At 63.6% G+C, this 115343-nt stretch carries 107 protein-coding genes (1 of these 107 running past the window's edge); 52 read left to right on the top strand and 55 right to left on the bottom strand.

The window, feature by feature from the left end:
• From CDQ91_RS11025 to CDQ91_RS11015, 3 genes are all read right to left on the bottom strand, one after another.
• Positions 1–1468, bottom strand: partial view of a prolyl oligopeptidase family serine peptidase gene (locus CDQ91_RS11025; RefSeq protein ID WP_237245944.1) — the 5' portion only. 692 nt of this gene lie to the left of the window's left edge; the window shows 1468 of its 2160 coding nt (coding positions 1–1468); the start codon lies at positions 1466–1468; its stop codon lies off the left edge, out of view.
• A 108-nt stretch (positions 1469–1576) separates the two neighbouring features.
• Entirely contained in the window at positions 1577–2911 is a 1335-nt protein-coding gene (locus CDQ91_RS11020; protein WP_237245943.1) for a DNA-packaging protein, read from the bottom strand.
• Complete coding sequence (locus CDQ91_RS11015) at positions 2898–3563, bottom strand: hypothetical protein (protein WP_088472783.1); 666 nt, start codon at positions 3561–3563, stop codon at positions 2898–2900. Before CDQ91_RS11015 ends, CDQ91_RS11020 begins: the two co-directional genes overlap by 14 nt.
• 797 nt (positions 3564–4360) lie before the next feature.
• Between CDQ91_RS11015 and CDQ91_RS11010 the strand changes: the two genes are divergently transcribed.
• Together CDQ91_RS11010 and CDQ91_RS21030 are read left to right on the top strand one after the other, a co-directional pair.
• On the top strand, positions 4361–4810 hold the full coding sequence (locus CDQ91_RS11010) for a hypothetical protein (RefSeq protein ID WP_088472782.1): 450 nt from the start codon (positions 4361–4363) through the stop codon (positions 4808–4810).
• Complete coding sequence (locus CDQ91_RS21030; RefSeq protein ID WP_144036757.1) at positions 4774–5286, top strand: hypothetical protein; 513 nt, start codon at positions 4774–4776, stop codon at positions 5284–5286. Before CDQ91_RS11010 ends, CDQ91_RS21030 begins: the two co-directional genes overlap by 37 nt.
• Before the next feature lie 273 nt (positions 5287–5559).
• On the opposite strand, the gene rplQ is transcribed toward CDQ91_RS21030, so the two are convergent.
• The 18 genes from rplQ to CDQ91_RS10915 form a co-directional block, all read right to left on the bottom strand.
• Entirely contained in the window at positions 5560–5982 is a 423-nt protein-coding gene (gene rplQ, locus CDQ91_RS11000; protein WP_088472780.1) for a 50S ribosomal protein L17, read from the bottom strand.
• Positions 5983–6237: 255 nt separating this feature from the next.
• A complete protein-coding gene (locus CDQ91_RS10995; protein WP_088472779.1) occupies positions 6238–7296 on the bottom strand; it encodes a DNA-directed RNA polymerase subunit alpha in 1059 nt (352 codons plus the stop codon).
• A 109-nt stretch (positions 7297–7405) separates the two neighbouring features.
• Positions 7406–7795, bottom strand: coding sequence for a 30S ribosomal protein S11 (gene rpsK / locus CDQ91_RS10990; protein ID WP_003040416.1), 390 nt, complete (start codon positions 7793–7795; stop codon positions 7406–7408).
• A gap of 101 nt (positions 7796–7896) precedes the next feature.
• Positions 7897–8265 (bottom strand): 30S ribosomal protein S13, encoded by a 369-nt coding sequence (gene rpsM, locus CDQ91_RS10985; RefSeq protein WP_088472778.1) that lies wholly within the window; start codon positions 8263–8265, stop codon positions 7897–7899.
• Positions 8266–8462: 197 nt separating this feature from the next.
• The gene (locus tag CDQ91_RS10980; RefSeq protein WP_088472777.1) at positions 8463–9254 is read right to left on the bottom strand and encodes an inositol monophosphatase family protein; all 792 of its coding nucleotides are present in this window, start codon (positions 9252–9254) and stop codon (positions 8463–8465) included.
• A gap of 12 nt (positions 9255–9266) precedes the next feature.
• A complete protein-coding gene (locus tag CDQ91_RS10975) occupies positions 9267–10610 on the bottom strand; it encodes a TldD/PmbA family protein (RefSeq protein ID WP_088472776.1) in 1344 nt (447 codons plus the stop codon).
• A gap of 62 nt (positions 10611–10672) precedes the next feature.
• The gene (locus tag CDQ91_RS10970; protein ID WP_237245942.1) at positions 10673–10993 is read right to left on the bottom strand and encodes a hypothetical protein; all 321 of its coding nucleotides are present in this window, start codon (positions 10991–10993) and stop codon (positions 10673–10675) included.
• 343 nt (positions 10994–11336) lie between these two features.
• A complete protein-coding gene (locus CDQ91_RS10965) occupies positions 11337–11936 on the bottom strand; it encodes a hypothetical protein (RefSeq protein WP_088472774.1) in 600 nt (199 codons plus the stop codon).
• A gap of 82 nt (positions 11937–12018) precedes the next feature.
• Complete coding sequence (locus tag CDQ91_RS10960; protein ID WP_088472773.1) at positions 12019–12534, bottom strand: demethoxyubiquinone hydroxylase family protein; 516 nt, start codon at positions 12532–12534, stop codon at positions 12019–12021.
• Positions 12531–13013 (bottom strand): disulfide bond formation protein B, encoded by a 483-nt coding sequence (locus CDQ91_RS10955; RefSeq protein ID WP_088472772.1) that lies wholly within the window; start codon positions 13011–13013, stop codon positions 12531–12533. Before CDQ91_RS10955 ends, CDQ91_RS10960 begins: the two co-directional genes overlap by 4 nt.
• 12 nt (positions 13014–13025) lie before the next feature.
• On the bottom strand, positions 13026–14417 hold the full coding sequence (locus CDQ91_RS10950) for a S41 family peptidase (protein WP_088472771.1): 1392 nt from the start codon (positions 14415–14417) through the stop codon (positions 13026–13028).
• Positions 14418–14528: 111 nt separating this feature from the next.
• Positions 14529–15743: a murein hydrolase activator EnvC family protein gene (locus tag CDQ91_RS10945; protein WP_088472770.1), complete on the bottom strand. Its 1215-nt coding sequence runs from the start codon at positions 15741–15743 to the stop codon at positions 14529–14531.
• Positions 15740–16168: a 23S rRNA (pseudouridine(1915)-N(3))-methyltransferase RlmH gene (locus tag CDQ91_RS10940; RefSeq protein WP_088472769.1), complete on the bottom strand. Its 429-nt coding sequence runs from the start codon at positions 16166–16168 to the stop codon at positions 15740–15742. Before CDQ91_RS10940 ends, CDQ91_RS10945 begins: the two co-directional genes overlap by 4 nt.
• Position 16169: 1 nt before the next feature.
• Entirely contained in the window at positions 16170–16889 is a 720-nt protein-coding gene (locus tag CDQ91_RS10935; protein WP_158213663.1) for a DMP19 family protein, read from the bottom strand.
• Between the two features lie 33 nt (positions 16890–16922).
• Complete coding sequence (rsfS, locus tag CDQ91_RS10930) at positions 16923–17321, bottom strand: ribosome silencing factor (RefSeq protein ID WP_174688498.1); 399 nt, start codon at positions 17319–17321, stop codon at positions 16923–16925.
• A complete protein-coding gene (locus CDQ91_RS10925; RefSeq protein WP_088472767.1) occupies positions 17318–17977 on the bottom strand; it encodes a nicotinate-nucleotide adenylyltransferase in 660 nt (219 codons plus the stop codon). Before CDQ91_RS10925 ends, rsfS begins: the two co-directional genes overlap by 4 nt.
• Positions 17977–18576: a hypothetical protein gene (locus CDQ91_RS10920; RefSeq protein WP_088472766.1), complete on the bottom strand. Its 600-nt coding sequence runs from the start codon at positions 18574–18576 to the stop codon at positions 17977–17979. The genes CDQ91_RS10925 and CDQ91_RS10920 overlap by 1 nt, the downstream gene beginning before the upstream one ends.
• Positions 18577–18626: 50 nt before the next feature.
• Positions 18627–19913, bottom strand: a complete 1287-nt coding sequence (locus CDQ91_RS10915) for a glutamate-5-semialdehyde dehydrogenase (RefSeq protein ID WP_088472765.1) — start codon at positions 19911–19913, stop codon at positions 18627–18629.
• Positions 19914–19991: 78 nt separating this feature from the next.
• Here CDQ91_RS10915 and CDQ91_RS10910 point away from each other — a divergent pair, with 78 nt between their 5' ends.
• A complete protein-coding gene (locus CDQ91_RS10910) occupies positions 19992–21116 on the top strand; it encodes a DUF3667 domain-containing protein (protein ID WP_088472764.1) in 1125 nt (374 codons plus the stop codon).
• A 56-nt stretch (positions 21117–21172) separates the two neighbouring features.
• The gene (locus tag CDQ91_RS10905; protein WP_088472763.1) at positions 21173–22804 is read left to right on the top strand and encodes an alkaline phosphatase D family protein; all 1632 of its coding nucleotides are present in this window, start codon (positions 21173–21175) and stop codon (positions 22802–22804) included.
• Positions 22805–22962: 158 nt separating this feature from the next.
• On the opposite strand, the gene CDQ91_RS10900 is transcribed toward CDQ91_RS10905, so the two are convergent.
• Entirely contained in the window at positions 22963–23886 is a 924-nt protein-coding gene (locus tag CDQ91_RS10900) for a crotonase/enoyl-CoA hydratase family protein (RefSeq protein WP_088472762.1), read from the bottom strand.
• 203 nt (positions 23887–24089) lie between these two features.
• Here CDQ91_RS10900 and purC point away from each other — a divergent pair, with 203 nt between their 5' ends.
• Positions 24090–24869: a phosphoribosylaminoimidazolesuccinocarboxamide synthase gene (purC, locus tag CDQ91_RS10895; RefSeq protein ID WP_088472761.1), complete on the top strand. Its 780-nt coding sequence runs from the start codon at positions 24090–24092 to the stop codon at positions 24867–24869.
• Between the two features lie 87 nt (positions 24870–24956).
• On the opposite strand, the gene CDQ91_RS10890 is transcribed toward purC, so the two are convergent.
• Positions 24957–26951 (bottom strand): lipoxygenase family protein, encoded by a 1995-nt coding sequence (locus tag CDQ91_RS10890; protein WP_088472760.1) that lies wholly within the window; start codon positions 26949–26951, stop codon positions 24957–24959.
• Positions 26952–27107: 156 nt separating this feature from the next.
• On the opposite strand from CDQ91_RS10890, the gene CDQ91_RS10885 reads away from it, so the two are divergent.
• The 6 genes from CDQ91_RS10885 to lepA all read left to right on the top strand — a co-directional run bounded on the left by CDQ91_RS10885 (position 27108) and on the right by lepA (position 35282).
• Positions 27108–28256, top strand: a complete 1149-nt coding sequence (locus CDQ91_RS10885) for a GGDEF domain-containing protein (RefSeq protein ID WP_088472759.1) — start codon at positions 27108–27110, stop codon at positions 28254–28256.
• 42 nt (positions 28257–28298) lie between these two features.
• A complete protein-coding gene (locus CDQ91_RS10880; RefSeq protein WP_088472758.1) occupies positions 28299–31190 on the top strand; it encodes a M16 family metallopeptidase in 2892 nt (963 codons plus the stop codon).
• Positions 31191–31311: 121 nt separating this feature from the next.
• The gene (locus CDQ91_RS21290) at positions 31312–31458 is read left to right on the top strand and encodes a hypothetical protein (RefSeq protein WP_158213662.1); all 147 of its coding nucleotides are present in this window, start codon (positions 31312–31314) and stop codon (positions 31456–31458) included.
• A 66-nt stretch (positions 31459–31524) separates the two neighbouring features.
• Positions 31525–32541, top strand: coding sequence for a HEAT repeat domain-containing protein (locus CDQ91_RS10875; protein ID WP_088472757.1), 1017 nt, complete (start codon positions 31525–31527; stop codon positions 32539–32541).
• On the top strand, positions 32529–33413 hold the full coding sequence (locus CDQ91_RS10870; RefSeq protein WP_174688497.1) for a transposase: 885 nt from the start codon (positions 32529–32531) through the stop codon (positions 33411–33413). The genes CDQ91_RS10875 and CDQ91_RS10870 overlap by 13 nt, the downstream gene beginning before the upstream one ends.
• A gap of 45 nt (positions 33414–33458) precedes the next feature.
• Positions 33459–35282: a translation elongation factor 4 gene (gene lepA, locus CDQ91_RS10865; RefSeq protein WP_088472756.1), complete on the top strand. Its 1824-nt coding sequence runs from the start codon at positions 33459–33461 to the stop codon at positions 35280–35282.
• 158 nt (positions 35283–35440) lie between these two features.
• On the opposite strand, the gene CDQ91_RS10860 is transcribed toward lepA, so the two are convergent.
• A complete protein-coding gene (locus CDQ91_RS10860) occupies positions 35441–36685 on the bottom strand; it encodes an MFS transporter (protein ID WP_237245941.1) in 1245 nt (414 codons plus the stop codon).
• 96 nt (positions 36686–36781) lie between these two features.
• Here CDQ91_RS10860 and CDQ91_RS10855 point away from each other — a divergent pair, with 96 nt between their 5' ends.
• Entirely contained in the window at positions 36782–37546 is a 765-nt protein-coding gene (locus CDQ91_RS10855) for an AraC family transcriptional regulator (RefSeq protein WP_088472755.1), read from the top strand.
• A 60-nt stretch (positions 37547–37606) separates the two neighbouring features.
• On the opposite strand, the gene CDQ91_RS10850 is transcribed toward CDQ91_RS10855, so the two are convergent.
• A complete protein-coding gene (locus CDQ91_RS10850; RefSeq protein WP_088472754.1) occupies positions 37607–39190 on the bottom strand; it encodes a Na+/H+ antiporter in 1584 nt (527 codons plus the stop codon).
• A 342-nt stretch (positions 39191–39532) separates the two neighbouring features.
• Between CDQ91_RS10850 and CDQ91_RS10845 the strand changes: the two genes are divergently transcribed.
• From CDQ91_RS10845 to CDQ91_RS10835, 3 genes are all read left to right on the top strand, one after another.
• On the top strand, positions 39533–40309 hold the full coding sequence (locus CDQ91_RS10845; RefSeq protein WP_088472753.1) for an SDR family NAD(P)-dependent oxidoreductase: 777 nt from the start codon (positions 39533–39535) through the stop codon (positions 40307–40309).
• Positions 40306–41097 (top strand): enoyl-CoA hydratase/isomerase family protein, encoded by a 792-nt coding sequence (locus tag CDQ91_RS10840; protein WP_162290834.1) that lies wholly within the window; start codon positions 40306–40308, stop codon positions 41095–41097. Before CDQ91_RS10845 ends, CDQ91_RS10840 begins: the two co-directional genes overlap by 4 nt.
• A gap of 80 nt (positions 41098–41177) precedes the next feature.
• Positions 41178–43022 (top strand): arylsulfatase, encoded by a 1845-nt coding sequence (locus tag CDQ91_RS10835; RefSeq protein WP_237245940.1) that lies wholly within the window; start codon positions 41178–41180, stop codon positions 43020–43022.
• A gap of 371 nt (positions 43023–43393) precedes the next feature.
• On the opposite strand, the gene CDQ91_RS10830 is transcribed toward CDQ91_RS10835, so the two are convergent.
• Entirely contained in the window at positions 43394–43990 is a 597-nt protein-coding gene (locus CDQ91_RS10830) for a hypothetical protein (protein ID WP_088472751.1), read from the bottom strand.
• 141 nt (positions 43991–44131) lie between these two features.
• Positions 44132–44752, bottom strand: a complete 621-nt coding sequence (locus tag CDQ91_RS10825) for a TetR/AcrR family transcriptional regulator (protein ID WP_237245939.1) — start codon at positions 44750–44752, stop codon at positions 44132–44134.
• A 129-nt stretch (positions 44753–44881) separates the two neighbouring features.
• Here CDQ91_RS10825 and CDQ91_RS10820 point away from each other — a divergent pair, with 129 nt between their 5' ends.
• From CDQ91_RS10820 to CDQ91_RS10775, 10 genes are all read left to right on the top strand, one after another.
• Complete coding sequence (locus tag CDQ91_RS10820; protein ID WP_088472749.1) at positions 44882–46528, top strand: sulfatase-like hydrolase/transferase; 1647 nt, start codon at positions 44882–44884, stop codon at positions 46526–46528.
• A 294-nt stretch (positions 46529–46822) separates the two neighbouring features.
• Positions 46823–47671 carry a TorF family putative porin gene (locus tag CDQ91_RS10815; protein ID WP_088472748.1) on the top strand — a complete coding sequence of 283 codons (849 nt, stop codon included), beginning with the start codon at positions 46823–46825 and terminating at the stop codon, positions 47669–47671.
• A 105-nt stretch (positions 47672–47776) separates the two neighbouring features.
• Positions 47777–47866 carry a K(+)-transporting ATPase subunit F gene (kdpF, locus tag CDQ91_RS10810; RefSeq protein WP_088472747.1) on the top strand — a complete coding sequence of 30 codons (90 nt, stop codon included), beginning with the start codon at positions 47777–47779 and terminating at the stop codon, positions 47864–47866.
• 14 nt (positions 47867–47880) lie between these two features.
• Positions 47881–49584, top strand: a complete 1704-nt coding sequence (gene kdpA, locus CDQ91_RS10805; protein WP_088472746.1) for a potassium-transporting ATPase subunit KdpA — start codon at positions 47881–47883, stop codon at positions 49582–49584.
• Positions 49585–49597: 13 nt separating this feature from the next.
• Positions 49598–51637 (top strand): potassium-transporting ATPase subunit KdpB, encoded by a 2040-nt coding sequence (gene kdpB, locus CDQ91_RS10800; RefSeq protein WP_088472745.1) that lies wholly within the window; start codon positions 49598–49600, stop codon positions 51635–51637.
• A gap of 12 nt (positions 51638–51649) precedes the next feature.
• The gene (gene kdpC / locus CDQ91_RS10795; RefSeq protein ID WP_088472744.1) at positions 51650–52243 is read left to right on the top strand and encodes a potassium-transporting ATPase subunit KdpC; all 594 of its coding nucleotides are present in this window, start codon (positions 51650–51652) and stop codon (positions 52241–52243) included.
• A 71-nt stretch (positions 52244–52314) separates the two neighbouring features.
• Positions 52315–54912, top strand: coding sequence for a DUF4118 domain-containing protein (locus tag CDQ91_RS10790; protein ID WP_419722559.1), 2598 nt, complete (start codon positions 52315–52317; stop codon positions 54910–54912).
• The gene (locus CDQ91_RS10785) at positions 54912–55598 is read left to right on the top strand and encodes a response regulator transcription factor (protein WP_088472742.1); all 687 of its coding nucleotides are present in this window, start codon (positions 54912–54914) and stop codon (positions 55596–55598) included. The genes CDQ91_RS10790 and CDQ91_RS10785 overlap by 1 nt, the downstream gene beginning before the upstream one ends.
• A 119-nt stretch (positions 55599–55717) precedes the next feature.
• Positions 55718–56050, top strand: a complete 333-nt coding sequence (locus tag CDQ91_RS10780) for a hypothetical protein (protein ID WP_088472741.1) — start codon at positions 55718–55720, stop codon at positions 56048–56050.
• Positions 56051–56127: 77 nt separating this feature from the next.
• Complete coding sequence (locus tag CDQ91_RS10775) at positions 56128–57153, top strand: flavin reductase family protein (protein WP_144036755.1); 1026 nt, start codon at positions 56128–56130, stop codon at positions 57151–57153.
• A gap of 140 nt (positions 57154–57293) precedes the next feature.
• On the opposite strand, the gene CDQ91_RS10770 is transcribed toward CDQ91_RS10775, so the two are convergent.
• The 13 genes from CDQ91_RS10770 to CDQ91_RS10710 all read right to left on the bottom strand — a co-directional run bounded on the left by CDQ91_RS10770 (position 57294) and on the right by CDQ91_RS10710 (position 73199).
• On the bottom strand, positions 57294–59840 hold the full coding sequence (locus tag CDQ91_RS10770) for a TonB-dependent receptor (protein WP_088472739.1): 2547 nt from the start codon (positions 59838–59840) through the stop codon (positions 57294–57296).
• Between the two features lie 397 nt (positions 59841–60237).
• Positions 60238–61314 (bottom strand): aromatic ring-hydroxylating dioxygenase subunit alpha, encoded by a 1077-nt coding sequence (locus CDQ91_RS10765; RefSeq protein WP_088472738.1) that lies wholly within the window; start codon positions 61312–61314, stop codon positions 60238–60240.
• 159 nt (positions 61315–61473) lie between these two features.
• Positions 61474–61941 (bottom strand): Lrp/AsnC family transcriptional regulator, encoded by a 468-nt coding sequence (locus CDQ91_RS10760; RefSeq protein WP_088472737.1) that lies wholly within the window; start codon positions 61939–61941, stop codon positions 61474–61476.
• Positions 61941–62441: an Lrp/AsnC family transcriptional regulator gene (locus CDQ91_RS10755; RefSeq protein WP_237245938.1), complete on the bottom strand. Its 501-nt coding sequence runs from the start codon at positions 62439–62441 to the stop codon at positions 61941–61943. The genes CDQ91_RS10760 and CDQ91_RS10755 overlap by 1 nt, the downstream gene beginning before the upstream one ends.
• Positions 62442–62489: 48 nt before the next feature.
• On the bottom strand, positions 62490–63776 hold the full coding sequence (locus tag CDQ91_RS10750) for a spinster family MFS transporter (protein WP_088472735.1): 1287 nt from the start codon (positions 63774–63776) through the stop codon (positions 62490–62492).
• A gap of 42 nt (positions 63777–63818) precedes the next feature.
• Positions 63819–64580 carry an SDR family NAD(P)-dependent oxidoreductase gene (locus CDQ91_RS10745; protein ID WP_088472734.1) on the bottom strand — a complete coding sequence of 254 codons (762 nt, stop codon included), beginning with the start codon at positions 64578–64580 and terminating at the stop codon, positions 63819–63821.
• Positions 64581–64630: 50 nt separating this feature from the next.
• Entirely contained in the window at positions 64631–66157 is a 1527-nt protein-coding gene (locus CDQ91_RS10740) for an amidase (protein ID WP_088472733.1), read from the bottom strand.
• Positions 66158–67255 (bottom strand): Rieske 2Fe-2S domain-containing protein, encoded by a 1098-nt coding sequence (locus CDQ91_RS10735; protein WP_237245937.1) that lies wholly within the window; start codon positions 67253–67255, stop codon positions 66158–66160.
• Positions 67256–67258: 3 nt separating this feature from the next.
• A complete protein-coding gene (locus CDQ91_RS10730; RefSeq protein ID WP_088472732.1) occupies positions 67259–68131 on the bottom strand; it encodes an amidohydrolase family protein in 873 nt (290 codons plus the stop codon).
• The gene (locus CDQ91_RS10725) at positions 68131–69765 is read right to left on the bottom strand and encodes a class I adenylate-forming enzyme family protein (RefSeq protein ID WP_088472731.1); all 1635 of its coding nucleotides are present in this window, start codon (positions 69763–69765) and stop codon (positions 68131–68133) included. Before CDQ91_RS10725 ends, CDQ91_RS10730 begins: the two co-directional genes overlap by 1 nt.
• On the bottom strand, positions 69762–71336 hold the full coding sequence (locus CDQ91_RS10720; RefSeq protein ID WP_158213661.1) for an AMP-binding protein: 1575 nt from the start codon (positions 71334–71336) through the stop codon (positions 69762–69764). The genes CDQ91_RS10725 and CDQ91_RS10720 overlap by 4 nt, the downstream gene beginning before the upstream one ends.
• 128 nt (positions 71337–71464) lie before the next feature.
• A complete protein-coding gene (locus tag CDQ91_RS10715; protein ID WP_088472729.1) occupies positions 71465–72337 on the bottom strand; it encodes an SDR family NAD(P)-dependent oxidoreductase in 873 nt (290 codons plus the stop codon).
• 106 nt (positions 72338–72443) lie between these two features.
• Positions 72444–73199, bottom strand: coding sequence for an SDR family NAD(P)-dependent oxidoreductase (locus tag CDQ91_RS10710; protein ID WP_088472728.1), 756 nt, complete (start codon positions 73197–73199; stop codon positions 72444–72446).
• Positions 73200–73310: 111 nt separating this feature from the next.
• On the opposite strand from CDQ91_RS10710, the gene CDQ91_RS10705 reads away from it, so the two are divergent.
• The 4 genes from CDQ91_RS10705 to CDQ91_RS10690 are packed head-to-tail and all read left to right on the top strand — an operon-like array spanning position 73311 to position 77849.
• The gene (locus CDQ91_RS10705) at positions 73311–74546 is read left to right on the top strand and encodes an NADH:flavin oxidoreductase (protein WP_088472727.1); all 1236 of its coding nucleotides are present in this window, start codon (positions 73311–73313) and stop codon (positions 74544–74546) included.
• 5 nt (positions 74547–74551) lie between these two features.
• Positions 74552–75337: an SDR family NAD(P)-dependent oxidoreductase gene (locus tag CDQ91_RS10700; RefSeq protein WP_088472726.1), complete on the top strand. Its 786-nt coding sequence runs from the start codon at positions 74552–74554 to the stop codon at positions 75335–75337.
• Positions 75338–75351: 14 nt separating this feature from the next.
• Positions 75352–77037: an FAD-binding protein gene (locus tag CDQ91_RS10695; protein ID WP_088472725.1), complete on the top strand. Its 1686-nt coding sequence runs from the start codon at positions 75352–75354 to the stop codon at positions 77035–77037.
• A complete protein-coding gene (locus CDQ91_RS10690; RefSeq protein WP_237245936.1) occupies positions 77034–77849 on the top strand; it encodes an SDR family NAD(P)-dependent oxidoreductase in 816 nt (271 codons plus the stop codon). The genes CDQ91_RS10695 and CDQ91_RS10690 overlap by 4 nt, the downstream gene beginning before the upstream one ends.
• Positions 77850–78017: 168 nt before the next feature.
• On the opposite strand, the gene CDQ91_RS10685 is transcribed toward CDQ91_RS10690, so the two are convergent.
• Positions 78018–78674 carry a nuclear transport factor 2 family protein gene (locus CDQ91_RS10685; RefSeq protein WP_088472724.1) on the bottom strand — a complete coding sequence of 219 codons (657 nt, stop codon included), beginning with the start codon at positions 78672–78674 and terminating at the stop codon, positions 78018–78020.
• A 161-nt stretch (positions 78675–78835) separates the two neighbouring features.
• Between CDQ91_RS10685 and CDQ91_RS10680 the strand changes: the two genes are divergently transcribed.
• Genes CDQ91_RS10680 through CDQ91_RS10670 form a run of 3 tightly spaced genes read left to right on the top strand, consistent with a single transcriptional unit; the run spans position 78836 to position 82347 of the window.
• Positions 78836–81160 (top strand): TonB-dependent receptor, encoded by a 2325-nt coding sequence (locus tag CDQ91_RS10680; RefSeq protein ID WP_237245935.1) that lies wholly within the window; start codon positions 78836–78838, stop codon positions 81158–81160.
• The gene (locus CDQ91_RS10675; RefSeq protein ID WP_158213660.1) at positions 81157–81603 is read left to right on the top strand and encodes a nuclear transport factor 2 family protein; all 447 of its coding nucleotides are present in this window, start codon (positions 81157–81159) and stop codon (positions 81601–81603) included. Before CDQ91_RS10680 ends, CDQ91_RS10675 begins: the two co-directional genes overlap by 4 nt.
• A 3-nt stretch (positions 81604–81606) precedes the next feature.
• Positions 81607–82347: an SDR family NAD(P)-dependent oxidoreductase gene (locus tag CDQ91_RS10670; protein WP_088472721.1), complete on the top strand. Its 741-nt coding sequence runs from the start codon at positions 81607–81609 to the stop codon at positions 82345–82347.
• Between the two features lies 1 nt (position 82348).
• Here the strand turns inward: CDQ91_RS10670 and CDQ91_RS10665 are convergent, their stop codons facing one another.
• The 6 genes from CDQ91_RS10665 to CDQ91_RS10640 are packed head-to-tail and all read right to left on the bottom strand — an operon-like array spanning position 82349 to position 88607.
• Positions 82349–83812, bottom strand: a complete 1464-nt coding sequence (locus tag CDQ91_RS10665; protein ID WP_088472720.1) for an FAD-dependent oxidoreductase — start codon at positions 83810–83812, stop codon at positions 82349–82351.
• Complete coding sequence (dmpG, locus tag CDQ91_RS10660; protein WP_088472719.1) at positions 83809–84852, bottom strand: 4-hydroxy-2-oxovalerate aldolase; 1044 nt, start codon at positions 84850–84852, stop codon at positions 83809–83811. Before dmpG ends, CDQ91_RS10665 begins: the two co-directional genes overlap by 4 nt.
• A gap of 1 nt (position 84853) precedes the next feature.
• Entirely contained in the window at positions 84854–85795 is a 942-nt protein-coding gene (locus tag CDQ91_RS10655; RefSeq protein WP_088472718.1) for an acetaldehyde dehydrogenase (acetylating), read from the bottom strand.
• A 9-nt stretch (positions 85796–85804) separates the two neighbouring features.
• Positions 85805–86581 (bottom strand): fumarylacetoacetate hydrolase family protein, encoded by a 777-nt coding sequence (locus tag CDQ91_RS10650; protein ID WP_088472717.1) that lies wholly within the window; start codon positions 86579–86581, stop codon positions 85805–85807.
• Positions 86568–87389: an alpha/beta fold hydrolase gene (locus CDQ91_RS10645; protein WP_088472716.1), complete on the bottom strand. Its 822-nt coding sequence runs from the start codon at positions 87387–87389 to the stop codon at positions 86568–86570. Before CDQ91_RS10645 ends, CDQ91_RS10650 begins: the two co-directional genes overlap by 14 nt.
• Positions 87390–87401: 12 nt before the next feature.
• Positions 87402–88607: an acyl-CoA dehydrogenase family protein gene (locus CDQ91_RS10640; RefSeq protein WP_088472715.1), complete on the bottom strand. Its 1206-nt coding sequence runs from the start codon at positions 88605–88607 to the stop codon at positions 87402–87404.
• A 309-nt stretch (positions 88608–88916) separates the two neighbouring features.
• On the opposite strand from CDQ91_RS10640, the gene CDQ91_RS10635 reads away from it, so the two are divergent.
• From CDQ91_RS10635 to CDQ91_RS10555, 17 genes are read left to right on the top strand one after another with little or no spacing between them, the layout of a single operon-like run.
• Positions 88917–89735 carry an SDR family oxidoreductase gene (locus CDQ91_RS10635; RefSeq protein WP_419722558.1) on the top strand — a complete coding sequence of 273 codons (819 nt, stop codon included), beginning with the start codon at positions 88917–88919 and terminating at the stop codon, positions 89733–89735.
• A 4-nt stretch (positions 89736–89739) separates the two neighbouring features.
• Positions 89740–90657 (top strand): VOC family protein, encoded by a 918-nt coding sequence (locus CDQ91_RS10630; RefSeq protein ID WP_088472714.1) that lies wholly within the window; start codon positions 89740–89742, stop codon positions 90655–90657.
• The gene (locus CDQ91_RS10625) at positions 90654–91535 is read left to right on the top strand and encodes a CoA transferase subunit A (protein WP_088472713.1); all 882 of its coding nucleotides are present in this window, start codon (positions 90654–90656) and stop codon (positions 91533–91535) included. The genes CDQ91_RS10630 and CDQ91_RS10625 overlap by 4 nt, the downstream gene beginning before the upstream one ends.
• Complete coding sequence (locus CDQ91_RS10620; protein WP_088472712.1) at positions 91535–92329, top strand: CoA-transferase subunit beta; 795 nt, start codon at positions 91535–91537, stop codon at positions 92327–92329. Before CDQ91_RS10625 ends, CDQ91_RS10620 begins: the two co-directional genes overlap by 1 nt.
• On the top strand, positions 92326–93225 hold the full coding sequence (locus tag CDQ91_RS10615; RefSeq protein ID WP_088472711.1) for an enoyl-CoA hydratase: 900 nt from the start codon (positions 92326–92328) through the stop codon (positions 93223–93225). Before CDQ91_RS10620 ends, CDQ91_RS10615 begins: the two co-directional genes overlap by 4 nt.
• Positions 93226–93229: 4 nt before the next feature.
• Positions 93230–94297 (top strand): NAD(P)H-dependent flavin oxidoreductase, encoded by a 1068-nt coding sequence (locus CDQ91_RS10610; RefSeq protein WP_088472710.1) that lies wholly within the window; start codon positions 93230–93232, stop codon positions 94295–94297.
• Between the two features lie 4 nt (positions 94298–94301).
• Positions 94302–95051, top strand: coding sequence for an enoyl-CoA hydratase family protein (locus CDQ91_RS10605; protein ID WP_088472938.1), 750 nt, complete (start codon positions 94302–94304; stop codon positions 95049–95051).
• Positions 95051–96226, top strand: coding sequence for an acyl-CoA dehydrogenase family protein (locus tag CDQ91_RS10600; protein WP_088472709.1), 1176 nt, complete (start codon positions 95051–95053; stop codon positions 96224–96226). The genes CDQ91_RS10605 and CDQ91_RS10600 overlap by 1 nt, the downstream gene beginning before the upstream one ends.
• Positions 96226–97158, top strand: a complete 933-nt coding sequence (locus CDQ91_RS10595) for an acyl-CoA dehydrogenase family protein (protein ID WP_088472708.1) — start codon at positions 96226–96228, stop codon at positions 97156–97158. Before CDQ91_RS10600 ends, CDQ91_RS10595 begins: the two co-directional genes overlap by 1 nt.
• A 9-nt stretch (positions 97159–97167) precedes the next feature.
• A complete protein-coding gene (locus CDQ91_RS10590; RefSeq protein ID WP_088472707.1) occupies positions 97168–98319 on the top strand; it encodes an acetyl-CoA C-acetyltransferase in 1152 nt (383 codons plus the stop codon).
• The gene (locus CDQ91_RS10585) at positions 98319–99227 is read left to right on the top strand and encodes an SDR family oxidoreductase (RefSeq protein WP_088472706.1); all 909 of its coding nucleotides are present in this window, start codon (positions 98319–98321) and stop codon (positions 99225–99227) included. Before CDQ91_RS10590 ends, CDQ91_RS10585 begins: the two co-directional genes overlap by 1 nt.
• Positions 99227–100282 (top strand): acyl-CoA dehydrogenase family protein, encoded by a 1056-nt coding sequence (locus CDQ91_RS10580; protein WP_088472705.1) that lies wholly within the window; start codon positions 99227–99229, stop codon positions 100280–100282. The genes CDQ91_RS10585 and CDQ91_RS10580 overlap by 1 nt, the downstream gene beginning before the upstream one ends.
• The gene (locus CDQ91_RS10575; RefSeq protein ID WP_088472704.1) at positions 100279–101457 is read left to right on the top strand and encodes an acyl-CoA dehydrogenase family protein; all 1179 of its coding nucleotides are present in this window, start codon (positions 100279–100281) and stop codon (positions 101455–101457) included. The genes CDQ91_RS10580 and CDQ91_RS10575 overlap by 4 nt, the downstream gene beginning before the upstream one ends.
• The gene (locus CDQ91_RS10570; protein WP_088472703.1) at positions 101454–102233 is read left to right on the top strand and encodes an SDR family oxidoreductase; all 780 of its coding nucleotides are present in this window, start codon (positions 101454–101456) and stop codon (positions 102231–102233) included. Before CDQ91_RS10575 ends, CDQ91_RS10570 begins: the two co-directional genes overlap by 4 nt.
• A complete protein-coding gene (locus CDQ91_RS10565) occupies positions 102230–102691 on the top strand; it encodes a MaoC family dehydratase (protein WP_088472702.1) in 462 nt (153 codons plus the stop codon). The genes CDQ91_RS10570 and CDQ91_RS10565 overlap by 4 nt, the downstream gene beginning before the upstream one ends.
• Before the next feature lies 1 nt (position 102692).
• A complete protein-coding gene (locus tag CDQ91_RS10560; RefSeq protein WP_088472701.1) occupies positions 102693–103070 on the top strand; it encodes a nuclear transport factor 2 family protein in 378 nt (125 codons plus the stop codon).
• Between the two features lies 1 nt (position 103071).
• Complete coding sequence (locus tag CDQ91_RS10555; RefSeq protein ID WP_088472700.1) at positions 103072–104601, top strand: FadD3 family acyl-CoA ligase; 1530 nt, start codon at positions 103072–103074, stop codon at positions 104599–104601.
• A gap of 161 nt (positions 104602–104762) precedes the next feature.
• Here CDQ91_RS10555 and CDQ91_RS10550 read toward each other — a convergent pair whose 3' ends face one another.
• The gene (locus CDQ91_RS10550) at positions 104763–105515 is read right to left on the bottom strand and encodes an SDR family NAD(P)-dependent oxidoreductase (protein ID WP_088472699.1); all 753 of its coding nucleotides are present in this window, start codon (positions 105513–105515) and stop codon (positions 104763–104765) included.
• An 87-nt stretch (positions 105516–105602) separates the two neighbouring features.
• On the opposite strand from CDQ91_RS10550, the gene CDQ91_RS10545 reads away from it, so the two are divergent.
• Positions 105603–106661 carry an alkene reductase gene (locus CDQ91_RS10545; RefSeq protein WP_088472698.1) on the top strand — a complete coding sequence of 353 codons (1059 nt, stop codon included), beginning with the start codon at positions 105603–105605 and terminating at the stop codon, positions 106659–106661.
• A gap of 52 nt (positions 106662–106713) precedes the next feature.
• Positions 106714–107541 carry a TauD/TfdA dioxygenase family protein gene (locus tag CDQ91_RS10540; protein WP_088472697.1) on the top strand — a complete coding sequence of 276 codons (828 nt, stop codon included), beginning with the start codon at positions 106714–106716 and terminating at the stop codon, positions 107539–107541.
• Between the two features lie 12 nt (positions 107542–107553).
• Here the strand turns inward: CDQ91_RS10540 and CDQ91_RS10535 are convergent, their stop codons facing one another.
• The 5 genes from CDQ91_RS10535 to CDQ91_RS10520 form a co-directional block, all read right to left on the bottom strand.
• Entirely contained in the window at positions 107554–108102 is a 549-nt protein-coding gene (locus tag CDQ91_RS10535) for a pseudouridine synthase (RefSeq protein WP_088472696.1), read from the bottom strand.
• Positions 108099–109712, bottom strand: coding sequence for an NAD(P)/FAD-dependent oxidoreductase (locus tag CDQ91_RS10530; RefSeq protein ID WP_088472695.1), 1614 nt, complete (start codon positions 109710–109712; stop codon positions 108099–108101). Before CDQ91_RS10530 ends, CDQ91_RS10535 begins: the two co-directional genes overlap by 4 nt.
• Positions 109713–109838: 126 nt before the next feature.
• Positions 109839–110462, bottom strand: coding sequence for a TetR/AcrR family transcriptional regulator (locus CDQ91_RS10525; RefSeq protein ID WP_088472694.1), 624 nt, complete (start codon positions 110460–110462; stop codon positions 109839–109841).
• 10 nt (positions 110463–110472) lie between these two features.
• Positions 110473–110598 (bottom strand): 2Fe-2S iron-sulfur cluster-binding protein, encoded by a 126-nt coding sequence (locus CDQ91_RS21705; protein ID WP_237245954.1) that lies wholly within the window; start codon positions 110596–110598, stop codon positions 110473–110475.
• A complete protein-coding gene (locus CDQ91_RS10520; RefSeq protein ID WP_237245933.1) occupies positions 110598–111263 on the bottom strand; it encodes a ferredoxin reductase domain-containing protein in 666 nt (221 codons plus the stop codon). Before CDQ91_RS10520 ends, CDQ91_RS21705 begins: the two co-directional genes overlap by 1 nt.
• Between CDQ91_RS10520 and CDQ91_RS10515 the strand changes: the two genes are divergently transcribed.
• Positions 111226–112053 (top strand): CocE/NonD family hydrolase, encoded by an 828-nt coding sequence (locus CDQ91_RS10515; protein ID WP_088472937.1) that lies wholly within the window; start codon positions 111226–111228, stop codon positions 112051–112053. The two genes, CDQ91_RS10520 and CDQ91_RS10515, sit on opposite strands and share 38 nt — an antisense overlap.
• Positions 112054–112093: 40 nt before the next feature.
• Here the strand turns inward: CDQ91_RS10515 and CDQ91_RS10510 are convergent, their stop codons facing one another.
• Together CDQ91_RS10510 and CDQ91_RS10505 are read right to left on the bottom strand one after the other, a co-directional pair.
• Positions 112094–113377 carry a dihydrolipoamide acetyltransferase family protein gene (locus tag CDQ91_RS10510; protein ID WP_088472693.1) on the bottom strand — a complete coding sequence of 428 codons (1284 nt, stop codon included), beginning with the start codon at positions 113375–113377 and terminating at the stop codon, positions 112094–112096.
• Between the two features lies 1 nt (position 113378).
• Complete coding sequence (locus CDQ91_RS10505; protein ID WP_237245932.1) at positions 113379–115103, bottom strand: transketolase; 1725 nt, start codon at positions 115101–115103, stop codon at positions 113379–113381.
• Positions 115104–115343 lie beyond the last annotated feature (240 nt).

Raw genomic sequence — 115343 nt, 5'->3', positions numbered from 1 at the left:
AGAGGATCGTCGGCGATCCCTTGCTGCGGTCGAGCCCCTTTTTCATCGCGACGAACATCGGCACTTCGGTGCCGTCCTTCGATTTGTAGAAACGCTGTTCGACCGTAAATTGCTTGGGGTCGAAGGTCAGCTTGGGCGCCGCAAACACCTCGGTCTTTCCGCTGACCGTATCGAGGCGATAGATGGTCGTCGGCTGGGCGTAGCTGGAAAAGGCATAGAAGGTTTCGGGATCGCTGGCCTTGCCGCCAAAGCCGACCGCCGAGCCGATGTCGGCGAGGTTGATGTTCGCGACCGGCTTGCCGTCGAGCGCGACGATCCGCGCCTGCGACTTCGCATCGCCGAGGTAGGAGAGGATCATGCGGTTGCCGACGCGCGAGGCGCCGACGAGGGTCGCTTCCTCCTCGCCGACCAGTTCGGTCAGCGCGCCGGGCTTTTTGATGTCCATCGACACGATGCGCTGGCGCGGCGCGCCCTTGTTGGTGAGGAAGGTAAAGCGCGTGCCGACGTTGGTCACATATTCCCAGTTGTTCGCATAATCGTCGACGAGCACCACGGGCTTCGCCCCCGGCTTGCCGGTCGCATAGAGCGTCAGGCCATAGCGTTCATCGGTGCCCTCCGATCCGACGACGAGCAGATATTTGCCGTCGTCGGTGACGACCGCGCTATTGTTGAGCTTGGGCTTGTCGGGGGTTGCGTGGATCAGCGTATCGGCGCTCTGCGGGGTGCCGACCTTGTGAAAATAAACCGCGTGATTTTCATTGAGCGACTGGAACGCCGCGCCTTCTGCAGGTTCGGGGAAGCGCGAATAATAAAAACCGCTGCCGTCCTTTGCCCAGGCGAGGCTGGAGAATTTGACCCAGCGGATCTCGTCGGCAAGGTCCTTGCCGGTCGCGACGTCCATCACGCGGACGATGCGCCAGTCGGTGCCGCCGTCCTGCACGGCATAAAGGAGATGCTTGCCATCTTCCGACGGCGTCCATTCGGCGAGTGCGGTCGCACCATCCTTGGCCCAGCCATTGGGGTCGATAAGCACTCGGCCCTCGCCCTTCAGCCCGTCGCGGACAAAGAGCACCGATTGCGGCTGCAACCCGTCGTTGCGGGTATAGAAATAGCGGTTGCCCGCCTTGGTTGGCAGGCCGTAGCGTTCGTAATTATAAAGCTCGGTCATCCGCTTCGCGAAGGTGTCGCGGCCGGGCAGCGTCGCCAGATAGGCGTCGGTGATCCTGTTCTGGTCGGCGACCCACGCCGCGACCTTCGGATTGACGCGAACATCATCCTCGAGCCAGCGATAGGGATCGGCGACATCGACACCGAACTGCGGATCGACCGTGTCGCCGCGCGTGGTGTCGGGATAGGTGAGCCCCGGCGCGCGTGCCGATGCCGCGGCCGCGTCGGCGGCCTGCGCCGCTGTCGGCGTCGTCATCAGGAGGGCCAGCGCCAGCGGCGCGGACAGGGTGTTGCGGGACATGGCAAGGCGATCCTCATCGGCTGGGGGAAGAAATAATCGTGCGTCCTCATGTAAGCATCGGCCAGCGGCGGGCAAGGGGGATTGAGTCCTGATCCGCGCACCGCGCAGCTAAGCGAACCGCCGGATGGCCGGCGCGCGCGGCGTCTGTTTCAGCATCAATTCGTGCATCGCCCACACCATGGCGTCGGCGCGGTCGGGGGAGGGGCCGGGGCCTTCATAGTCGCCGCCCGCGACCATCCCCGCGAGTTGCTCCTCGAGCGCGGGAAAGCGTCCCGCGAAAAAGGCGCGGCCATTTTCGAACAAGGCGGCGACGGGTTCGGCGCGCGCCATCTTGGACTGGCTGGCGTGGCTGATCGTCAGCGGCAATATGGGGTTCGCCGCCATCAGTACCGACCGGACCATGTCGCCGCCCTGATTTCCCTCGGCGACGATGCGGTCGGCGCCGAACCGGCTCGCCGCGCGGACGACGGCGCGCGCCCATTTTTCGGGCGACGCCCCGCCCAGCGAGCGGTCCGCGATCACATGCGCGACCCGGGCATCCGCTCCGCCGCCCCTCTCTCCGGCGATTCCCGCCACGACAATCCCGCAAGTGCCGCGCGCCGACGCCGGCGGATCGACCCCGATGACGATGCGGTCATATTGCGCGGCGGGCGCGGGCAGGCGGCATCGCCGGACCAGCGCGTCGGGCCACAGGCTGCCCTGGACGTCGGTCAGCATCATGCCGTCAATCTCCTGCCGTTCCAGCCGGGTTCCGCCATATTGGGCGGACATCGCGGCGCAAAAGGCGGGCGACAGGTGCGGATTGTCATGCGTTGCGCCGCCCGATACGACCGTACCGGGCGTGGCCAACAGCATTTTCATCAGCGGCGACGGGCGCGGCGTCGTGGTGATCAGGCATTGCGGCGCGGCCCCGGCGCGCAGGCCCATCTGCAAATTGTTCCACGCCGCTTCGCCCTGTTTCCATTTCGCCAGCTCGTCGCACCAGGCATAATGATGTTCGGGTCCGCGCAGCCGCTCGCCATGCGCCCCCGAAAACAGCCGCGCCTCGGAACCGCTCCGAAACAGCAACAGCCCGCGGGCCGCATGCCACTGCACCAGGTCGCCGGGTTGTTGCAGCGCCAATATCCCGCTCGGGCCATCGACCATGATATTCCGCGCCTCGTCGATCGTCGCGCCGACCAGCGCGATGGAAAGCGGTTCGGCCGTGTGGCGGACCAGCGACCATATCCATTCGGCACCGACGCGGGTTTTGCCGAAACCGCGTCCGGCCATCAGCACCCAATTGCGCCACGCACCGCCGGGCGGCGCCTGCCCGTCATGGCGATAGAGGGCGAAATCGCCCGCGACAAAAGCCCGCTCGCTGTCTGACAGATGGTCTAACAGCCGCGCGCGCCCCGCGGCCCCCGCACCGATCAGCCGGGCGCGCAGATCAGCGCGCGCCACGCGCTTTTCCGTCACAGGTTTTTCCGCCCCCCGCCTTCCCACCACCACGCGCCTTTCCATCATGCCCTTCGATGATGTCCAGCTTGCGCAATATCTCGGCCCGCGTCGCTTCGGGATCGACCGGCTTCGCGCGCCAGTCGAAACGCTGCGGCGACCCGCCGCGCGCGCCATAACGGTGCAGCCGCAACACCTGTAACGCCTCGCGCGCCGTCATCCCGCCAAACGGCGCCGCGCTACCCGCCGTCCCATCGGCCGCCGCGCCCGCGCAACCCTTGCCGTCCGGGGCGGGCACGGGCGCCAGCACATTGGTCGCCGCGCACACCAGCGCCATTTCCAGCCGTGCATAGCCGGTGTCGAGCGCCGCCGCCCACGCCGCGCCAAAGGCGGCATAGGTGCGCCGGCGCTGGTAAACCGCGGTGGTCGAAAACCCCGCGGCCGCCGCCGACGCCATGACGTTGCACGTCGCCTCCAGCTGTCCCAGAAACACCGCCTCCGCCTTGGCGCTCCACCGATGTCCTGCACGCCGCTCGGCCTGCAACTTCCCGCGCTGATCGCGCTGAATGACCAATTCCCCGCCGATATCCGCCGCATTTCCGTCCCCGGAACCGGCACAGCTATCCCCCGCGCGCACAGCGCTTTTTTTGTCTTTCATGTCGGAAACCCCTTTTCAGGCAAACCGGCGCAATGGCCCAGTTTCCGCATATGTGCCATAATAGCGTTACGATGTCAACATATATAACCTATTTGGATAAAAGGGGGAGGAAAGCACCTAACGGCCATTTGAACCGCCCGGCTCTGAAATTATGCGCGCGGAGGCGCAGAGATCACAGAGGTGACGGCCCATCTCCTCTGCTCCTCTGCGCGTATTTCCCCTTCGAGCCGCCGCCTCGACCAACAGCTGCTCCCCGGCGAAAGCCGGGGCCCAGCGGGTGAGAGAATGGACCTTTGCTGATCGCGCACTGGACCCCGGCCTTCGCTCGACACGAACGGGAGAGGGAAATATCTGGGAACGATCAAAACTAACCGATGCATTCTTTCTACTTCGTCATCCCCGCGAAAGCGGGGACCCAGAGTAGGCGTGGGCTGATCCCACACTGGGTTCCCGCTTTCGCGGGAATGACGAATGTTTGGTGCGGCAGCTTCCCACCCCATATCGGCCGTTCGTTGCCGATTTGGTGGCGATGACCGCTAACGACCAATTGCAGACGTTCGCTATGGGCAAGTATGGTTCAAGGTTGGCGTAGATAGAGTCGGATAGTAGATAGCGATCATAGGGTTGCTCAATAGGCATGGAAGGGCGTCGCGAGGATGAGAAGGGGCGTTGGCGCCGTAGTTGCGGCGATGGCAGTTATCGTTCCAATCCCCAGTCAGGCTGTAGCCGATCTCGCGGACGAGTGCTCTTGGGGAAGGCGAGCGTCGCTTCCCCCGACAGTTCAGCGCTATCTATCGTTGATCTTCCAGAAAGCAGAGGATCGATATCAACCTTTCCGCTTTTCGCTCGACGAATATTTCACCTATCCGCCAGGCTACCTCTCTCGACGCGTCGAGCGCTTCGCTGACATCGACAAGTCCAAGCCCTATTCGCTCTATCAATCCAACTCAAATTTTCCGGCCTGGATGCTTCAGCATGAAGCGGGTGCGCCCGCTCCCTTTTATAGCTATTGGCGATCGAACCGCGCTTGGTCCAGTTTCCGTCTGAGCGGCCATGACAGTGCCGATTTTACCGGCCTGGGGCCGGTTAGTTTCGTCGGGTTTAATCCTCGTTTCTATCTTTCTTCGGAAGCACAGGCGGCAGCGATTGTCGCGCAGAACCCCGATCGCTTTCAGGCCGAAAAATACCGGGTCGAAGAAGCTGGCGAAGCATGTCTCGCCGTGACGCAAGCCATGGTGACCGGCTGACTGCGCTGCTGACTATTTATGATGGCCATCCGGGCGCGGATCGCTTCGTTCGGATGCGCGACTTCATGCAATGTCGCGATCAGCATTATAGCCGCTTCCTTGGCCTGCGTTTCTGGCCATCACCGCGCCCATATTCGTCCGGGGGCGAGCCGGTTCGGGCGCCTGACTACGATTTCAGTAAGGTGCCGTTCGCGCCGCCACCTCGCTTGCTGCCGCCAGTTTCGTCGTTGCACCCGTCGAGATTGACACCGACGTTTGCATCTCTGGCGGAAGGACAGGCTAGCGCACCATCAATGCAGAGGAACCACCAGTTGGGTTCCGAAGTCGAGATGTTCCGGAACGACGATGCCATACGGATTATCGCGCTAGAAGGCTCGAGCGACTTCCAAGGCGTTTGCCGAATCGCGATGGATATTCAGAGCGGGCGCTTGAAGAGCAGCGTATGGCGATGGGCCAACGAGGAACGCGCCAAATGAACAACGCCTAGCCAGCGGACAGACTACGTCCGCTTCCCACCCCTTAGCTGACATTCCCTCTTCGTCACCCCGGACTTGATCCGGGGTCCATGGCGGCCTTTGGTTCTGGACCCCGGATCAAGCCTGTCCTGAGCCTGTCGAAGGGTCCGGGAAGGCGAGGTGTGGGGGGATCGTTGCGATTTCGCACCCCATTATTGCCGCCCCACACCCGCAAAGAAAAGGGCGGCATCCTTTCGGAGGCCGCCCTTGATCTTTTATCGCCGAAAGCGCGTTTTACGCGGCTTCCGCCTCATCGTCATACTGTTCGACCGGACCCGAATCCTGGCCCTTGGCATCGACGTCGCGATCGACGAATTCGATGACGGCCATCGAGGCCGCGTCCGAGGCGCGGATGCCGGCCTTGATCACGCGGGTGTAACCACCGGCGCGGTCCTTGTAACGCTCGGCCAGAACGTCGAACAGCTTCACCAGCTGCTTGTCGTCCATCAGGCGGGCCATCGCCAGACGGCGATTGGCAAGGCCGCCGCGCTTGGCGAGCGTGACCAGCTTTTCGACGTAGGGACGGAGTTCCTTCGCCTTGGCGACGGTCGTCAGAATCTGCTCATGCTTGATGAGCGATGCCGACATGTTGCGGAACAATGCGGTGCGATGCGCGCTCGTGCGCTGAAGCTTCCGACCACCAACTTTATGACGCATAATCCATTCCTTCGTTTGTTAAGGGCCCGTGTGAGGTAGCCCAGACCAGGTCGATATACGGGCCGACCCTTTCCCGTATTGCTTCCCTCTCCCGTCGGGAGAGGGTTGCGGAAACTTGCCGGCTCGTCCGGCTAGTTGGAGCTGGGTGAGGGGATGTGCCCTATCGCAAGAGCGCAGAACCCCTCATCCAACTTCGCCTGGCCGACACGTCGGCAAGGCTGCGTATCCTTCTCCCAAGGGGAGAAGGTTTGTTTCTTAACCCAGCAGCTCTTGTTCGAGCTTCTTGGCCATTTCTTCGATGTTTTCCGGCGGCCAGCCGGGGATGTCCATGCCCAGGCGCAGACCCATCGACGACAGCACTTCCTTGATTTCGTTCAAGGACTTGCGGCCGAAGTTCGGGGTACGAAGCATTTCGGCTTCGGTCTTCTGAACCAGATCACCGATGTAGATGATGTTGTCGTTCTTGAGGCAGTTGGCCGAACGCACCGACAGTTCCAGTTCGTCGACCTTCTTGAGAAGGAAGCGGTTGAGCTGGTTGACGTCCGATTCGTCGCTGGCTGCCGAGGGGGCTGCCATGCCGATCAGGCCGCTGTCGTTCATCGCTTCTTCGAAGTGGACGAAGACCTGGAGCTGGTCCTGGAGGATGCGCGCGGCGTAAGCGACGGCGTCTTCCGGGGTGACCGTGCCGTCGGTTTCGACGGTCAGGTTCAGCTTGTCATAGTCCAGTTCCTGGCCGATGCGGGCATTGTCGACCTTATAGGCGACCTGGCGCACGGGCGAGTAGAGCGAATCGATCGGGATCAGGCCGATCGGCGCGTCGATGGGACGGTTGGCGACGGCGGGCACATAGCCCTTTCCGGTGTCGGCAACGAGTTCCATGTTCAGCGTCGCGCCCTCGTCGAGGTGGCAGATGACATGATTCGGGTTCATCACCTTGATGTCGCCCGACACCATGATGTCGCCGGCCTTGACGGTCGCGGGACCGGTTGCCGACAGCTGAAGCCGCTTCGGGCCTTCGCCTTCCATCTTGAGCGCGATCTGCTTGACGTTCAGGACGATGTCCGTGACGTCTTCACGCACGCCGGCCAGGCTCGAGAATTCGTGCAGGACGTTCTCGATCTTGATCGACGTGATTGCTGCGCCCTGAAGCGACGAGAGCAGCACGCGGCGCAGCGCGTTGCCCAGCGTCAGGCCAAAGCCGCGCTCGAGCGGTTCGGCGACGAAGGTCGCCTTGCGCTTGCCGTCGCTGCCAGCCTTGATTTCCAGGTTGCTGGGCTTCTTCAATTCCTGCCAGTTCCGGATATTGACAGTCATGGTCTTCCCTTTGCTTTTGGCGGGACGGGCGGGGACGGTGATCCGACCGGTCCGGCGTAGAGAGGTGGTCGGGCGGCGCCCCGGCGGTGGGGCGCGCCCGGAAGAGGTATCAGACGCGGCGGCGCTTGGCCGGGCGGACACCATTGTGCGGGATCGGGGTCACATCGCGGATCGAGGTGATGTGGAAACCAACCGCCTGCAGCGCACGAAGCGCCGATTCACGACCGGCGCCCGGGCCCTTGACTTCGACTTCCAGCGTACGGACGCCATGTTCGGCGGCCTTCTTGCCAGCGTCTTCGGCGCAGACCTGTGCTGCATAGGGAGTCGACTTGCGGCTGCCCTTGAAGCCCATCATGCCGGCGCTCGACCAGGCAATTGCGTTGCCCTGTGCGTCGGTGATGGTGATCATCGTGTTGTTGAAGGTCGCGTTGACGTGGGCGACGCCCGACGAAATATTTTTGCGTTCGCGCCGACGAAGGCGCTGCGGTTCACGTGCCATGTTGCTATCCTAAATCCTGAATTCCTGAAGCTGACCGGTGGCGCCTTGCGGCGTGCCTCCGGCGAAAAATAAGGAAGCGCGCCCGGGGACGCGCTCAAACCTTACTTCTTCTTACCGGCGATCGCCTTGGCCTTGCCCTTGCGGGTGCGCGCATTGGTGTGCGTGCGCTGACCACGGACCGGAAGGCCCTTGCGATGACGCAGGCCGCGATAGCAGGCGAGATCCATCAGGCGCTTGATGTTCATCGCCACGGTGCGGCGAAGATCGCCTTCGACCGTGTGATCGGCGTCGAGCGTTTCACGGATCTGGAGCACTTCGGCGTCGGACAGATCCTGCACGCGGCGCGTGTGATCGATGCCGAGCTTGTTGGCGATATCGACGGCAGTCTTGCGACCGATGCCGTGGATGTAGGTGAGCGCGATGATTACGCGTTTGTTGGTGGGCAAATTGACGCCCGCAATACGTGCCATGGTAAACTTTCTCCTGCTCCACAGGGCGCTGGCAAACGGCCCCATCTCAAAGCGTCTGACTTCCAACGCAAAAAACGGACCACGATGCGCAGGCGCGCTTCGCCGTCCGGTCAAGATGTCGGAATAGGGCTGCCGTTACGGCGAGTCGAGCCGATTGTCAAGCGCACTGCGGCGATCGGAGCCCGCAAAACCGCGGGTCAGGAGGGCGCTGTAAGCGCCACGGCGCGATCGCGCAAGCGGTCGACGACGGCCTGGTGGATAGCGGGGGCGCACGCGATGACTCCGAACGCCTGCGCGCGCGGGGTATTGAAGGCCAGCGGCTGGCCGAAGGCGTCGGTGACGCTGGCGCCAGCCTCGGTCGCGATCAGGGCCGCCGCAGCGACATCCCATTCGAACCCCCAGCGCAGCGTCGCGACGAGGTCGGCGCGGTCGTCGGCGACCAGCGCGATGCGCAGCGCGATGCTGTTGGGTTTGGTGACCATGACGAGGTCGCGGTCGATCTTGGGCAAGCTGTCGGCGGGGACGCGCGCGCCGTCAAAGGTTGTGCGCTGGCTGGCGTGCAGCGCCTCGCCATTGAGCAGCGCGCCCTTTCCGCGCTGTGCGACCCAGAGTTCGTCGAGTGCAGGGGCATATAGGACGCCCAGTTCTGGCGTGCCGTCAACCACGAGAGCGACCGACACGCACCAGCCGGGGCGGCCGCGGATAAAGTCGCGGGTCCCGTCGATCGGATCGACGCACCACATCGCGCGGCATGACAGGCGGTCCGCGTTATCGGCGGTTTCTTCGGATAGCCAGCCCGCCTCGGGCACCATCGCGCCGAGCACGGCTTTCAGCCGCGCATCGACTGCAAGATCGACGTCGCTGACCGGATTGTCGTGCGATTTGTTCCAGACATTGACCGCCTTACCCTCTCCGCGCCAGCGCGCCATCGCCATGTCGCCGACCTCGCGGGTCGCGGCGATCACGGCTTCGAGGTTGCGGCCGGGCACCCGATATCGCCCTTAGCTGCTTGCGACGGTCATGCCGTCGATGCGCAGGGTAGGGGCGTTGGTACCGTGGCGGAATTCGAGGTCGTCGGCAGGGATGATCGCCGCGAACATGTCGATCAGATTTCCGGCGATGGTGAATTCGGCGATCGGTCCGGCAATCTGGCCATCCTTGATCAGAAAGCCCGACGCGCCGCGGCTATAGTCGCCGGTGGTCATGTTGACGCCCTGACCGATCAGTTCGGTGACATAGACGCCGTCCCTGATGCCCGCCATCAACTCGGCGGGCGACTGGTTGCCGGCCGCAAGGTGAAGGTTGCTCGCGCTGACCCCCGATGCGCCGCCGCCACGGCTGGCATGGCCGGTGGGTGCAAGGCCGAGCTGCTTTGCCGACGCGGTGTCGAGCAGCCAGCCGGTGATCTTGCCATTCGCAACGATGTCGCGCGCTGCGGTCGGCAGGCCTTCGCCGTCGAAGGCGCGGCTGCGCAGTCCGCGTTGGCGGTGCGGATCGTCGCGGATGATGATGCCGCTGTCGAACAGCGCCTGTTCTTCCTTGCCGAGCAGGAAGCTGGTGCCGCGCGCAATTGCGGGGCCGGCAATCGCGCCCAGCAAATGGCCGATCATACCGCCGCTGACGCGCGGATCGAGCAGCACGGGGACCTTGCCGACGGGCGCCTTGCCGGGATTGAGGCGCGCGACGGCGCGGGTGCCGGCGCGCGTGCCGATGTCGGCGACGCTTTCGAGGTCCGCCAGATAATGCGCGCTGTGCCAGCCATAGTCGCGCTGCATGTTCGAGCCCTCGCCCGCGATCACGCTCGCCGACAGGCTGTGACCGCTCGACCCATAGCCACCGGCGAAGCCGTGGCTGGTCGCGAGCGCGAAGCGCGTGCGGCTGTGGCTTGCGCTGCCGCCTTCGCTGTTGGTGACGCCCGCGACGGCGCGCGCGGCTTCCTCAACTGCCAATGCGGCTTCGCGCAGCGCCTTGGGATCGGCTTCGCTGCCGTCGTCGAGATCAAAATCGGGGGCGGGGCCTTTGAACAGCAACTCCTCCGGGGCGAGCCCGGCATAGGGATCTTCGGGGGCTTCGAGTGCCATGGCGACGCAGCGCTCGACCAGCTTGGCGAGTTCGCCGGCATCCATGTCGGCGGTCGATACGCTCGCGCTGCGCTGGCCGACGAAGACGCGCAGCGAAATATCCTGCCCTTCCGACCGTTCGACATCCTCGAGCGCGCCAAGACGCATCGAGACCGAGGTGGCGGCATTGCAATAGTAAAGCGCGTCGGCGGCGTCGGCGCCGGCTTTGACGGCGGCGTCGCACAACATCTGCGCGCGATCGAGGGCTTCGGAAACGGTCAGCATTTCTGCGCCCTATACGGCGCAGGCGAAGCCGTCAAAATCAAAGTCGGTGGCGGGGCGCCGGATCAGCCTGCGATTTTGGCGATTGCGTCGGTGGCGGCCATCGCGCCGCTGACCCACAGGAAGGGCAGCGTCAGCGCTGCAGCCCAAAGGCGGCGGACATCGCGGCGGAACCGGGCGTGCAATCCCCAGCTTGCCAGTGCCTGGCGGCTGAGGTGGTACCAGCGGCGTTCGACCGAACGTGTAATCGGAAGCGCGAGTGCAATCAGGATGACCAGCGCGACGATGATCAGCGCGGAAGGCGCGCCAGCGGAGATCGCGCTCGACACCAGCCAGATCTGAAGCGCGGCAAAAGCGATTAGCGCGGTCGCGGCGTGCAGCGTCATTCGGCGACCCAAGCTACGTGCCGCAGGCACACTCGCGGTCGAGCGCCGCCAAAGGCGCGGTCCAAATGTTGATGCCATGTTCAGCCCCCTTAGGCCGGCGATTCCCAGAAACGCCACGATTTGCCTCAAAAACTCCCGAGTCAAGACAGGTTGCACGTGATTCGTTAAAATTTGCTTCGATTCGCCCCGGATTCGGAACCAAATCGCGTTGGGCTGCAAAAAAAGGTGCAATTGTGGTGACATCGGGCGTCGAACGGGAATGAAAAAGCCACATTGAGACATACTCAGGGGGCGTCAGGAGTCGCGCGGAGCGACTCCGAAATTCCGTCGCAGGGGCCGCCGCTCAGCGCGGGGGTGGGACCGGCAGCGGCGTTGCGTCGGGGTCACCAGCGGTGTCTGCGGGCGCACCGCCGCGTGCTTCGAGTTCGGCGGCGCGGCGCTGGCGTTCCTGCAACGCCTTTTCCTCGGCGACAACCGCGGCTTCGACATTATCGGAGGCCGCGTCGATGCCCGCGATGCGCTTGGCGCGTTCATCGGCGATCATCGTCTGCCAGTCGGTCTTGTCAGCGGCCTGACGTTCGGCCTTCGCACCTGCGACCAGTGCCTGGGTGCAGCCGGTGAAGCCGCCGAGTCCGGTCGGCGAGCAGCTGTCCGTGCCAAAGCGACCGACGCGTTCGAGTGCGACGACCTTGTTCGCCCAGGCCTGATTGCGCGGGTCCAGCACGCTGCCGCCGCGGAACATCTGCGGTACGCGATAGCGCTCGGTTTCGGGCAGGCGGTTGCAAACGACGATTTCGTCGGGGCTGCTCTGTTCGCACTTGTCGTTGCCATAGACGATGACCTGGTTGATCTTCTCACCCTCAACCGCCGTGTCCTGCGCGGCGGCGGGCAAGGCGAGGGCGCTACCGGCCAGGATCAGCGCAAGAACGGGGAGGCGGGTCATCGGATCATCCTTTATCGTTTCACGGGCATTTGGCACTGCGACCCTGCATCCGCCGTAAACGGACAGGCGCGGTGAACCTGTATCAGATACGCTTCGACAGCGCGATGGCTGCACGGCAGCCGGCGCGGATCGCAAAGCTGAGCAGCGGATAGCCCGGCGCGCTTTCGGCGCCGGCGGCGAGCGCCGCTTCCTTATGTTCCAGTTCCTCGGCACGGAAATCGGCGACTGCTGCGCTGAGTTCGGGGTCGCTGTCGCCCAGTTCGTCGAGCTGGTCGTGATAATGGCGGTCGATTTCGGTCTCGACTGCGGCGGTGCACGCCATGGCGGCGCGCGGTCCCATCGCGGCAGTCACTGCGCCCAGCGCAAAGCCTGCGACCTTCCAGACCGGTTGCAGCGCGGTTGGGCGAACCCCTCGCCGCGCGACCATATCGTCGAAAAATTTGCGGTGCCGCTCTTCCTGATCGGCCATATGCGCGATTTCGCGCGCCATCGGGTGGCGATCGCCCATTACCGCGAGCTGACCGGCATAGATGCGCGTCGCGCCATATTCGCCGGCCTGATCGACGCGGATCATCGAAGCTGTACGTTTGTCGGTCATGCTGCCGATGCGGTCCGGCGGCGCAGCAAGGTCAAGACGAGCGCCACAGCACCGAATGAGAAGATCGCGTTGAATCCGGCGAGTGAAACACCGCCAAACGTCCATTGCGGCACATCGCAGCGCGTGATCGGTGCTGCCATGATGTCGTTGAGTGAAATCGGCCCGCTTGCGCCGGAGCTGCAGGTCGTCAGCCCTTCCCAGAAACCATATTCGACCCCGGCGTGAAAGACGCCGATTGCGCCACTGATGGCAATGGCGACGGCGGCGAGGAAGGTCAGCGTGCGCATTGCCCGGTCATTACCGCGGAGCAGCAGCGCGAGCGCGGCCAGCACGATCGCTGCCTGGTGCGGCCAGCGCTGCCAATAGCACATCTCGCAGGGGTGCAGTCCAAAGCCATATTGCGACACCAGCGCCCCGCCATAGAGGAGGAACGGGGCGGCGAGCGCGACGAGCGGCGCAGCGAGGCGCGAGTTCAACATCGAAGCCGTCCCTTAATTGCGGCGGGTTGGTTTGGCGGCGGCGGGCTTGCTACCCTCCGCCATGCGCGGCGTCGCCGGATTGATACGGCCGATCGTCTGCAGCGCATAGTGCATCTGGAAATCCTCGATCCCCTTGGCTTTCAACTGTTCGGGGGTCTCGGTGAAGCGTGGGTCGGCTTTCTCATCTTTTTCGAGCAAGCCGTTGTCGACTTTCTTCTCGTTGACAAGGTGACGGCGCAGATCGCTTTCGCGGAACTTCGGCCGCGCGGCATAGTCGGGATCGGACAACTGGGGCACGCGGATGTCGGGCTCGATCCCGCCTTCCTGCACGCTGCGGCCCGACGGCGTGTAATAGCGTGCGGTCGTCAGGCGGAGCGCGGTGGTGTCGCTTAGCGGTAGCACCGTCTGGACCGATCCCTTGCCGAAGCTGCGCTCACCCATCACCACCGCACGGTGCTGGTCCTGCAGCGCGCCGGCGACAATTTCGGAGGCCGAGGCCGAGCCGGCGTCGATCAGTACGACTACCGGGGCGCCCTGCGCGACGTCGCCGGGTTCGGCGAAATAGCGTTCCATATCGCTTTTCTTGCGGCCGCGCTGCGAGACGATTTCACCGCGTTCGAGGAACAGGTCACTGATTCCCACGGCTTCGTCGAGCAGGCCGCCGGGGTTCGAGCGTAGGTCGAGAATCCAGCCACGGGGTTTCTTGCCCAGCGATTTTTCGGTCGCGAGCATTGCGGCCTTGAGGTCGCGGGTGGCATCGGCGGAGAAGCTGGTGACGGTCAGCACGCCGACGGCGCCCTTCACTTCCCATTTGACCGGTTTCAGGTCGATGATCTCGCGCGTCAGCGACATTTCGATCGGTTTGTCCTGACCTTCGCGGACGATGGTGATGTCGATCTTCGTCCCCGGACGGCCGCGCATCTGCTCGACCGCCTCGTCGAGCGTCATGCCGAAGATCAGTTCCTTGTTGATATGGGTGATATAGTCGCCGGCCTTGATGCCCGCCTTCGCGGCCGGCGTGTCGGCGGTCGGGGCGATCACCTTGACCACGCCGTCTTCCATCGTCACCGACAGGCCCAGCCCGCCATATTCGCCGTCGGTCTGCGTGCGCAGATTCGAAAAGCCGCGTTCGTCGAGATAGCCCGAATGCGGATCGAGGCTGGCGAGCATGCCGTTGATCGCGCCCTCGATCAGCTTGTCGTCGCTGACCGGTTCGACATAATTGGCCTTCACTTCCAGATAGACATCCATGAAGCGCGCGATTTCTTCCTGCGTCGACGCATCGACGCTCGCCATCGCGCCGGTTGCCAGCGGCACCAGCGCCAGCGTGCTGAGCGCGGCGGCGCCCTGCCAAAGGGCAAAGCGGCGCTTCGGGGCGGTGGCGATCTTGGTCGATTCGGTCATGGGCGTCTTTCAATCACGCGAGAATATTCCCGCCTTATAATCCCCGGTCCGCCATCCTCCTACGCATTTATGCGCCGGTCAAGCGAGCTCTCCCGGCCGGACGGGGCGGTTTCAGCCGAGCATCGCGGCGATGTCGATCGGGTGGCCCGCGCGGCGCAGTTCGACGGTGATCCGGCTGTCGTCGGACCCGGCGCGGCCGATCGGCGCCCCGGCGTCCAGCGTGTCGCCGACGCTCGCCGACAGGCCGATCATCCCGGTCATCAGCGATATCCAGCCGCCGCCATGGTCGATGATGACAATTTTGCCATAGCCGCGATAGTCGCCGGCAAAGCTGACGCGGCCCGGCGCGGGAGCGACGACCTGTCCGCCGGGTCGCGCGGCGATCGTCAACCCGCGCGAACGCACGCCGCTCGCATTGACTTCACCCAACCCGGCGACGACGCGCCCGACAACGGGCAGGCGATAGGCGCCGCGCGTCAATTCCGTCGCTGCGGTGGCGGGTGGGGCGGGGGCGGGGTTTGCGCTGGTGGGGTCGCGCGGCCGCGGTGCCGGACCGGCAAGTTGCGCCAACTCGGCACGAACCGTGCCATCGGCCTCCAGCTCGCCCATCAGCTCGGCGATGTCGCGCGCTTTTTCGCCCAAACCTAGCGCGCGGTCGGCCTCCAGCTGCGCGCTGCTCATCAATTCGCGCGAGCGCAGCCGGCCTTCATTCTCGAGCCGTGTCAGCGCGTCGCGTCGCTGGGCGAGCTTGACCTTGCTGCCGCTCAAGGCCTTCAGTGCCAGAGCTTGTTGTTGCCGCGTTGCGTGCAGCACGGCGAGTTCGCGGCGGACCCCGGCGGTGCGCCGTTCGATCACCGGCATTACCGCGTCGAGCACGGCGCGGGCATGGATCATGTCGGTCAGCGACCCCGGTTGCGCGAGCACACTCACCGGCGGCTGGCGCGAGAGTTGCTGGAGCGAGGCGGTCAGTTCGAGCAGGGGCTGCTGTTGTTGCTCCAGCCGTGCCTGCTGTGCGGAAAGACGGCGGCGGACGAGCGCGACGCGCGCTTCGCCAGCGCTGATGTCGGCCTCGGCCGACTGAATGCGCGCGGCGAGCGCTGCGCTGCGTTTTTTCAGTCGGTCGGCCTCATCGATTGTCGACGCAGCCTGTTTTTCCAGCGCAGCGCTGCGTGCCATCGCTGCGGCTGATTGCTCCTTCGCGGCCAGAAGTTGTTGTTGCTCGCGTGCGGCGATAGCGGCGGGATCGAAGGCATCGCTCTGCGCCAGCGCGAGTGCGCCGCCGGCGACTGCGACGGCAAAAACCAGCGCGGCGAACGTGCGCCTCATTGGCGGCCTTCGCGGTGATAGGGGTGGCCGGCGATGATGCTGGTGGCGCGCCACAATTGTTCGGCGAGCATCGCGCGCGCCATCAGGTGCGGCCATGTCGCGCGGCCAAAGGCGATGACCTTTGCGGCACCTTCGCGTTCCTCCGGCGTAAAACCGTCGGCGGCTCCGAGGCAGAAGCGCGCCTCGCGCACCCCGCCGTCACGCCAGCCTTCCAGCAATTTGGCGAATTCGAGCGAGCTCATTTGCTCGCCGCCCTCATCGAGCAGGATGGTGCGGCAGCCCGGGGCTGCTGCGGGCACGCGACCGCCCGTGTCCGGAAGCTCGGAAATCTTCTGCGCCCAGGTCACACGCTTCATATAGCGTTCGACCAGCTCGGCCTCGGGGCCACGCCCGATGCGCCCGCGCGCGATGATGTGAAGGAGCATGTCAGCCGTCTATTCGGCACAATTGATCGCGGCGCGCGCGTATATAGGAGCCGACATAATGCTGAGACGCCTCACGCGTGCTGTCGAGATAGAACCATATGTCGAAAGCGTCCGCAGCCACACGGGGAAGCGGTTCATATTCCACTGGCTGCTTTTCGACCGGCTGTATTTCGCCGTTCGACACCCCCTTGTTATACAAGGTCTGCAATATTGTGTCCGACAGTTGATCGAACAGGGCCATTTCGCCCCGCCGCGCCCACGGTCGCCATCGCGTTTTGCTGCGTGCGAGGCTGTCCAGCATAAGGGCTCGACTGGCCGCCAGTTCATCGGCTTCCCACCCCCATGGCCTTGAATCGACGAGTTGGGGAGCCGCCGGATCGCCTGCTTGCTCCCGAAAAGCGGGATCAAAATGTTCGAACAGCTCGGGCCATTCCAGTTTCGCAATGAGTCGATGCGCCAAAGCCAGCGTATCTGCATAATTGGAGATAAACTGTTCGAAGCCGCCGTTGGCTACCTGACCGACCAGATCCGACCACATCATCAGTACGCGCTGCGCTTCGGTGAGCAGCGCATTGCCGGGATGCCCGTAGAGATTCCAGCCGTCGATGTTCGTCACCGACGCCGTGTGGATGAAATGTTCGCCAGTCAGCCACCAGCCGGAATCGGCATGGGTCGCCCGATCCTCGAACTCCCCGGGCGTCAGAACGGGACGCGTGTCCATGGGCGTCGCTTGACCGGCGCTCATGGATTCAGGTCAATTTGCTGCGGGGACAGGCGGTGCGTCGCCGAACGACCACATGCGTTCGAGGTTGTAAAAGCTACGGACCTCGGGACGGAACAGGTGAACGATGACATCGCCGGCATCGATCAGTACCCAATCGGCATTGGGCAAGCCTTCGACACGAACCAGACGGCCGGCTTCCTGCTTGATCCGCTGCGCCAGCTTGTCGGCGATGGCCGAGACATGGCGCGTCGACCGGCCGCTCGCGATCACCATATGATCGGCGATGCTGCTTTTGCCAGCAAGCGGGATGGAAATGGTTTCCTGGGCCTGGTCCTCGTCCAGCTGGTGGAGGATCAGCGCGTGGAGCGCTTCCACGCTGTCGTTTGCGGGTGCGGCGCCGGGCGCGGCATCCTGGGGGGCGGAGATCAAATGCGTCCTTTCCTAGTGGGTCCCGGCAAGCGCAAACGCGTTAGCGGGTCGCGCAGTGCGCGGCCTTCATAACGTTCAAACCAGCGGGGGTCGGCCTGCCGTATCGCAGTTGCGGATCGCACATCGGGCGAAAAACGCAGGAACACGAGGGCGGGCGGTCTCCAGTCTGTCCATTGGCTTTTCAGGTCTGCGGGGCGGACAAATCGTCGCAGCCATCCCATCGCACGTCTTGCATGGGCACGATCATTATAGCCCGGACGCGCGATAATCGCAATCGGCATCAATCGCGCGATCCCGCGCCAGTCGCGCCACTGGGGAAATTGCACCAGATTGTCGGCGCCCATGATCCAGATGAACTGTCGATTGGGATAGCGGTGGACGATCTTTTTCAGTGTGTCGACGGTGTAACGCGTGCCCAGTTCGGCCTCGATTCCTGTCGCGCGAATCGGCGAGCGTCGCGCCATGCGCTGCGCGGACGCGAGCCGGGCAGACAGGGGCGCCATTCCGGCCTTGGGCTTCAACGGATTGCCCGGCGATACCAGCCACCACAATTCGTCGAGCCCCAGCACGTCGATTGTGTTCAAGCTGATCGCGCGATGCCCGCCGTGCGCGGGATTGAAACTGCCGCCGAGAAGGCCAGTTGCGATTCTTCGCATCATTCCGTCGCAACTGCCTGGGCGGCGCTCAACGCGCAGTAGCGACCAGTCGGCTTGCCCCCGGCGTCCAAAATTCTCGCTGCGGCATAGAGACGCATTCGGTTCTCGTTGAGGGTGAGCCCTCGGTCGGTCACTTTCGCGCGGAATCGTTTTGCGCATTTGCCACCGAACGGCGTCGCTTCGATACACGCACGATAGGCGGAAAGAGCGAATGGCGAGAAGGACTGCGCGATGTTTTCATCATAATCGGCAACGTCGGCGTTCCGAACACCCCATGGGCGTTGCAAGCTGTGTTCGGCCCAATCTTTTGCGACGGCGAGGGGCGGCTCGGTGGTGTAGCGAGGCGCAATCTCGACGCTCAGCAGATCGAAACAAGGCGGCAAGGCGTCATCGACGGGTGCAAAGGCAAGCGAAATGACAGGCGTCTCGCCCTTGCTTCGGGACTTTGGCGGCGGCAGCCGGTCGCTGCGATCAAGTGCAGCGTAGAGTCCGGGAATCAGGACATTATATACGATCCGCTGGGTCTCTTCCTTATCAGCGAAGGCCAAGTGAACAACATCGCGTGCTACGAGCCAGAAGAACGGGAGCGGCGCGAGCATCAGGACAAACGCAACGAGACAAAGCCATCGCCTGCGTTTTCGCGGTGGTCTCAAGGCCGGACCTGTCCCGTGCCGCGTACCAGCCATTTATAGGTTGTGAGTCCTTCGAGCGCGACGGGGCCGCGGGCGTGGAGGCGGCCGGTGGCGATACCGATTTCGGCGCCCAGGCCGAATTCGCCGCCGTCGGCGAATTGGGTCGAGGCATTGTGCATGACGATCGCGCTGTCGACTTCCGACAGGAAGCGTTCGGCGGTCGCTGCATCGTCGGTGACGATCGCGTCGGTGTGGCGGCTCGAATGGCGGTCGATATGCGCGAGCGCACCCGCGATGCCATCTACCATGGCGATCGACACGATCGCGTCGAGATATTCGCAATCCCAGTCGCCGGACAACGCGGGTTCGACATGCGGGCTGAGCGCCATGATCGCCGTGTCGCCGCGCACTTCGCATCGGGCCGCGATCAGCGCGTCGATGATCGCGAGGGGCGCGGGATAGGCGCGGTCGATCAGGATCGTCTCGGTCGCGCCGCAGATGCCGGTGCGGCGCATCTTGGCGTTGACGGCGATCGCCACGGCTTTTTCGGGGTCGGCGGCGGCGTCGATATAAAGATGGTTGATGCCGTCGAGATGCGCGAGGACGGGAACGCGTGCTTCATCCTGCACGCGCGCGACAAGGCCCTTGCCGCCGCGCGGGATGATGATGTCGACCAGGCCCTGCGCACGGAGCAGCGCGCCGACCGCAGCGCGGTCCTGCGTCGGCACCAGCTGCACCGCGTCGGTGGGGAGGCCCGCTTCGGCGAGACCAGCCGTGAAGGCGGCGTGAATGGCGCGGTTCGAATACACCGCTTCGCTGCCGCCGCGCAGGATCACGGCGTTACCCGACATCAGGCCGAGAGCCGCCGCGTCGGCGGTGACATTCGGGCGGCTTTCATAGATAATCCCGATGACGCCGAGCGGCACGCGGACGCGAACCAGTTCCATCCCGTTCGGTCGCGTGGAACGGTCGATCTCTGCCCCGGCTGGGTCGGCCAGTCCCGCTACCGCCTCGACCGCATCGGCGATGCCGCCGAGCCGAGCGTCGTCGAGCCGTAGCCGGTCGAGCATCGCGCCGGTCAGTCCGGTGCTTTTCCCGGCGGCCATGTCGCGCGCATTGGCATCAAGGATCGCGGTCGCCTGCGCGCGCAATTGGTGTGCCGCGGCGTGGAGTGCGGCGGCTTTTTCGGCGGTGGTCGCAACAGCGAGTCGTTTCGCCGCAGCGCGCGCGCGCGCGCCCATGTCGGCGATGAGGGTATCGGCATCGGCCAGCGACGGCGGCGGGGTCAGGGTTTCGACGTTCATGGCGCCTGCCCTATCATGCTTTGCGCGCGCTGCGAAAGTCCCGTTGCGCGGCGACCCTCGCGCTATTAGGCAGGGGGTATGAGTGGGGATATCGAAGGCATTGGGGCGGCGATCACGGCAGGGCTGGCAGGCTCGGCGGTCGAGCCTGAGCATGGCGCGACGCGCGGCGGACATCACGGTGTGCGCTGCCTCAATTGCGGGACCAGCCTTGTCGGATCGCACTGCCATCGCTGCGGGCAAAAGTCCGATATCCATCGCAGCTTTGGTGCGATCGGGCATGATCTGGTCCACGCGATCTTTCATTTCGAAGGCAAGATCTGGAATACGCTGCCCTTGCTCGCCTGGCGCCCGGGCGACCTTACCCGCCGCTATATCCACGGCGAACGCGCGCGCTTCATTTCGCCGCTCGCGCTGTTTCTGTTTGCGGTGTTCCTGACCTATGCGGTGCTCGCGATGGTCGGCGTGGGCTCGGTCGGGGGCCTCGACGTGCAGAAGGCGGCGGCCGAACAGACACAGGCGAATGCGATCAAGGCCGGTTTTCAGGAAGAGGTCGATCGCATCGATTCGCGCCTGTCGGATCCGAAACTGCCATTCGCCGAGCGCAAGCAATTGCAGGAAGAACGCGACATGCTTCAAAAGAGCGCGGACCATTTGGGCGTCGCGCGCAATTTGAGCAAGCAGGAGCTCGACAAGGGCCCGCCGGTTCTGGACGATCCTGCCGAGCAGGTGATGACGGGGGTTGATTTCCTGTCGCGGACGAAGGTCAACACCGGCGTCGCATTCATCGACCATGGTCTCGAAAAGGCGATCGCGAACCCCGGGCTGCTTTTTTACAAATTGCAGGCCAATGCCTATAAATTCGCCTGGGCGTTGATCCCGCTGTCACTGCCCTTCATGTGGCTGCTCTTTCCGTTCAGCCGACGTTTTCACACTTATGATCATTTTGTTTTCGTCACTTATTCGATCAGCTTCATGCTGCTCCTCTTTGTCGTGGTTCGGCTGCTCAATCTGACAATTTTCGGCGACATCGCGACCGCCGTTGCACTCATCTATGTGCCCTTCCACATGTATCGCCAGCTACGCGGCGCTTATCGTTCGTCGGGTTTCGCGGCGTTCGTACGCGCGTCCCTGCTTGTGTTCTTCAGCATCTATGCGGTCGTCACCTTCATGCTGCTGCTGCTCGCGCTCGGCATCATGGGGTAGCGCGATCTGTAACAAAGAGCCGGCATAAAACCGGAGAATTCTGGAGGAGGACGGCGATGCATCCGCTTTGGGGGGAGATGGGCCGGCGCCAGCTGATCGGTATCGGCACGGTCGGCCTCGCCGCGCTGGCCTTGCCCGGCACCGCCGCCGCGATGATGGCGCGGGGTTTTACCCATGGCGTCGCGAGTGGTGAGCCGGGGCCGAATTCCGTCCTGCTCTGGACGCGCTATGCGGCGGCCAGCGACGCCACGTTGACCGCTGAAATCTCTGAAAGCACCGACTTCGTGCATATCGTTGGCGGCGGTACCGTCACAGCGAGTGGTGCGCATGATCATATCGCAAAGATCAGCATCGACGGACTCGAGCCGGGACGCTGGTATTTTTACCGCTTCATTGCGCCCGACGGAGTGAAGTCGATCATCGGGCGCACCCGCACGCTTCCCGCCGGGGCGACGAGGGGCTTCACCCTCGCGCTCTTTTCTTGCGCGAATCTGCCGTTCGGCTGGTTCAACGCCTATGGCCATGCCGCCGCGCGCAACGATATTGATCTTGTCGTCCATGCCGGCGATTATCTCTATGAGTATAAGGTCGGCGATTATCCGTCGTTTAAAGAGACGGTGCCCGGCCGCGATGTCCAGCCGACACAGGAACTCGTCGCGCTCGCCGAGTATCGCCTGCGCTACGCGGCCTATCGCAGCGACCCCGACCTCCAGCGCCTGCACCAGCTGTTCCCGATGATCGCCCAGTGGGACGATCATGAATTCGCCAACGATACATGGAAGGGCGGGGCAGAAAACCACAATGAAGGCGAGGGCAGCTGGTCTGACCGCGCTGCCGCGGCGGAGCGCGCGTACCGCGAATGGATGCCCGTCGCGGAGGCGCGCTGGCGCGATTATCAGGTCGGCGATCTCGCGACGATCTTCCTCCCCGAAACGCGTATCACCGCGCGTGACAAGCCGTTCGAGCTTGGTGACATCCTCGCGGGTGGCGGCGATGCGGCGGCGAAGCTGCGGCAATTCGCCGACACCGGCTATCGCGATCCCGCGCGTCAATTGCTCGGCGCCGATCAGGAGGCATGGCTGTTCGGCGGACTGGCTGCATCGGCGAAGTCGGGCACGCGCTGGCAGGTCTGCGCGCAGCAGATATTGGCGGGCAGCCTGTTCACCCCGCCCGAATCGGCGGGATGGTTCGGCACCGATCAACCCGATTTTGTGAAGCGCCGCGTCGAGGTCTCACAGCTTGCCGCCAAGGCAGGGCTGCCGCTCAACATGGACAGTTGGGACGGCTATCCTGCGGCACGGTCGCGCCTGCTCGGCGCCGCGCAGGCAGCCGACGCCAATCTCGTCATGCTCGCTGGCGACAGCCACAATGCCTGGGCGTTCGATCTGGCGCACGATGGCCGACCGGCCGGGATTGAGGTCGGCGGCCACAGTGTTACTTCGCCGGGCTTCGAGGCCTATACGACCGGGGTGTCGGACGCGGTGCGCGTCGCGGCACTGCGCGCCTCCTCGCCCCAGCTTAAATGGGCGAATACCCAGGATCGCGGCTATGTGACCGTGGCGCTGACCCGCGACCGGGTCACCGCCAACTGGCATCATGTCGAAACGATCCGCCGCCATTGCCCGGCGCTGAAAAGCTCGCACAGCCTGACGGCGGCGCGCGGGCGGCGGATGTACGACGCGGCGTAACTAACGGCTACAATCCTCCCCGTCGCGCAGCGATGGGGAGGGGGGGGGCGCCGCCTTAGGCGGTGGTGGAGGGGCCGAAATGTTTGCGCCAAAGCCCCTCCGTCAGTCCTTTGGGCTGCCACCTCCCCATGGCTTCGCCACAGGGAGGATTGAGAAGGTCAGCTATAAGGCGGAGTGTCTTCGAACTCGGCGAACCACGGATAATCGTTCGCGACGCTCGCGGTGAAATCGGGCGGGCGCTTCTCGAGAAAGCTCGTGACGCCTTCGGCGGCGTCGGGGCTGCGTCCGCGCGCGAAGATCACGCGGCTGTCCCAGCGGTGGGCGCTCATCGGATGCGGCGCGCCGAGCATCCGCCACAGCATATGACGGGTGAGCGCGACCGACACCGGGGCGCTGTCGGCAGTCAGCTCGCGCGCCTTCGCGATCGCGGCATCGACGAGTTCGCCGGGCTTGTGCACCGACTGGACGAGGCCCTTTTCACGCGCTTCGGCGGCGTCGATCAGGCGGCCTGAAAAGCACCAGTCGACGGCATTCTGGATGCCGACGAGGCGCGGCAGGAACCAGCTTGATGCCGCTTCGGGCACGATGCCGCGGCGCGCGAAAACAAAGCCATAGCGTGCGGTCTCGCTGGCAAGGCGCGCGTCCATCGACAGCGTCATCGTGGCGCCGATACCGACTGCGGCGCCGTTGATCGCGCCGAGCACCGGCTTTTTGCAATCGAAGATTCGCATCGACACGCGCCCGCCCGAATCGCGGATCAGCGGGTGCGACCAGTCGATCGTGCCATCTTCGCCGATCGGGCTCGCCGATGTGCCGTCGGGCAAGGTCGTCGCCTTGTCGCTGCGCTTGTCATAATCGAAGGTTGCGGCGCCCTGGCCGAGGTCCGCCCCTGCGCAATAGGCGCGGTCGCCCGATCCGGTGAAGACCACCGCGCGCACGCCATCGTCGGCGTCGCATTCGTCGAGCGCAGCCACGATTTCCAGCATCATTTCGGTGGTGAAGGCGTTCATCCGGTCGGGCCGGTGAAGCGTCAGGAGGGCGATGCCTTCGTGCTTGTCGAGGCGAATCTGATCGTAGCTCATGTCTTTGCTCCTTGGGTTCCCGGGCACCGTCGCAAGCGGCGTTCGCAAGTGCAAGCTCTAGTTGACGTAAACGTAAAGACGTGACGGGTGACGCGCGCAACCTTTGGCGCTATAGGCCCGCGCATCGCCCCGGCGCTGCGCCTCTTCCTGAGTCGCTTTCGCCGGGGTCATTCATTTTGGTTCCGACAGAAAGTTTGAACGCCATGGCCCGTCGCCGCCAGATCTACGAAGGCAAAGCCAAGATCCTTTACGAGGGTCCCGAACCGGGGACGCTCATCCAGTATTTCAAGGATGATGCGACCGCGTTCAACGCCCAGAAAAAGGGCACGATTAGCGGCAAAGGCGTGCTCAACAACCGGATTTCGGAGCATGTGTTCACCTTGCTCGGCAATATCGGCGTGCCGCATCATTTCATCCGCCGCCTCAACATGCGCGAACAGCTGATTCGCCAGGTCGAAATCGTGCCGATCGAAGTGATCGTGCGCAACGTCGCCGCGGGCACGCTGTCGAAGCGTCTGGGGATCGAGGAAGGCACACAGCTTCCCCGCACCCTGATCGAATATTGCTACAAGGATGACGCGCTCGGCGATCCGCTGGTCGCCGAAGAGCATATCGCCTGCTTCAACTGGTGCAGCCAGGAAGAGCTGCACGACATTCAGGACATGGCGATCCGCATCAACGACTTCATGTCGGGCATGTTCGCCGCGGTCGGCATCCGTCTTGTCGACTTCAAGCTCGAGTTCGGGCGTCTGTATGACGGCGAATTCAGCCGCATCATTCTCGCCGACGAAATCAGCCCCGATGGCTGCCGCCTGTGGGACATGACGACGAACGAAAAGCTCGACAAGGATCGCTTCCGCCGCGACCTCGGCGGCGAAGTCGAAGCCTATCAGGAAGTCGCGCGCCGGCTCGGCCTGCTGCCTGAGGGTAGCGAGAATGCCGTGCTCGACCTCGACAGCCATCGGAAGAAAAAGGGCAGCTGAGGCTGGTTTTATCCCGGTGAAAGCCGGGGCTCCGCTTTGCGCGAACAATGGACCCCGGCTTTCGCCGGGGTTCTCATTTTCGGCGCCTCAGATATTGATGCTTGTCGGGATCAAACTCGGCTGCAGATACGGATAGGGCTGCACCCGGTTCGCATTGCGGCTGGCAATCTTCGTCTCGACATTGACCAACGCCGCCTGAAACCAGGCGAGCGGTCCTTCCTCTGCGGTTACGCGCGGATCCTGGAACCATTTGGGATAGGGAAAGGCGTTGCTGCGATAATCGCCGAGCGGACGATAATGCACCGACCCCAGCAGTTCGAGAACGTTGAGCTGTTCGAGTGCGAGCGCCATCGGCGGCATCATCGCCAGCCACCCCGCCTTGTCATGCCCGCGCTGTCCGGTCGGCGCCGCCTGCCAGCCCGCGCCAGTGACGGCGGAGGCAAAGGCCATGATGTCCTTTTGCGGGAAATTGACCGCCGCATGCTGCGCGCTCGCGGTGAACATCACCATTGTGCAGACGTCGATCAGCTGCTTGCGCGTTGCGACCGGGCCCAAATCCCTGATCTTCGCTTCGCCCGCGAGGCATTCCGTCCACGCCGCAAGCTCGGTGTCCCCGGCGACTTCGGTATCACTCGCATAATAGAGATCGACATATTGCCGCGCCCATTCGTGGATCGTGTTCCACACGAGCAGCGCGTCGTCGCGGTACGGATAGTCGCCGAGCGCCGAATCGGTGCCTACGCCGCGCGCGGCGAGGTCGGCGGGGAGCATCTTGCCGTGGAAATCGAAGGCCAGTCGCGCATCGACCGCAGCCATCTGGCTCGACGCGATCGTGCCCGCGAAAATATGGTCGATCGGGCCATCGGCGGCGATCAAGGAGGTCGCGGCCGCCTCGTTGATGAACAGCGTGCCCTCAAAATGCGGGACGAGCAGTGCCCAGATCGGGTGGATTTCGGCGAGGTGACGGTGCGTCGCGACCGCGAAGGCCTCGGTCACCAGATGGGTGCGTGCAAGATGCGCGAACAGCTCGTGATAATTGCCGTCGGCGACCTGCACGACCAGCTTTGCCATTTCCCAGCCCCACAGCTTGTCGGTGGCGGGTGAAGGCGTGAACATCGGATAGTCGGCCGGGTCTTGGCCGCACTGGATCGCAACCGGGACCAGCGACGCCCCCCCCGGCGGCACTGCGAACAGCGCCATCGGCTGCCAGGCATATTTCGCCATGCCATGATAGGTCCCGGCATCGAGAATCTCGAGCGGCCGGTAATCGAGCATGAAGAGGCGGCCATCGGCGAGCGCGGACGCCAGCGTGTCGCCGTTCACCACCGCCTGATATTTGGCCTCGCTCAGCGGGAAGTTGGCGGGCAGCGCGCCCGCCACCCCGGTGATCAGCATGCAGTTCGGCCCCTGCACGCGCAGCCGGGCGAAGCTGCTGTCGTCCTGGAATCTATAGCTGATGCCCGGAACCGGCAGCGTCGCGAACAGCGCGCGATAGGCCTCGATGCTGCGCGGGGTTTTACTGCCCAGTTGGAAGGCTTCGGCCTCGCTGACCTTCATCAGATCCTCGATCCGTTCGCGATATCCCTTGAGTTGGGTGACGTGCTTGTCGCGTTCGGCGGCCGCGATCACATTTTCGACGTCGCCTACAGCGCGTTCGAAGATGTTGCCGCCGCTATGGGCGCTGTGCTCGACCGCGATATGGCTGGTTGACGCCTCGATCGCGTCGCATTCGGCGAGCGCGGCTTCATATGGTGCGCGCAGGCTGGCGAGTTCGCCTTTGTCGATGCCGCCAAGCTTTACGGTCAGAGCGTTGCGCACAATGCCGAGCCCGACGTTGATCAGGATCGCGAACCAGGCGATCGTTGGCGTGTCGTTTTTCGGTACTCGGGTCGCAAGCGGGACGCCGGGGAGCGTCGGGACGTCGGTCGTCCAGACATAGACCGCCTGTGCCGCCGTTAGCTGGGCCGCGCGCGCCGCTTGCTGCGCGGGCGTATCCTGCTGTGGCAGGCTGGGGTCGGGCGAAGGAAGGGGCGACGCGCCCACCTGGGTCGGCGACGAAAAATCCGGCGAAGCAAAGGACATGAACAAAATTCCCGCAATGACTATGGAGCGGAATTAATGATCGACAATCATGGTTAATATTTCGCCATTCTGTCATCGATACTCTATCGGCGGGGAATGCTGACCATATCTCATGTCCTTAACCGATGTTTTACCAGCGCTTGCTACCCAGCGGCCATGTCGGGGGTCATTAAACAATTCAAACGGCGGTTTTTTCCGCCTGTTCCACAGGAAATCCGTGACGATGTCGCGGTGCTGCGGGCGAACCGCGTCGAAACGCTGACGCCGATGCTGTTCCTGATGCTTGCGGCGACGACGCCGACGGCCATTTACGGTGGTGTCGCGACGGTGCATCCGATCATCCGTATCGGCTTTCCGGTCATCCTTGCGGTGATCGGCGTCCTCGGCTTTCTGTTTCTGATGCACAATCGGGGGCGGCGCATGAGCCCCCGCCGCGCGCGCCGGATGATCAAGGAAACGACTTGGTTGTCGGGCACGACGGGGTTGATGTGCAGCAGCTGGACAGTGGTTAACTGGCTCGCCGCACCGCCCGAAACCCACAGCTATTATGCGATGGTCATGGCGATGGGGTCGCTTGCGACCGCCTATTGCCTGTCATCGATCCGCTTCGCGACCTTCATCAACCTGACGATCGGGCTCGGCCCGATTTCGCTGCTGATGCTGACGTCGGGCAATCCTCCCGAAATTGCCGCGGGGACCAGCCTGGTGATCGCGACGCTGTTTTTGATGCGCATGATGATCCAGCAGCACGGCCAGCTGATCGATCTGTTGCAGCTTCAGCGTCAGATGCGTGAGCTGGCGCATACCGACCCGCTGACCGGCCTTGCGAACCGCCGCGAATTCGACGTGCGGCTCGACGATGAGGTCGTGGCTGCAGCGCAGGGCGGTCGCTTCGCGATCGCGCTGCTCGACCTCGATGGCTTCAAGCCGGTCAATGACCGTCACGGCCATGCTGTCGGCGATGCGCTACTCTGTGAAGTCGCGGCGCGATTGCGGCGTACGTGCGGCGATCATGCGATGGTCGCGCGGCAGGGCGGAGATGAGTTCGCGATTCTGGCGCCTGCGGGATCGCCGCTGCTGGCTACCGCGCTCGCCGACCATATTCTTGCCGCCATGGCCGCGCCCTATGACGTCGCGGATCAGCCGATCCATGTCGGTGCCAGTATCGGCGTCGCCTTCTGGCCTGACGATGGCCCGACGGCGCGCCAGCTGTTCGACGTCGCCGACCGCGCGCTCTATGCGGCGAAGGCCGTCGATCGCGAACCCACAATGTCGTCGGTCGAGAACATTCAGTACATCGCGTGACCATGGCTTGACCCCGCGGCAGCGGCTGGCCACATCTGTGGCATGAACTCCCGGATTTTCCAGCGCGCCTCGGTCGCGCTGTCGCCCCTCATCCTCATCGCTCTCGTCGTCCCGGTCCAGGCGCGCACGCCGCGGCCGTCACAGACGGAAAGCGCTGCGGTCAATCCGCAGACCGCCGCCGCGCGCGCGTGGAACTTCGCCGCAAGCGATATCCCGGTCGACCCGAACATCATTTTCGGCGTGCTGCCCAACGGGATGAAATATGCGCTGCTCAAGAACAGCACGCCCAAGGACAGCGTCGTCCTGCGTATGCGTTTCGACGTCGGCAGCTTTGCCGAGGCGGATGACCAGCGTGGGCTTGCCCATTTCCTCGAACATATGGCGTTCAACGGGTCGAAGGGCGTGCCCGAGGGGGAGATGATCAAGCTGCTCGAGCGCAAGGGTCTGGCGTTCGGCGCCGACACCAACGCCTCGACCGGCTTTGATGAGACGCTCTACAAGCTCGATCTGCCCAATGCGTCGGACGATCTGATCGACACCGGCTTGATGTTGATGCGCGAAACCGCGAGCGAACTGACGATCGACCCCGCCGCGGTCGACCGCGAACGCGGCATCATCCTGTCCGAACGACGCGCGCGCGATACTTATCAATTGCGCAGCCTGATCGACCAGCTGGATTTTCAGATGAAGGGGATGACGGTTGCGAACCGCACTCCGGTCGGCACCGAAGAGGTGATCCGAACCGCCCCCGCCGCGCGAATCCGTGACCTGTACGACCGTTATTATCGCCCCGAACGCACCACTTTGGTCATGGTCGGCGATTTCGACCCGGCGGCGATCGAGGCAAAGATCAAGGCGCGCTTTTCGGACTGGAAGGGGCGCGGCCCGGCGGGCGCTGATCCAAAGATCGGCACGATCGATTATGCTCGCCCCGAGGCGGCGCATGCGTTCATCGACCCCGCGATCCAGGATGCGGTCACCATCTCTGCGTTCAAGCCGTGGGTCGACGAACCCGATACCAAGGCGAAGCGCGCGCGCAGCCTGGCCGAGGATGTCGGTGAGGCAATCGTCAGCCGCCGCCTCGCCAAGCTCGCGCTCGCCGAGGATTCGCCGATCCTCGCCGGCTATCTCAGTGACGCGTCGGGGTGGAAGGTCTTCGATCAGGTGACGGTCGGTGCGGTTGCGAAGGAAGGCGCGTGGCCCGAGGCGCTGGCGCTCGCCGAACAGGAGCTTCGCCGCGCAATGCTCCACGGCTTCACGCAGGCGGAAGTCGACGAGCAACTCGCCAACCGCCGCACGTCGCTCAAAAATGCCGTCGCCGGGGTGACGACACGGCGCAGCACGACGATGGCCGATGTGCTCGTTCAGGCGGCGAAGGGCGATTTCGTCGTCGTTCGTCCTGAAGCTTCGCAGTCGATGTTCGAGGCCACCGCGCCCACGCTGACCGCCGAAGCGGTAGGCGCCGCCTTCCGCAAACGGATGGAGGGACTGAGTGCCCCGCTGGCCTATGTCACCGCAAAAAAGCCACTCGAAGGCGGCACGGCTGCGGTCCTCGCGGCCCTCAATGCATCGCAATATGTCGCGGTCGCCGCCCCCGACGCGTCGACTAGCATCGCCTTCGCTTATGCTGATTTCGGCCCGCCCGGAAAAATCGTCAGCGACGAACTGGTCAAGGACCTCGGCATCCGCCGCATCCGCTTCGCCAACAATGTCATGCTGAACATCAAGAAGACCGATTTCCAGAAGGACCGCGCCTATCTGTCGGTGCGCGTCGATGGCGGCAATCTGCTCGCAACGCGCGACGATCCGACGCGGGTGGCGCTCGCGGGGTCGCTGGTGCTCGGTGGGCTCGAAGCGCACAGCCTTGATGAATTGCGCACCATCCTCGCCGGCAAGACGGTCAGTTCCAGCTTTGGCAGCGGGACCGATTCCTTTGGCGGCGCCGCTTTGACGTCGTCCGAGGATTTTGCACTGCAGGCCAAGCTGATGGCGGCTTATCTGACCCATCCCGGATATCGCGCCGACGGCCTCGCGCTTATCCGCCGCTCGCTGCCGCAGCAATATGCCGCGAACGACGCGACCCCAGCGGCAGTGATGGCACGCGATGCCGGCGGTATCCTCGCGAACGACGATCCGCGTTCGATGACCCCGCCGCTTGAAAAGCTGATGGCGCTCGACTGGGCGCGGCTCAAACCGGTGATCGCCGACAGCTTCGACCATGGCGCGATTGAGGTCGGGGTCGTCGGCGACATTGACGAACAGGCGGCGATCGACGCGATTGCCGCGACCTTCGGTGCGCTGCCCGAACGCCGACCCGGCTTCGATCCGCGCACCGACGCGCGCATCCGCGAATATGCGACCGATCGCAGCGAACGCACCTTGATTCACAAAGGACCCGCCGATCAGGCTGAACTGCGCGTCTTTTGGCCCGCGCGAGACGATAGTGATCTTGGCGAAACGATGCGGCTCAGCCTCCTCGCGCGCGTCATGCAGTTGAAACTGACCGAGGAATTGCGCGAGCGCTTGGGCGAAAGCTACAGCCCCGGCGCGGGAACCAGCCTGTCTGAGGAGTTTCCGGGCTATGGCCATCTGCTCGCCACCAGCAATGTCGATTATAAGGATCTGGCGACGACGCGCGCCGCGATCTTCGCGATCGCCAGGGAATTGCGCGACGCGCCGGTCGACGCTGACCTGCTCGATCGCGCGCGCAAGCCCATGCTCGAATCGATGGTCAAGTCGCGGCGCGAGAACAGCTATTGGCTGAATTATGTGTCCGAGGCGACTAGCCGCGCCGACCGTCTCGACCGCAGCCGCAAGGGCATCGCTGAAGTCGAAGCGGCCACACCGGGGGAATTGCAGGCACTCGCCCGCCGCTATCTGGTCGACGATAAGGCGCTGGTGATCAAGGCGGTGAGCGACAAGGCAGGGAAGTAGGGCGCTTTGCTCGTCCGGGGCATTTTTCTCCTGCATTACGATAAGTTAACTGGCACGCGTCCGGCCTCCTCCTCATCCTCTCATGCGCGGCAGGTGGCGCCGCGACAATGGAGGAAGAAATATGCGTCTGCCCGGGATCGACATTAACGCTTTGCCTTTGCTCGACACCGCCGTCGGCCTGTTTGGGTCGTTTGCAGGTGAATGGACGGCGCCGAAGATCGCGACTTTCGAGACCACCGTCACCGTCACGCTCATCATTGCCAATTGACTTGCGGTCGCGGTGCGCGGGCGGTTTTCGTCCGGCATGCCGCGCCTCCCGTCGCCGGATAGGTCGATGATCATTTTGCCGTCCCGCCATGACCATTTTCCTGCGGCGGATATCGACCGTCGTGCCCGGATGCGGGCGGCCGCCGCTGCCCTCGTTGCTGATTGGGCGGCGGAGGATCAGGCGCCCGATGGGGTGCTCGCGGCGATGCGGGCTGTTGAACGGGCGCCCCTCGATGAGGCCATCGCGGCGCTGGCGCCGTGGGTTGCTGACGTCGGCTGGCTCGGTGCACGGCTCAATCAGGCGTTGGACCTGCTGGCGGCTGATTGTTTCACGCGTCCGCCGCTGCGCCCGGTTGGCGGCGCGTCGTTCGGCGGGCTGTTGCTGGCGGAAGCGGGGCCGGTCCGCTTGACCCTGCTGCTGCGCCCATTCGAGGCGGCGGGCGTCAAAGACGAACCGGCGCCGCTCTTTGTGCCCGGCCGCACGCTCACCCATATTCTCGCGCCGGGGGGTGCGATGGCTCGCTTTCATCACGTTGTGGTCAGCGCGGCCGAGGAAGCGGGCGCCTTCACCGCTGTCACCGCCAGCCCTTGCACGACCGGCGCCCTGCGGCCGCTCGTGGCCGGCGAGATGCTCGCGCTAGACACCGCGCGGACATGCTTCTCATTTGTCGGTGGCGACGCCGACATGCTGATGCTCGAGCTTGCTGTCCAGCCGCCATCGCGGCTGCCAAACCGCGCCTATGAAGCTGCCAGCGGCCGGCTCGCCCATGTCTCGGCGTCGCGCCGCGACAGCAGTTTTCGTGGCATGGCGTTGACGCTGCTTCGCACTCTGGGCCGCACCGACGCCGCGCCGCTGTTCGCCGCCGAAAGCGAAAGCGAGGATTTCGCCGCGCGCTGGAGCGCGATGCGCGAAATGGTGGCGCTCGATCCCGCCATCGCGCAGCCACATCTTGTCCGCATGGCCGCGGGCGATCCGCATCCCGAGGTGCGCCGCGCCGCCGCCGCGACGCTGGCGCTCTATGCATCTCATTCGTCCATGGACGGCCCAGCTCTTGCCCGGGAGAATAGCGCATGCCCCGCCTGATCGATCCGCCGCCCGGTTCGGCCCTCGATCTGGAGGAGGTTGCCGCTCGTCTCGACGAAAGCGGCGTCGACCTGGCGGATGAAGCGAGCATTGCTCAATGCGCTGCACTGCTCGCCGGCCTTGCGCGCAACCGCGACTTCCTCGCCGACCGCGTCATCGCGGAGCTCAAGGCCCGCTACCGCGACCAGCTTGAGACCAACCGCTATTCGGCGCAGGTCTTCCTGCTGTATCGCAGCCCGCACGGTCATTTCCTGCGCGCGAATATGTGGCCCGCGGCTGGCGATGCCGCCTTTGCGACCAGCGGCCCCGCCGCCTTTGCCTATGGCCTGCCGCACGATCATAATTTCCATTTCCTCACCGCAGGCTATTTCGGCCCCGGCTATGTCAGCGATTATTATGACTATGACGCGGAGGCGGTCGATGGCCGTATCGGCGAACCGTTGAACCTGAAATTCGTCGAGCGAAGTCAACTCGGCGAGGGGCAGATGATGCTCTATCGCGCCCACCGCGACGTCCACAGTCAACTCCCGCCGGAAAGCCTGTCGGTCAGTCTCAATATCATGGACGAGGGCGAGCATGTCCCATGGCGCGACCAATATATTGTTGATCTCGATCATGGCACGATCGCGCGGCGGCCGACATTGAGCCCGAGCGAAATGCTACTGCGCTGCGCCGTGCATCTGACCGGGAATGGCCGCGATGTGGCTGAGCAGTTCGCGCGGGAGCATCCGGTGCCGCGGGTGCGGGCGAATGCGATTGCGGCGCTGGCGGCACTCGAAATGGGGGATGCGCGCGCTGCGGTGCTGGAGCGTGGTTTGGGGGATGGCGATGCGCGTGTGCGCGACGATTGCAGGCGCTGGCTGGCGGTGTAGCTTCCCCTGCTGACAGCGCGCCTTTCCGCTGCTAGTGCGCGGCGCATGACCACAGCTTTGTCCCATATCCGCAATTTTTCGATCATCGCGCACATCGATCACGGCAAATCGACGCTGGCCGACCGGCTGATCCAGTTCACCGGCGGGCTGACCGCGCGCGAGATGTCGGCTCAAGTCCTTGATAATATGGACATTGAAAAGGAGCGTGGGATCACAATCAAGGCGCAGACGGTGCGCCTGTCGTACAAGGCGCATGATGGTGAGACCTATCAGCTCAACCTGATGGACACGCCGGGCCACGTCGACTTCGCCTATGAAGTCTCACGCAGCCTCGCCGCGTGCGAAGGCGCGCTGCTGGTCGTCGACGCGGCGCAGGGAGTCGAGGCGCAGACGCTCGCGAACGTGTATCAGTCGATCGAGCATGACCATGAAATCGTGCCCGTTATCAACAAGATCGACCTTCCCGCGGCCGACGTCGACAAGGTGAAGGCCGAGATTGAGGACATCATCGGCCTGCCCGCCGACAATGCGGTGCTCGCCAGCGCCAAGGCCGGGATCGGTATAGAGGAAGCGCTCGAGGCGATCGTGACCCGCATCCCGCCGCCGAAGGGCGACGCGACCGCGCCGCTCGTCGCGATGCTCGTCGACAGCTGGTACGATCCGTACCTCGGCGTCGTCATCCTGATCCGCGTGATCGACGGCGTGCTGAAAAAGGGCCAGCAGATCAAGTTCATGCAGGCGGGCACCACCCATTTGATCGATCGTGTCGGCTGCTTCACGCCGAAGATCGAACAGCTGACCGAGCTTGGCCCCGGCGAAATCGGCTTCATCACCGCGCAGATCAAGGACGTCGCGCAGGCGCGCGTCGGCGACACCGTCACCGATGCGAAAAAGCCCGCGGCACAGGCGCTGCAGGGGTTTAAGGAAGTCCAGCCGGTCGTTTTCTGCGGCATGTTCCCGACCGACGCGAACGATTTTGAGAAATTGCGCGAATCGATCCAGAAGCTGCGCCTCAACGACGCGAGCTTCTCGTTCGAAATGGAAAGCTCGGCCGCATTGGGCTTTGGCTTCCGCTGCGGTTTCCTCGGCCTGCTCCACCTCGAGATTATTCAGGAGCGGCTGACCCGCGAATATGACCTCGACCTGATCACCACCGCGCCGTCGGTGGTGTATAAGCTCAAGCTTGGGCACACCAAGAATGAGGATGCCAAGGAGATCGAGCTCCACAACCCCGCCGATATGCCCGATCCCAACCGCATCGACGAGATTGAAGAGCCGTGGATCGAGGCAGTGATCTACGTCCCCGACGAATATCTGGGGTCGATCCTGAAGCTGTGCCAGGACCGGCGCGGGGTGCAGAAGAATCTGACTTATGTCGGCGGCCGCGCGCAGATCACCTATGAACTGCCGCTCAACGAAGTCGTGTTCGATTTCTATGACCGGTTGAAGAGCATCAGTCGCGGTTACGCCAGCTTCGACTATCACCAGATCGGCCACCGCCCCGGCGACCTCGTCAAGATGAGCATCCTCGTCAACAACGAGCCGGTCGACGCGCTGAGCATGATCGTCCACCGCGGCACCGCCGAAACCCGCGGCCGCGGCATGTGCGAGCGGCTGAAAGACCTGATTCCGCGTCACATGTTCAAAATCCCGATCCAGGCCGCGATCGGCGGTAAGGTAATCGCCCGCGAAACGATCGCCGCGCTGCGCAAGGACGTGACCGCCAAATGCTATGGTGGCGACGCGAGCCGCAAGAAAAAGCTGCTGGAAAAGCAGAAAGAGGGCAAAAAGCGGATGCGCGAATATGGCAATGTGAACATTCCGCAGGAGGCGTTTATTGCGGCCCTGCGGATGGGTGACGACACCTAGTCCGCTTTTTTCATCCAGCCAGAATGAGGGCCGGTGGGCGGATCCAGCGAAGCTGCGGATAGCTTCGATCCGTCCATCCGGCCCATATCGTCGCGATCCGATGGTTGAGGGGTTTCTTTGCCGCCTTGCGGCAAACACCAGTCGCCCCGGCAGCCAATTCAGATGGTTCGTCGATGCTCGTCGGAGCGCGGCAGCAGGAACGTCGCGAGGCCCAGCAGGGGCAGGTAGGCGCAAAGCTTGTACACCCAGACGATACCATAGATATCCGCAAGCTGGCCGAGGCCGGCCGCGCCGATCCCGCTGATCCCGAACATCAGGCCGAACATCAGTCCCGACACCAGCCCGACGCGGCCCGGGACGAGTTCCTGAGCATAAACAACGAGCGCGGCGAAGGCCGACGACATGATCAGGCCGATCGAGATCGCGAAGATCGTCGTCCAGAAAAGATTGGCGTGCGGCAGGATCATCGCGAAGGGCGCGACCCCAAGGAAGGAAACCCAGATAACGGCTTTGCGGCCTATGCGATCCCCCACCGGTCCGCCGGCGAAGGTTCCCGCTGCAATCGCGGCGAGGAAGCAGAAGAGATAAAATTGGGATTCGCGCGCGGTCAGGTCGAACCGTTCGATCAGATAGAAGGTGAAATAATTGGTGAAGGCGCCGATATAGATGAACTTGGCGAACATCAGGATGCCGATCGCCGAAAGCGCGCGAATGATTTCGCGGCGGCTGTGCGGCGAAACCTGGGAGGCGGCGGGCGCGCTGGCCTGCGCCCGGCTGTGCTGCACCCGCCAGCGCGTGACGCCGAAGAGCACCCAGATTGCCGCAATGGCGACGAAGGCGAGCCAGCCGACCGCAGTCTGCCCGAACGGCAGGATGATCACCGACGCGACGATGGGGCCGAGGGCTGAGCCCGTGTTTCCGCCGACCTGAAATGCCGACTGGGCGGTTCCAAAGCGACCGCCCGATGCCATGCGCGCGACACGCGAGGCCTCCGGGTGGAAGGTCGCCGATCCGACGCCGATGATCGCGGACGCGAGGATCAGCGCCGAATAGCTGTCGGCTATCGCGAGGCCACCGATGCCGACCAGCGTGACGATCATGCCCAGCGGTAACAGATAGGGCAGGGGGCGCTTGTCGGTATAAAGACCGACCCACGGCTGGAGAAGCGAGGCCGTGAGTTGATAGATGAGCGCGATCCAGCCGATCTGGCCGAAGCTCAGATGATATTTCTCCTTGAGCATCGGATATATCGCCGGGAGCACGGCCTGGATCAGATCGTTCAGAAGATGGGCAAAGGCGACGGCGCCGACGATCTGCACCACAAGCTTCGGCCCATCCTGACGCGGTGCTGCGGGAGGCGCGATGTTGGGGGAGAGGGGCAGGTTGGCGGTGGTATCGGTCACGATCGGATCTTTCGGCTTTCGGGAAGCAGGCCTTTAGCAAGGGCGTTTCTTTCCCGCTTGCTTGTATGAGCCAATCATTTGTGTGAGTGGGACAGAATGGACTATTATCCGGACGAGAATGATCATGTGGCCCGGCCGGTCATCGCGATCGGCCACGACTATCCGGATTCGTTCGAACTGGCCGAGCATCGGCACCGTCGCAGCCAGTTTCTCTATGCCGCGACGGGCGTGATGGCGGTCAGCACGCCAGCAGGGGCATGGGTCACGCCGCCTCAACGCGCGGTCTGGATTCCCGGCGGCACCCCGCATTCGGTGCGTATGGTGGGCGCGGTGCAGACGTGCAGCGTTCTCGTCGAACCCGGGGAATGCCCCGGGCGGGGAGCCGAATGTCAGGTCGTCGGCGTGTCGTCGCTGCTTCGCCAATTGCTCGGTGCCGCCGCCCATGTCCCCCCCGAATATGACGCCACCGGGCGCGATGGGCTGGTCATGCATCTGTTGATGGCGGAAATTGATGTTGCGCCGCTGATTCCGCTGGCGGTTCCCTTCCCGTCGAATCCGGCGCTTGCAAGACGATGCCACGCCTTCCTTGAACGGCCGAGCGCTGCCGCGACGATCGACGAATGGGCGGATGCCATGGGGATCAACCGCCGCAGCTTCACGCGGCTCTTCCGGCGCGAGACGGGGATGAGCTTCGCCGAATGGCGCCAGCAGGCCTGCCTGTCGGTCGCCCTCCCGAAATTGGCGGCGGGAGAGGCCGTCACGTCAATTGCCTATGATCTTGGCTATGACGGCCCGGGCAATTTCTCCACGATGTTCAAGCGCGTGCTGGGTATTCCGCCGAGCCGCTATCGATTGCCATAATATGTGCGAGGTCGCTTTCGCCTGCCGCTCTCATGCGGCGTGCAAGAAAATGGGCCGGTGCTAATCGCCGCGCTGAAAAGTGATCGTCAATTCTTCAACGTCGAGGTCGCGCTCCAGTTCGTGGAGCACTTCGTCTTCGATCAGTCCGGCCCGGTGAATCCGGATCAGTTCCGTGCGCCCGGCCGCGATGGCTTGAAGCAGGACGTCGAAATGCGGACGCAGATTGTCCATCGCGGCGCTCGCATCTTCTTCATAGCGCTCCATGAAGCGCATTCGCTTGCGATGTTCTTCGAGCATCTGCGGGTGGATGAGCGTCCCGTCGGGGGCATAAGCGAGTTCCTCGATGACCGCCATCCGCGCCCGCGCCATCGCCGCTTCGGCGGCGGGCATTGCCATTTTCGCCAGTGGGTCGGTGTCGACCGGGCGGACTTTGCGGATCAGCGCGCCAAGGCTCGACCCTTGCGCGACGACCGTCGCGAAGATCACCGCGAAGGCAGAGATTAGCATCAGGTCGCGGCCGGGCATGTCGACGGGCAAGGTCAGCGGAACCGCCAGCGTCACGACACCGCGCATTCCCGCCCAACCGAGGATCGTAGCCTGTCGCCATCCCAGCGGGCGGGCGCGTTTCAGTCCCGCTTTGCGCGCGATTTCAAGGATGGCCTCCGACGCGAAAATCCAGACGAAGCGCGCGATGGTGACGGTGAGCACGACCGCGATGATGACCTGGACCCACGAAGTCGGGATCGCCCCGATCCCGCCAACCCGTTCGATGGCGCCGCGCAGCGAAAAGCCGATCAGGATGAAGACGAGCGCTTCGAGGACGAACACCATGATCTGCCACGCCGAATTGGCGCGAAGGCGGACGTCGGCCGACAGGATCACATGCTGATACCAGCCCATGGCGAGCCCGGCGGTGACGGTCGCGATGACCCCCGAAACATGGACGGCTTCGCCGGCGAGATAGGCGGCCCAGCACAGCAAGAGGGTGATGAGCATGACCAGCATCCGGTCGCCGAAGCGCCTCGCGAGAAATACCCAACCGGCCGCGACCGCGGCGCCGACGATCACGCCGCCGATCGCGACAAAGGCAAAGCTCTGGACTGCTTCGCCCGTATGAAAGACTCCGCTGAGGGTCGCCGCGACGGCAAAGCGGAACAGGATGAGCCCGGTCGCATCGTTGAGCAGGCTTTCGCCTTCGAGCAAGGCTTCGAGCCGGCGGGGCAAGTGCACGCCTTTGAGTACCGCGCGCGCCGACACCGCATCGGGCGGCGAGACGATCGCGCCCAGTGCAAAGCAGGCCGCCCACGGCAGTTCGGGAATGATCCAGTGGACGACGACCCCGACGACAAGCGTGGTGAAAACTACGGCGCCGACGGCGAGCGACAGGATGCCCGGCAGGTGACGCCGGAAGCGGCCGAGCGCGGTGTAATAGGCGCCGTCCATCAACAAGGGTGGTAGAAAGAGGACGAGCGCGAGTTCGGGATCGAGCGAGATCGCCGGTAACCCCGGGACGAAAGCCAGCGCGCCGCCGCCGACAAGGAGGGCGGTCGCGGGTGGCCAGCGCAGCTTCAGCGCCAGCCAGTGAAGTCCGATGACGAGGACCAATAGCCCAAGAACAAGTTCGAATGCTTCGACGCCGTGCATGGGCTTAGCTCCGATCCATCAGGGCGCCGAACGATGATGTCATGTGAAGGCCCCTTTTCCCATCACATATGGTTCGACCATATCTGCCGTCACTTGCCGCGACGATCAATGGGCTCCGCAGGTTTCTGCCGGAAATGTCGAAGGGGAGGGGGAAGTTTTGTCCCCCGTCCGCTGCGCTTGGCAGCTGCGACGGGGGAGAGGTTGTGTGTGCACGATGAGAACAATAAGGGAACAAATGATCGCCGTCAACCCCTTTCCGTACCGTTACCCGGCGCGTCATGTCAGGTTGACGTAAACGTCAATCGACGCCAAGGCATCGCAAGCAGCGAAGGAGAGAGACAGATGGCCGAGCAACCCAAATTCGATCTGACGGGGCGCGTTGCGCTCGTGACCGGCGCTTCGTCAGGGCTGGGTGCCGGCTTTGCCAAGGCGCTTGCGGCGTCGGGGGCCAAGGTCGTGCTCGCGGCGCGACGCGCCGACAAGCTCGCGGAACAAGTGGCAGCGATCGAGGCTGCGGGCGGGCAGGCGGTTGCGGTGTCGATGGACGTCACCGACGAAGCGTCGACCATCGCCGCCTATGATGCCGCCGAGGCCGCCTTTGGCACCGTCGATACGATCATCGCCAACGCCGGCGTCGCGACCGAGAAGATGGCGCTGAGCCTCGAGATGGACGAGGTCGATACGCTGATCGCCGCCAATTTGCGCGGCGTGTTCCTGACCGCGCGCGAGGGCGCGAAGCGGCTCGACAAGGCAGGTGCCCGTGAAAAGGGCCACGGCCGTATCATCCTGATCGGATCGATCACCGCCGAGAAAATCTATGCCGCGTCTTCGATGTATGGCGCGACCAAGGCGGCGGTCCGTCACCTCGGCCGCAGTCTGGCGCGCGAATGGGCGCGGCGCGGGATCAATGTGAACATCATCCAGCCGGGATATTTCGATTCGGAGATGACCGGCGATATGCTCGCGAGCGACGTCGGCAAGGCGCTCGTCGCCAGCTTCCCGCGCCAGCGCACCCGCCCCGCAACCGACCTCCATGTGCCTTTGCTCTTTCTGGCGTCGGATGCGTCGATCGGCGTGACCGGTAGCGTGTTCACCATCGACGACGGGCAATGCCTGTGAGCAGCGCGCTGCTGATCGAGACGCGCGGGGCGGTCGAGATTGCGACGCTCAACCGGCCCGACAGCCTCAACGCGCTGAACGAAGCGCTGGTCGACGAGCTCAATGCCTATTTCGGCGGGCTCGCCGAGCGTCCTGAGGTTCGCGTCGTGATTCTGCGCGGCGCCGGGCGCGGCTTTTGCGCCGGGCTCGACATTCGCGAGGACCGGGCGAGCGACGAAACCCCGGTGCTGCGCACGCTGCGCACCCAGACGCGCATCGGCAATATCTATCGCAAGATGCGCGCCTGTCCGCAGCCGATCATCGCGCTCGGCCAAGGCGCGGCGTGCGGCGGCGGGCTGTCGCTGCTGCTCGCATCCGACGTGCGCTATGGCGCGCCGTCGCTGAAGCTCAACGCCGCTTATATTCGCATCGGGCTTGGCGGCTGTGACATGGCGTCGAGCTATTTCCTGCCGCGGCTTGTCGGCGCGAGCCTTGCCGCCGAGATGATCCTGACCGGGCGCTTCATCGACGCCGAGCGGGCGCTGCGCGCCGGGCTGATCAGCGAGATCGTCGACGAGGATGCGCTGCTGACGCGCGGCCTTGCGCTCGCCGACGAGATGCTCGCGACCAGCCCGCACGGCCTGCGCCTGTCGAAGCAGGCGCTGAACCTAAACATCGACGCACAGAGCCTCGACGCCGCGATGGCGATCGAGGACCGGCAGCAGGTGATCCTGTCGGCGACCGAGGACCATAAGGAAGCGCTCGCCGCCTTCCTCGAAAAGCGCGCGCCCAATTACCGCGAACGATAGGCGCACGCCTTTGATAACACGCCCCTTGCTACGGGGAATATATTGACATAAGGACTGCCAATATCCTCGGGGGAGGAGTGATGGCAGTGCGCTTGTTCAATTGGGGGATGGCCCGGCCGCTTGGCCGAGGGCCCGGGCGCGCTGCCATCATCATTTTTGCTGCGCTGCTCGCGGCGCAGCCAGTGCAGGCTCAGCGCGCCGCCGCGCCGCCGCAGCGCCCCAATATCGTCCTCCTGCTTGCTGACGATTGGGGGTTCAGCGATGTGGGCGCCTTTGGCGCCGAATTTGCGACCCCGAATATCGACGCGCTCGCGCATGCAGGGATGCGTTTTTCCAATTTCCATGTGTCGGGTTCCTGCTCGCCGACGCGCGCGATGTTGCAGACCGGGGTGATGAACCACCGCGCCGGGCTCGGCAATATGCCCGAAACCATCCCCGACGCGCATCGCGGCAAACCGGGGTACGACACGGTGATGAACCACCGCGTCGTGACCATTGCGCAGTTGCTCCGCGCTTCGGGCTATCGCACCTATCTGACCGGCAAATGGCATTTGGGCAGCGACCCGACCCGGCTTCCGGAAGCGCGGGGCTATGATCGTGCCTTCAGCCTCGCCGATGCGGGCGCCGACAATTTCGAGCAGCGCCCGATCGAGGGGATGTACGACACCGCCGCCTGGACCGAAAATGGCAAGCCCGCGACGCTGCCCAAGGATTATTATTCGTCGCGCTTCGTCGTGCAGAAGATGCTCGACTATATCGATGCCGACCGCAAAAGCGGCAAACCCTTCTTCGCTTCGATCAACTTCCTCGCCAACCATATCCCGGTGCAGGCGCCCGACAGCGATATTGCCCGCTATTCGGCGATGTATCAGGATGGCTGGACGGCGCTGCGCGAAGCGCGGGCGAAACGCGCTGCGGCGCTCGGCATCATGCCTGCGGGGACGCCGATGGTGACGATGCCGACGACGCCCGACTGGAAGAAGCTCGATGTCGACGAGCGCACCGCTGCGGTGCGCGTGATGCAGGCCTATGGCGCGATGGCGACCGCGATGGACCGCGAGGTCGGGCGCCTCGTTGCACGGCTGAAAGCCAGTGGTGATTATGAGAATACGATCTTCGTCTTCCTGTCGGACAATGGCGCCGAGCCGACAAACCCGTTCCACAGCCTGCGCAACCGCTTGTTCCTGGGCATGGAATATGACCTTGCGACCGCGAACATCGGCCGCCGCGGCAGTTTCAGCGCGATCGGTCCGGGCTGGGCGAGCGCCGCCGTATCGCCGCTGTCGGGGTACAAGTTCAGCGCGACCGAGGGAGGGCTGCGCGTCCCGCTGATCATCGCCTGGCCGGGTAGCGCGAAAATCCGCACGGGCGCGATCAGCAGCGGTTTCGCGCATGTCACCGACATATTGCCGACACTGATCGATCTGGCCGGGGTGCCGGGCCATGGCGGCACATGGCAGGGGCGCAGCGTCGAGCCGGTTGCGGGGCGCAGCCTTGCGCCGATGCTCGGCGACGGCGGCAAGAGCAGCGTCCATGGCGACGCGCCGCTCGGGTATGAATTGTCGGGCAATGCTGCGCTGTTCCGCGGCGATTACAAGCTGGTGCGCAATCTGGCGCCGACCGGCGACGGGAAGTGGCGGCTGTTCGATATCCGCCGCGATCCCGGTGAAACGCGCGACCTGTCGGCCGCGATGCCCGATCGTTTCGCCGCGATGCGCGCAGATTATCGGGCTTATGCGAAGGCGAACGGCGTGCTCGACATGCCCGCGGGCTATACCGCTGACGAACAGATCAACCGCTACGCCTTTGAGCAGCAGGGCAAGAAACGTCTGATCAAGCTCGGGCTGTGGGTTGGCGGGATATTGGTGCTGTTGTCCGCGCTTGTCTGGGGGCTTCGGCGGCGGCGTCGTGCCCGCCAAGCCTAGGCGGCGCGCACAAATTCATATTCGTCACAATGGCTGTTTTGGGGTGGAGAAGCGCCATTGCCTTCTTTCGTCATCCCGGGTTGGATCCCGGTTCGGGTCGGCGCAAGGACCGTGTAATCATTCCAAAGTTCAGCAAAGTTCAGCCCTATGCATCGCCCGTTCTGGACCTTACGGCGTGCTGGACGGACCCGGCGCGTCGCGTCTTGGCTGCACCCGACCGTTCGGGTAGCGACCGCCTTTATCCAACAATTCAAAGAGCCGGGATGGAGGCTGGCACAGCCGGATTATGTAGGACAGCGTTTTTTTTCGAGCGGCAGATGTCGGCTTTGGGGTGGAAAGCGGACCAATCCTAGCCCCTTCAGTGAGGGCATCTATTCGACATCAGCTAACTCTTTGGTGAGCAGCGAGAGCAACTCGCTCTGTGTCGCCGAAAAGGGCTTCACGGGCTTACAAGGCGGCATTGTTAGTGCAGTTTGCATCATGTTGAGCGACTTCGCTTTCATGGCCGGATTTTTAGCGACCGCTACATATCCGCGTGCTGCCCCAACGTTGTTGAGCGCGGCGCACCTTGCAAGCGAAGCAGCATCCACGACAATCAAACTATGAGCTTTTCCCCAATCGGCGATCAACTTATCGAGGGAGAAAGGGTATGGTTCGCCATCGGCCATCTGCAAACAGCCTTCTAATGCTGGCAAGAACAGTTGGCTATTGGGGTCACGCTCATTCTGTTCCGGGGTCTGAACGTCGCGCCAATGCAAATGATACTCGGCGTATCCGCGTGTTTCCTTTGGGTGCCGTGAAAGCGTGCATGATAAAAGCTGCTCATAATCACCGGTGCTAAAGGCGCGAGGCTTTGCGTTCCAATCGAGCTTGGCAGCGCCCTTTGGCTGTTGATCCACCGTAGGGGACTGCGCGACAGCCGAATTGGCCAACGCAACGGAAAGCATCACCATAAACAACATCTTCATTGTCAGCCCCACTTTAATCAATCGCTCCTTCTACCCGTAGTGGCGAGCCGAAGCGAGATGATCTCGTTCTATTACGCCATCTCGCGATGTCCGCAATTGGTCGTTAGCTGCCAGCCGGATCAGTCCACGCCGCCCGCGCGATCACCCCTCGGCGGGCAGCGTTGCGATCAGCGCCTCGACCATATGCGCGGTCACCGTGCCCGCTTCTTCGGACGACAGGCTCTGGTCGTGGCGCAGCGCGCGCCAGTTCTGGAACGACAGGGTGGCGCATAGCGCCTCCGCCGTGATGCGATGGCTCAGCACATGGGCGGGCAGCAGGCGCAGCACCAGTTCGCGCTCGATCGTGATGACCTGACCATATTGGCCCATCAGAAAGGGCGACTGGTAGCGTTTGATGTTCGCGGCAAGGCGGAAGGGCAGCATCGTCTCGAACACGCGGACGCGGCGCCGCGCGAGTTCGCGGATATGCGCGCGCCAGTCGTCGCCGGCATAGGGGGCGATGACGATCGGGAGCACCCGCTCGGCGATCGTCGCCGATATCTCGCCGTAGAGCGAATCCATATCGTCGAAATGGCGAAACACGGTGCGCAGGCCGATGCCGGCCTCTTCGGCCACGCGTGCGGCGCTGGGCATCAGGTCGCCGCCCGCGATCAACTCCATCATCGCCTCGACGATGCGGCGGTGGCTCGACCGGCTGCGTTCGCGCCGGCCGTCGACACGCGCGGAGGCAGCCTTTGGCTTGATCGTTTTTTGCTCTCCCATTGTCATATGCCCTCCGCTGGCCCGGTTTTCCGCCGGGGTCAATGGGCCACGCCAAAGCCGGTTGCGCGCGCCGGAATATAATGACACATATAGTGCCATAATATGGACCATGTGGGAATGGGTGGGGCGATGAAAAAGCGGTGGGTGGCGCTGGGCGTGGTAGCTGCGCTGGCGGCGGGCGGATATTGGGGCTTTCAGGTGAATAAATATCGCCTGCCCGGGTTGCTCCAGGACTGGCGCGATCCGGTGCAGGACAACCGGCCGGTCGTGTGGCAGCAGGGGCCGGCGAAGGCGCCCCCCAGTCCGCCTGGGGGCAAACGCCCGCCGAACATCATCCTGATCGTTGCCGATGATCTTGGGTTCAACGACATCAGTCTGAATGGCGGCGGGGTCGCGGGCGGGATCGTTCAGACCCCGAATATCGACGCGCTGGCGCGGCAGGGGATGAATTTCACCACCGCCTATGCCGCCAACGCGACCTGCTCGCCGTCGCGCGCGGCGATGATGACGGGGCGCTACCCGACGCGCTTCGGCTTCGAATATACTGCGGTGCCGGTGCAATTCGCCGAAAATATGGCGCATGGCGAGGGGGTGGGGCCTTTGCAGCCGATATTCCACGGCGATCTGATCACCCCCGACATTCCCGATTATCCCGACATGGGCGTCCCCGCGAGCGAGGTGACGATTGCCGAGGCGGTGAAGGCGGCGGGCTATCACACATTGCATATCGGCAAATGGCATCTCGGTGAGGCTCCGGCGCTGCAACCGCAAGCGCAGGGCTTCGACGAAAGCCTTGCGGTGCTCGGCGGCGCGGCGATGTTCATGGCGGAGGATGACCCCGATGTCGTCAATGCGAAGCTGCCGTGGGACCGCATCGACCGCTTCATCTGGGCCAATTTGCGTCATGCCGTCACCTTCAACGGCAGCAAGCGTTTCCACCCCAAGGGGCATATGACCGACTATTTCGCCGATCAGGCGATGACGGCGATCGAGGCCAACCGGAACCGGCCCTTCTTCATGTATCTGGCCTTCAATGCGCCGCACACGCCATTGCAGGCGACGCGCGCCGACTATGACCGGCTGCCGCAGATCAAGGATCACAAGACCCGCGTCTATGGCGCGATGATCGCGCAGCTCGACCGGCGCATCGGCGATGTGATGGCGAAGCTGAAAGAGCAGGGGATCGACGACAATACGCTCGTCATCTTCACCAGCGACAATGGCGGTGCCTGGTATAATGGCATCGAACATCTCAACGCGCCGTATCGCGGATGGAAGGCGACCTTCTTTGAGGGCGGCATCCGCACCCCACTCTTCATGCGCTGGCCGGCGAAAATCGCACCCGCGACGCAGCGTGCCGACATGACCGGGCATATCGACCTGTTTGCGACGATCGCCGGCGCGGCGGGGGCGGCGGTGCCGGGCGACCGGCGGATCGACAGCGAGAATATTCTCGCGGGTTCGGCGAAGCGCGAGGCGCTTTACTGGCGATCGGGCGACTATCGCGCGGTGCGCGCGGGCGACTGGAAATTGCAGGTGACGAAGCGCCCCGAACAGGCGCGCCTCTATAATCTCGCCGTCGATCCGACCGAAAAACATGATCTGGCGGCGTCCGATCCGCAGCGGGTCGCGCAGATGCGCGCGATGCTGGTGGCGCAGAACAGGGATATGGCGAAGCCGATCTGGCCAGGGCTGATCGAGGCGCCGGTGCGGATCGACGTGCCGCTCAACGCGCCGTGGAAGGATAGTCAGGATTATGTCTACTGGACCAACTGACGGCGCTCTCTATCGTCATTGCGAGCGAAGCGAAGCAATCTTCAGCCATCGAACTTGCGCATGGTCGATAGCTGGAGATTGCCGCGTCGCTTCGCTCCTCGCAATGACGAGCATCACCGTCACACCCTAACCGCTCCGGCGCGCGAACCGACAATAATCGCGTCAGCATATGCAAAACATATGCGGATGGCCGAATTCGCTCTCGAATTGAAATGCCCGCCCCACCTAATTGAGCCCCCTCAAGATTCGCATTCCGCACCGATTGGCGGTGCCGGAGTTGCGAATGGGGGACTTATGCACACATATCTGTTTGTACCGATGATCGGCCTCGCGGGCTTCGCCGCGGCGCCAGCCTATGCGCAGTCTGAAGAGGCCGCCCCTGCGATCGTCGTCAGCGGTTCGGCGGCGCTGACCTCCGACTATCGCTTTCGCGGCGTGTCGCAGACCGACGAGAATATGGCGGTTCAGGGCGGGGTGACGATCACCCACGAAAGCGGTTTTTACGCCGGGGCGTGGGCGTCGAACCTGTCGAGCTGGGGCACGTTCGGCGGTGCCAATATGGAGCTTGACCTGATCGGGGGGTATAAGGCGAAGCTGTCGGACAATGCCACGCTCGATGTCGGACTGACCTGGTATATGTATCCGGGCGGCGCGGACAAAAGCGATTTCGCCGAACCCTATGTCAAACTGACCGGCACCGCCGGACCCGCGACGCTGACCGCGGGCGCGGCTTATGCCCCGAAACAGCAGGCGCTTGGCCGCTGGTATAATACGGGCGCCGACGCTGCGCTGGGCGTATATAATCACCCCGGCGACAAAGAGGATAACCTCTATGTCTGGGGGGATGCTGCGATGGCGATCGCGGGGACGCCGATCACGGCCAAGGCCCATATTGGACATAGCTCGGGTCACGACGGGCTCGGCCCCAATGCGACCGCGCTGACGCCTACCGGCAATTATTGGGACTGGTCGATCGGCGCCGATGCGACGTGGCGCAATCTGACGCTGAACGTCAGCTACGTCGATACCGACATTTCCGCAGCCAAGGCGGATTACCTCCAGCCCGGCTTCAGCAAAGGCCAGGATGGCATCGGATCGATCGCCGACGCGGCGGTCGTCGTGTCGCTGACCGCGGCATTCTAGGAAGGAACGAAGATGCAGGATCTGCTCTGGATTTCGATACTGGCCGGACTGCTGGCGGCAACGCTCGCCTATGTCCGCCTGTGCGACAATGCGTGAGGTGACGCCATGACCATCGACCTCTGGCTCGCCGCGATCACCGCGATCGGTCTTCTTCTCTATCTCGTGGCGGTGCTGATCCGCCCCGAACGCTTCTAGAAGGGAGCGCCCGTATGACCATTCAGGGATGGATCCTCATCTTCGCCTTTATCGGCATCTTGCTCGCGCTGACCAAACCGGTCGGCCTATGGCTTTTCGCGCTTTACGAAGGGCGCCGAACCCCGCTTCACGCGCTACTCGGCCCCGTCGAGAGCGGCTTTTACAAGCTCGCTGGCATCGACCCCAATGCCGAACAAAGCTGGCGCCGTTATGCGGTGCACATGCTCCTCTTCAACTTCACGCTCTTGCTGTTTACCTATGCCGTGCTGCGGCTTCAGGGTGTGCTTCCGGGCAATCCGCAGGGGCTGGCCGGGGTCGGCGAGCATCTGTCGTTCAACACCGCGATCAGTTTTACGACCAACACCAACTGGCAAAGCTATGGCGGCGAATCGACGATGTCGAACCTCAGCCAGATGCTGGGGCTGACGATCCACAACTTCCTGTCGGCGGCGACGGGCATCGCGCTCGCTTTCGCGCTGTTTCGCGGCTTTGCACGGAAGTCGGCGACGACAATCGGCAATTTCTGGGCCGATGCGACGCGGGTGACGCTCTATTTGCTCCTGCCGCTCTGCGTGTTGCTGACGATTTTCTACATCGCCAATGGCGTGCCACAGACGCTGGCGGGCGTGGTCGATGTCTCGACGCTTGAAGGCGCCAAACAGTCGCTTCTGCTCGGCCCGGTGGCCAGCCAGGAAGCGATCAAGCTGCTCGGCACCAACGGTGGCGGCTTCTTCAACGTCAACAGCGCGCATCCGTTCGAAAACCCCAATGCGCTGACCAACCTCGTGCAGATGCTGTCGATCTTCCTGATCGGCTTCGGCCTGACCTGGACCTTCGGCAAGGCCGTCGGCAACACGCGTCAGGGCTGGGCAATTCTTTCGGCGATGCTCATCCTGTTCGTCGCCGGTGTCAGCATCACATATTGGCAGGAAGCCGCGGGCAACCCGATCCTGCATCAGCTCGGCATCACGGGCGGCAATATGGAGGGCAAGGAAGTCCGGTTCGGCATTGCCGCGTCGGCGCTCTTCTCGGTCGTCACCACCGCGGCATCGTGCGGTGCGGTCAATGCGATGCACGACAGCTTCACCGCGCTCGGCGGCATGATCCCGCTGTTCAATATGCAGCTCGGCGAAGTCGTCATCGGGGGCGTCGGTGCGGGCATCTATGGCTTCCTGTTGTTCGCCATCCTCGCGGTGTTCGTCGCCGGGCTGATGGTCGGCCGGACGCCTGAATATGTCGGCAAGAAGATCGAGGCACGCGAAGTGAAGCTCGCGGTGCTGGCGATCGCCATCCTGCCGCTCACCATCCTTGGCTTCACCGCGCTCTCGTCGGTGGCCGAAGCGGGGCTGGCCGGGCCGCTCAACAAGGGCCCGCATGGCTTTTCGGAGATCCTCTACGCCTTCACCTCGGCGGTCGCGAACAATGGGTCGGCCTTTGCCGGTCTGACCGCGAACACGCCCTGGTATAATGGCTTGCTCGGTGTGGCGATGTGGCTTGGCCGCTTCTTCATCATCGTGCCCATGCTGGCGATCGCCGGGAGCCTCGCGGCGAAGAAATATACGCCCGAGAGCGCAGGGTCGTTTCCGACCACCGGCGGCCTTTGGGTCGGCCTGTTGGTCGGGATCATTCTGATCGTGGGCGGCCTTACCTTCCTGCCGAGCCTCGCGCTCGGTCCCATCGCCGATCATCTCGCGATGATCAGCGGTCAAACCTTCTAAGCGGGGGGCCGATATGGCACGCGCAGACACAAAATCGCTGTTCACCGCCGACCTGATCGTTCCGGCGATCGGTGACGCATTTCGCAAACTCAAACCCAAGGAACTGGTCCAGAACCCGGTAATGTTCACCACCGCGGTCGTCGCGGTGCTGCTCACCATATTGCTCGTCGTCGGGCAGGATGGCCTTGCGACCGGCTTCAAGCTGCAACTCGTCATCTGGCTCTGGCTCACGGTGTTGTTCGGCACCTTTGCCGAGGCGCTGGCCGAGGGGCGCGGCAAGGCACAGGCGGCCTCGCTGCGCGCCGCCAAGGCCGAACTGACCGCCAAGCGGCTCAAGGGCGGCGACGCCCGCCAGATCGAAAATGTTCCCGCGAGCGCGCTCAAAATCGGTGACATCGTCCTCGTCGAAACCGGCGACCTCATTCCGTCGGACGGCGAAGTCGTCTTTGGCGTCGCGTCGGTCAATGAGGCGGCGATCACCGGCGAAAGCGCGCCGGTGATTCGCGAGGCGGGCGGCGATCGCTCGGCGGTCACCGCGGGCACGCGCGTCATATCGGACGAGATCCGCGTGCGGGTGACCGTGGGTCCGGGGCAGGGCTTCCTCGACCGGATGATCGCACTCGTCGAAGGCGCCGAACGGCAGAAGACGCCGAACGAGATCGCGCTGACCCTGTTGCTTGTCGGCCTGACGATCATCTTCCTGATCGCGGTCGGCACCATTCCGGGCTTCGCCTCTTATGCGGGCGGCGCAATCCCCGTCAGCATCCTTGCGGCGCTGCTCATCACGCTCATCCCGACGACGATCGCGGCGCTGCTCTCGGCGATTGGCATCGCCGGCATGGATCGTCTCGTGCGCTTCAACGTCCTCGCCAAATCGGGCCGCGCGGTCGAGGCGGCGGGCGATATCGACGTGCTGCTGCTCGACAAGACCGGCACGATCACGATCGGCGACCGGCAGGCGAGCGAATTCCGCCCGGTCGGCGGCGTTCAGGTCGGCGAACTGGCCGAAGCGGCGCTGCTCGCGAGCCTCGCCGACGAGACGCCTGAGGGCCGCTCGATCGTCGTTCTGGCGCGCGAACGGTTCAACGTCACGACCCAGGCGCTGCCGTCGGGCGCCGAGGTCATCCCCTTCACCGCGCAGACGCGCATCTCGGGGGTCCAGATCGGCACGTCGATCATCCAGAAGGGCGCCGTCGATTCGGTGTTCAAGGCCAATCCGGGGGTCGAGGAAACCGCGGCCGCCACCGAACTGCGCCGTATCACCGACGAGATCGCGCGTGGGGGCGGCACCCCGCTTGCGGTGGCGGTCGACGGCAAGCTGCTCGGCGCGATCTTCCTGAAGGATATCGTCAAGGCGGGCATCCGCGAACGGTTCGGCGAATTGCGCCAGATGGGGATTCGCACGGTGATGATTACCGGCGACAACCCGCTGACCGCCGCGGCGATCGCCGCCGAAGCCGGGGTCGATGATTTCCTCGCGCAGGCAACGCCCGAGGACAAGCTCGAACTGATCCGCAAGGAACAGCAGGGCGGGCGGCTCGTCGCGATGTGCGGCGATGGCACCAACGACGCGCCCGCGCTGGCGCAGGCCGACGTCGGCGTCGCGATGAACACCGGGACGCAGGCGGCGCGCGAGGCGGGCAATATGGTCGACCTCGACAGCGATCCGACCAAGCTGATCGAGGTCGTCGGGCTCGGCAAGCAATTGCTGATGACCCGCGGTGCGCTCACCACCTTCTCGGTCGCGAACGATGTTGCCAAATATTTCGCGATCATCCCCGCGATGTTTGTCGTCCTTTACCCGGGGCTTGGTGTGCTCAACGTCATGGGGCTGGGGAGCCCCGAAAGCGCGATCCTGTCGGCGATCATCTTCAACGCCCTCATCATCCCGCTGCTCGTCCCGCTCGCGCTGCGCGGCGTCGCCTACAAGCCGATGGGGGCGGGGCCTTTGCTTGCCCGCAACCTGGCCGTCTATGGGCTGGGCGGTCTGATCGCGCCGTTCATCGGCATCAAACTTATCGACCTGGCCGTTGGCGGCCTCGGTCTCGCCTGAGGGAGCATAACCATGGGCAATGATTTCACATCCGCATTGCGACCTGCGATCGTCATGACGATCCTGTTCGCCATCCTGCTCGGCATCGGCTATCCTCTGGCGATGACCGGTATCGGACAGACCCTCTTCCCTGCCCAGGCCAATGGCAGCCTGATCCGCGATTCCGGGGGCAAGGTCATCGGTTCAACCGTCGTGGGGCAGGCCTTCACTTCCGAACGCTATTTCCAGACCCGGCCTTCGGCCGCGGGTGATGGTTATGACGGGCTTGCCTCGTCGGGCTCGAACCTCGGCCCGACCGCGCAGGCGCTGACCGATCGCGTCAAGGCCGACGTCGAAAAGCGGCAGGCCGAAGGCGTGACCGGGGCGGTTCCGGTCGATCTCATCACCGCCAGCGGCTCGGGGCTGGACCCCGACCTGTCGCCCGCAGCGGCACTGGCGCAGGCGCCGCGCATCGCCAAGATCCGCGGATTGCCCGAGACCCGCGTCCGTGCGCTTGTCGCGGCCGAGACCAAGGGCCCGATGCTCGGTTTCCTCGGTGAGGACCGCGTCAACGTCCTCGCGCTCAACCAGGCTCTCGATCGCCTTGGGGCCGGCCCGGCTCAGTGAGGGCGGGCGAGACAGATCGCCCTGATCCACAAGCCCTCCTGCGGCAGGCGTCGCAGGAGGGCCGAGGACGCTTGAAGATTTTTCTGGGTGCAGCGCCCGGCGTTGGCAAGACTTATGAGATGCTGACCGACGGCGCGGCGCGCGCGCGCGACGGGGTCGATGTGGTGATCGGCGTCGTCGAAACCCACGGCCGCGCCGAGACCGAGGCGCTGGTTCGCGGGCATGAGATCGTCGCGCGCCGCGCCGTTCCCTATGAAGGCCGCACGCTCCACGAGATGGATATCGACGCGGTGCTCGAACGCGCGCCGCGCCTCGTGCTCGTCGACGAACTCGCCCACACCAACGCGCCGGGGAGCCGACATCCCAAGCGCTTCCAGGATGTCGAGGAGCTGCTCGACGCCGGGATCGACGTTTATTCGACGCTCAACATCCAGCATATCGAAAGCCTGAACGACGTCGTCGCGTCCTTTACCCGCGTCCGTGTTCGCGAAACCGTGCCCGATTCCATTCTCGAGCAGGCCGAGATCGAGGTCGTCGACATTCCGCCCGACGAGCTGATTGAACGGCTGAAGGCGGGCAAAGTCTATCTGCCGCAGGAAGCGACGCGCGCGCTGTCGCATTTCTTCTCCAAATCCAATCTCTCGGCGCTCCGTGAACTGGCGCTGCGGCGCGCGGCGCAGGCGGTTGATGCGCAGATGCTCGACCATGTCCGCGCGCTCGGGGTCGGCGGCACCTGGGCGGGTGGCGAGCGGATCGTGGTGGCGATCAATGAACTGCCCGGCGCCGACGGGCTGGTCCGCGCCGCCAAGCGCAGCGCCGACGCGCTCCATGCGCCGTGGACCGCCGTCTATATCGAGACACAGCGTGCGCAGTCGTTCGGCGAGGCGGAGCATCGGAGCCTTGCCGCGGTGATGAACCTCGTGACCCGGCTCGGCGGCGTCGTCGCGACGGTGCCCGCGACATCGATCGTCGACGGGCTCAAGGCGTTTCTGGTCGACGCCCGCGGGACCCAGCTCATCGTCGGCAAGACGCATCGCTCGCGCCTGTTCGAATTGCGCCACGGATCGGTCGTCGATCGCCTCGTGCGCGAGACGCCGGGGGTGGCGGTCCATGTCCTTCCGCTCGAGGTTTCCGCCGATGCGCCCGCGCGTTTTCGCATGCCGCGCGGGCCGTGGGGATCGCGGCGCGGTTATATGTGGACCGCGCTGATGGTCGCGGGGGTCACTGCCGCGGCGAGCGCGCTGTTCCATATCCTCGATCTCGGCAATGTCGCGCTGCTCTATCTGCTGCCGGTGATGGCGGCGGCGACGTTGTTCGGGCTTCGTACCGGGCTGTTCGCGGGGCTCGTCTCCAGCCTCGCCTATAATTTCTTCTTTCTGCCGCCGACGGGCACGCTGACCGTCAACAATCCCGAAAATATCATCTCGATCCTCGTCCTGCTCGGCGTCGCGGCGCTGACCAGCCAGCTGACTTCGCGGGTGCGGGCGCAGGCCGATATGGCGGCGGCGAGCGCGCGGACCAACGCGGCGCTTGCGGGCTTCCTGCGCCGCCTGACGCCGCTGAGCGATCCGGTCGAGCTGGCGCGCACGATCTGCGAAGATATTGCGCGGCTGTTCGATACGCGGACCGTCGTGCTGGTACCGAACGGGTCGGGGCTGGTGGTTCAGGCCGCCAGCGGCATGGATTTCCGGCTCGAAACGATGGAGATGGCGGCGGCGCAATGGGCGTATGACAATGCGGCGCCGACCGGCAAAGGGTCGGGGACGCTGGCGGCGTCGGACTGGTATTTCCAGCCGCTGCGCGCGGGCGACAAGGTGCAGGGGGTGCTGGGCCTCTCGAAGGATGATGGCGGCGATCCGCTGCGCCCCGATCAGCTGCCGCTGCTCACCAGCCTTGTCGATCAGGCCGCGCTGGCGCTTGAACGGCTCCGCCTCGAGGAGGATATGCGCGACGTCGAGGCGGTGCGCACCCGCGACCGGCTGCGCGCGGCCTTGCTCTCGTCGGTCAGCCACGATTTGCGCACGCCGCTGACTGCGGTGATGGCGGCGGCGGCCGAACTCCACCACGGCACGACCCCCGAACTCATCGCGACGATCGAGAGCGAGGCGGCGCGGCTCAACCGCTTCGTCGCCAATCTGCTCGACATGGCGCGGGTCGAGGCGGGAGCGCTCAATCTGAAGGTTGAGGCGGTCGATCTCACCGACGCCGTCGCGGGGGCGGCGCATGACGCGCGGCGCTCGCTCGAGGGGCATGCGATCGAGCTTGCCGTTCCGTCGGCGATGCCGCTGGTCAAGGTCGACCAGCAACTGCTCCACCATTGCCTGCTCAACCTGCTCGACAATGCCGGCCGCTATGCCGATCCCGGCACGCCGATCCTGATCGAGGCGGCGCACAGTTTCGGCATGCTCAAGCTGTCGGTGATCGATCAGGGGCCGGGGCTTCCTCCGGGCCGTGAGGCTGAGGTGTTCGAAACCTTCCGCCGCTTCGAAGGCTCCGACCGCGCGGTCGGCGGCACCGGGCTTGGTCTCGCGATCGTTAAAGCCTTTTCGGAGGCGATGGGGATGACGGTCGAGGCCGCGAACCGCAGCGACGGCAGCGGCGCGCGCTTCAGCCTGTGCTTCCCTTCCGCCCTCATCGTGCGCAACAATAGCCCGGAAAGCGAGTATTGATGTCCGCCAAAATTCTTGTCGTCGACGATGAGCAATCGATCCGGCGCCTGCTTAGGAACACGCTCGAACGCGCCGGGCATCAGGTGATCGAGGCCATCGACGGACGCAGTGCGCTCGCGATGGCGACGGCGGAAAGGCCCAATGCGGTGCTGCTCGATCTCGGCCTGCCCGATCGCGACGGGCTGGAACTCGTGCCCCTGCTCAAGAAGGAGGGCGACACCGTCATTCTCGTCGTGTCGGCGCGCGATGCCACCGATCAGAAGGTCGCGGCGCTCGACCTTGGCGCCGCCGATTATGTCACCAAGCCGTTCGACGGCGAGGAATTGCTCGCGCGGCTGCGCGTCGCGCTGCGCCATCGCGGGGTGTCCGAAACCGCGCCCAAAATCTTCCGCAAGGGCGATCTGGAGGTCGACCTCGACCAGCGTATCGCGCGGCGCGGCGGGGTCGAGGCGCATCTGACGCGCAAGGAGCATGACGTGCTGGCGCTGCTTGCCGCCAATGTCGGGCGCGTCGTCACGCATCAGCGTATCCTCGCGGCGGCGTGGACTGGCCCCGAAGAAGCGCCGGTCGAATATCTGCGCATCGTGATCCGCAATCTGCGGCAGAAGATCGAGGCCCCCGGCGCCGTCGGCAGCGTCATTGCCAACGAGCTGGGCGTCGGTTATCGGCTGCTTGGGGACCACTGAAACAGAGCGCATCGGACCGGGCCTTCGGGCTTTACGCAAAGACTATGCCGAGGTCCGGAATCGCTCTCGAATTGCTACGCGTCGGGGCATAACTGCTTGGCTACATCAAGGAATGTAGCATGCGGCACTGGCATCAAGACAAGCGAACCGACATTGGACTGCGCTTCGCGGGCGCGGCGCTTTGGGGCCTAGCCTGGCTTGCGGCCCGGCAGCTCGCCGCGCTCCATCTGACGCAAACCCATGCCGATCCCGATATGTGGGCCGTCGTGCTCGCCGCCGCCGCCTTTCTTTTCGCGAGCTTCGGTGCGGTGCTCATTACCCAGGGGCGCCATATTTTCGATCGGGTCGAGATATCCGAACGCTGGCGGATCATTCCGCCACCTGGAATGGAGGCGGAATCAGTGATAAAAATTCCCGATATGGTTCAAAATTCTTCTATCATGAACCGTTGAGAGGGGAAGGAGTTCGTTTTCGAGAGTGCTGTTCGGCGCGCGCGATCGTTGAATTGACGGACGGCTTTTCGCTGCAAATGCTCATCGACTATGCTGAAACATGTTCCGTTGATTTCGCGGATATGCTAGCGTTTTCCATGATGAATCAGGATAGTTTTAGCACGCTCGAATTCCGGAATGCATTGGGCAGTTTTGCGACCGGGGTCACCGTTGTTACGACGGCATTGGACACGGATTGCCCTGTCGGTGTCACCGCAAGCAGTTTTAATTCTGTTTCGCTCGATCCTCCACTGGTTCTGTGGTCGCTGGCCAAAACGTCGCAGTCGCTGACGGCGTTTCGCGATAGCGGACATTTTGCGATCCATGTTTTGAGTTCCAATCAGGAACTTCTGTCCAACCGCTTTGCCCGTGCCGGCGAGAACAAGTTTCAGGATGTGGTGTGGGAGGCCGGGACCTTGGGGTCGCCCGTGCTGCGCGAATATTCCGCCAAGTTCGAGTGCAAGACCGTTCATCAATATGAAGGCGGCGACCATATTATTTTCGTCGGCGAAGTGGTGACGTTCGATCATCGCGATCATGCGCCGTTGCTATTTCATGCCGGAAAATATGCGGAGTCCCGCCCGAAGGTCGCCGCCGAAATCATATCGGGGGTGGAGTTAGAGCAGGGTCGCTTCACCGAGGATTTCTTCCTTTATCTTTTGTCGCGCTCGCATTTTCAGACATCGCGTCCGACATGGGAAAAGCTTGCGGAACTCGGGCTCGATCAGGTGGAATATTTCACCATATCTGCAGCGGCGATCAATGGGCCGGTCACGCTCGATTATTTGCAGGCCGCGTTGCAGCATACCGGCCATGATCCCGATCAGGCAAAGCTCGATGCGATGGTCGAGCGGCATTTGCTCATCGAGCAGGATGGCGCTTATGGGCCGAGCGAGCGGGCGAGGGAGGATTTCCTGGAAATCCTTTCGGTCGCCAAGGCGTATGAGGATGATTTGCTCGAACATTTTTCGGCGAGTGAGATTGCCGAAGGCAAGCGGATCCTCAAGAAAATCATCGAATTGAGCGGAGAGGCGATTCCGCCGCTTTGGCCTCGGCCACAATAGATTTCCGCGTGACGGCAGCTTTCGCGGTTATCGTCGCGCGCTGCCGACATCTGATTCCATAAAAAATGCCCATCCTGACCAAGGTCAGGACGGGCATTTTTATGGAGTGAGGAGACCGCGATGGCCTCCTCAAAGATCGATCAGAACTTCATTCCGACGGTGACGCCATAGGTGCGCGGATCGGCGAAATAGCCGCCGGCATAACCCAGCGGACCAAAGTCGATACCGCGGATCATATCCTTCGCATTGGTGAGGTTCTTGACCCACAGCATGACCCGCGCATCGCCGCCGCCCAGCGGCAGCTTCTCGATCGCCAACTGAGCATCGACGAGATCGCGCGGATCGCTCTTCAGCGCTTCGTTGAACGGCGATGACAGCGCGTTGCTGAAATTATAGCGCCCGTCTTCATGGGTATAGCCCACGCGTCCGACGATCATCGTGCCGCCCGATCCGATCGGGAATCGGGCGTTGAGCGCGATATTGGCGGTCAGCGGCGCGGTATAGGTCGGGCGCACCACCGATGCGATGTCGACCGCCGGAGCGCCCGACGTGGGCGATTGGCCAGCCAGGAAGGACTTGGTCTTGATATCGACATAGCCGATCGTGCCGTCGATCGAGAAATTGTCGGTGAGCGACGCCTGAAGATCGGCCTCGATACCGGTGTAGGTGACCTTGCCGGCGTTGCCGATCCGCGAAGCGAAGGTGCCGGCGGGCGCGTCGGTGACCGGAACGATGACCGCCAGATCGTCATATTCATTATAATAGCCCGCGATATTGAGGCGGACGCGGCGGTCGAACAATTCCGATTTCACGCCGAGTTCATAGGAAGTCACGGTTTCCGGCTTGAAGCTGGGCAGGGTAGTCGTTCCGGTGATCACCGGATCCTGTGCGTTGAAGCCACCCGAACGATATCCGGTCGCTGCGCGCGCATAGACGCTGACTTCGGGGGTGAATTCATAGCGCGCCATCGCGTTCCAGGTGAATTTCCTGAAGCTGCCTTCGCCCGATTCGATCCGCGCCAGCGGAAGCGCGCCATTTTGCGTGCGGGCCATCCGCTTATTGTCCCAGGTGTAACGGCCGCCGAGCGTCAGGCTGAGCCCGCTATCGCGGCCAGTCGGATAGATGGTCGTCTGTCCGTAAATGGCCTTGGATTCATTGGTGGCGGAATAGTTCAGCACCGCGGGCGTTACGACCGCGCGATAGCGGGCGGGGTTGGCCGCGACGAACTGCGGTCCGAGCGGTCCGAAGTTTGCCGTGAAGATGCTGTTCGTGTCGAGAATGAAGGCGCTGGTCTGAGGGTTGTTTTCGGTCCCTTTTTCCCAGAAGTAAAAGCCGCCGACGACCCAGTCGAGCAGGTCGCTATCGCCAGACACCTCAAGTTCGGTACTGAACTGTTTTTGGCGCTTGCGATGGCTCGTATCGAACAGGTCCTGCGTTGTCGTCGGGACTGGCGAAGCTGCAATGAACGGCCGTGCTGCCGCCGGAATGGTTGGAATGAACGCGAGTAGTGCTTCGGGCATACCGTTGAACAGCGTCGCGTTCGAGAAGGCTGGCCCGCTTATGGTGCCGAGGCCATCGAGGTCGTTCCCCGTATTGACGCTGGTATAGGTGCGATAGCCGCCGGTCAGCTTAACGGCAAAGGCCTCGAAGTCATTTTTGATCTGGAGATTATGGCCCCAGGATTTGTCGGTCGTCTGCTCGTCCGAGTTCAGGCAAATCTTGTCTCGATAGGAGCGGGTCGGGGCGCCGAGCGCCTGACAGCCGGGTTCGAGGAAAGTAGCGCCGGCAAGATATTGAGCAACCGGTGCCTGCTGCGTCACGACCACCGGCTGACCATCGACAATTTGCGGCGGGTTGAAAGTGCCATTGGCGACGTGGGTCAGCTGGAATGCGGTGGGGTTGCCGCTGATCCTGCTCCAGTCGAAAATATACTGGATGCTGCCCGTGCCGCCGAGTTCAGCCAGCGCAGCAACGCGAAACGCATCCGACTTGCGCGATCCGGGGTCGCGTGATTTCCTGGGTTCCAGGATATTGTCGACGGTGCCGTCGCGCTCGCTATGGGCATAGCCGAAGCTGGTTTTCAGGCCGCCGAACAATTCGCCGCTATCGATCGCGATCTTGCCGTTCCAGGCGTTGAAATTGCCATAGCCGGCCTCGGCGCTGAGGCGGAATTCGTCCGACGGCTTGCGCGAGACGAAGCTGATCGCGCCGCCCGTCGTGTTGCGGCCGAACAAGGTGCCCTGCGGGCCGCGGAGGATTTCGACGCGTTCGAGGTCCATCACGCTCATGCCGGCGGCGCTGGAGCGCGCGACATAGACGCCATCGACATAAACGGCATTGGCCATGTCGAGCCCGAAGGTCTCTTGGGCGCCAGAGGGGATGCCGCGGATCGAGATGACCGCCGCGCTATGGTTGGTGGTGGCGGGGGAGATGGTCAGATTGGGCGCAAGGCCCGAGAGGTCGCGGGTGTCGTTGATTTGCAGCTGTTCCAGCTTCGCCGCGCCGATGGCGCTGATCGCGATCGGAACATCCTGCAAATTCTGTTCGCGCTTCTGCGCTGTGACGACGATGGTATCCAGATTGGATGCTTCGCTATTGCTTTCCTGCGCCAAGGCAGGCGCCGATATCGCGAGGACGCTGGCCCCGATCGCGAGAAATCTGGAAATGCTCCGGTAATGGTCTGACATTCTTCCCTCCCTGAAGTGGTGGCTCCTTGCCGGAACCATTCTTGCTGGGATTGAAGGAGTATTCGTATAAAAAGTCAATCTCAATTACGCAAATCACGAGAATTGTGATGATTGGACCATCAAGATGAGATATTTTTGCATATATCAATCCGCAATTGATGTGCGTCGGCCGTGATTCGCGTGGCAGGTTCGGGCGTGCGATCGCGGGTTCGTCGCCCCGGCGAGTCAGAGGTCGTGTCGTGCGATCGAGTGCTAAGTGGGGCGGTGCGCGCGCCGTTCATGAATCGTCATTGCGAGCGGAGCGAAGCAATCCAGAACGGTGCAAGGCCGCCCTGGATTGCTTCGCTCCGCTCGCAATGACGGCTTGGATTAGCCGAGGCCCATCACCACCGGAAGGTCAGGCGGCGTCGTCCCAGGGGTCACGCGTGGTGCCGCGCGAGATGTACAGGCCGTTGACGCGCGTTTGATATTGCGCCGCAGCGGCCCGCGGGTTGTAAAATTGCTTGTACCAGATGCGCACCTTGTCGAAGGGTCCGTCGCCGCGGACCATCATCGGGTGGATGCACGGGCGCTTGTTGCCCCAAATCTCGAAATCCTGGGCAAAGGCCTGAACCCCGGCGTCGCCATAGGCTTTGGCGATCGCGACATCTTCGTCGGTCGGAACCGCGTTCGGCGATTTGACGAACAGGCCATACCAGACTTTGACGACGCCATCGTCGACCGGCGTGTGCGCGATCAGCATGTGCGAGGGATAGTCGCCGACCATTGCCGACTGGAGAATCCCCGGGCCGGTGTACCAGGTGTCGTTGGTCATGCCTTCGTCGCCGCTGGTCAGCGTGCGGTGGCCGGCCTTCAATATCTGCCTGCAGATATGGCCGTCGAACTCATTTTCGAACAATTCCATGTCCTGACTGCCATGGACGGGGACGAGATGCCCCTTGTCGGCCATATTGTCGATGATCTCCTGCGGGTGGCTGCCAAGTTCGCCCAGATCTTCGATCGTCCAGTTGATCCACGTCGGGTCGTCCCATTGCGGGAACTCGGGTAGCGGATAGTCCGCTTCGCCGCCCTCGACGTCGTTCCAAACCCACAGGCAGCCCGCGCGCTCAGTCACCTGCCAGCTTTTCAGGCAGGCCTTTTTAGGCGGCGGGGCAGGGGAGTAGGGAATGTCGTTGCAGCGGCCGTCGGGTCCGAAGCGCCACGCGTGATAGGGGCAGCGGATATTATCGCCCTCGACCTGGGTGCCGTCGATCACGACATAGGATGTGGTGTTCTTTGCAAGGTGCGTGCCCATGTGCGGGCAATAGGCCTCCATCAAAAAGACGCGGCCGCTCTGACCGCGATAGAGGACCATATCCTCACCGAAATAGCGGACCGCCTCGGGCTTCGTGGTCGCATCTTCGGAGCGACCGATCATGAACCAGCCGCGCGGATAGGTGAATTCGCCGAGGCGATAGTCGTTCGTGGTTGCCATGTGCCATCCTCACCTGCGAATCTTTTCGAAGGCATGACTATCACGAATCGCAGAAAAATCAAATCACAATACGCGTATTGTGGAAAATTAGCTCATAATGCGAGCAACTGCGTAGCATAATATGGCATAGGTTACGCGACATGGGTTGGTTGCGGAACTTTAGTCGTCGGTGATGCGGACAATGCGGCTGTTATATTTCAGCGTCTTCACGACCACCGACGTTTCGACATGGTGAACCCCGCGCAGCGCGAGGATCTGATCCGACGCCACCGAATGCAGCTGTTCCAGATCGTCGAACAGACAAATGGCCAATATGTTGAACCGGCCCATCGTGATCAGCACGCTGGTGACCAGGCTGATTTCAGAGATCGTGTCGGCGATCGATTTCAGATTGCCCATGTCGGCCTGGATTCCGATGAACGCCAGCTTGCTCGCTTCGCCGAGATCGACGCTGGTGATCGCGGTAAACGACATCAGCTTTTCCTGTTGCAGCCGCTTGATGCGGCCGCGCACGGTTCCCTCGGTCACATTCAGTTCGAGGGCGATTTTGCGGTTCGACATGCGCGCGTCCTGCGACAGCATTTCGATCAGCTGGCGGTCCATCTCGTCGATCGGGCTATCCGCCATCAGTCTTCTCTTGCTTCAATGGGCGCGACGTCGAATTTATATTTGACGATATCGACAGCGATGGCGGGGATCATCGACCTGATGCCCTTGATCTTGCCGAACTTGTTCATCAGCAAATCGGGAAGCTGGTCGATGGTTTGGAGTACGACCAAAAGATCGATGTCGTACCGTCCGGTGGTCAGGTGCGCGGCAAACACTTCGGGAAGCGCGGCGAGTTCCTGGGCGACGTCGGTGGCGGGGCGGTTGTCGACCTCGATCGCGACCTCCATCAGCACATTATAGCCGTGGGCGCGGAAATCAGAGACCGCGACGACGCGCAGCTTGTTTGCATTTTCCATCCGCCGGATCCGGCTGGAGACGGTCGCCGCGGTCAGATTGAGTCCCTCGGCGATCTGCTGGTTGGTCGCACGTCCGTTGCGGCGCAGTTCGTCAATGATCGCGCGATCGGTATCGTCAATTTCAAAATCATTCTTCATCGCCGGACTTTTATTTCTTTTCACAGGCTAGTCCATCTTTTCATCGGGCGAAGTGGAACGAATGGGCTGGGTCTATGCGGCATCGGGGTCGGCCAGGATCGCGCGATCGGATTCCAGATAGCGCGCGCCGAGCCACGCCAGCACCGCAGCGACCATCCCGGTGGGGATGATGATGGTCAGCGCCCAACGCAGCGACAGGTCGCCATCGCCGAAATATTGGCTCAGCGCGCCCGTCGCCCACGGCCCGACGACAAATCCCAAAAAGGTCGTGACCATGATGAACAGCGCTGTCCCGGTGGCCCGGAAACGGTCGGGCAGCAGATATTGCAGCGATGCCATGATGCCGATCGACCAGCCGCCGCCGAGCAGACCGGAGGGGATGGCAAAGAGTTTCGCCATGGCGAGACTGTCGCTCCAGGTGACGAGCATGATGCAGACCGATGCGGCAAGCAGTGCGCCCGCCGCCATTTTTAGCGGGCGTTCGAGCCCCCCCTTCGCTGCCTTATCAGCGAAGGCGCCGAACAAGAGCATGCCGATCAGGCCGGCGCTGCCGAAATAGAGGCCGAAGGTGCTGCTCGCCTCGGCCAGCGGTACGTCATAGAGGCGGGTGAACAGGGCGGGCCCCCAGAAACCGAAGCTGACCCCCGACAATGTGCCGAGCCCCATCGCGATCATCATCAGGACAAAGGCCGATGACCGGATCAGCTTTTTCGTCAGCGGAAGGAGCGGGATCTGGTTTGCGACGGTCAATATCTGCTTGCGGGTCGGTTCGCGGACCAGCAGCCAGGCGATGCCCGACAGCAGGATGCCGGGGACCGCCATGACGAAAAAGGCCATACGCCAGTCATGGGCGTCGGCGATGCGCGGGCCGACCGCATAGCCGGTGATCTGGCCGAAATAGACCGCAAGGCCGAGAACGGCAAAGGCCATGCCGCGCTTTTCGGGGCGGAAATAATCGGACAGGATCGAATAGGCGGGGGCGACGAAGGCGGCTTCGCCAACGCCGACGCCGACGCGCGCCAGCGCGAGCGTCCATGGCCCGGTGGCAAAGCCCGACAGGCCGGTGAACAGGCTCCATATCAGGCAGCCGATGCAAATGATCGCGATGCGCGACGAGCGGTCCGCGAGGCGCGCGATCGGGATGCCGATGGTGGTATAGAGCACGGCGAAGGCCGGGCCCATCAACAGCCCCATAAACTGGTCGCCGACGCCAAATTCGGCCTTGATCGGATCGACCAGCCCCGAGATCAGATAGCGGTCGGCGTAGTTGAAGATATAGATGAACAGAAAGACGATCAGCACCACCCATGGGCTGGACTGCCGTGCCGCTGTCGGCGACGCTGCGACCGATATGTTCACCTGATTCTCCTCATATTCCGGTTTGCAGCTTGTCCGCGTGCGCTAGTCGCGCATCTGAGTGCCGCCGTTGACGTGCCAGACCTGGCCGTTGATGAAGATGCCGTCGTCCGACGCGAGGAAGGCCACCGCGCCTGCAATATCGTCGGGCTTGCCTAGCCGTGGGGACGGGGTGCGCTGGCGCATGTCGTTGACCTGCGCCTCGGACAGATGCTGCGCGACGGCCTCGGTCATGATCAGCCCGGGGCAGATCACATTGGCGCGGATGCCGTCCTTGCCCCATTTAGCGGCGACATGGCGGGCGAGCGCGTGGATGCCGTTCTTGGTCATCGGATAGGCGACCTGCCACGCCGCGCCCGCCGATGCGGCGCCGCTACTGGTATAGATCATCGCGCCGCCGCCGCCATGTTCGAGCATCGCGGGGAGCGCGGCCTGCGTCGCCAGCAAATGGCTTTTCAGGTTGATCGCGACCGAGCGGTCGAAGACATCTTCGGGGCAGTTAAGAGCATCAACGTCGCCCTCGGTCCCGCCCGCGAGGTTCGAATGGAAGAAGTCGAGCCCGCCAAATTCGGCAAGCGCGGCAGCGACGATGGCTTTCTGCGAATCCGCGCTGGTCCCGTCGAGATAGACGCCGATCGCCTTGCCGCCCTTTTTGGTGATCGCGGCGGCGCTGTCCTTCGCCCATTCCTCATTGATGTCGCCGACGACGACGAGTGCGCCCTCGTCGGCGAGCCGCATCGCGGTCGCCGCGCCGATCCCGCGTCCGCCGCCCGCGACCACTCCGATTTTTCCGTTCAGTCCGCGCATTGGTCTTCCTTGCTTCTTAAAATTTGGGCGGGGCTTGGCGCCCCCGATAGTCAGGCGGGCCGCTTGTCGAACCAGGGCGCGGCTCGCTCGACCTGTCCGGCGAGGCGCAGCAGCGTGGTTTCGTCGCCATAACGGCCGGTCATCATCACCCCGATCGGCAGGCCGCCCGCCGACATCGCCAGCGGCATCGACATGCTCGGCTGGCCGCTGACATTGAACAGCCCGGTCCATGGCGTGAACGCCGAGGCATCCTGTCCCCATTTTTCGAAGTCGGCGGGCATCATGTCGAGCCGCCCGAGCTTGACCGGTGGCATCGCCATCGTCGGCGACAGGATGATGTCGTAGCTGGTCATGAACTGCCCCAGCGCGATCGCGGTTTCCTGATAGATATTGCTCGCGCGGACCGCGTCGATGGCTTTGAAATTCTTGCTATATTGCAGGAAGATCAGGGTCACTTTTTCGAGCACGTCGGGCGATGGCGCGATGCCAGTCAGCTTGGCGCGATCCTCGATATCGGCGGCGAGCGCGCTGGAAATCGTTGCGAAATTGGCCATGCCGATCGCTTGCGCATTCACCTTGGGCGAGGCTTCTTCGACATAATGGCCGAGGCTTTCGAGCAGCTTCGCCGCCGCGCGCGCCGCAGCCGCGCATTCGGGATCGACGGGTGTTCCGCCGGGCGTGTCGAGCATCAGCGCGACGCGCAGCTTGCCCGGCGCTTTGGTGACTTGTGACAAAAAGCTGCCGTCGGGGGTCGGCGCGCCATAGCGCGACCCGATTTCGACGCCGTGGGTCGCATCGAGCATCGCGGCGGAATCGCGTACCGTCCGGCTGATCGCATGATGGGTCGATAGCCCGCCCCAGCCTTCGGTCCGCTTCGGCCCCATCGGCACACGGCCACGGCTGGGCTTCAGCCCAAACAGGCCGCAGCACGACGCCGGGATACGGATCGACCCGCCGCCGTCGGAGGCATGGGCGAGCGGGACGACCCCCGCCGCGATTGCCGCCGCCGAGCCTCCGCTCGATCCGCCGGCGATATGGTCGGGGTTCCATGGGTTGCGCGTCAGGCCAGTGGCCAGCGATTCCGTAGTGCCGGTCAACCCGAACTCAGGGGTCGTCGTCTTGCCGAAGATCACGAAACCAGCGGCCTGATGGCGCCGCACGAGTTCGGACGTATAGTCGGGGCGATAGTCCGCATAGAAGCGGCTCCCCTGTCCGCTGCGCTCGCCCGCGATATGGGTGTTCAGATCCTTGACCAGCAACGGCACTCCCTGGAACGGCCCTCTGGGCAGCCCGTCGGCGATCGCCTTCTTGCCGGAATCATAAAGTTTCTGCGCCATGAAGTTGAAGCGCGGATTGCTGGCCTCGGCGCGCGCGACGGCTATGTCGAGCAGTTCGGCGGGCGATACGGCTTTATCGCGCACGAGCTTGGCGAGGCCGAGCGCGTCGTGATCGTCCAATGGGTCGCTTCGCATCACCCCTCCCTTCGCTTGTGCCGCCTGCGGGAGCGCGACCATTGCCGCCGCCGCGGCACCGCTTGTCAGCAGGTCGCGGCGGGTCAGATCCGATGGGGGCCCCATTCAGGCGCTCGCTCTGACAGCGGTCGGCGCTGTGTAATAGCGCGAGTAGAATTGGCGGAATTTGGGGATCGGGCCGTCGCCGTCACAGATGATCGGATTGGGCTCATAGCGCATCCGGTCCCACACCACCTTGTCCTGATCCATCTGCTTGTTGACGTCGGCGATAATCGCGCGGGCGAGCCCCGCGTTGGGGCCGTCCTTTTGCGATTTCGGCTGAGTGTAGAGATAGCGGACCTTCAGATGGTCCTTCTCGACGGGGGTGACGCAGGCGATCAGCAGCGTCTCGCAGATGCCGGTGAACCGCACCCAATTTTGGCCCGGACCCTGCGACGCGCTGGTGATCTCGCCATCGACCTCGCCGCGCGGGGTGCCCATTTTGGCGCGCAGCACGCTGCTGCGATCATAGCCGTCGCCCCAATGCAACTCGCCCATCGGTAGGTTCGCGGTGCCGTGGATGAATTTGAAATGGGCGAAATCGACGCCGTTCTCGGCCATATTCTGGATGCTGCCATAGATATTCCACTCGGCGATCTGGAATTCGCTCCAGTCGGGATCGGTCGCCTCGGGGCTGTGGACGACCTCGAACAAGGGCGCGACATCGTCGGGGTGATACCACATCCAGATGATCCGGTTGGCTTCGCGGATATGCCAGGTGCGGGTGCATTTGCGCTTCACCTGCGGCGGGATGGCGCGCGCGTAAGGAATGTCCTTAACCACGCCTTCTTCGCCGTCATAGCGCCAGGCGTGGAACGGACATTCGAGCAGATTGCGGTTGACCTTGCCGCCATGCCCCATGTGCGCGCCGAGATGCTTGCAATAGGCGTCGAGCATCCGCACCGTCCCGTCTTCGCCGCGCCAGATCGCCAGCTCGGTTGAAAAATAGCGCAGCGGCTTTACCTCACCGACCTGCAACTCGTCCGAGAGCAGCGCGGGATACCAGCCAAAGGGGTAAGGGGTGTCGAGGTTGCGCTCCGCCGCTGGGACGGCATTGTCGATCGGGGCGATACGCCACGCCTTCAACTCGTCCTTCGACATATTCTCGAGCAACCGCCAAACCGCGACGGGCGCGGTGCGGGCATCAGTGACGCTGTCATTCATCGCTCAGGCTCCCAATCCAAAGACTTTGATCGCGTTTTCGCGCAGGAATTTCGGCCACACCTCGTCCTTGAAGGGCACGTTCGGCATGTCGCTGAAAATCCGGTCGAGGCTCAGCCCCATCGGGAAATATCCGGCATAGATGATCTTGTCGGCGCCGCGCGTGTTCGCGTAATCGATGATCGCCTTGGGATAATGTTTGGGGGCAAAGGCGCTGGTCGAATAATAGAGGTTCGGCCATTTTAGCATCAGCTTGACCGCCAGCGCCTCCCACGGCTCGGCGCCGTGGCGCATCACGACCTTGAGGTCGGGGAAGAACCAGCATACCTCGTCGAGATGCTCGACCTTTTGCGTTTCCATCGGAATGCGCGGCCCCGGAATCCCGGCGTTGAGGCAGATCGGCAGGCCGAGTTCGGCGGCGCAGGTATAGAGCGGGAACATATATTTATGGTTGATCGCGACCTGCGGCAGCGTGCCCGCTGGAAACACGCTGATCGCCGACAGCCCGACCTCGGCATGGATGCGCTTGATGCGGCGGACCTCCTCGACCCCCTTGTTGGGATCGCACGGCAGATCGAAGAAGAAACGGTCGCCGAACTTCTCCTTCGCGCGGCGCGAGGTCGCATTATCGTTCCAGCCGACCATCGCCTTGTCGATGTTGAACCGGTCCATCTCGTCGACCGTCCATTGGACGAAATCGTCGACCGCGCCCGACTGCGGAATGTCCTTGAACATATATTGCGCGGGCATCGAGAATTGCTTCAGCGTTTCGGCATCCTTGATCATCGGCTTGAAGCTGTCGAACCAGTCGGCGCGATGTTCGCTTTCGGGAATCCCGAGCATGCAGTCGATAATGCCGATGTCTTTGGGCATAGCCATTATGCGGGGTTTCCTTCTGTCCTAGTCCATTCGGTGCGGAGGCGTTTCTTGTCGATCTTGCCGACATCGTTGCGGGGCAGGGGGGCGGCGTCGACCCGGACCTGCGCGGGTGCTTTGTAACGCGCGAGCTTGTCGGCCACCTCGGCGATGATCGCGGCGGCGTCGACATTGTCGCCGACCACGCGCGCGACGAGCAATTCGCCGAGCCGGTCATCGGCGATGCCAAAGGCGGCACATTCGACGACTTCGGGCATCGCGTTGACGATGCGCTCGACCTCGGCGCAATAGATATTCTCGCCGCCCGAAATGACCATGTCCTTCGCGCGATCGACGATGAAGATATAGCCTTCGGGGTCGATCAGCCCGACGTCGCCGGTCTTGAGCCAGCCGTCGGGGGACAGGACCGCCGCGGTTTCCTCTGGGCGTTGCCAATAGCCCTGCATGACCATCGGGCCGCGCACGACAATTTCGCCGACTTCGCCGGCGGGAAGCACGTTCCCGTCGGGGCCCTCGATCCGCACATCGACGAGCGACAGCACCCGCCCGGCCGAGGCGCGGTTGCGGATGAAGTCCTCGCCCATGCTCATCGCGACGCTGCCCGAGGTTTCGGTCATGCCGTACCCAGTGCCCATCACGACATCGGGGCAGGCGGCGCGCAATTCGTTGAGCAGGCTGACCGGCATTGCCTGACCGCCCATTCCGATGTTGCGCAGGCTCGACAGGTCGGCCTTTTTGCCTTTTCCGGCGTGAACGATGTCCCACATCATCGTCGGGACGCCCGAAAACATCGTGACCTTTTCGCGCTCGATCAACTCCATGGCCTCGTCGGCCGCCCAGCGCCGCATGACGACGATTTTCGATCCGGCGAGCAAGGGCGACAGGAAGCTCGCGCCCAGCCCCGAAATATGAAACAGCGGAACGACCAGCATGGTGACCTGCTGCGGCATATTTTCGAGGATCACCGACACCGGAATCTTCAGGTCGCGCGCGGTGTTGTGGAGGACCATCGTCCCCGCCAATTGCGTACCCATGATCCCGGTCATCAGATTTTCGTGGGTCAGCACCGCGCCCTTGACGCGGCCGGTGGTGCCCGAGGTGAAAAGGATCGCCGCGGGATCGCTTTTCTTTGCGGGGGTGATGTTGGCAGGCGCGGTGCCTGTTGCGGGGAAATCCGCTACGACGATGAGTCGGCCGGTATAGCCGCCCTCGCGCAGCAAGGCGGCGCGGCCGCTGTCGGCAAGCACGACGGCGGGCGATACATCGTCGATCGCGGCGCAAAGCTCGCTCGGCGAGCCCCGGCTGTTGAGCAGTGCGGCGACGCCGCCGCAGCGGATCGTCGCGAGAAAGCCGATCATCCATTCGCTGCGGTTGCGCATGCAGATGGCGACGCGGTCGCCGCGTTCGATGTCGAGGATGCCCGCCAGCGCGTCGCGCCGCGCGAACATCTGGGCATAGGTCCAATGGGTGTCGCCCTCGGCAACGCAGACCCGGTCGCCGAACGCGCGGGCGCTTTCGATCAGTTGGTTGAGGTCGTCGGGGGCGTTGACGAAGCGGCGCATGCCGCCCCGTTCGCCCAGTTCAAAGGGGGTGCCGGGCGCGGTGACGGCATCGAAAATGGGGTCGCTGTGCTTCACGCTGCCTCTACCTGTTGCTTGGCCCAGGCATAGTCGGGCTTTCCGGCCGCCGACCGCTGGATCGTGTCGGCCCAGACGATCGTCCGGGGGGTCTTGTATGCGGCGAGCCGCCTCTTGATGAAATCGGCGATCGCCGCCGGTTCGGGGCGGTCGTGGCGGTCGCGCAGCGATACCACCGCGGCGACCTTTTGCCCCCATCGCTCGTCGTCGATGCCGACGACGAGGGCGTCGAGGATCGCGGGATGCGCGCGCAATTCGCGCTCGACCTCTTCGGGGAAAATCTTCTCGCCGCCCGAATTGATGCAGTTCGACCCGCGCCCGAGAAAATTGATCATGCCGTCGCCATCGACATAGCCGCTGTCGCCGGTGATCGCCCAGTTGCGCCCGTCGATGGTGCGGAAGGTTTCGGCGGTCTTTTCGGGATCGTTATAATAGCCGACAGGGACATGGCCGCTGCGGCCGATCAGCCCGATTTCGCCGGGTTCGGCAAAGCGGTCGCTGACGAAAATGCGCTGGGTGTAGTCGCACGGTACTCGGAGCATCCCGCCATCGGTCGCTTTGACCGACAGGCTGGTCCCGGTTTCGGACGCGCCCATGCCGTTGGTGATCGCGGCGTTGGGGAGCAGGTTGAGAAGGTCGTCCTGAACATGCGGCGAAAAGAGCGCGCCGCCCGACCCGAAATTATAGACGCTGGTGAGCGACCAGCGGCCCGGATGGTCGCGCAGCGCATCGCGCAGCGGGATCGCCATCGCGTCACCGACGACCTGGATCAGATTGGCCTGATCGCGATCGACCCGGTCCCAGATCGCGGCGGGATCGAAGGCTATGCTGCGATCGAGAACGACGGTCAGCCCCGCGAGCAGCGCGGTCCACGCCGACCAGATTGCGGCGCCATGCATCAGCGGCGCGATGGTGAACATCTTGAGCGGCGGTCCCTCGGCGGCGCGGCTCCTTATGTCCTCGGGCGCTGCGATCGGTCCGGCGGGATGGAAATAGCCCGCACCGCCCGCGCAGCCGTAGAAGAAAGCCTTGTGCGGCCACATCACGCCCTTGGGCATGCCCGTGGTGCCGCCCGTATAGAGCAGCATATAATCATCTTCGGAGCGTTCGTAGCGTTGCTTTTCGCCGGGGATGAGGAGGCTGTCGTAGTTGATCGAGAGCCCGTCATCGCCATCGGCGCAAACTGCCAGCTTCAGTTTCGGAAGCTGCGCGCGCAGTTCGTCGACCGGTGCGGTATATTCGCCGTCGTGGACGATGCACGCCGCGTCGGCGTTCTGGAACAGATAGAGGAGTTCGGCGCGCTGATAGCGGTAATTGACGTTGAACGGCACCGCGCCGATCTTGATCGCCGCGAGATAGGCCTCGAGATATTCGGCGCGGTTGCGCATATAGAGGCCGACATGATCGCCGCGAACGATGCCCTGCGCGAGCAATCCGCGCGCGAGTGCATCACTGCGATCGTCGAGCTCGCGATAGGTCAGGCTCTCGTCGGGACCCTGGATCGCCAGCCGGTCGGGTACGGCATCGGCCACCGTCTCGAACAGGTCGGCAATGTGAAATTGCGTTTTCAAACCACCCTCATTTCTGTCCGTTGATGTGCGTCGACTCCATGTCGATCGTATTTTGCGTAATTATTTTTGTATCAAATTACGAATAATTGCAAGTGCGAGAATTTCTATCGCAGCGCTGCGTAATATTCTTAATAAACCGCCGCCGGATTCGGCTCATTCGGGCTACCCAGCATCTCGCGGTAAGACGGGCGCTCCTTGCCGCGATCGGTGATGCCGAGGTCGCGGGCGACTTCGGCGCCGACGACGGTATGGCCCGACAGCGTCGCGCCGAGCGGGTCGCGAGCAAGTGCGTGGAGGATATGGCCGGTGAATTCGGGATTTTCGGCGGTCTCGATAAAGCCTTCATATTGTTCGGGGTTCACCTCGCGTGCGATCGTCGATCGTTCGGTGATCAGGGGCCCCATCCACACCGAAATCGTCCGCACGCCGGTGTCGCGCAGATCATGCTCCATATCGTGCGCGAATTTGTCGACCCCGGCCTTTTGCGCGCCATAGGCAGGGCCGTGCATATAGCAGCTCGCGCCAAAGGAGGAGCCGAAGGCGATCAGCCCCGAGCCCTGCGGCACCATCATCCGCGCCGCATGCCAACTCGCGACATAGGCCGAGCGCAGCCCGACATCGAGGATGTTCGCTGCGGCGATTTCCTTTTCCCAGAAAGGTTTTTTCTCGATCAGCTGGTGGTGCATATAGGCGGCGTTGTTGACGAGGATATCGAGCCGTCCCTGTTCGGCGGCGATCTGCGCGAACAGGCGTTCGACCTGCGCGTCGTCGGCGTGGTCGCAAACGACCGCGATGCCCTTGCCGCCGGCCTTCGTTACCGCCTCGGCGGTTTCGGCGACGGTGCCGGGAAGAACGGTGCCGTCCCAGCCCTTGGCATCGCCCGGCGTCAGCGTCCGTCCGGTGACATAAACGGTCATGCCTTTCTCGCCCAGCCCGCGTGCGATGCCCGCGCCGGCACCGCGGCTGGCCCCGGTGACGAGGGCGATTTTCGGTTCGGTCATGTCAGTCTCCCATTATTTTGTCGTGTGACGCCTGCCGGTTGCGGCGGGCCGTGATGGTATGGTTGGGCGTATCGTCCGCCCGATGCTCGACGCGCGTCAAGCGCGCCTAGTCGAAATTGGCCTGGCCGCCGTCGAGCGGGATCGTCGCGCCGGTGAGATACGCCATCTCGGGGCCGCACAGGGCGACGACCGCGCGGCCGATATCCTCCTCGCATTGACCGACGCGGCCGAGCGGGATCGTCTTGAAGAAGGCGCGCGCCTCGTCGGGATTTTTCTCCGCCCAGCCTTTCAGGCCCGGCGATTCGGCGTGCGGCGCGACGTTGAGGACGCGGATCTTGTCTTTACCCCATTCGGCCGCCGCGCCGCGCGTCAGCGACTGGATCGCGCTTTTCGTCGCGGCATAGGCGCCATATCCGGTCATGTCCCAGCGGTGGATGACCGACGAGACGAGGTTGAAAATCACACCACCGCCGCGCGCCGCCATATGCGGCTGTACCAGCTTCATCAGCCGCAGCGTCGCGAGCGGACCCGATTCAAAGCCGGCGATGAAGGCGTCGTCGGCGACCGCGAGCAATTCGCCGTTGGGGACTTCCTGCGCATTGTTGACCAGTATATCGATGCCGCCAAATTCGGCGACGGTTTGCGACACCAGTTCGCCCAGCGATGCCGCCGACTTGACGTTGCATTCGATCGCGCGCGCTGTGCCTTGGCCGCGCTGGTCGATCATCCGCTTGGTTTCGGCGAGCTTGGACAATGTCCGGCCGGCCAGTACGACGGTGTCGCCCTGCGCGGCGAAGGCGAGGGCGATGCCCTGACCGACCCCCTGGCCGGCTCCGGTCACAATGATGATTCGATCGGTCATCCGCAAAACTCTCCATGATTCGTAATTTTTTTGTTTTCAAATTACGCATGAGCTTGACATAAAGACACGCAGAGCGTCAATTGCGTTATTGAAACCAAGTAAGGAACCCGCATGTCTGGAGAGGCTGCTTCCCCCTTTTTCCCGCTCACCCTGGGGCCGCTGACGCTGCGAAACCGCTTCATCAAGGCCGCGACAAATGAAGGCATGGCCAAGAATGGCGTGGTTTCCAAGGGATTGGCGCTGTTCCACGAGCGCGTGGCCGAGGGCGGCGCCGCAATGTCGACCGTCGCCTATTGCGCGACCAGCCGCGACGGACGCACCTTCGTCGATCAGGCGACGCTCGAACGCGAATCAATCGTCGACTTTCGGGCGCTGACCGACGGCGTCCACCGCCATGGTGCCGCCGCCTGCGCGCAGATCACCCACGCCGGGTCGTTCACCTTCCTCGGCCCCGATCAATTGCAGGCGAAGCGACCGCCATCGTCGAGCGGTGGCTTTAACAAGGTCGGCATGCTGTCGAAGCGCTGGTTCAAGAAGCGTATGAACCGCGATGAAATCGCCGCGATGGCCGACGAGTTCGTTGAGGCGGCGAAGCTGGCGCGCGAGGCGGGGTTCGATGCGGTCGAACTGCATATGGGCCACGGCTATCTGCTCAGCCAGTTCATCTCGCCCGTCTATAATAAGCGCCGCGACGAATTTGGCGGGACGATCGAAAAGCGGATGCGTTTCCCGGCTGAAGTCTTGTCGCGGGTGCTCGATGCGGTTGGCAAGGATCTGGCGGTCGTCGTCAAATATAGCATGACCGACGGCACCGCGCGGGGCAACCAGATCGCCGATGGCGTGCAGGTCGCGCGCATCCTCGAACGCACCGGCGCGCATATGGCGGTGCTGTCGAACGGGTTGAACGTCGAATCGATCACCGCGATGTTCGGCTCCTCCTTTCCGAAGGAAAATCGCGCGAGCAATCCGAACCCGATCATCCGCATGGGGATGTGGCTGCAATCGCTGACCGAGCCGCAGAATGTCGTGTTTCACGAAAATTACCTGCGCGATCATGCGCTGAAGATCCGCGAAGCGGTGACGATGCCGCTCGCCTATCTGGGCGGGGTCCATTCGATCGAAGGGGTCGAAATAGCGATGGCCGACGGCTTTGATTGCGTCGCGATGGGCCGGATCTTGATCCATGATCCGAAAATTGTGAACCAATGGGCGGCGGGGACGGCGCATGCATCGGGTTGCACCGCGTGCAACCGCTGTGTCTCGATGATGTATCTGCCGACGGGGACGCACTGTATCCTCACCGGGGCGCAGGATGCCGCCCTCAATAAAATAGCAGCGGGAGCGTGACGAGCATGAGCGGAATTTTCGACGGCCGGGTGGCGATCATCACCGGCGGCAGCGACGGCATCGGCCGCGCGACCGCCGCCATGCTGGCGGCGCGCGGCGCGACCGTCGCCGTCTGCGCGCGGCGCGAGGACAAGCTCGCCGAAACGAAAGCCGAGATCGAAGCCGCGGGCGGCAAGGTCGAAACCCATGTGCTGGACGTGACCGATTTCGATGCGCTCGCCGCGCTGATCGACGATGTCGCGGCGCGCCACGGGCGGCTCGACATGCTCGTCAACAATGCGATGTCGACCCATTATGCGCCGCTGTCGAAGCTGAAGCTCGAACATTGGCGCAAGGATTTTGCGGTCAACGCTGATGCGGTATTCGTCAGCACCAAGGCGGCGATGGCGATCATGACGAAGCAGGGCAAGGGCGCGATCGTCAACGTCTCCTCCTCCTGCGGCATCCGCGCCGCGACCAACATGACCAGCTATTCGGCCTCAAAAGCGGCGCTCACCCATTTCACCGCCTGCGCGGCTATGGAGGGCGCGCGTCACGGGGTGCGCGTCAATGCGATCGTTCCGGGGCAGGTGCAGACCGCGGGGACCGAGGATTTCGCGCGCAAGGCACCCGAGGTTGCGGCGATGACCGCCGATGCGATCCCGATGGGGCGTGGAGGTAACCCGGAAGAACTCGCCGAAGTGATCTGCTTCATGCTGTCTGATGCCGCGAGCTATATCACCGGCGCGGCGCTGCCCGTCGATGGCGGCAAGTCGGCGCAGCTCTACATGCCCTATTCCTATCAGTCGTGACGAAAGCGCAAAGCATGAGCTGGGACAAAGAAGTCGATCTGCTGGTCGTCGGGTCGGGGGCGGGCGGGCTGCTGTCGGCGCTGGTTGGCGCCGAAAATCACACCGATGTATTGATCGTCGAAAAGGAGAAATTATGGGGCGGCACTTCGGCCACCTCGGGCGCGGGGATATGGATTCCGGCCAGCGACCAGGCCGCGGCGGCGGGGTTTCACGACAAGGTCGATGATGCGTTTCGTTATGTTCGCAAGCTTTCAGCCGACAATGTCCCCGACGCCAATATTCGCGCCTATGTCTCGAACGCTTCGGAGATGCTGCGCTGGATGGGCTCGCACACGCCGATAACCTACTGTGCCTTTCCCTACCCCGATTATCACGCCGAAAATCCTGGTGGCAGCCCGACCGGATATCGCACCCATATGCCGTTGCCGATCGACGGCCGGGGGCTGGGGAAGGATGTCGAAACGCTGCGCTTCGCGTCGCCCGCGGCCAGCCTGTTCGGCTATTTGAACTGGCATTTCGACGAAACCTATATGCTGTTGTTCCGTCAAAAGGGCTGGCAGTGGCATATGGCAAAGAGCCTTGCGCGCTATTGGTTCGATTGGCCGTTCCGCTTCAAGTCGCGCAAGGATCGCCGCCTGACGCTCGGCAATGCGCTGGTCGGCGGAATCAAATTGGCGCTTAACGAACGCAAGGTGCCGCTGTGGCTCGATAGTCCGATGCAGCAACTGGTGATCGAAAACGGCAAGGTCACGGGCGCGGTCGTGCGGCATCAGGGGCGTGACCTTCGGATCGGCACGCGCAAGGCGGTCATCCTGGCGGCGGGCGGCTTCGACAAAAATGCCGCGATGCGCAGCGAGCATGCGCCGCTGTACCGGAATACGCTCTATTCGGGCGGCACCTCGGGCAACACCGGCGACAGCATCCGCGCGGGTGTTGCGGCGGGCGCCGACACGATGAACATGCAATCGGCATGGGCGGCGCCGGTCTTTTACGTGCCGGGCGAGGATCGCGGGCGGCTGTCGACGATCGAGCGCGCGCTGCCCGGCAGCATCATCGTCAGCCAGCAGGGCAAGCGCTATCTCAACGAGGCCGCCTCCTATCACATCGTTGGTCAGCAAATGGCGCGGCGCGAACAGGAGCATGGCGATGCGTCGCCGAGTTGGTTCGTTTTCGACCATGAATATCGGCACAATTATCCGGTGGGCCCGCTGTTGCCGTTGATGCCTGACTGGTTCCAGCGCGGCGAAGTGCGCGGCATTTTGAAGAAGGGCAACACGGTCGAGGCGCTGGCAGCGGACATGGGGGTCGACCCCGCGGCGCTGACCGCGACCATTTCCCGTTTCAATCAGTTCGCGGCCGAAGGCAGCGACCCCGATTTCGATCGCGGGCTGGCGACCTATGATAAAATGTATGGCGATCCGCGCGTCACCCCCAATCCGTGTTTGCGGCCGCTGAGCAAGGGACCGTTCTACGCGATGCCCATCTACCCGGGCGACATTGGTACCAACGGCGGGCTCAGGACCGACGACAAGGCGCGCGTTGTTCAGGCCGATGGCGCGCCGATCACTGGGCTCTATGCGATCGGCAACAATGCCGCCTCGGCGATGGGCGAAAGCTATCCCGGCGCGGGGGTGACGATCGGTCCAGCGCTGACCTTCGGCTATATCGCCGCGCGCGATGCGTTGGGGGTGAACCAGTGACGGGCGGGCGTTTGCAGGGCAGGGCGGCGGTCGTCACCGGCGCTGCGCGCGGGATCGGTCAGGCGATGGTCGCGCGCTTCGTCGCCGAGGGCGCGCAGGTTGCGGCGCTCGATCTGCGGCAGGAGGATGCCGATCAGGCCGGGGCAACGCTGGGGATCGCATGCGATGTCGGCGACAGTGCCTCGGTCGCTGCCGCGCTGGCACAGGCGCGCGCGGCGTTCGGACGGCTCGACATTGCGGTCAACAATGCCGGGATCGGGTCGGCGCCGGGCGACGGGTCGGAGCCATTTTACGCGGCGATGGCGCGGCGCAATGGCGAGCTCGCCGAAAAGGGCGCGTCCGACGTGATTGTCGACCAGCTGATCCATATGGAAGATCGCGGCTGGGCGGCGGTGATGGCGGTCAACCTCAACGGTCCTTTCTATGTCGCGCGAGAATTTGCCCGCATCAAGGCAGCCGACGGCACCTCCGGCGCGATCATCAACATCTCCTCGACGTCGGCGCAATCGGGCGAAGGCTCGCCGCATTATGTGACCAGCAAGGCCGCGATCATCGGCCTGACGCGCCAGCTTGCGCGCGAACTCGCGCCGCGCGGCATCCGCGTCAACGCGCTGGCGCCGGGGCCGACCAACACCCCGATCATGAACGGCATCCCTGCCGAGTGGATCAAGGGGATGGAGTCGTCGGTGCCGCTGGGCCGCATGGCCGATCCTGCGGAGATTGCTGCCGCTGCACTCTATCTTGCCAGCGACGATGCGAGCTTCGTTACCGGATCGGTGCTCGTCGCCAATGGTGGGAGCTATTCCTTTTAGGGCGTGACGGCTTTGTTTTGGATCGTCATTGCGAGCGAAGCGAAGCAATCCAGAGGCGGCCTTGCACCGCTCTGGATTGCCGCGTCGCTCTGCTCCTCGCAATGATGACGGCAATCAGCCTGGCGTCATCACATCCTTGGGCATGGAAGGGCGCGCGCCCTCGTCGCGTCAGTCGGCGCGGACCTTGACCTTTGGCGCGGCTTGCCCGCGGCGCATCTGTTCCAGAAATTTCTCGAGCGGCGCAGGCTCGGCGACTGGCGTCGTCGGCGCGCCATCGCGCGCCCAAAATTCCTCATAGCTTGGGAAGAGCTTGTGGAAATTGCCTGCGACCGCCTCGGCCCCCGGCCAGCGCATCTTGTCGGGGCCGACCGGCGGCTTGTTGAGATCTGTCGCGTACCAATAGAGCGGCAGGCGGCGACCGAAATACCAGCGCGGGCCGTCGGGGCCTTCGGCGCGGACATAATCGTCGACATACATCATCTGCATGATCACCCATTCGTCGGCGCCGCCCGCGACGGGGGTTTCATGCTCATTCTTTGAATAGACGATGCCATGGGCGTGATCGGCGTCGTCGAATTCGATGATATGGCCGCCGATATGATGCGACGTGCCGGTGAAGGGCGCGCGCAGCGTCCCGTCCATATAGGCGCGCAGCGCCTCGCGCCCGCTCGCTCCCTTGCCGACGCGCACATCGGCGGGAAACAGCGACACCATCGCATCCATATCGCGCATGTCGAGCGCCAGCGCATATTTCGCCGGCAGTTGGCGAATGGCGTCAAGTGCCTCCAGCCGCTCAATTCTCTGTTCCAGCGTCGGTCCGGGCAATGCACTTCTCCCATTTTGATCAGCGGCGGGCAAATGCCAAAATATTTGCGCAAATGCAAATCAGATTTGCATTAATATCATCATTTGCGTAGAAAGATTGCAGAATCGGAACGGCGATTGAAAGGGATAGGATGTCTGGAAATTTTGCACGAGCCGCGGCCATGGGCGCGCTGGCTATCGGTCTGGCCACTGGCCCTGCGCAGGCGCAGCAGGCCGATACGCAGGATAGTGCGGGTGCCGCTGATCCCAATATCATCGTCGTCACCGCGCAAAAACGCGCCGAGAATCTGCAGGAAGTGCCAATTGCGATTTCGGCGCTGAGCAGCGCCTATCTTGAGGCGCGAGACATCACCTCGATCGATAGCATCGGCGCCGTTGCCCCCAATGTGAAATTCGAACGCGCGCCGGGCAGCGGGACGATCGCACAGATCGCCATTCGCGGATCGGTAACGATTAATCCGGCGGTGACGTGGGAGCCCGCGGTGGGACTGTATCTTGACGGCGTCTATATCGCGAAGAATCAGGGCGCGATTTTCGACGTCGCCGACTTGGAACGGGTCGAGATTTTGCGCGGCCCGCAGGGCACGCTTTATGGTCGCAACAGTCTTGCGGGTGCGGTCAACCTCGTCACTGCCAAGCCGACCGGCGAGCTCGGTGGCAAGCTGGAAGTCAGCTATGGCAATTATGATTACAAGCGCGCCAAGGCGACGCTGAACCTGCCCGCGATCGGGCCCTTCTCAATCAAGCTGTCGGGGCAAATCTCCAAGCGCGACGGTTTCTATGACATTCAGGACAATCCGTTTCCTGCCGCGGCGCCCTTCGCCCAGCCGGCATCGGTGAAGGATGCGCAGTCGCTCAATGGCCGGAGCGCGATGGTGCAGGTGCGGTTCGAGCCGACCGACAATCTGACCTTCGATTATGCCTATGATTATAGCAAATATGATCAGCGTCCGTCGCCGGGGCAGTTGCTGCGCGTCAACCAGAATGGCGATCCGCGCGACATTTTCGATCCGAACAGCGCCAACTATATCGGCATCCCGCTTGGCCTGTTCGCCAATCCCGAGCGGCAAGACACGCTGAGCATCAACGCGTCGCCCTTTGCCGAATATTCGCGCATTTATGGCCATGCGCTGACGGCGACGCTCGACCTTGGTGCCGCCGAACTCAAGTCGATCACCGCTTATCGCGACCTTCGTTTCGTTGACACGCTCGAACTCGACGGGTCGCCGGTCGATATCGCGCAGACGTCACGCATCACCGACATGAACAGTTTCAGCCAGGAATTGCAGTTGACGGGCTCGGCCATCGACGACCGCCTGCACTATGTGCTCGGCGCCTTCTATTATGACGAGAGCGCGGGCACGGTGAATCCGCAGAAATTCTTCGGCGTGTTCGGCCCAGGAGCGAACCGGTTTGATTCGCGCTACGCCTCCAACACCACGGCATGGGCAGCTTATGCGCAGGCTGATTTCAAGATCACCGAGGCGCTGAAACTGACGCTCGGCGGGCGCTACACCAAGGAGAAGAAGGACATCAGTCGCTTCCTCCAGATATTGAATAGCCCGCCGACTCCGGCCTTCACCGTCGCCGATGTGCAGTTCGGTGATTTGCCCGACGCCAAGTTCAGCAACTTCAGCCCGGCGGCGACGCTGTCCTATGAGGTTAATCGCGACGTGAACGTCTATGCGCGCTTTGCCCGCGGCTTCAAATCGGGCGGGTTCAACGGCGAAACCAATACATTCGTCGCGCCGACCCCTGATTGCCCGACCGGGACGCCCGAGCTGTGCAATCCCTATCGCCCCGAAAAGGTCGACAGCTATGAAGTCGGCTTGAAAACCGTTCTCGCCGATGGCGCGATGACGCTGAACATCGCGGGCTTCTACGACAAGCATAAGGACATCCAGCTGTCGGTATTCGATGCTGGGGGTGCGGCGGCATCGACCGTGTTGAACGCGGGGGCGGCGACGATCAAAGGGATCGAGATCGAAACGATCATTCGTCCGGCGCCGTGGCTGACCTTCAACGGCTCCTTCGCCTATCTCGATGCCAAATATGACAGCTTCATCGACGGCGGTATCGACGTGTCGGACAATCGCGCTTTCCCGCACACCCCCAAATATTCGGTTTCGGCCGGGTTCGACTGGCGCGTACTGGAAGGTAGCTGGGGCCGGTTCAACATTCTCGGCGACCTCAGCATGGTGTCGAAATATCACACCTTCCCCTATGCGCTGAGCACGACCAACGCGTCGGATCAGGTCGCCGCGGACACGCAATCGCCGGGGCGGACGATGGTCAATATGACGGCGTCGCTGACGCGCATCCCGATCGGCGGCGTCGAAGCCAAGATCAGCGCGTGGGTTCGCAATCTGACCAATGAGGATGCGCCGAGCAACTTCATCGATTTCGGGCCGGACTTTGGCGGAATATTGATCGGCTATTTCCCCGATCCGCGCACCTTTGGCCTGACCGTCGGAATGGAATTTTGACGGCGGACGATTATTTCGCGATCCAGCGGCTGATCAATATCTATTTCGTCCACGTCGACGGAGCCGATTTCGATGCCGCTGGGTCGTTATTCGACCGCGCCGACATGATCTACACCGCGACCGGGCGCCATATCCATCAGGATGGGGCCGCGGTCGCGGCGTTGATGCGCAGCTTCGTGAAGCTGCACGGACCCGATGAGCGCCCGCTGACTCGCCATCACAGTGGCAATCTGACCATCGAACCCGATGGCGATGCGCGGGCGTCGGCGCGGTGCAGCGCGATCATCTTTCAAGCGGCGCCGGGCTTTCCGCTCCAGCCGATCGCCGAGGCGAGCTATTGCGACCGCTTTGCGAAGGACGGCGATGCGTGGCATTTCACGCGCCGCGAGATGGAGATGACGCTGACCGGCGATTTGAGCCAGCATCTGTTACGGGAGGCATAGACTATGCGGTTTGCGAACAAGCGGGTGTTGGTGACCGGGGCGGCATCGGGGATCGGGCGCGCGACGGCACTGCAACTGGCGTCCGAGGGTGCGCATGTGTTTGTCGCTGACGTCAACGCCGCGGGACTGAACGAAACCGCTGCGATGGCGACCGGCGAGGTGACGGCGCTGACCTATGATGCGACCGACCTCACGTCGTGCCGCGCGCTGGTTGCCGCGGCCGGGCAGGGCGGTCTCGACATTTTGTGCAACATTGCGGGACTGCTCGACTGGGGCCCGACGCTCGATTTCGACGAGGACCGGTTCGAGCGCCTGATCGCGGTCAATTTGACCAGCGTGTTCGCGCTATGTCGCGCGGCGCTGCCGCTTTTGATCACCAGCGGCGGCAATATCGTCAACATGGCGTCGACCGCCGGGGTGCAGGGCACGCCCTATTCGATCGGCTATGCGGCGTCGAAGCACGGCCTCGTTGGGCTAACCAAAAGCCTGGCGGTCGAATTTGCGGCGCGGGGTGTCCGCGTCAATGCGGTGTGCCCCGGCCATGTCAAAACCCCGATGACCAACCGCCCGCCGCCTGAAGGCGAAGTCGACTGGCCGCTGATGATGCGCAACGCGCCCAAGCTGCCCGACGGGATTTGCGAACCCGAAGATATTGCCGAGATGGTCGCCTATCTGGCGAGCGATCAGGCGCGCAAGATCACCGGCGCGCTATTCACCGTCGATGGCGGGCAACTGGCGGGCTGAGCTATGCGCTCAGCGCCGCCGCGCGACCCGCCTGCCGTCCGAAGAAGCTGCAATCGGCGAGGCTGAGGCCCGAGCTATAGCCGTGACCCCATGCCGGAAGTCCGCTCGTGCAACGACCGGCGGCGAACAGACCCGCGATCGGCTGGTCGCCGCGATCCAGCACTTCGCCATCGGTCGAGGTGCGAAGCCCGCCGAGGGTGAAAAAGCTGAAATAGCTGGTCTGGAAATTCAGCTCGAGCGCGATGAACGGCCCCTGATCGAGCGGCGTCAGGATCGGCGCGCGCTTGTCGAACAGCGGATCACCGCCGCGGCGGGCATGATCATTGTAGAAATTCATTGTCGCCGACAGCGTGGCTTGCGGCATGCCGAGTTCGCGTTCGACCTCTTCCCAGTCGTCACCCGTCCCCGCGATCGTCATCCGGGCATAGTCGAACGGCTGGTCGAAATGCTTGCTGTCGAGCAACAGATAGACGCGGTCGCCGGGCTGGTCGAGCATCGCACGCGACACGCGGCCATGATAGCAATCCTCATTGATGAAGCGCTGGCCCTGCTGGTTGACGAACACGCCCTGCGCCTGGGGTTCGGGGATCGTCCACGGGCAGGTGGTGAAAAACTGGTCCATGTGAATGGCATCGCCGCCGACGCTGAGGCCAAGGTTGATCCCCGACCCGTCGTCCTTGTCGCCGATCGGATCGTTGATCAGATAAGTCAGCGGGCAATATTTGCGGCGCATCGCCTCGTTCATCACAAAGCCGCCGGTGGCGAGGATGACGCCCTTGCGGGCGCGGACATAGCGGTCCTGATTGTCGATCCGCATCACTGCGCCGACGACGCGGTCGCCGTCGCGGATCAGTGCGGTGGCGCGTGCGTCGGTGACGATCCGGGCGCCGAGATCGCGGACGCGCTGTTCCAATATGTCGATCAGCTTGCGCCCGCCGCCCCAGCCCATATACTGGATGACATGGCCGCGCGGGGCGGGTGTGGCGGCGTCGCAAAAGGGAGCCGCCGCCTCGCTTCCCGACCAGATCAGCGTGTCGTCGCCGACCGGCTCGATATGTTTCCCGGGCAGGTAATTGCCGCGATAGGGAACACCCTGCTGCTTGAGCCACTCCCAATGGTTCAACGCCTCGCGGCCGTAAAGCTCGCATTTGGCATCGTCGGCGCACGGGCCGCCCGCCATTTTCAGATAGGTGGTGAAGGCTTCGGTCGTATCGTCGAACCCGGCCGCCCGCTGAACCTCGGTCCCACCATTGCCGCCAATATAGATTTCACCGCCTGATAGGCCCGATGCGCCGCCGCTGCCCGAATTGCGTTCGTACAGCAGCACATCGGCGCCCGCTTCGCAGGCCTCGATCGCCGCGCAGGCGCCGGCGGCGCCAAAGCCGAGGATGACGACATCGGCCTCGTCATCCCATCGTGGCACGTCCGCCGCGGCGAGCGGGCGGTGCAGCGAAGCGCCGCTCATCCTGCCGCCTTCGTCTGGGCCTTGACCATATCGAGCGCGACATCGACGATCATGTCCTCCTGTCCGCCGACCATTTTGCGGCGGCCGAGTTCGACGAGGATTTCGCGGGTGTCGAGGCGGTAGTCGGCGGCGGCTTTCTCGGCGTGGCGCAGGAAGCTGGAGTAGACCCCGGCATAGCCCAATGCGAGGGTTTCGCGGTCGACGCGAACCGGGCGGTCCTGCAGCGGGCGGACGAGATCCTCGGCGGCGTCCATCAGCGCCATGACGTCGCAGCCATGGTTCCAGCCCTTGCGGTCGGCGGCGGCGATGAACACCTCCAGCGGCGCATTGCCCGCGCCGGCGCCCATGCCGGCGAGGCTCGCGTCGATACGCACCGCGCCTTCCTGTGCGGCGACGATGCTGTTCGCGACGCCGAGTGACAGATTATGGTGCGCGTGCATGCCGCGCTGGGTCTCGGGCTTGAGAACGCGGTCATAGGCCTGAAGCCGGTCGCGGACGCCGTCCATGTCGAGCGCGCCGCCGCTGTCGGTGACATAGACGCAATGCGCGCCATAGCTTTCCATGAGCAGCGCCTGCCCGGCGAGTTGGTCCGCCTCGATCATATGGCTCATCATCAAAAAGCCCGCGACGTCCATGCCGAGATCGCGTGCGATGCCGATATGCTGTTTCGAGACATCGGCCTCGGTGCAGTGCGTCGCGACGCGGACCGAGCGGACGCCCAGATCATAGGCGCGCTTGAGATCCTCTACGGTGCCGAGGCCGGGCAGGATCAGCGTCGTCAATATCGAGCGTTCGAGGACATCGGCGACCGCCTCGATCCATTCCCAGTCGGTATGCGCGCCAAACCCATAGTTGAAGCTGGTGCCCGACAGGCCGTCGCCATGTGCGACCTCGATCGCGTCGACCCCGGCGTCGTCGAGGGCTTTGGCGATCGCGCGGACATGGTCGACGCCATACATGTGGCGGATCGCGTGCATCCCGTCGCGCAGCGTGACGTCCTGAATATAGAGTTTCTGGCTGCTCACATCAAAACCGGCCATGTCAGTTCTCCGTCCCCGCCGCCATGCGCCGCGCCGCGAGCAATTCGCCCGTCGCCTTGGCCGCCGCGGTCATGATGTCGAGATTGCCCGAGTAAGGGGGCAGATAGTCGCCCGCGCCCTCGACCTCGAGGAAGATCGAGGTCTTGACCCCGGTGAAGACGCCCTGACCCGGGATGGTCAGCGGATTATTGTCACCGAAGCGTTCGAACTGAACCTCCTGCTTCAACCGGTATCCGGGGACATAGGCCTGAACCTTTTTGACCATCGCCTCGACCGAGGCGCGAATGGCGTCTTCGCTGCCACCTTCGGACAGGGTGAAGACGGTGTCGCGCATGATCATCGGCGGTTCGGCGGGGTTGAGGATGATGATCGCCTTGCCGACTGTCGCGCCGCCGACCGCCTCGATCGCGCGCGCGGTGGTGCGGGTGAACTCGTCGATATTGGCGCGGGTGCCGGGGCCTGCCGATCGCGACGAGACCGAGGCGATGATTTCGGCATAATGGACGGTCGCGACCTGACTCACCGCGGCAACCATCGGGATCGTCGCCTGTCCGCCGCAGGTCACCATATTGACGTTGGGCTGATCGAGATGCGCTTCCATATTGACCGGCGGCACGGTGAAGGGGCCGATCGCCGCCGGCGTCAGGTCGACGACCTGGATCCCGTCGGCGCGCAGCGCGGCGTCGTGCAGCTTGTGCGCATAGGCCGAGGTCGCGTCGAAGGCGATGCCAATGTCTTTGTAACAGGGCAGCTTCTTCAGCCCCTCAATCCCCTCATGCGTCGTGGCAACGCCGTGCGAACGCGCCATCGCGAGGCCCTCGCTGTCGGGATCAATCCCGACCACCGCCACCAGCTCCATATTTTGCGGATATTTGATCATCTTCATCATCAGGTCGGTGCCGATATTGCCTGAGCCGATGATGACGGCTTTCACTTTGGTCATAAGGAGTCCTCAGATAAATCGCGCGGTGCAACTGCCGATGCCGTGCAGCGTCATGTCGAACACGTCGCCGCGCACGGCATTTTCGAGTGGCACCAGCGATCCCGACAGGATGATGTCGCCGGCGTCGAGCGTCACGCCGTGCGCGCCCAATGTGTTGGCCAGCCATGCGACCGCCTCGGCGGGGTTGCCCTGAACGGCCGAGCCCAGTCCTTCAGACAGTGGCGCGCCATTTTTGGTGACGGTGACGCGCAGGGCAGGGAGGTCATGTGCGTTCGGATCGGCCCGCGCTTCGCCGAGGACGAATACGCCGCAGCTGGCATTGTCGGCGACGGTATCGACGATGGATATCTTCCAGTCGTCGATCCGGCTGTCGACGATCTCGAAACAGGGCGCGATGCTGGCGGTCGCCGCGATAACGTCGGCGGCGGTGACGCCGGGGCCGGTGAGGCTGTCCTTCAGGATGAAGGCGATCTCGGCCTCTGCCCGCGGCTGGATCAGGCCCGTCGCGGCGATGTCGATGTCGCCGTCGATGTGCATCGCGTCGGTCAGAAAGCCGAAGTCGGGCTGATAGACGCCCAGCATGTCCTGCACCGCTTTCGATGTGACGCCGATCTTCTTGCCGACGACGCGCTCGCCATCCTTCAGGCGGCGTGCGAGGAAATCGAGGCTGATCGCATAGGCGTCGTCGATCGTCAGCGCCGGGTCGCGCGCGGCCAGCGGGGCGATCGTGCTCCGGTTGCGTAGCGCCGCGTAAAGGTCGGCGCCATATTGCTCAGCCTTGGTCATGGAGAAACGCGATCGAATAAAGGTTGAACTCGCTTGCGCGTTCGACCTGCACCCAATGACCGGTCCGCGCAAAGGTCATGCAGCGGGCATTGTCGCATTGATCGAGGAAATAGCGCGCGCCGCTTTCGGGGCAGAATTGGTCGTTCAATCCCCACAGCACGAAGATCGGCTGTTTGACCTGACCGACAAGCGGGCCGAGGTTGGGGGTCTTCATCCGTGCCAGCACATCCTTGGGCTGGGTGACCGCGACCGCGAAGCGTTCCTGCACCAGCGCGTCGGGAATCTTCGGTGCGAAATCGGGGTGGACGAGATTGCCGATCAGACGGCGCTGCTCGTCGAGGTTGAAATCGGGGCCGCCGAAACCCGACACCATTTTGGCGATCCCGGGCATGTTGAAATAGCTGGCCTGTTCCTCGATGCAGCCGGGCGCCATCAGGATCAGCGCGGTGGCGAATTCGGGGTGATCGAGCGTCATTTGCAATGCGACGCCGCCGCCGAGTGAATTGCCGACCAGCGCCGCGGAATCGACGCCGTGCTGGCGCAGCGCGCCATAAAGCGTGTCGGTGAACAGTTGCAGACTATAGTCGATGCCTTCGGGCTTCGACGACTGCCCATAGCCGATCAGGTCGGGCAGGATGACGCGATAGCCCGCGTCGACAAAGGCATCGATGTTGTTACGAAAATTCGACGCGCCCGATGCGCCGGGGCCGCTGCCGTGGATGAACACGACCGCCGCGCCGCTGCCCTTTTCCTTGATGTGAATGTCGTAGCCGTCGACTTGGTAGGTGTTTTCGACAAAGTTCGTCATTCGGTCGGCTCCTTACAGGAAGGTGAAGGCGGGCGGCTGGCCCAGCATTGTGCCGACGACATCGCCGGTGCGGTTGCTCGGATCGTTGGCGACGTGCGCGCGTGCCGCGTTGAGGTCGAGCCACGGCTGGATGACGTCGCTCGACATATAGACCGCGCGCCCGCCCAGCAGCTGGACCATATCGTCGACCAGCCGCGCGAGGCGGCGAACGACGGTCGAGGATTGATAGGCGAACAGCGCGCGCTTCTCCATCGGCACCGCTTCGCCCCGCTCGGCAATCGCCATCAGCTCGTCGAAGGTCGCCGCCAGCGTCAATTCCATTTCCAGCGTCTGGGCATGCGCCGCCGCGATCGCGCCGTGCAGGATCGGGTCGGCCTTGCTCGCCTTGCCGGTGTTGGTTGAAATCCGGCTTTCCATGATCGCCATCGCGGCATTGATGGCAGCGCGCGCGCCGCCGAAGGCCGCGGTCGATACCGAACGGACGAAGACCTGCGCCCAAGGGAGGGTGTAGAGCGGGCCGGTGTTGATCTTCTGACCTGGATTGTCGCAGAGAAAGCCTTCGACGGCGCGATGGGTGCGATATTCGGGGACGAAGGCGCGGTCGACGATGATATCATGGCTGCCCGTTCCCTGCAGACCGAACACCTGCCAGCTTTCGGGATCGATGGTGTAATCGCTGCGCGGCAACAGGAAGGTCCGCATGTCGGGCGGCCCGCCTTCTTTTGACGGCACCAGCGCGCCGAGCAACACCCATCCGCAGTGCAGCGATCCGGTCGAGAAGCCCCAATGGCCGCTCAGGTAAAAACCGCCTTCGGTATGTTCGACCTTGCCGACCGGCTGATAGGTTGAGGAGACGAGCATCGCATTGTCGTCGCCCCACACATCGACCTGCACCTGATCGTCGAACAGCGCGAGTTCATAGGGGTGGCAACCGAGGACGCCGTACATCCATCCGGTCGACATGCAACCCTCGGCCAGCGCCTTTTGTACCCCGAAAAAGACATTGGGGTGCATTTCAAAACCGCCCCAGCGCTTCGGCTGCAAAATGCGGAAGAATCCGGCGTCGCGCATCTCGGCGATCGTTTCGGCCGGGACATTGCGGTGGGCGGTGCATTGCCTGGCTCGCGCCTTGAGCGCGGGAATCATTGCCCTGGCTCGCGCCAGCAATTCGTCCGCCGATGGTATCTCGCTTACCTGCGATGCTGCCAATGTCGCCATCTTCCGTCTCCAGCCAACAATCTGCCAAGGCAGAGGTAAATCAAATTCGTAAAAATATCTCACACAAAATACGCAAACCGTCAATTGAATTCCGTTTCCCTTCCCATTTTTGCGAATTTTGGCGCATTTCCGTCGCGACGGATGGCTTATTGAATGGGCGTAGGAGCGCTGTGGTGCCTCTCTGGCGTCGTGGGCGGGTTCCACATCGTGACGCGGATACGCGATATGGCGCCATATGCGTAGAAAATATCATTTCAAAATACGCAAAACGTCGATAAAAATACGATTTGGCTTGCAAGTCTGCTTTTGGTGCGGCTTAATGACGTTGTTGTTCGTGAATCGGTATCGAAAGGCGTCGCGCAGTTGAATTCGACAGCATCCCTGGACCTGAATGGCAAAGTGGCGCTTGTAACGGGCGGAACGCGCGGCATCGGCCGCGCCATCGCCGTGCGCCTCGCCGAGCTTGGCTGTGACGTGCATATTTGTGGGCGCAATGCACCCGACGACCTGCCAGCCGCGATTGCGTTTCATGCCGCCGATGTGCGTCAGGCTGATCAGGCTACTGCGCTGGTCGATGCGATTGCCAGCGAGGCCGGGCGCTTCGATATTTTGATCAACAATGCCGGTGGATCACCGCCCTGCGCCGCCGAGGTGGCGTCGGTGGGCTTCGTCGATGCCATATTGAAACTCAACCTCGTTGCGCCGCTCACTCTGGCGCAGGCTGCGCATAAGCATATGCGCACCCAAGGCGGTTCGATCGTCAATATCGCCAGCGTGTCGGGCATCCGCCCGTCGCCGGGAACGGCCGTCTATGGCGCCGCCAAGGCAGGGCTGCTCAACCTGACCCAGTCGCTGGCGCAAGAATGGGGCCGCGACGCGATTCGCGTCAACGCGATCATCGTCGGGCTGGCAACGACCGAAAATGCCGAGGCGACCTATGGCGATGCGGCGGCGCAGGCGGCAGTCGCGGCGTCGCTGCCGCTGGGCCGCATGTGCGAGGGGCGCGATGTCGCCGACGCCGTGGCCTATCTTGTTTCGCCTTTCGCTCAATATGTCAGCGGCGCGCATCTCAATGTCGATGGCGGCGGTGAACGACCGTATTTTCTGGATCTGGTAAAGGGAGGCTGAGGCGGTGGCTATCAGGGCGCTCGGCTATGTCGTGATCAAAACGACACAGGCCGATATTTGGGATACATATTTGACCGAGGTCGTCGGTGTCATGCGCGCCGCCGATCCCGCCGACGGCGCGGCGCATTACCGGATCGACGACCGTCCGTTCCGGTTCCGGATCGAGGCGGGCGAGCAGGATGAATTGACTGCTGCCGCGTTCGAACTGTCCGACGAAGCCGCGTTTCAGGCGATGGCGGCGGCGATTGCCGCGGCGGGCCGCCCGGTCGAAATGGGCTCGGCCGACGAGGCCGTAGTTCGCGGCGTTCAGGCCTTTTTCCGCACCAGTGATCCGACCGGAAACGGGCTCGAATTCTTTCACGGTGACAGCCGCGACGATGTGGCGTTCGTCTCGCCCGTCGGCGTAAAGGGCTTCGTTACCGGCGATATGGGGATGGGGCATGCGGTGTTCGCCGCGCCCGATTTCGACGAGACGCATCGCTTTTACACCGACGTCGTCGGCTTTCACGACACCGACATTCCGCGCTTCCACTTCTCGCCCGATCCGAACGATCCGGGGATGGGGTTCGCCTTCATGCACGCCGACAACGGCCGCCACCATTCGGTCGCGATCGGGCAGGTTCCGGTGCCGCCGTCACGCTGCGTCCATTTGATGCTCGAAATGCAGGATTTGCGCGATGTCGGTCGTTGCTACGACCGGATGCGCGTCGGGAAAGTTACGGAATCGGCGTCGCTGGGTACCCATACCAACGACCAGATGACGAGTTTTTACATGCAGACCCCGGCGGGTTTCGACCTCGAGATTGGCTGCGATCCGCTGATCATCGATCCGGCGAGCTGGACGCCGACGGCGCATCAGGTCGTCAGCGAATGGGGCCATGTCTGGGCCTGGCAAAAAGCGATGGAAGAGGCCGCGCAATGACGCTCGACAAACGCATGACCCCCGCCGAGATCGTCGGTCGTCTTCGCGACGGCATGACGATCGGTATCGGCGGATGGGGCCCGCGGCGCAAGCCGATGGCGCTCGTCCGCGAGATCCTGCGCTCGGACCTCAAGGATTTGACCATCGTCGCCTATGGCGGCGCCGACGTCGGGATGCTCTGCGCGGCGGGCAAGGTGAAGAAGCTCGTCTTCGCCTTCGTCTCGCTCGACGCGATCCCGCTCGAACCCTGGTTCCGCAAGGCTCGCGAAGCGGGGCGGATCGAGGTGCTCGAACTCGACGAGGGCATGTTCCAATGGGGGCTCAAGGCCGCGGCCTTTGGGCTGCCCTTCCTGCCGACACGCGTCGGCCTCGGCACCGATCTCGCTGAACTGGGCGGCCTCAAAATGGTGCAATCTCCCTATGACGACGGCGAGACGCTGATCGCGATGCCGGCGTTGAAGCTCGACGCGGCGCTGCTCCACGTCAACCGCAGCGACTGGCGCGGCAACGTCCAGCTGCTCGGCCCCGACGCTTATTATGACGAATGGTTCGCCAAGGCGGCCGACGCCTGTTTCGTCTCGACCGAAACGCTCGTCGAGCGGATCGAGGACCACTACGCCGATGATGCGCAGGCCAATGTTTTCGAACGCTGCTTCGTCGCCGGGGTGACTGAAATTCCGGGCGGCGCGCACCCGAGCTCGATGCCCCCCGCCTATGGCTGGGACATGGGCTGGTTCAAAAATTACGCCGCGCTGGCCGCCGATCCCGGCGACTGGGACGCGGTGCGCGACCGCCTCGTCGGCGCCGACGAGGCCGCTTATCTGAAATCCGTTGGCGGAAAGGAGGCGGTGACGGCTTTGCCCTTGCCGATATTCTGATGACCGAAGTCACCCTCGCAGAACTCTGTATTTTCGCCTGCTCCGAAGCTTTTCGCACCCAGCGCGAGGTCATCGCGACCGGCATCGGTCCCGTTCCGCGCATCGGTGCGGGGCTCGCCAAGCTCACCCATTCGCCCGGGCTGATGATGACCGATGGCGAGGCCTATCTGGTCGAGGAACCGGTGCCGATCGGCCCGCGCGGCGATTATGTTCCCAAATTTGCGGGGCATCTCCCCTTCTCGCGCTTCTTCGACAGCGCGGTGTGGAGCGGACGGCGTCACGCGATGGTGACCCCGACCCAGATCGACCGTTTCGGCCAGACGAATTTGTCGCGGCTTGGCGGCACGCATGAGCAGCCGAAGACGCAGATGCTGGGCGTGCGCGGTTTTCCCGGCAACAGCATCTATCACGCCAATTCGATGTTCATCCCGTTCCATTCGGCGCGGACGTTTGTTGCGGGCGAGGTCGATATGGTGTCGAGCGCGGGCTACAATCCCGCCAAGCGCATCGCGGGCGGCAATTACAGCGGCATCGACTTGCGCCGCATCGTCACCAATTTGTGCGTCATGGACTTTGGCGGACAGTACAATGCGATCCGCGTCATCTCGCTCCACCCCGGCGTGAGTTTCGACGATGTGCAGGCGGCGACCGGCTTTCCGCTCGAACAGGGCGATATGGTCGAAACCCCGAAGCCGGGCGCCGAGGCGCTCGCGATCATCGCGCGGCTCGATCCGCATAATTTCCGTGCCAGCGTCATCAAGGACAACCCGCCAGCCCAAAGGAATGCCGCATGAGCGATGATCTCGTCCCGCGCCAGCCGCAAGAGCCGGTGTATGAAACCGAGACCCCCGTCCGCTATGAAGTCGACGGTCCCGTCGCGTGGATCATCATGGACCGGCCGCAGTTCAACAACGTCCAGAACAGCCAGATGACCTACGCGCTCGACGCGGCATTCCGGCGCGCGACCGACGATGACGCGATCAAAGTCATCGTGCTCGGCGGCGACGGTAAGCATTTCAGCGCCGGGCATGACATAGGCACGCCGGGGCGCGATCATCTGGTGCCCTTCGACCGCAAATTGATGTTCGGCGATCATACCAACCGGCCCGGCGCCGAATTGCTCTACACTCGCGAGCAGGAAGTTTACCTCGGGATGTGCCGCCGCTGGCGCGACATTCCCAAGCCGACGATCGCGATGGTGCAGGGCGCGTGCATCGCCGGCGGGCTGATGCTGGCGTGGGTATGCGACTTGATCGTCGCCAGCGACGACGCTTTCTTTCAGGATCCGGTCAACCGCATGGGCATTCCCGGGGTTGAATATTTCGCCCATGGTTTCGAGCTGCCGCCGCGCATCGCCAAGGGCTTTCTGTTGCTGGGTGAACGCATGCCCGCCGCGCGCGCCTATCAATTCGGTATGGTCAATGAAATTGTCCCGCGCGCGGAGCTGAAGGACAAGGTTTCGGCGATGGCGCAGGAACTCGCGACGCGGCCGCGGCTCGGCAATTGGCTGACCAAGCAGGCGCTCAACCATGTCGAGGATTTGCGCGGCAAGCGCACCGCGATGGACGCGGTTTTCCACATGCATCATTTTGCCCATGCGCAAAATGATCTGGTCAGCGGCAATTCGCTCGGCGGCCTCGACGGCGCGGCGATGGCCAAGGCGAACAAGAAAGCCGCGGGCGAGGGCTGATATTGTGAGCGACGTGCTGACCACCCCGCTAACCCAGGCACTCGGATGCCGCCTGCCGGTGATCCAGACCGCGATGGGCTGGATCGCGACCCCCGAACTGGTCGCGGCGTCGAGCAATGCCGGCGCGTTCGGCTTTCTCGCAGGCGCGGTGATGAAGCCCGCCGAACTCGGCGAAGCGATTGCGCGGCTGCGCGACCTGACCCCGCATCGTTTCGGGGTCAATTTCCACAGCTTCCAGCCCGGCGCGGCCGAGATCGTCGATCTGATCGTCGCAAACAGCGACCGCGTTGGCGCGGTCAGTTTCGGGCGCGGGCCCGATGCGAAAATGATCGGCCGTTTCAAGGACGCGGGCATCCTCTGCATCCCCACTGTCGGCGCGGTCAAACATGCCGAAAAGATGGTCCAGCTGGGGTGCGAGATGATCACGGTGCAGGGCGGCGAGGGCGGCGGTCATACCGGCGCGGTCGCGACGACCGTGCTGCTGCCGCAGGTGCTCGACGCGGTCGAGGTGCCGGTGGTCGCGGCGGGGGGCTTTGCCGACGGGCGCGGCCTCGCGGCGGCGCTGGCCTATGGCGCGGCGGGTATCGCGATGGGAACGCGCTTCCTGATGACCAGCGACAGCCCGATTCCCGATCGTTCGAAATCGGCCTATGTCCGCGCGGGCACCGGCGACATCATCGTCTCGACCAGGATCGACGGCATTCCGCAGCGGATGATCCTGACCCCCGCGATGCAGCGCATCGAGGCGTCGGGAAAACTCGCGATGTGGAAACGCGCGATCGAGGCGGGGTTTGCGATGAAGCGCCAGACCGGCGCCAGCTTCGGCGAACTGCTGCGCGCCGCGCGCGGCATGACCAGCCATGGCAACCTGTCGTTGCCGCAGGCGATGATGGCCGCCGCCGCGCCGATGCTGATCCAGAAAGCGGTGGTGGACGGCGACACCGAAAACGGCCTGCTCGCGACCGGGCTTGTCGGCGGGCGGTTAGGCGATTTGCCGAGCTGCGCAGAGCTTCTGACTTCGATCGAAAAGGATGCGCGTGCCCGCCTGGCCGCGCTGCGAGGACTGGACTGAACCCATGCCGATACATTGCACCATCAAGGACCGGATCGCCGAAATTGTCTTCGACGTCCCGCCCGTTAACGCCTTTGACAGCGAGACCTGGATGGCGATCCCTGCGATCGTCACCGCGGCGGCGAGCAATCCTGAGGTCAATTGCGTGCTGATCCGCGCCGAGGGCAAGGGCTTTTGCGGCGGGGTCGATATCAAGGAGATGCAGGCGCATCCCGAACGCATCACCATTCTCAATCGCGGCAATTATCTGACCTTCAAGGCGATCCGCGATGCCGAGGTTCCGGTGATCACCGCGGTGCATAAGTTCGTCATCGGCGGCGGCATCGGCATTTGCGGGGCCAGTGACAGCATCATCGCCGCCGACGACGCCTATTTCTCGTTGCCCGAGGTCGATCGCGGCGCGATGGGCGGGGCGTCGCACCTTTCGCGCATGCTGCCGCTGCACAAGGTACGCGCGGCTTTCTTCACCGGCGGCACGATCCCCGCTGAAGAGGCGTGGCGGCTGGGCGCGATCGAGAAGGTCGTGCCGCGCGCTGACTTGGAATCCGAAGCGCGCGCCTTTTGCGCAGTGATCGCGTCGAAATCGCGCAAGGCTTTGGTCATCGCCAAGGAGGCGCTGAACGGGCTCGAGGAACGCGACGTCGACCGCGGATACCGCTGGGAACAGGGTTTCACGCTCGAAATGTATATGCACGAAGACAGCCAGAAGTCGCGCGACGCCTTTGTCGATACGGGCAAGGCCGCGAGCTTCTGATGGACCTCGTCTATACCTCCGAACAACAGGATTTTCGCGCCGAAGTGCGTGCGTGGATGGACGCGCATGTACCCAAGGAGCCGCTGGACACGCTCGAATGCCGCGTTGGTTTCGATGAGCATGTCGTGTGGGAACGCACGCTCGCGAGCGGCAATTGGGGGATGGTGACCTGGCCCGAAGCCTATGGCGGGCGCGGGCTCGACCTGATCCAATGGCTGATCTTCGAGGAAGAATATTTCCGCGCCGGCGGCCCCAATCGCGCCAACCAGAATGGCATTTTCCTGCTCGGCCCGACGATCATGGAGTTTGGCACGCCCGAACAAAAGGCGCGCTTCCTGACCCCGATGGCGAAGGGCGAGACGATGTGGGCGCAGGCGTGGTCCGAACCCGGCGCCGGGTCCGACATGGCGGCGATCAGCAGCAAGGCGGTGCGCGCCAATGATTCTGGGGGCGATCACTATGTGATCAGCGGCCAGAAAACCTGGTCGAGCCGCGCCGCCTTTGCCGACTGGGGTTTCGGCATTTTCCGTACCGAAGACGGCAGCAAGCGCCACAAGGGGCTGAGCTTCATCCTGTTCGATCTGAACAGTCCCGGCATCACCCGCCGCCCGATCCGGCAATTGCACGGCGACACCGGCTTTGCCGAGCTGTTCTTCGACGAAGTGCGCGTGCCTGTCGAAAACCGCATCGCGGGCGAGGGCGAAGGCTGGAAGGTCGCGATGGCGACCGCGGGTTTCGAACGCGGGCTGATGCTGCGCTCGCCCGGCCGGTTTCAGGCGACCGCGAAGCGGCTGGTCGAGCTCTATCGCGAGCATGAAGCCGAGGCATCGCCCGCGGCGCGCGAGGCGGTAATGACCGCTTGGATGCAGGCGCAGGCCTATGCGTATAACACCTACGCCGTCGCCGCGAAGATCATGGCGGGCGGGTCGATCGGCGCCGAGGCGAGCCTCAACAAGATTTTCTGGTCCGAACTCGACCGCGCGATGCACCGCACCGCGATGCAATTGCTGGGCGCCGCAGCTGAACTTCGCCGCTTCGACGATGGCCGGATGAACCAGTGGCTGGAGGGCTATATCTTCTCGCTCTCGGGTCCAATTTACGCCGGATCGAACGAGATTCAGCGCAACATCACCGCCGAACGATTGCTCGATTTGCCCAGAGTGGGAGCGGGCTGATGGAATTTCTGCTCAACGAAGACCGGCTGGCGCTCGCCGAAACGGTGCGCGACTATCTGGCGGGGACGCATGGTCCCGACGTATTGCGCAGGCTTGACGCGGGCGACAATCGCGATCCCGCTATCTGGCAGGGCCTCGTCAATATGGGGCTAACCGGCCTGCTGGTTCCCGAGGAATTTGGCGGGCTCGGTCTTGGGTTCGTCGATGCGGCTTTGATCGCGCGTGAGTGTGGGCGCGCCTGTCTCGCCGAACCGCTGGTCGATACCGCCTTTGTTGCGGTGCCGTGGTTGCTGTCGCAGGGTGATACGGCGCAAATGGCCGCGATCGTTTCTGGAACGGCAAAACCGTCGGTCGCGCATCGCATCAATCCGTGGGTCAGCGATGGCGATGGCGCGGCGCTCGACAGCATCGATCCGCTGCGGAACCTGACGCGGCCCGTCGGCACATCGTCGTCGGACCCGCTGCTGCTCGATCTCGGCGCGCTGATGAGTGCAGCGCAGTTGGTCGGGCTCGCCGAGGCGATGCTCGACCAGTCGGCGGCCTATGCCAAAATCCGCACCCAGTTCGGTCAGCCAATCGGTGCGTTTCAGGCGGTGAAGCACCAACTCGCCACCGCTGCGGTGGCGATCGAATTTGCGAAGCCGGTGGTGTGGCGCGCCGCGCAGGCACTTAGCGATGGCCTCGTCAGCGCCCCGGTCCACATCAGCCACGCCAAGGTCGCGGCGAGCGACGCCGCGATCCAAATGGCCGAGACCGCGATCCAGGTCCATGGCGCGATGGGCTATACTTATGAGGTCGACCTGCATTTCTGGATGAAGCGCAGTTGGGCGCTCTCCGGAGCATGGGGTAGCCGCGCCTTCCACCTCAAACGCATCGACGACGCCGTGATCGGCGGGGGGCTGGAAATCGGCCCCGACCAAACATTCGCATAAGGAAATCTGATGGCCGAAGCTTATATCATTGACGCGGTCCGCACGCCGATCGGGCGCAAGAAGGGCAGCCTTGCGGGCGTCCATCCTGCCGACCTCGGCGCGCATCCGATCAAGGCGCTGGTCGCGCGCACCGGCATCGACGCGGGCGCGGTCGACGATGTCGTCTGGGGCTGCTGCGACACGATCGGGCCGCAGGCGGGCGACATCGGCCGCACCGTCTGGCTGGTCGCCGGATTGCCGCAACATGTGCCCGGCACGACGATCGACCGCCAATGCGGATCGTCGCAGCAGGCGGTGCATTTCGCCGCGCAGGGCGTGATGAGCGGGACGCAGGATCTGGTCGTTGCGGGCGGAAGCCAGGCGATGAACGCGATTCCGATCAGCGCCGCCATGTACGCTGGCGAACCCTATGGCTTCACCAACCCGTTCAACACCTCGCCCGGCTGGATCGCGCGCTATGGCGACGGGCTGCTCAATCAGATCAACTCGGCCGAAATGATCGCCGACAAATGGGGCATCAGCCGCGCCGAGATGGAGGAATTCGCCTTTGCCTCGCACCAGCGCGCGCAGGCCGCGACCGACGCGGGCTGGTTCGCCAATGAAATCGCGCCGCTCGAAGGCCTCGCGCAGGACGAGACGATCCGCCCCGGCACGACGCGCGAAGGACTGGCCGAATTGCGGCTGATTCAGGAAGGCGGCAAGATCACCGCGGGTATCTCCAGCCAGAATTGCGATGGCGCCGCAGCGCTGCTTATCGCGTCGGAGGCGGCGGTGAAGGCTCACAACTTCACCCCCCGCGCGCGCATCCACCATCTGTCGGTGCGCGCAGACGATCCGGTGTGGATGCTCACCGCACCGATCCCCGCGACCCAATATGCGCTGGCGAAGGCGGGAATGACCGTCGCCGACATCGACCTGTTCGAATGCAATGAGGCGTTCGCGAGCGTGCCGATGGCGTGGATGATGGAACTCGGCATCCCGCATGAAAAGGTCAATGTCCACGGCGGCGCGATCGCGCTCGGCCACCCGCTCGGCGCGACCGGCGCGCGGTTGATGACGACGATGCTCAATGGGCTTGAACGCACCGGCGGACGCTATGGTCTCCAGACCATGTGCGAAGGCGGTGGTCAGGCCAATGTTACGATAATCGAGAGGTTGTAATGACACTTTGCGAAGGACGGACCGTCATCATCACCGGCGCGGCGCGTGGGCTGGGCAAGGCTTATGCGCTCGGCTTTGCGGCCGAAGGCGCCAATGTCGTGATCAACGACATCGGGACATCGCTGGCGGGTGAGGGGCGCGACACGTCGGCGGCGGACGCCGTCGTTGCCGAAATCAACGCGGGCGGCGTCGGCAAGGCGATCGCCAATTATGAAGATGTCACCGACTGGGACGCCGCCAAGCGCATCGTCGATGCCGCGATTGCGGCGTTCGGCGACCTGCATGTCGTCGTGAACAATGCCGGGATCGTCCGCGACCGGATGTTCGTGTCGGCGACGCTCGACGAATGGGATGCGACGATGCACGTCCATCTGCGCGGTCATTTCTGTGTCAGCCGCCATGCGGTCGATTATTGGCGCGGGCAGCAGAAACAGGGCCATGCGGTTGACGCGCGGATCATCAACACGACGTCGGGGGCGGGGCTTCAGGGTTCGATCGCGCAGGCGGCTTACTCGACCGCGAAGGGCGGAATTGCGTCGCTGACGCTGGTTCAGGCGGCTGAACTCGGGCGTTACGGCATCACTGCCAATGCGCTAGCGCCCTCGGCGCGGACGCGGATGACCGAACAGGCGTTCGCCGACAAGATGGCGACTGAAGGCGATGCCTTCGACGTCATGGACCCCGCCAATATCGCGCCGACCGTCGTCTGGCTGGGCAGCAGCGAAAGCGCGCATGTCACCGGCTGCGTCTTCGAACTCGAAGGCGGCAAGATCATGCTGGAGGATGGCTGGCGCGAAGGGCCGCTGGTCGATGCCGGCGCGACATGGCGACCGTCGGACGTCGGCGGCGCAGTCGATGGGCTGCTCGCCGCGCGCACCGCGCCGCGCAAGGTGTGGGGAACCGCATAATGGATTTCGCACTCACCGACGAACAGGCGATGATCGCCGACACCGCGCGGCAGTTCTTTGCCGAAAATTCGACGAGCGCACGCACGCGGGGGGCGATGGCCGCCGATGGCGTCGACCGCGACCTGTGGCGCGCTTATTGTCAGGAACTGGGCTTTGGCGGGCTGTCGCTGCCCGAGGAATTTGGCGGCGCGGCGCTCGGTATGGTTGAATTTGCTACCGTCGCCGAGGCGGCGGGCGCGCAAGTGTCGGCGATCCCGCTGCTTGGTCAGGCGATGGCCGGCAGTGCGATCGCGGCGGGCGGCAGCGACGCGCAGAAAGGCGAATGGCTGCCGCGCATTGCGAGTGGTGAACTGATCGCGGTTGCCGCTGAGTGCGCTGACCTGAAAGCCGATGATGACATGTTGACGGGGCGCTGCGATTTCGTTGCGCACGGCAATGTTGCCGACATCCTGCTGGTGATCGCACCCGGTGGTGCATGGCTCGTCGAAACCGGGGCGAAGGGCGTCACGGTCGAAGCGCATCTGACGATGGATCAGACGCGGCCCTTGGCCACTATCATACTCGACCGCGCGGCCGGAACGCCGCTACCGGATGCGAGCGCAGCCGCTTCGGCGGCGCAGGACAGCGGCTGGATCTGCCTCGCCGCCGAGGCGCTCGGCGGCGCGCAGGCGTGCCTTGACCGCACCGTCGCTTACGCCAAGGAGCGCGTCCAGTTCGGCCGCGCGATCGGTAGTTTTCAGGCCTATAAGCACCGCCTTGCCGACATGATGGTCGAAATCGAACAGGCGCGCTCGGCGGTCTATTGGGCGGCCTGCACGGTCGATGAACAATCGGGTGATAGCGCGCTGGCGCTCCACGCGGCGAAGAGCTTTGCCGCCGACACCTATTTCAAATGCGCGGGCGACATGATCCAGCTTCACGGCGGCATTGGCTTCACCTGGGAACATGACGCGCATCTGTTCTTCAAGCGCGCGCGGTCGATCCAGACCTTGCTGAAAAACGGCAACTGGCACCGCGAACAGGTGGCCGCGATGATTTTGGGAGAAGCGGCATGAAACTCGGCTTCTCGAAAGCGGAGGAAGATTTCCGCGCCGAATGTGCCGACTGGCTGGACGGCCAGATGGCGGGCGAATTTAGCGATATCAAGGGCATCACGACGCTGACCGCCAAGGCCGAACGGCGCAAGGAATGGGAGCAACAGCTCGCCGCGCACAAATGGTCGTGCATCGGCTGGCCCGAAAAATGGGGCGGACGCGGTGCGACGCTCGCGCAGCAGGTGATTTTCGCCGAGGAATATGCCCGCGCCGGGGTTCCGGGCCGCGTCAACCATATCGGCATTGAACTCGCCGGTCCCACGATATTGACGTTCGGGACCGAGGAGCAGAAGGCGCGCTTCCTGCCCGATATTGCGGCGGGCAAGACGATCTTTTGTCAGGGTTTTTCCGAACCCAATGCCGGGTCCGACCTCGCCAGCGTGCGGACCAAGGCGCGGCTCGAGGGCGATGAATGGGTCGTCAACGGGCAGAAGATATGGACCAGCCTCGCGCATATTTCCGACTGGATTTTCGTCATCGCGCGCAGCGAGGAGGGATCGCAGGGCCCCAAAGGCCTGACCTTCCTGATGATGGAGATCGACCAGCCAGGAATCGACATTCGCCCAATCGAGCAGATCAACGGCGACGCCGAATTCAACGAGACCTTCTTCACCGACGCGCGCTGCGCCGCCGACAGTTTGATCGGCGCGCCGGGTGAGGGGTGGAAGATCGCGATGGGGCTGCTCGCGTTCGAGCGCGGGGTGTCGACGCTCGGCCAGCAAATGGGGTTCCGCAATGAACTCGATGAAATCATCGCTGCCGCCAGGGCCAATGGCAGCGCGAGCGATCCACTGATCCGCCAGCGGCTCGCCAAGGCCGAAATCGGGCTCCACCTGATGCGTTACGGCGCGCTTCGGATGTTGTCGAACAGCGACCATAGCAAGGTCGACGGCGCGGCGCTGACCTACAAGATCCAGTGGGCGAGCTGGCGCCGCTCGCTTGGCGAACTGGCGATGGACGTGTTGGGACAGGCGGGCGAGATTGGAACCGGTCCCGACTATGAATGGGACACGCTGCCCAACCTGTTCCTCTATTCGCGCGCGGACACGATTTACGGCGGCACCAACCAGATCCAGCGCAATATGATTGCCGAGCGCGCGCTCGGCATGCCGCGCGAACCCCGAGGTGTAGCATGAGCCTGATTCCGACATATCCGACCCCGCGCGATCTGGTGAAGGGAAAGACCGTCGTCGTCACCGCCGCGGCGGGCACCGGCATCGGCTTTGCCGTCGCCAAGCGTGCCGCCGAAGAGGGCGCGCGCGTCCTGATCAGCGATTTCCACGAGCGCCGCCTTGGCGAAGCTGCCGACCGGATCGCTACCGAAACCGGGCACCGTCCCGCGACCTGCATCTGCGACGTCACCGATCAGGCGCAGGTCGATGCGCTGCGCGATGCCGCGATTGCCGAGCTGGGACATATCGATGTGCTGATCAACAATGCCGGACTCGGCGGCGAAGTTTCGGTCGTCGATATGAGCGACGATCAATGGCACCGCGTCCTCGACGTTACGCTGAACAGCGTGTTCCGCATGACCCGCGCTTTCCTGCCGCACATGCAGGATCGCAAGAGCGGCGCGATCGTCAACAATGCCTCGGTGCTCGGCTGGCGCGCGCAAAAGGGGCAGGCGCATTATGCCGCGGCGAAAGCGGGCGTGATGGCCTTTACCCGATGTTCGGCGGTCGAGGCCGCCGAATTTGGCGTGCGGATCAACGCCGTCGCCCCCAGCATCGCGATGCACGCCTTCCTGGCCAAGGTGACGACCGACGAACTGCTCGACGAACTCGCGGCGCGCGAGGCGTTCGGGCGCCCCGCCGAGGTGTGGGAGGTCGCCAATGTCATGCTCTTCCTCGCCAGCGACCTCGCCTCCTACATGACCGGCGAAGTGCTGTCGGTGTCGAGCCAGCGGGCATGACCAAAATCTATGACAATCCACGCGATCTGATCGGTCAGGAAGGAACGGCGCTCGGCCCGACCGACTGGCTGACGATCGATCAGGAGCGCGTCGACGGCTTTGCCAAGGTGACCGGCGATCATCAATGGATCCACGTCGATGTCGAGCGCGCCAAAGCGGGGCCGTTCGGCGGCACCATCGCGCATGGCTATCTGACGATGAGCCTCGTCAATTTCTTCCTGCCCGACCTTGTCGAAGTGCGCGGTTTTGCCCATGCGGTCAATGTCGGCGCCGACCGGCTGCGCTTTCTGGCACCGGTCCCGGTCGGTGCCCGCATCCGCGCAGGTGGCGAGATTGTCGCGGTCGAGGAGGTCAAGGGCGCGATCCAGTCGATCGTCCGGGTCACCATCGAGATCGAGGGGCAGGACAAGCCCGCCTGCGTCGTCGATACGATCAGCCGCTATTTTCCGGAGAGCTAATATGTCTGTCACCGCCGCCGACCAGATTCAGGCCGTCGAAGCCTATATCGCCGCTTATGGCCGGGGCGACCTCGAGGGTGTCGTGGCCGTGTTCGCTGATAACGCGACCGCCGAGGATCCGGTCGGGTCGCCGCCGCTGGTGGGCAAGACCGCTATCCGCGACTTCATGGCGGTCGGCATTTCGATGGGCGCGCAATTGACGCTCGAAGGCCCGATCCGTTGTGCCGGCGACTATGCCGCCTTTCCCTTCGTGGTCACGCTTGACATCGAGGGGCAGGCGATGCGGATCGAAGTGATCGATATCTTCAAATTCGACGATGAAGGCAAGGTCGTCGAAATGCGGGCTTTCTTCGGTCCCGAAAATATGAAACCCGCCTGACATGTCCGCGCTGCCGCCGACCATCCCCCATCTCGCGCAATGGGGCGCGTCGCGTTTCGGCGATGCCCCGGCGATTTTGGATCGCGGCGAGCGCTGGAGCTATGCGCGGCTATGGCAAGAGGTCCGCGTCGCGGGCTCGGCATTGCTAGCGCGTGGTGTCGGACCCGGCGACCGCGTCGCGATCTGGGCGCCGAACGGCCGCGAGTGGATCGTCGCCGCGATCGCGGCGCAGGCGACCGGCGCCGCGATCGTCCCGCTCAACACGCGGCTGAAGGCGGCCGAGGCATCGGACATCCTGCGCCGCACGAACAGCCGCCTGCTGTTCACCGTCGGCGATTTTCTGGGCACCGATTATCCCGCGATGCTCGCGAAGGTTGACCTGCCCGACCTCGCCGAGATCATCTGTTTCGACCGCGAATGGGACGGCTTTGTCGCGACCGGCCGCGCCGACGACCCGCGCATCGATGCCGCGCTCGCGGCGCTCTCGCCCGATACGGTCAGCGACATCATGTTCACCAGCGGCACGACTGGCCAGCCCAAGGGTGTGGTGACGACGCACGGGCGGATCATCCCGATGTTCGCGGGCTGGATCGAGCTTGTCGGGCTCGAACCCGGTGATCCCTATCTGATCATCAACCCCTTCTTCCACAGCTTTGGCTACAAGGCGGGGTGGGTTGCGGCGCTGCTCGCGGGGGCGATGATCGTGCCGATGGCGGTGTTCGATGTCGCCAAGGCGATCGAGCATATCGAGCGCGACCGCATCGCCTTCATCCCGGGCGCACCGACCATTTATCAATCGCTGCTCGCCGAACTCGAAGGCCGGAAATTTGATTCATCCTCGCTGAAGAGCGCGATGACGGGGGCGGCATCGGTGCCGCCGTCATTGATCCGGCGGATGAAGGACGAACTCGGCTTCGACCGCGTGCTGACCGCCTATGGCATGACCGAGTGCACGACGATCACCGCCTGCCAGGCGGGCGATCCGCCAGAGCTCGTCGCGCGCAGCTGCGGCAAGGCGATCCCGGGGGTCGAGGTGATCGTCGCCGACGAACGGGGGCAGGAGGTTTCGCGCGGCGACACCGGCGAGATTTGCGTGCGCGGCTATGCCGTGATGCTCGGCTATCTCGATGACCCCGCTGCGACGGCGGAGGCGATCGACGGCGACGGCTGGCTGCACACCTGCGACATCGGGACGATGGACGCCGGAGGCTATGTCCAGATCACCGACCGCAAGAAGGACATGTATATTTCCGGCGGCTTCAACTGCTATCCGGCCGAGGTCGAGAAATTGATGGCTGAGCATCCTGACATTGCCAGTGTTGCGGTAATCGGGGTGCCTGATGAAAGGATGGGAGAGGTCGGGCGCGCCTTCATCGTGTTGCGCCCGCAGCGCAGCGTGACCGAGGCCGAAATTCTGGGCTGGGCGCGCGAGAATATGGCGAATTACAAGGTGCCGCGCAGTGTCGTGCTGCTGGATGAACTGCCGACCAATGCGTCGGGCAAGGTGCTGAAGACCGCGCTGCGGGGGTAGGGTCACCGCGCTCCACAAAAAAGCCGTTCGCCCTGAGCTTGTCGAAGGGCCGCTCTTTCTTTCAGGCGTCGAAAAGAAAGAAGAGCGGTGCTTCGACAAGCTCAGCACGAACGGGCTTTGGGCTTAAGTTGCGGAACCCAAGCCCCAGCCCCAGCCCCCAATCAACTCACCGTCGCGCCGCCGTCGATCACCAGCGGATGGCCCGTCACAAAGCTCGCCTGATCGCTGCACAGCCATAGCACCGCATGGGCAACTTCCTCGGGCTGACCCATGCGGCCCATCGGGGTCATCGCTTCCATCACTTTGCGCATCTCGGGGCTGCTGGCGACGCTGTCGGTCATCGGGGTCTCGATCACCCCGGGGCACACCGCATTGACGCGAATATTGCTGCGCGCCCATTTCAGCGCGCCGTGACGGGTCAAGCCGATCACGCCATGCTTCGTGGCGACATAGCCCGGCTGAACGGCGTTGCCGGTGAAGCCGTTGATCGACGCGGTGTTGACCATCGCGCCGCCACCATTGGCGAGCATCGCCGCCGCCTCTTCGCGCATGCAATGCATCACGCCGTCCAAGTTGATCGACACCGACCGGTTCCACACCGCCTCGTCCCACTCGTCGGCGGCCATATGGGTCACGCCGGCGTTGTTGTGGCCGAAATCGAGCCGACCATAGGTATCGACCGCGCGCTTGACGAGGGCCTTGACCGCATCGGCGTCGGCGACGTCGCAGGCCTGAAAAATCGCCTTGCCGCCCGCACTCTCGATCAGCCCGACCGTTTCCTCGCCGCCAGCGACATTGACGTCGCTGACCACGACTGACGCCCCCGCTCCTGCAAAGGCGAGCGCGGTGGCACGGCCGATGCCGCCGCTGGCGCCGGTGATCAGTGCGACTTTTCCGGAAAAATCATAGGTCATAGGCAATTCACTCTCCATTTGCGTAATATTTTTGCCAATGTATAACGCAATTGTCGAAAACATATAGCGTTAAAGATGGATTGTCGCATGATCGAGCCGCTTTTTGAACCGCGAACCTTGGGTGCGCTTGCTCTGCCCAACGCGATCGTCATGGCCCCCATGACCCGCGATCGCGCGGGGGCAGGCGATGTGCCGGGCGATCTGATGGTCGAATATTACCGCCAGCGCGCCTCCGCGGGGCTGATTATCACCGAGGGGGTTCAACCGAGCGCCGACGGCAAGGGCTATTGGCGCACCCCCGGCATCTGGTCGGTCGATCAGGTCGCGGGCTGGCACCGCGTCGCCGATGCGGTGCATGCTGAGGGCGGCCGTATCGTCATGCAGTTGATGCACTGCGGCCGTGTTTGCGTGCGCGCCAATAAGCAAGATGACAGCCGCACCATCGCACCTTCGGCCGTCGCCAGCGCCGATCCGGTGCCCGGCCCCGACGGCGTTCCCGTCGCCACCGAAACTCCCCACGCGCTGACCACCGACGAAGTGCGACAGGTCGTCGAGGAATTCGCCGCCGCCGCTCGCAACGCGCGCGCAGCGGGTCTCGACGGTGTCGAGCTTCATTGCGCGAGCGGCTATCTGCCGAACCAGTTTCTCAATCCGAACAGCAACCAGCGCCGCGACCAATATGGCGGATCGGCCGAAAACCGCATCCGCTTCGCGATCGAGATTCTCGGCGCGATGGCCGATGCGATTGGTGCCGACCGCGTCGGCTTCCGCATTTCGCCGCACAATCCTTATAACGACATGGCCGATGACGACCCGCAGGCGACCTTCATCCCACTGCTTCGCGAAGCCGACAAGCTCGGTCTGGCCTATGTCCATCTGGTCGACGTCGCCGATACGATCGGCTGGGTGCGCGAGAACTGGTCGGGCAATCTGATCGCCAACAATGGCCTGAAACCCGCCTCCGCCGCCGAACTGCTGCGCGGCGGGGCGGCGCAGGCGGTGTCCTTTGGCCGCTATTTCATCAGCAACCCCGACTTTGTCGCGCGCATCCGCGACGGCGCCGAACTCGCACGGGTCGACCGTGATCATATTTATACAGGGGAGGAGCGGGGTTACACCGACTATCCGGTGCGCCCGCCCGGCTGAGGATGCTGCCTGATAGCCCCATCATCGATGACAAGAGCGAGAGGGATTGGATATGAAAATTACACCGGCAAACGACGCTGTCGGCGCATTGGTCGACGATGTTGATATCAGGAGCATCGGGGACGCGGATTTTAAGGTGCTCCGGCAGGCCTTCTTCGATCATGGCGCGCTGTTCTTTCGTGACCAATCGTTGACGCCCGAAGACCATATCGCCTTCGCCGGACGTTGGGGCCCGATCAACATCAATCGCTTCTTCGCGCCGGTCGAGGGCTATCCGCAAATTGCACAAGTGTTGAAGGAAGCCGATCAGACCGCGAATATCGGCGGCGGCTGGCACACGGACCACAGCTATGACCAGGTGCCCGCGATGGGCTCGATCCTCTATGCGCTGGAAACTCCGCCGACCGGAGGCGATACGATGTTCGCCGGGATGCAGGCTGCTTATGACGGACTACCCGATGCAATGAAGAAGCGCCTCGATGGGCTGCGCGCGCGCCACGGAAATGCCCATGTCTTTGGCACCGCTTCGCCCTATGCCGCCGAGGTCGGATCGCGTTTCGGCAACGGCGAGAGCGCGGTGCAGGAGGCGGTTCATCCCGTCGTCCTCGCGCATCCCGAAACCGGTCGCAAGGGCCTGTACGTCAACCCGGCTTTCACGCTGGAGATTGTCGGTCTGGCCGAAAAAGAGGGCGCCGACCTGCTCGCGGAACTTTATGCGCATATCCTGCAGCCGCAATATCATTACCGGTTCGCCTGGCAGGATGCGTCGCTCGCGATGTGGGACAATCGGTCGACCTGGCATTATGCGATCAATGACTATCACGGCCATCGGCGCCACATGCACCGGATTACCGTCGAGGGTGTCGCTCTGGCTCGGTGAAAGGCGGGCTTTTTACGCTGCGCCGTGCTGCCATTGCCCCGGTGGTACGTCTTCGAGCGTCCAGGGGCCGATAGCCCAACGGATCAGCCGCAAGGTCGGATGACCGACGGCGGCGGTCATGCGGCGTACCTGGCGGTTGCGGCCTTCGGTGATCGTCAGTTTGATCCAGCAATCGGGTATATTTTTGCGAACGCGGATCGGCGGGTCGCGCGGCCATAATTCAGGGTCGGCGATGCGTTCGGCTTCGGCGGGGCGCGTCGGCCCGTCCTTCAACTGGACGCCGCCCCGCAGCATCGCCAGCGCGGCGTCGGCCACATCGCCCTCGACCTGTGCGAGATAGGTTTTGGGCATTTTATATTTGGGATCGGATATCCGCGCCTGCAGCCGGCCGTCGTCGGTCAGCAGCATCAGCCCCTCGCTGTCGAGATCGAGCCGCCCCGCCGGATAGACCCCAGGCACGTCGATAAAGTCGGACAAGGTCCGCCGGGTCGATCCCGCAGTGCCGCTATCGGTGAACTGGCTGAGCACGTCATAGGGCTTGTTGAACAGGATCAGCGTCATGGCTTCAGGCTTTGCGCGACCGCCTCGGCGACCTTGATGCCATCGACCGCCGCGGACAAGATGCCCCCGGCATAGCCGGCGCCTTCGCCCGCGGGGAAAAGCCCGCGGGTGTTCAGACTCTGCAAATCGTCCCCGCGGGTAAAGCGCACCGGCGACGAGGTGCGCGTCTCTACCCCGGTCATTACCACGTCGGGATGGTCATAGCCCTTGATCTGGCGCCCGAAGACCGGGATCGCCTCGCGCATCGCCTCTACCGCGAAATCGGGTAGGCATTGGGCCAGATCGGTCGGGGTCACGCCGGGGCGATAGGACGGGACGACGCTGCCCAGCGCGGTCGATGGACGCCCCGCCAGAAAGTCACCGACGCGCTGTGCGGGCGCGCGATAGTTCGAACCGCCCGCAACATATGCGAGCGATTCCCAATGGCGCTGGAACGCGAGGCCGGCGAGCGGATCGCCGGGATAGTCGCGCGCCGGGTCGATCGCGACGACGAAGCCCGAATTGGCGTTGCGCTCGTTGCGTGAATATTGGCTCATGCCATTGGTCGCGACGCGCCCCTCTTCCGACGTCGCGGCGACCACCGTGCCGCCCGGGCACATGCAGAAACTATAAACGGTGCGGCCGTTTTTGCAGTGGTGCGAGATATGATATTCGGCGGCGCCGAGGATCGGGTTGCCTGCATCCGCCCCGAAGCGCGAGGTGTCGATCCACGATTGCGGATGCTCGATCCGCACGCCGATCGAAAAGGGCTTCGCCTCGACATGGACCCCCGCCGCGTGGAGCATCGCGAAAGTGTCGCGCGCGCTGTGGCCGACGGCCAGGATGACGCGGTCGGCCTCGATATACTCGCCATCGCTCAGGTGAACGCCTTGGATGCAGCGCTCGCCCGATCCGTCGGTTTTGATGTCGAGCCCGTCGACCTTATGCTGCCAGCGATATTCGCCGCCGAGGCCCTCGATCGTCTCGCGCAAGCTTTCGACCATCGTCACCAGCCGGAAGGTGCCGATATGCGGGTGCGCTTCGGTCAGGATTTCGGGCGGCGCGCCCGCCTTGACGAACTCGGTGAGCACCTTGCGGTCGAGGTGCCGCGGGTCCTTGATCCGGCTGTAGAGCTTGCCGTCGGAAAAGGTGCCCGCGCCGCCCTCACCAAACTGAACGTTCGATTCGGGGTGGAGCACGCCGCGCCGCCACAGGTCCCATGTGTCCTTGGTGCGCTCGCGTACCACCTTGCCGCGGTCGAGGATGATCGGGCGGAACCCCATTTGCGCGAGGACCAGCCCGACGAACAGTCCGCATGGTCCCGCGCCGACGACGACCGGCCGTTTTACCCCCGCCGGGGCCTGCATGATGAATTTATAGCTGGTGTTCGGGGTTTGCTGGACGTTGCGGTCCTTGCGAAAGCGCGCGAGTACCGCGCTCTCGTCCTTCACATTGACGTCGACCGAATAGATGAGTTTGATGTTGGTCTTGTCCCGCGCATCATGCGCGCGCCGCGCGACGACGTGGCGGATGAGTTCGCGCGGGGAAATGCGCAGCCGCTTGCAGATTGCGGCGGGCAGCGCCTCCTGTGCGTGGTGCAGCGGCAGCGTGAGTTCGGTCAGGCGAAGCATGGTCCGCCTGTAGCGGGCATTCGTCGGCGCGCCAATCAATCACACCGGCCTGCACCGACAAAAGGATGGGCCCTCTGATCAACGCCTGATCAAAAGGGCGTTTGGAACGGGATGATAGGTCTGCGATCAGAATTTCGTCGACACTTGGCCCGCATTGGTCGGTGCCGGGCGGCCGAGGAATATTGCGATGGCCCGGTCCGCCAGCGCTTCCACCGACAGCGGTCCCTCGACGTCATACCAGGTGTGGGTCCAGTTGATCATGCCGAAATAGAGCATCGTCGATGCGCGGCGCTCGGCGCGGGTTTCCCCATAATGCGGACCGATGGCCGCCAGGACGTCGCCGACAATGTCCATCAGCTCGCGTTCGACGCGCACGACCTGGCGCCGCCGTTCGGCGGGAAGATAGTCCAGATCATTGACCAGCACCTTATGCCGGTCAGATGCGCCGACATAGGCGCGCAGAAAGCCGCGTGTTAGCTGCGCCAGCCGGTCGGCCGGATTGTCGGACGGGGCGGCCAGCACCTCATTGGTCATGCGCTGCAATGCCTCGACATGGTCGATCATGAGTTCGAAGAGGATGTCCTCCTTCGACCCGAAATAATGATAAAGCAGCGACTTGGACACACCGCTGGCGGCCGCGAGGTCGGAAATGGATGCCCCCAGATAACCGTGGCGGGCATAGAGTGCGGCGGCGCTGTCGAGCATCGCCTGACGGCGGTCGGCATAGTCCGGGGCTTGCGGTCGAGCCAATATTTTTCCCTTATGCGTCGTAGTCGAGGACAACCTCCTCCGTCAGCGGAACGGCCTGACAAGTCAATATATAGCCATTGGCGATTTCGTCGGAGGACAGGCCGTAATTGGCGGCCATGCTGACCTCTCCCTTGATCAGCCGCGCCCGGCAGGTCGCGCAGACACCGGCTTTGCAGGCATAGGGGGCGCAAGGCCAGCGGCGCGGGCATTGTCGAGGATGCTACCGTGCTGGCTTTCGAAGGCGAGGCGGCGGGTCCGGCCGTCCATCGCGATGACCAGCCGCCTGCCCGAAGCGGCTTCGCGTTCGCGCTCGATCTTTGCGGCCTCGGCGCCAGTGGGGCGGCCGGCGGTGAAGCGCTCGAGCATGATTGCCTCCGGCGCTACGCCGGCTTTGCACAGCGCGGTTTCGGCGGCATCCATCATGGGCGCCGGGCCGCAGATGAAGGCGGCGTCGATCCGGGCGGGGTCGACCAGTCCGTCAAACAATTCCGTCAGCTTCTTCTGATCTAACTGGCCGTTGAACAGGGGGGCTTCGACATCATCTTCATCCTGCAGGAAATGATGCACCGCCAGTCGGTCCATATAGCGGTTCTTGAGCGCCGCCAGTTCCTCGAGGAACATGATCCCCGAACTCAGCCGGTTGCCATAGAGAAGCGTGAAGCGGCTGTCCGTTTCCTCGATCAGCGCGGTCTTGATGAGCGCGAGGATCGGTGTGATGCCCGACCCGCCCGCGATGCCCAGATAGGAGCGGGCTTGCCCTGCCTTGAACGGCCAGGTGAAGCTGCCGTGCGGCGGCAGCACGTCGATCCTTTGTCCCGCCGTCAGCGTCCTGTTAGCCTATCTCGAAAAGGGCGCGCAGCCGGTGCGGACGCAAAAGGAACTCGTCTATTATGTGGTGGGCTCAAAAAACTGGCGGACGACGACGGTCTGGCCGCCCGTCGGCACCCGCAGTCAGCGCTATTATTTCAGCCCCGATCACCGCCTCAGTCCCAAGGCGCCAACCGGGCGCAAGGGGGCGGACGCCTATACCGTTGATTATGAGGCGGGGACGGGAAGCGAAACCCGCTGGACCACGCAATTGGGATATCGCGACGTCTTTTATGGCGACCGGAGAGAGGCGGATAATCGGCCTTTGCTCTACACATCGCCGCCGCTTAAAAAGGACATGGAGATCACCGGATATCCGAAGATCACCCTGCAAATGTCGTCGTCCCACAAGGATGGGGCGGTGATCGTCTATCTGGAGAGCGTGGCGCCCGATGGCCGGGTCACGATGATCACCGAGGGGGCCCTGCGCCTGTCGAGCAGGAAGAGCCCGGGACCGCGGCCCGGCGGCACATCCTTCGGCCCCGAGCACAGCTTCCTGCGCGCTGATGCGCGCGACATGGTGCCGGGCGTCACCGACATGGTGTCGCTCGCGCTGCTTCCTACGTCGGTGATGGTGCCGAAAGGCCATAGTTTGCGCGTGGCCATTGCGGGGCACGACAAGGACAGCTTCTATCGCCTCCCCGCATCCGGAACGCCGGTCTTGAAGATCGAGGCCAATGCCGTGAAGCAATCCTTCCTCGATCTGCCGGTTCTTACGCCCTGAGCATGGGCGCGGCCGCGGGGCGCACAGTCGCGCGCGGCGTTCAAATGAGAAGCTGCAGCGGTGTCTCGACGAGTTCGCGAAAGGCCCGCATGAATTCGGCCGCGACCGAGCCGTCGATCGCGCGGTGATCGAAACTGGCGGTCGCGGCCATGACCGTCGCCAGCTTGATCTCGCCATCGACCTTCCACGGCTGCTCGATGCCCGCAGCGGCGCCGAGGATCAGCGCCTGCGGCGGATTGATCACCGGGAACATCTCGTCGATCCCGAACATGCCGAGGTTGGACAGCGAGACGGTGCCGCCTTCATAATCTCCGGGTGTCAGCCTGCCGTCGCGTGCCTTCGCAGCGAGGGCTTTGCTCTGCGTTGCGATCGCCGAGAGCGACAGCGAGCCCACGTCGCGCAGCACCGGCGTGACGAGCCCGCCGTCGATTGCGACAGCCATCGACACGTCGACGCGTGCGAAGCGATGAAGCACGTCGCCGCCGAACTGGACATTGGCATCGGGAACCTCGTGCAGCGCCAGTGCCAGCGCCTTGATAAGAAGGTCGTTGACCGACAATTTTAATCCGCTGGGGGCAAGCGTCGTGTTGAGTGTCCCGCGAAGCGCGAGCAGCGGGTCGAGATTGCAGCGTGCCGTCAGGTAAAAGTGCGGGACGGTCTGCTTGCTCTCGCTGAGCCGCCGCGCGATCGTCTTGCGCATCGAGCTCAGCTTCACCGTCTCGACCGGAACACCCGCGGGGGGAGGTGCGATGCCCGTGATAGCGGTGGGCGCGGCCATGGAAGGGGTGGCAGGCGCCGCCAATAGTGAGGAAAGACCGAGATCGCCCCGAACGATCCGGCCGTTTGGACCCGTCCCCGCAATGGCGGAGAGGTCAATGCCTTTCGCATTGGCGATACGCGCCGCGAGCGGGCTGACTTTGATCCGGTCGGCGGGGGGTTGGCGCAATGACGGCGCGGGTGCGCAATCGGTCAATTGCGGCGGCGGCATGGGTGCGGCGGGCGCGACCGGCGGAGCGGCGTCTGTCGGCGTGGGCGACAGGGCCGGTGGGGGAGCGGACGGCGCCGGAACCGCCTGGGCTTCATCCGCCCCGGCGAGCAGGGCGATCACGGTTCCCACCGCAACGTCGTCGGTTCCCTCGGCAACGACCAGCTTCGCAATCCGTCCCTCATCGACCGCTTCATATTCCATCGTCGCCTTGTCGGTCTCGATCTCGGCAATCAGGTCGCCCGCTTTGACCAGATCGCCTTCGGCCACGAGCCATTTGGCGAGCGTGCCCTTTTCCATCGTCGGCGAGAGCGCCGGCATCATCAGTTCGATCGCCATGTCAGTTTCCCAGGAAGAGTTCGGCCGCAGCATCGACGATCGCTTCCGCGTCGATCCGGTACAGGTCGTAAAGGTCGGGCGCGTCGCCGGTCTGGCCGAAGCGGTCGGTCCCGAGCGGACTCACGCGGTTGCCGCTGACGCCGCCGATCCACGACAGCGCTGCCGGAGAGCCGTCGAGCACCGTGACAAGCCCGGCGCCGGGCGCGAGGGATGCGAGCAGCTTTTCGATATGGCTCGGTTCGGGTGCGCCGCCGGTCCAGCGCGCCGCGCGCCGCGCCGACCAGCCGCGATGGAGAAGGTCAGGCGAGGTGATGTTGAGGAGGCCGATGTCGGGCATATCCTCGCTCAATATCTGCCAGGCGGCGAGGGCTTCGGGCGCGATGACACCGGTGAAGACGATCGCGGCCTCGGCGTCCGGGCCCGGGTACTTCAGCCAATAGCCGCCTTTCAGCGCATCGGCTTGCCACGCCGTGTCGGTCCGTTCGACCTGCGCGATCGACCGGGTCGACAGGCGCAGATAGACCGAGCTGCCATCGGGCTGCTGCATATGGTCGAAGGCGTGCCGCATCAGCAGGGCGACCTCATCGGCAAAAGCGGGCTCATAATAGTCGAGGTTCGGCTGGCCCATGCCGATCAGCGGGGTGTTTACCGACTGGTGCGCGCCGCCTTCGCCGGCGAGGGTGATCCCCGAAGGCGTGCCGACGAGCAGGAAGCGCGCGTCCTGATAGCAGCCATAGTTTAGCGCATCGAGGCCGCGCGAAATGAAGGGGTCATAGACTGTCCCGACCGGGATCAGTCGCGTCCCGAAGTGCGGCGCGGCGAGGCCGAGCGAGGCGAGCAGCAAGAAGAAATTATTCTCGGCGATGCCGAGTTCCATATGCTGGCCCGCCGCATGCTGGGCCCATTTTTGCGCCGAAGGGATCTTCGCCTTCTGGAACACATCGGCGAGTTCCTTGCGCCGGAACAGCCCGCGCTGGTTCACGAACGCCCCGAGGTTCGTCGTCTGCGTCACGTCGGGCGCGGTCGTCACGATCCGGTCGGCGAGCGGCGCGCCCGATTTGGCGAGGTCCAGCAGGACGCGGCCGAATGCTGCCTGGGTCGACTGTTCCGTGCCCTCGGGGGCTGGCAGGATCGCCGGAACCGGCACGGTCTCCAACGCGCCCTCGCGAAGTTTGCGCGCGATCGGGCTGTCATCGACGAAGGCCTGCAGCCGCGCCGCGACATTGTCGCCGACACCGCTCCATTTTTCCCACTCGCTGCCCTCGGCGATGTCCAGACTGTCGCGGAATTGATGAATCTGGTTCGTGTTCATCATGCCCGAGTGATTGTCCTTGTGCCCGGCGAGGGGCAGGCCATGACCCTTCACCGTATAGGCGATGAAAAGTGTCGGGCGGTCGTCGTCGGCGCTATCAAAGGCTTCGATGATCGTCTCGATGCAATGGCCACCGAGGTTGGTCATCAACTGCGCCAGCGCATCGTCGTCGAAGCTGGCGAGCAGCTTCTTCTCATGCGGTTTGTCGCCAATGTCGGCAATCAGCCGTGCGCGCCACGCGGCGCCGCCCTGATAGGTCAGGACGGCGAAGTCTGCATTGGAACAGCCGTCGATCCATTGCTGCAACGTCTTGCCGCCCGGACGCGCGAAGGCCTGTTGCTGCAATTTCCCATATTTGAGCGTCAGCACCCGCCAGCCGCAGGTCTCGAAAATATCGTCGAAACGGTCGAACATGCGATCGGCGGTCGTTGCGTCGAGCGACTGGCGGTTATAGTCGACGATCCACCAGCAATTGCGCAGATCATGCTTATAGCCCTCGATCAGGCATTCGTAAATATTGCCCTCGTTGTGGATCGGCGTGCAAAAAGGACCCCGTTAGCGGGGTGATCGGCGTCTAAAAGGGACCCCTCATTTCGATGGTTTAAGCAGCCGGCTGGATTTTCAGGCGGCGAGATCGGGATGTTGGTTTTGGAG

Source organism: Sphingopyxis witflariensis, assembly GCF_002205635.1.
In the GTDB taxonomy this organism is placed as follows: Bacteria; Pseudomonadota; Alphaproteobacteria; order Sphingomonadales; family Sphingomonadaceae; genus Sphingopyxis; species Sphingopyxis witflariensis.
The sequence above is the reverse complement of the archived record's forward strand: the minus strand, read 5'-3'. Positions and strand labels throughout refer to the sequence as shown.

Excerpts from the sequence above, each read along its gene's own strand:
- CDQ91_RS10585 (WP_088472706.1), top strand. The coding sequence starts at position 98,319 with ATGACACTTTGCGAAGGACGGACCGTCATCATCACCGGCGCGGCGCGT.
- CDQ91_RS10695 (WP_088472725.1), top strand. The coding sequence starts at position 75,352 with ATGAGCTGGGACAAAGAAGTCGATCTGCTGGTCGTCGGGTCGGGGGCG.
- dmpG (WP_088472719.1), bottom strand. The coding sequence starts at position 84,852 with ATGGCCGGTTTTGATGTGAGCAGCCAGAAACTCTATATTCAGGACGTC.
- CDQ91_RS10815 (WP_088472748.1), top strand. The coding sequence starts at position 46,823 with ATGCACACATATCTGTTTGTACCGATGATCGGCCTCGCGGGCTTCGCC.
- CDQ91_RS10715 (WP_088472729.1), bottom strand. The coding sequence starts at position 72,337 with ATGACCGAACCGAAAATCGCCCTCGTCACCGGGGCCAGCCGCGGTGCC.
- CDQ91_RS10590 (WP_088472707.1), top strand. The coding sequence starts at position 97,168 with ATGGCCGAAGCTTATATCATTGACGCGGTCCGCACGCCGATCGGGCGC.
- CDQ91_RS10705 (WP_088472727.1), top strand. The coding sequence starts at position 73,311 with ATGTCTGGAGAGGCTGCTTCCCCCTTTTTCCCGCTCACCCTGGGGCCG.
- CDQ91_RS10575 (WP_088472704.1), top strand. The coding sequence starts at position 100,279 with ATGAAACTCGGCTTCTCGAAAGCGGAGGAAGATTTCCGCGCCGAATGT.
- CDQ91_RS10625 (WP_088472713.1), top strand. The coding sequence starts at position 90,654 with ATGACGCTCGACAAACGCATGACCCCCGCCGAGATCGTCGGTCGTCTT.
- CDQ91_RS10655 (WP_088472718.1), bottom strand. The coding sequence starts at position 85,795 with ATGACCAAAGTGAAAGCCGTCATCATCGGCTCAGGCAATATCGGCACC.
- CDQ91_RS10845 (WP_088472753.1), top strand. The coding sequence starts at position 39,533 with ATGGCCGAGCAACCCAAATTCGATCTGACGGGGCGCGTTGCGCTCGTG.
- CDQ91_RS10540 (WP_088472697.1), top strand. The coding sequence starts at position 106,714 with ATGAAAATTACACCGGCAAACGACGCTGTCGGCGCATTGGTCGACGAT.
- rpsM (WP_088472778.1), bottom strand. The coding sequence starts at position 8,265 with ATGGCACGTATTGCGGGCGTCAATTTGCCCACCAACAAACGCGTAATC.
- CDQ91_RS10510 (WP_088472693.1), bottom strand. The coding sequence starts at position 113,377 with ATGGCGATCGAACTGATGATGCCGGCGCTCTCGCCGACGATGGAAAAG.
- CDQ91_RS10550 (WP_088472699.1), bottom strand. The coding sequence starts at position 105,515 with ATGACCTATGATTTTTCCGGAAAAGTCGCACTGATCACCGGCGCCAGC.
- CDQ91_RS10780 (WP_088472741.1), top strand. The coding sequence starts at position 55,718 with ATGCGGCACTGGCATCAAGACAAGCGAACCGACATTGGACTGCGCTTC.
- CDQ91_RS10970 (WP_237245942.1), bottom strand. The coding sequence starts at position 10,993 with ATGACGCTGCACGCCGCGACCGCGCTAATCGCTTTTGCCGCGCTTCAG.
- CDQ91_RS10775 (WP_144036755.1), top strand. The coding sequence starts at position 56,128 with ATGCTCATCGACTATGCTGAAACATGTTCCGTTGATTTCGCGGATATG.
- CDQ91_RS10615 (WP_088472711.1), top strand. The coding sequence starts at position 92,326 with ATGAGCGATGATCTCGTCCCGCGCCAGCCGCAAGAGCCGGTGTATGAA.
- CDQ91_RS10680 (WP_237245935.1), top strand. The coding sequence starts at position 78,836 with ATGGGCGCGCTGGCTATCGGTCTGGCCACTGGCCCTGCGCAGGCGCAG.
- CDQ91_RS10880 (WP_088472758.1), top strand. The coding sequence starts at position 28,299 with ATGAACTCCCGGATTTTCCAGCGCGCCTCGGTCGCGCTGTCGCCCCTC.
- CDQ91_RS10710 (WP_088472728.1), bottom strand. The coding sequence starts at position 73,199 with ATGACCGATCGAATCATCATTGTGACCGGAGCCGGCCAGGGGGTCGGT.
- rplQ (WP_088472780.1), bottom strand. The coding sequence starts at position 5,982 with ATGCGTCATAAAGTTGGTGGTCGGAAGCTTCAGCGCACGAGCGCGCAT.
- CDQ91_RS10730 (WP_088472732.1), bottom strand. The coding sequence starts at position 68,131 with ATGGCTATGCCCAAAGACATCGGCATTATCGACTGCATGCTCGGGATT.
- CDQ91_RS10570 (WP_088472703.1), top strand. The coding sequence starts at position 101,454 with ATGAGCCTGATTCCGACATATCCGACCCCGCGCGATCTGGTGAAGGGA.
- CDQ91_RS10605 (WP_088472938.1), top strand. The coding sequence starts at position 94,302 with ATGCCGATACATTGCACCATCAAGGACCGGATCGCCGAAATTGTCTTC.
- CDQ91_RS10555 (WP_088472700.1), top strand. The coding sequence starts at position 103,072 with ATGTCCGCGCTGCCGCCGACCATCCCCCATCTCGCGCAATGGGGCGCG.
- CDQ91_RS10975 (WP_088472776.1), bottom strand. The coding sequence starts at position 10,610 with ATGCTGACCGTTTCCGAAGCCCTCGATCGCGCGCAGATGTTGTGCGAC.
- CDQ91_RS10785 (WP_088472742.1), top strand. The coding sequence starts at position 54,912 with ATGTCCGCCAAAATTCTTGTCGTCGACGATGAGCAATCGATCCGGCGC.
- CDQ91_RS10505 (WP_237245932.1), bottom strand. The coding sequence starts at position 115,103 with ATGTTCGACCGTTTCGACGATATTTTCGAGACCTGCGGCTGGCGGGTG.
- kdpC (WP_088472744.1), top strand. The coding sequence starts at position 51,650 with ATGGGCAATGATTTCACATCCGCATTGCGACCTGCGATCGTCATGACG.
- CDQ91_RS10545 (WP_088472698.1), top strand. The coding sequence starts at position 105,603 with ATGATCGAGCCGCTTTTTGAACCGCGAACCTTGGGTGCGCTTGCTCTG.
- CDQ91_RS10830 (WP_088472751.1), bottom strand. The coding sequence starts at position 43,990 with ATGAAGATGTTGTTTATGGTGATGCTTTCCGTTGCGTTGGCCAATTCG.
- CDQ91_RS10910 (WP_088472764.1), top strand. The coding sequence starts at position 19,992 with ATGAGTGGGGATATCGAAGGCATTGGGGCGGCGATCACGGCAGGGCTG.
- CDQ91_RS10530 (WP_088472695.1), bottom strand. The coding sequence starts at position 109,712 with ATGCTTCGCCTGACCGAACTCACGCTGCCGCTGCACCACGCACAGGAG.
- CDQ91_RS10890 (WP_088472760.1), bottom strand. The coding sequence starts at position 26,951 with ATGTCCTTTGCTTCGCCGGATTTTTCGTCGCCGACCCAGGTGGGCGCG.
- CDQ91_RS10875 (WP_088472757.1), top strand. The coding sequence starts at position 31,525 with ATGATCATTTTGCCGTCCCGCCATGACCATTTTCCTGCGGCGGATATC.
- kdpA (WP_088472746.1), top strand. The coding sequence starts at position 47,881 with ATGACCATTCAGGGATGGATCCTCATCTTCGCCTTTATCGGCATCTTG.
- CDQ91_RS10820 (WP_088472749.1), top strand. The coding sequence starts at position 44,882 with ATGAAAAAGCGGTGGGTGGCGCTGGGCGTGGTAGCTGCGCTGGCGGCG.
- CDQ91_RS21290 (WP_158213662.1), top strand. The coding sequence starts at position 31,312 with ATGCGTCTGCCCGGGATCGACATTAACGCTTTGCCTTTGCTCGACACC.
- kdpF (WP_088472747.1), top strand. The coding sequence starts at position 47,777 with ATGACCATCGACCTCTGGCTCGCCGCGATCACCGCGATCGGTCTTCTT.
- CDQ91_RS10740 (WP_088472733.1), bottom strand. The coding sequence starts at position 66,157 with ATGGGGCCCCCATCGGATCTGACCCGCCGCGACCTGCTGACAAGCGGT.
- purC (WP_088472761.1), top strand. The coding sequence starts at position 24,090 with ATGGCCCGTCGCCGCCAGATCTACGAAGGCAAAGCCAAGATCCTTTAC.
- CDQ91_RS10600 (WP_088472709.1), top strand. The coding sequence starts at position 95,051 with ATGGACCTCGTCTATACCTCCGAACAACAGGATTTTCGCGCCGAAGTG.
- CDQ91_RS10850 (WP_088472754.1), bottom strand. The coding sequence starts at position 39,190 with ATGCACGGCGTCGAAGCATTCGAACTTGTTCTTGGGCTATTGGTCCTC.
- CDQ91_RS10650 (WP_088472717.1), bottom strand. The coding sequence starts at position 86,581 with ATGACCAAGGCTGAGCAATATGGCGCCGACCTTTACGCGGCGCTACGC.
- CDQ91_RS10965 (WP_088472774.1), bottom strand. The coding sequence starts at position 11,936 with ATGACCCGCCTCCCCGTTCTTGCGCTGATCCTGGCCGGTAGCGCCCTC.
- CDQ91_RS10935 (WP_158213663.1), bottom strand. The coding sequence starts at position 16,889 with ATGGACACGCGTCCCGTTCTGACGCCCGGGGAGTTCGAGGATCGGGCG.
- CDQ91_RS10915 (WP_088472765.1), bottom strand. The coding sequence starts at position 19,913 with ATGAACGTCGAAACCCTGACCCCGCCGCCGTCGCTGGCCGATGCCGAT.
- CDQ91_RS10995 (WP_088472779.1), bottom strand. The coding sequence starts at position 7,296 with ATGACTGTCAATATCCGGAACTGGCAGGAATTGAAGAAGCCCAGCAAC.
- CDQ91_RS10535 (WP_088472696.1), bottom strand. The coding sequence starts at position 108,102 with ATGACGCTGATCCTGTTCAACAAGCCCTATGACGTGCTCAGCCAGTTC.
- CDQ91_RS10700 (WP_088472726.1), top strand. The coding sequence starts at position 74,552 with ATGAGCGGAATTTTCGACGGCCGGGTGGCGATCATCACCGGCGGCAGC.
- CDQ91_RS10870 (WP_174688497.1), top strand. The coding sequence starts at position 32,529 with ATGCCCCGCCTGATCGATCCGCCGCCCGGTTCGGCCCTCGATCTGGAG.
- CDQ91_RS10905 (WP_088472763.1), top strand. The coding sequence starts at position 21,173 with ATGCATCCGCTTTGGGGGGAGATGGGCCGGCGCCAGCTGATCGGTATC.
- kdpB (WP_088472745.1), top strand. The coding sequence starts at position 49,598 with ATGGCACGCGCAGACACAAAATCGCTGTTCACCGCCGACCTGATCGTT.
- CDQ91_RS10565 (WP_088472702.1), top strand. The coding sequence starts at position 102,230 with ATGACCAAAATCTATGACAATCCACGCGATCTGATCGGTCAGGAAGGA.
- CDQ91_RS10960 (WP_088472773.1), bottom strand. The coding sequence starts at position 12,534 with ATGACCGACAAACGTACAGCTTCGATGATCCGCGTCGATCAGGCCGGC.
- CDQ91_RS10580 (WP_088472705.1), top strand. The coding sequence starts at position 99,227 with ATGGATTTCGCACTCACCGACGAACAGGCGATGATCGCCGACACCGCG.
- CDQ91_RS10670 (WP_088472721.1), top strand. The coding sequence starts at position 81,607 with ATGCGGTTTGCGAACAAGCGGGTGTTGGTGACCGGGGCGGCATCGGGG.
- CDQ91_RS10560 (WP_088472701.1), top strand. The coding sequence starts at position 102,693 with ATGTCTGTCACCGCCGCCGACCAGATTCAGGCCGTCGAAGCCTATATC.
- rpsK (WP_003040416.1), bottom strand. The coding sequence starts at position 7,795 with ATGGCACGTGAACCGCAGCGCCTTCGTCGGCGCGAACGCAAAAATATT.
- CDQ91_RS10945 (WP_088472770.1), bottom strand. The coding sequence starts at position 15,743 with ATGAGGCGCACGTTCGCCGCGCTGGTTTTTGCCGTCGCAGTCGCCGGC.
- CDQ91_RS10765 (WP_088472738.1), bottom strand. The coding sequence starts at position 61,314 with ATGGCAACCACGAACGACTATCGCCTCGGCGAATTCACCTATCCGCGC.
- CDQ91_RS10950 (WP_088472771.1), bottom strand. The coding sequence starts at position 14,417 with ATGACCGAATCGACCAAGATCGCCACCGCCCCGAAGCGCCGCTTTGCC.
- CDQ91_RS11015 (WP_088472783.1), bottom strand. The coding sequence starts at position 3,563 with ATGAAAGACAAAAAAAGCGCTGTGCGCGCGGGGGATAGCTGTGCCGGT.
- CDQ91_RS10735 (WP_237245937.1), bottom strand. The coding sequence starts at position 67,255 with ATGAATGACAGCGTCACTGATGCCCGCACCGCGCCCGTCGCGGTTTGG.
- CDQ91_RS10645 (WP_088472716.1), bottom strand. The coding sequence starts at position 87,389 with ATGACGAACTTTGTCGAAAACACCTACCAAGTCGACGGCTACGACATT.
- CDQ91_RS10920 (WP_088472766.1), bottom strand. The coding sequence starts at position 18,576 with ATGCTCGCGCCGCTCCCGTTCTTCTGGCTCGTAGCACGCGATGTTGTT.
- CDQ91_RS10885 (WP_088472759.1), top strand. The coding sequence starts at position 27,108 with ATGTCGGGGGTCATTAAACAATTCAAACGGCGGTTTTTTCCGCCTGTT.
- CDQ91_RS10955 (WP_088472772.1), bottom strand. The coding sequence starts at position 13,013 with ATGTTGAACTCGCGCCTCGCTGCGCCGCTCGTCGCGCTCGCCGCCCCG.
- CDQ91_RS10760 (WP_088472737.1), bottom strand. The coding sequence starts at position 61,941 with ATGGCGGATAGCCCGATCGACGAGATGGACCGCCAGCTGATCGAAATG.
- CDQ91_RS10825 (WP_237245939.1), bottom strand. The coding sequence starts at position 44,752 with ATGGGAGAGCAAAAAACGATCAAGCCAAAGGCTGCCTCCGCGCGTGTC.
- CDQ91_RS10665 (WP_088472720.1), bottom strand. The coding sequence starts at position 83,812 with ATGAGCGGCGCTTCGCTGCACCGCCCGCTCGCCGCGGCGGACGTGCCA.
- CDQ91_RS10620 (WP_088472712.1), top strand. The coding sequence starts at position 91,535 with ATGACCGAAGTCACCCTCGCAGAACTCTGTATTTTCGCCTGCTCCGAA.
- CDQ91_RS10640 (WP_088472715.1), bottom strand. The coding sequence starts at position 88,607 with ATGGCGACATTGGCAGCATCGCAGGTAAGCGAGATACCATCGGCGGAC.
- CDQ91_RS10835 (WP_237245940.1), top strand. The coding sequence starts at position 41,178 with ATGGCAGTGCGCTTGTTCAATTGGGGGATGGCCCGGCCGCTTGGCCGA.
- CDQ91_RS10925 (WP_088472767.1), bottom strand. The coding sequence starts at position 17,977 with ATGCGAAGAATCGCAACTGGCCTTCTCGGCGGCAGTTTCAATCCCGCG.
- CDQ91_RS10745 (WP_088472734.1), bottom strand. The coding sequence starts at position 64,580 with ATGCGCGGACTGAACGGAAAAATCGGAGTGGTCGCGGGCGGCGGACGC.
- lepA (WP_088472756.1), top strand. The coding sequence starts at position 33,459 with ATGACCACAGCTTTGTCCCATATCCGCAATTTTTCGATCATCGCGCAC.
- CDQ91_RS10770 (WP_088472739.1), bottom strand. The coding sequence starts at position 59,840 with ATGTCAGACCATTACCGGAGCATTTCCAGATTTCTCGCGATCGGGGCC.
- CDQ91_RS10595 (WP_088472708.1), top strand. The coding sequence starts at position 96,226 with ATGGAATTTCTGCTCAACGAAGACCGGCTGGCGCTCGCCGAAACGGTG.
- CDQ91_RS10900 (WP_088472762.1), bottom strand. The coding sequence starts at position 23,886 with ATGAGCTACGATCAGATTCGCCTCGACAAGCACGAAGGCATCGCCCTC.
- CDQ91_RS21030 (WP_144036757.1), top strand. The coding sequence starts at position 4,774 with ATGTCTCGCCGTGACGCAAGCCATGGTGACCGGCTGACTGCGCTGCTG.
- CDQ91_RS10855 (WP_088472755.1), top strand. The coding sequence starts at position 36,782 with ATGGACTATTATCCGGACGAGAATGATCATGTGGCCCGGCCGGTCATC.
- CDQ91_RS10940 (WP_088472769.1), bottom strand. The coding sequence starts at position 16,168 with ATGCTCCTTCACATCATCGCGCGCGGGCGCATCGGGCGTGGCCCCGAG.